The organism is Pseudomonas sp. Irchel 3E19 (genome assembly GCF_900187585.1).
Lineage (GTDB): Bacteria > Pseudomonadota > Gammaproteobacteria > Pseudomonadales > Pseudomonadaceae > Aquipseudomonas > Aquipseudomonas baetica.
On record NZ_FYDT01000006.1, the window covers coordinates 43,576 to 158,011 of the forward strand.

The 114,436-nt window shown below is 58.7% G+C and carries 102 protein-coding genes and 3 pseudogenes (1 of these 105 cut by a window edge); 63 read left to right on the plus strand and 42 right to left on the minus strand.

Features of this window, described 5'->3' with window-relative positions; all coding sequences use genetic code 11:
- The 4 genes and pseudogenes from CKW18_RS05705 to tssI form a co-directional block, all read right to left on the minus strand.
- Positions 1–302: pseudogene (locus CKW18_RS05705) on the minus strand (hypothetical protein); the annotation flags it as partial.
- The gene (locus CKW18_RS05710; RefSeq protein ID WP_095187873.1) at positions 299–1,090 is read right to left on the minus strand and encodes a hypothetical protein; all 792 of its coding nucleotides are present in this window, start codon (positions 1,088–1,090) and stop codon (positions 299–301) included. The gene CKW18_RS05710 and the pseudogene CKW18_RS05705, both read right to left, overlap by 4 nt.
- Positions 1,087–1,935 carry a DUF4123 domain-containing protein gene (locus CKW18_RS05715; RefSeq protein WP_095187874.1) on the minus strand — a complete coding sequence of 283 codons (849 nt, stop codon included), beginning with the start codon at positions 1,933–1,935 and terminating at the stop codon, positions 1,087–1,089. Before CKW18_RS05715 ends, CKW18_RS05710 begins: the two co-directional genes overlap by 4 nt.
- Positions 1,932–3,956: a type VI secretion system tip protein TssI/VgrG gene (tssI, locus tag CKW18_RS05720; RefSeq protein WP_095187875.1), complete on the minus strand. Its 2,025-nt coding sequence runs from the start codon at positions 3,954–3,956 to the stop codon at positions 1,932–1,934. Before tssI ends, CKW18_RS05715 begins: the two co-directional genes overlap by 4 nt.
- A gap of 714 nt (positions 3,957–4,670) precedes the next feature.
- Between tssI and tssA the strand changes: the two genes are divergently transcribed.
- From tssA to CKW18_RS29780, 23 genes are all read left to right on the plus strand, one after another.
- Complete coding sequence (tssA, locus tag CKW18_RS05730) at positions 4,671–6,233, plus strand: type VI secretion system protein TssA (protein WP_095187877.1); 1,563 nt, start codon at positions 4,671–4,673, stop codon at positions 6,231–6,233.
- A gap of 32 nt (positions 6,234–6,265) precedes the next feature.
- Positions 6,266–6,769, plus strand: coding sequence for a type VI secretion system contractile sheath small subunit (tssB, locus tag CKW18_RS05735; protein ID WP_003229587.1), 504 nt, complete (start codon positions 6,266–6,268; stop codon positions 6,767–6,769).
- Positions 6,770–6,794: 25 nt separating this feature from the next.
- The gene (gene tssC, locus CKW18_RS05740) at positions 6,795–8,270 is read left to right on the plus strand and encodes a type VI secretion system contractile sheath large subunit (protein WP_095187878.1); all 1,476 of its coding nucleotides are present in this window, start codon (positions 6,795–6,797) and stop codon (positions 8,268–8,270) included.
- A gap of 9 nt (positions 8,271–8,279) precedes the next feature.
- Complete coding sequence (gene tssE, locus CKW18_RS05745; RefSeq protein ID WP_095187879.1) at positions 8,280–8,687, plus strand: type VI secretion system baseplate subunit TssE; 408 nt, start codon at positions 8,280–8,282, stop codon at positions 8,685–8,687.
- A gap of 19 nt (positions 8,688–8,706) precedes the next feature.
- A complete protein-coding gene (locus CKW18_RS05750) occupies positions 8,707–9,138 on the plus strand; it encodes a hypothetical protein (RefSeq protein WP_238156316.1) in 432 nt (143 codons plus the stop codon).
- Positions 9,139–9,149: 11 nt separating this feature from the next.
- On the plus strand, positions 9,150–9,653 hold the full coding sequence (locus tag CKW18_RS05755) for a PAAR domain-containing protein (protein WP_095187880.1): 504 nt from the start codon (positions 9,150–9,152) through the stop codon (positions 9,651–9,653).
- Positions 9,654–9,658: 5 nt separating this feature from the next.
- Positions 9,659–10,510, plus strand: a complete 852-nt coding sequence (locus CKW18_RS05760) for a hypothetical protein (protein ID WP_095187881.1) — start codon at positions 9,659–9,661, stop codon at positions 10,508–10,510.
- Positions 10,507–10,890 (plus strand): hypothetical protein, encoded by a 384-nt coding sequence (locus CKW18_RS05765; RefSeq protein WP_095187882.1) that lies wholly within the window; start codon positions 10,507–10,509, stop codon positions 10,888–10,890. Before CKW18_RS05760 ends, CKW18_RS05765 begins: the two co-directional genes overlap by 4 nt.
- Before the next feature lie 101 nt (positions 10,891–10,991).
- Positions 10,992–12,779, plus strand: a complete 1,788-nt coding sequence (gene tssF / locus CKW18_RS05770; RefSeq protein ID WP_095187883.1) for a type VI secretion system baseplate subunit TssF — start codon at positions 10,992–10,994, stop codon at positions 12,777–12,779.
- Positions 12,743–13,750: a type VI secretion system baseplate subunit TssG gene (tssG, locus tag CKW18_RS05775; protein ID WP_095187884.1), complete on the plus strand. Its 1,008-nt coding sequence runs from the start codon at positions 12,743–12,745 to the stop codon at positions 13,748–13,750. The genes tssF and tssG overlap by 37 nt, the downstream gene beginning before the upstream one ends.
- Before the next feature lie 11 nt (positions 13,751–13,761).
- Positions 13,762–16,419 carry a type VI secretion system ATPase TssH gene (tssH, locus tag CKW18_RS05780; RefSeq protein ID WP_095187885.1) on the plus strand — a complete coding sequence of 886 codons (2,658 nt, stop codon included), beginning with the start codon at positions 13,762–13,764 and terminating at the stop codon, positions 16,417–16,419.
- A gap of 10 nt (positions 16,420–16,429) precedes the next feature.
- A complete protein-coding gene (locus CKW18_RS05785; RefSeq protein ID WP_095187886.1) occupies positions 16,430–17,950 on the plus strand; it encodes a sigma-54-dependent Fis family transcriptional regulator in 1,521 nt (506 codons plus the stop codon).
- 93 nt (positions 17,951–18,043) lie between these two features.
- Positions 18,044–18,184: a hypothetical protein gene (locus CKW18_RS05790; RefSeq protein ID WP_003229566.1), complete on the plus strand. Its 141-nt coding sequence runs from the start codon at positions 18,044–18,046 to the stop codon at positions 18,182–18,184.
- Between the two features lie 18 nt (positions 18,185–18,202).
- On the plus strand, positions 18,203–19,399 hold the full coding sequence (tagH, locus tag CKW18_RS05795) for a type VI secretion system-associated FHA domain protein TagH (protein WP_095187887.1): 1,197 nt from the start codon (positions 18,203–18,205) through the stop codon (positions 19,397–19,399).
- Between the two features lie 5 nt (positions 19,400–19,404).
- Positions 19,405–19,905: a type VI secretion system lipoprotein TssJ gene (gene tssJ, locus CKW18_RS05800; RefSeq protein WP_095187888.1), complete on the plus strand. Its 501-nt coding sequence runs from the start codon at positions 19,405–19,407 to the stop codon at positions 19,903–19,905.
- 2 nt (positions 19,906–19,907) lie between these two features.
- Positions 19,908–21,239, plus strand: a complete 1,332-nt coding sequence (gene tssK / locus CKW18_RS05805) for a type VI secretion system baseplate subunit TssK (protein WP_095187889.1) — start codon at positions 19,908–19,910, stop codon at positions 21,237–21,239.
- A gap of 5 nt (positions 21,240–21,244) precedes the next feature.
- Positions 21,245–22,120: a type IVB secretion system protein IcmH/DotU gene (gene icmH / locus CKW18_RS05810; protein ID WP_095187890.1), complete on the plus strand. Its 876-nt coding sequence runs from the start codon at positions 21,245–21,247 to the stop codon at positions 22,118–22,120.
- Positions 22,121–22,133: 13 nt separating this feature from the next.
- A complete protein-coding gene (tssM, locus tag CKW18_RS05815) occupies positions 22,134–25,673 on the plus strand; it encodes a type VI secretion system membrane subunit TssM (RefSeq protein WP_095187891.1) in 3,540 nt (1,179 codons plus the stop codon).
- Positions 25,673–26,401: a PP2C family serine/threonine-protein phosphatase gene (locus CKW18_RS05820; RefSeq protein WP_095187892.1), complete on the plus strand. Its 729-nt coding sequence runs from the start codon at positions 25,673–25,675 to the stop codon at positions 26,399–26,401. The genes tssM and CKW18_RS05820 overlap by 1 nt, the downstream gene beginning before the upstream one ends.
- Positions 26,398–27,399: a serine/threonine-protein kinase gene (locus CKW18_RS05825; RefSeq protein WP_095187893.1), complete on the plus strand. Its 1,002-nt coding sequence runs from the start codon at positions 26,398–26,400 to the stop codon at positions 27,397–27,399. The genes CKW18_RS05820 and CKW18_RS05825 overlap by 4 nt, the downstream gene beginning before the upstream one ends.
- A 28-nt stretch (positions 27,400–27,427) precedes the next feature.
- Positions 27,428–29,464 carry a type VI secretion system tip protein VgrG gene (locus CKW18_RS05830; protein WP_095187894.1) on the plus strand — a complete coding sequence of 679 codons (2,037 nt, stop codon included), beginning with the start codon at positions 27,428–27,430 and terminating at the stop codon, positions 29,462–29,464.
- A 40-nt stretch (positions 29,465–29,504) separates the two neighbouring features.
- A complete protein-coding gene (locus tag CKW18_RS29775; protein ID WP_141233079.1) occupies positions 29,505–31,958 on the plus strand; it encodes a M23 family metallopeptidase in 2,454 nt (817 codons plus the stop codon).
- The gene (locus CKW18_RS29780; protein ID WP_141233080.1) at positions 31,958–32,497 is read left to right on the plus strand and encodes a hypothetical protein; all 540 of its coding nucleotides are present in this window, start codon (positions 31,958–31,960) and stop codon (positions 32,495–32,497) included. Before CKW18_RS29775 ends, CKW18_RS29780 begins: the two co-directional genes overlap by 1 nt.
- 73 nt (positions 32,498–32,570) lie before the next feature.
- On the opposite strand, the gene CKW18_RS05835 is transcribed toward CKW18_RS29780, so the two are convergent.
- Complete coding sequence (locus CKW18_RS05835; protein ID WP_095187895.1) at positions 32,571–32,957, minus strand: DUF6124 family protein; 387 nt, start codon at positions 32,955–32,957, stop codon at positions 32,571–32,573.
- Positions 32,958–33,411: 454 nt separating this feature from the next.
- Here CKW18_RS05835 and CKW18_RS05840 point away from each other — a divergent pair, with 454 nt between their 5' ends.
- From CKW18_RS05840 to CKW18_RS05900, 12 genes and pseudogenes are all read left to right on the plus strand, one after another.
- The gene (locus CKW18_RS05840; RefSeq protein WP_095187896.1) at positions 33,412–35,448 is read left to right on the plus strand and encodes a type VI secretion system tip protein VgrG; all 2,037 of its coding nucleotides are present in this window, start codon (positions 33,412–33,414) and stop codon (positions 35,446–35,448) included.
- Positions 35,449–35,488: 40 nt separating this feature from the next.
- Entirely contained in the window at positions 35,489–37,843 is a 2,355-nt protein-coding gene (locus tag CKW18_RS05850; RefSeq protein ID WP_141233081.1) for a M23 family metallopeptidase, read from the plus strand.
- Positions 37,844–37,853: 10 nt separating this feature from the next.
- Positions 37,854–38,465: a hypothetical protein gene (locus tag CKW18_RS05855; RefSeq protein ID WP_095187899.1), complete on the plus strand. Its 612-nt coding sequence runs from the start codon at positions 37,854–37,856 to the stop codon at positions 38,463–38,465.
- Positions 38,466–38,724: 259 nt separating this feature from the next.
- Positions 38,725–39,864 carry a lysozyme inhibitor LprI family protein gene (locus CKW18_RS05860; RefSeq protein ID WP_095187900.1) on the plus strand — a complete coding sequence of 380 codons (1,140 nt, stop codon included), beginning with the start codon at positions 38,725–38,727 and terminating at the stop codon, positions 39,862–39,864.
- Between the two features lie 46 nt (positions 39,865–39,910).
- A pseudogene (locus CKW18_RS05865) lies at positions 39,911–41,282 on the plus strand (lysozyme inhibitor LprI family protein).
- A gap of 203 nt (positions 41,283–41,485) precedes the next feature.
- Positions 41,486–42,880 carry a TIGR01777 family oxidoreductase gene (locus CKW18_RS05870; protein WP_095187901.1) on the plus strand — a complete coding sequence of 465 codons (1,395 nt, stop codon included), beginning with the start codon at positions 41,486–41,488 and terminating at the stop codon, positions 42,878–42,880.
- Positions 42,881–42,889: 9 nt separating this feature from the next.
- The gene (locus CKW18_RS05875) at positions 42,890–45,340 is read left to right on the plus strand and encodes an alpha/beta fold hydrolase (RefSeq protein ID WP_095187902.1); all 2,451 of its coding nucleotides are present in this window, start codon (positions 42,890–42,892) and stop codon (positions 45,338–45,340) included.
- The gene (locus CKW18_RS05880; RefSeq protein WP_095187903.1) at positions 45,337–46,065 is read left to right on the plus strand and encodes a hypothetical protein; all 729 of its coding nucleotides are present in this window, start codon (positions 45,337–45,339) and stop codon (positions 46,063–46,065) included. Before CKW18_RS05875 ends, CKW18_RS05880 begins: the two co-directional genes overlap by 4 nt.
- A gap of 88 nt (positions 46,066–46,153) precedes the next feature.
- Complete coding sequence (locus CKW18_RS05885) at positions 46,154–46,609, plus strand: hypothetical protein (RefSeq protein ID WP_095187977.1); 456 nt, start codon at positions 46,154–46,156, stop codon at positions 46,607–46,609.
- A gap of 4 nt (positions 46,610–46,613) precedes the next feature.
- The gene (locus CKW18_RS05890) at positions 46,614–47,477 is read left to right on the plus strand and encodes a type IV pilus biogenesis/stability protein PilW (RefSeq protein ID WP_095187904.1); all 864 of its coding nucleotides are present in this window, start codon (positions 46,614–46,616) and stop codon (positions 47,475–47,477) included.
- A gap of 2 nt (positions 47,478–47,479) precedes the next feature.
- Positions 47,480–48,238 (plus strand): lysozyme inhibitor LprI family protein, encoded by a 759-nt coding sequence (locus CKW18_RS05895; RefSeq protein ID WP_095187905.1) that lies wholly within the window; start codon positions 47,480–47,482, stop codon positions 48,236–48,238.
- Between the two features lie 51 nt (positions 48,239–48,289).
- Positions 48,290–48,718, plus strand: coding sequence for a hypothetical protein (locus CKW18_RS05900; protein WP_095187978.1), 429 nt, complete (start codon positions 48,290–48,292; stop codon positions 48,716–48,718).
- A gap of 60 nt (positions 48,719–48,778) precedes the next feature.
- Here CKW18_RS05900 and CKW18_RS05905 read toward each other — a convergent pair whose 3' ends face one another.
- Positions 48,779–49,141: a DUF6124 family protein gene (locus CKW18_RS05905; RefSeq protein ID WP_095187906.1), complete on the minus strand. Its 363-nt coding sequence runs from the start codon at positions 49,139–49,141 to the stop codon at positions 48,779–48,781.
- 366 nt (positions 49,142–49,507) lie between these two features.
- Here CKW18_RS05905 and CKW18_RS05910 point away from each other — a divergent pair, with 366 nt between their 5' ends.
- On the plus strand, positions 49,508–49,891 hold the full coding sequence (locus CKW18_RS05910) for an SCP2 sterol-binding domain-containing protein (protein WP_095187907.1): 384 nt from the start codon (positions 49,508–49,510) through the stop codon (positions 49,889–49,891).
- A gap of 150 nt (positions 49,892–50,041) precedes the next feature.
- On the opposite strand, the gene CKW18_RS05915 is transcribed toward CKW18_RS05910, so the two are convergent.
- From CKW18_RS05915 to exbB, 6 genes are all read right to left on the minus strand, one after another.
- A complete protein-coding gene (locus tag CKW18_RS05915; RefSeq protein WP_095187908.1) occupies positions 50,042–51,442 on the minus strand; it encodes an aminoacyl-tRNA deacylase and HDOD domain-containing protein in 1,401 nt (466 codons plus the stop codon).
- A 79-nt stretch (positions 51,443–51,521) separates the two neighbouring features.
- The gene (gene recG, locus CKW18_RS05920) at positions 51,522–53,597 is read right to left on the minus strand and encodes an ATP-dependent DNA helicase RecG (RefSeq protein WP_095187909.1); all 2,076 of its coding nucleotides are present in this window, start codon (positions 53,595–53,597) and stop codon (positions 51,522–51,524) included.
- Between the two features lie 9 nt (positions 53,598–53,606).
- Positions 53,607–54,536, minus strand: coding sequence for a hydrogen peroxide-inducible genes activator (locus tag CKW18_RS05925; RefSeq protein WP_095187910.1), 930 nt, complete (start codon positions 54,534–54,536; stop codon positions 53,607–53,609).
- Between the two features lie 275 nt (positions 54,537–54,811).
- Positions 54,812–55,558, minus strand: coding sequence for an energy transducer TonB (locus CKW18_RS05930; protein ID WP_095187911.1), 747 nt, complete (start codon positions 55,556–55,558; stop codon positions 54,812–54,814).
- A complete protein-coding gene (gene exbD / locus CKW18_RS05935) occupies positions 55,555–55,983 on the minus strand; it encodes a TonB system transport protein ExbD (RefSeq protein ID WP_095187912.1) in 429 nt (142 codons plus the stop codon). The genes CKW18_RS05930 and exbD overlap by 4 nt, the downstream gene beginning before the upstream one ends.
- 6 nt (positions 55,984–55,989) lie before the next feature.
- Positions 55,990–56,943 carry a tonB-system energizer ExbB gene (exbB, locus tag CKW18_RS05940; RefSeq protein ID WP_095187913.1) on the minus strand — a complete coding sequence of 318 codons (954 nt, stop codon included), beginning with the start codon at positions 56,941–56,943 and terminating at the stop codon, positions 55,990–55,992.
- Positions 56,944–57,131: 188 nt separating this feature from the next.
- Between exbB and CKW18_RS05945 the strand changes: the two genes are divergently transcribed.
- On the plus strand, positions 57,132–57,989 hold the full coding sequence (locus tag CKW18_RS05945; protein ID WP_095187914.1) for an SDR family oxidoreductase: 858 nt from the start codon (positions 57,132–57,134) through the stop codon (positions 57,987–57,989).
- Between the two features lie 141 nt (positions 57,990–58,130).
- Here the strand turns inward: CKW18_RS05945 and CKW18_RS05950 are convergent, their stop codons facing one another.
- The 6 genes from CKW18_RS05950 to CKW18_RS05975 form a co-directional block, all read right to left on the minus strand.
- Positions 58,131–58,871 carry a hypothetical protein gene (locus tag CKW18_RS05950; protein WP_095187915.1) on the minus strand — a complete coding sequence of 247 codons (741 nt, stop codon included), beginning with the start codon at positions 58,869–58,871 and terminating at the stop codon, positions 58,131–58,133.
- A gap of 69 nt (positions 58,872–58,940) precedes the next feature.
- Positions 58,941–59,321 carry a RidA family protein gene (locus tag CKW18_RS05955; protein ID WP_003229509.1) on the minus strand — a complete coding sequence of 127 codons (381 nt, stop codon included), beginning with the start codon at positions 59,319–59,321 and terminating at the stop codon, positions 58,941–58,943.
- Between the two features lie 24 nt (positions 59,322–59,345).
- Positions 59,346–61,451 carry a bifunctional GTP diphosphokinase/guanosine-3',5'-bis pyrophosphate 3'-pyrophosphohydrolase gene (gene spoT, locus CKW18_RS05960; protein WP_095187916.1) on the minus strand — a complete coding sequence of 702 codons (2,106 nt, stop codon included), beginning with the start codon at positions 61,449–61,451 and terminating at the stop codon, positions 59,346–59,348.
- 57 nt (positions 61,452–61,508) lie between these two features.
- Positions 61,509–61,772 carry a DNA-directed RNA polymerase subunit omega gene (rpoZ, locus tag CKW18_RS05965; RefSeq protein WP_007894670.1) on the minus strand — a complete coding sequence of 88 codons (264 nt, stop codon included), beginning with the start codon at positions 61,770–61,772 and terminating at the stop codon, positions 61,509–61,511.
- A gap of 167 nt (positions 61,773–61,939) precedes the next feature.
- The gene (gene gmk, locus CKW18_RS05970; protein ID WP_042561759.1) at positions 61,940–62,560 is read right to left on the minus strand and encodes a guanylate kinase; all 621 of its coding nucleotides are present in this window, start codon (positions 62,558–62,560) and stop codon (positions 61,940–61,942) included.
- 12 nt (positions 62,561–62,572) lie between these two features.
- Positions 62,573–63,436, minus strand: a complete 864-nt coding sequence (locus CKW18_RS05975; protein WP_095187979.1) for a YicC/YloC family endoribonuclease — start codon at positions 63,434–63,436, stop codon at positions 62,573–62,575.
- Between the two features lie 270 nt (positions 63,437–63,706).
- Here CKW18_RS05975 and rph point away from each other — a divergent pair, with 270 nt between their 5' ends.
- The 3 genes from rph to gltS all read left to right on the plus strand — a co-directional run bounded on the left by rph (position 63,707) and on the right by gltS (position 66,427).
- Positions 63,707–64,429 (plus strand): ribonuclease PH, encoded by a 723-nt coding sequence (rph, locus tag CKW18_RS05980; RefSeq protein ID WP_095187917.1) that lies wholly within the window; start codon positions 63,707–63,709, stop codon positions 64,427–64,429.
- 28 nt (positions 64,430–64,457) lie between these two features.
- Positions 64,458–64,826 (plus strand): DUF4870 domain-containing protein, encoded by a 369-nt coding sequence (locus CKW18_RS05985; RefSeq protein WP_095187918.1) that lies wholly within the window; start codon positions 64,458–64,460, stop codon positions 64,824–64,826.
- A 392-nt stretch (positions 64,827–65,218) separates the two neighbouring features.
- On the plus strand, positions 65,219–66,427 hold the full coding sequence (gene gltS / locus CKW18_RS05990; protein WP_095187919.1) for a sodium/glutamate symporter: 1,209 nt from the start codon (positions 65,219–65,221) through the stop codon (positions 66,425–66,427).
- Between the two features lie 104 nt (positions 66,428–66,531).
- On the opposite strand, the gene CKW18_RS05995 is transcribed toward gltS, so the two are convergent.
- The gene (locus CKW18_RS05995) at positions 66,532–67,311 is read right to left on the minus strand and encodes an exodeoxyribonuclease III (protein ID WP_007920349.1); all 780 of its coding nucleotides are present in this window, start codon (positions 67,309–67,311) and stop codon (positions 66,532–66,534) included.
- Positions 67,312–67,393: 82 nt separating this feature from the next.
- On the opposite strand from CKW18_RS05995, the gene pyrE reads away from it, so the two are divergent.
- The gene (pyrE, locus tag CKW18_RS06000; RefSeq protein WP_095081295.1) at positions 67,394–68,038 is read left to right on the plus strand and encodes an orotate phosphoribosyltransferase; all 645 of its coding nucleotides are present in this window, start codon (positions 67,394–67,396) and stop codon (positions 68,036–68,038) included.
- Positions 68,039–68,205: 167 nt separating this feature from the next.
- On the opposite strand, the gene CKW18_RS06005 is transcribed toward pyrE, so the two are convergent.
- The 6 genes and pseudogenes from CKW18_RS06005 to coaBC form a co-directional block, all read right to left on the minus strand.
- Positions 68,206–68,589 carry a hypothetical protein gene (locus CKW18_RS06005; protein WP_095187920.1) on the minus strand — a complete coding sequence of 128 codons (384 nt, stop codon included), beginning with the start codon at positions 68,587–68,589 and terminating at the stop codon, positions 68,206–68,208.
- Positions 68,576–69,148, minus strand: coding sequence for a hypothetical protein (locus CKW18_RS06010; protein ID WP_095187921.1), 573 nt, complete (start codon positions 69,146–69,148; stop codon positions 68,576–68,578). The genes CKW18_RS06005 and CKW18_RS06010 overlap by 14 nt, the downstream gene beginning before the upstream one ends.
- 422 nt (positions 69,149–69,570) lie before the next feature.
- Positions 69,571–70,476, minus strand: coding sequence for an acetylglutamate kinase (argB, locus tag CKW18_RS06020; RefSeq protein ID WP_003229488.1), 906 nt, complete (start codon positions 70,474–70,476; stop codon positions 69,571–69,573).
- A gap of 17 nt (positions 70,477–70,493) precedes the next feature.
- Positions 70,494–71,870, minus strand: a pseudogene (locus CKW18_RS06025) (phosphomannomutase/phosphoglucomutase); the annotation flags it as partial.
- Positions 71,871–72,200: 330 nt separating this feature from the next.
- Positions 72,201–72,656: a dUTP diphosphatase gene (gene dut / locus CKW18_RS06030; RefSeq protein ID WP_095187924.1), complete on the minus strand. Its 456-nt coding sequence runs from the start codon at positions 72,654–72,656 to the stop codon at positions 72,201–72,203.
- A gap of 5 nt (positions 72,657–72,661) precedes the next feature.
- Entirely contained in the window at positions 72,662–73,870 is a 1,209-nt protein-coding gene (gene coaBC, locus CKW18_RS06035) for a bifunctional phosphopantothenoylcysteine decarboxylase/phosphopantothenate--cysteine ligase CoaBC (protein ID WP_095187925.1), read from the minus strand.
- A 134-nt stretch (positions 73,871–74,004) separates the two neighbouring features.
- On the opposite strand from coaBC, the gene radC reads away from it, so the two are divergent.
- Positions 74,005–74,679 carry a DNA repair protein RadC gene (gene radC / locus CKW18_RS06040; RefSeq protein WP_095187926.1) on the plus strand — a complete coding sequence of 225 codons (675 nt, stop codon included), beginning with the start codon at positions 74,005–74,007 and terminating at the stop codon, positions 74,677–74,679.
- A 130-nt stretch (positions 74,680–74,809) separates the two neighbouring features.
- On the opposite strand, the gene CKW18_RS06045 is transcribed toward radC, so the two are convergent.
- Positions 74,810–76,396, minus strand: a complete 1,587-nt coding sequence (locus CKW18_RS06045; protein ID WP_095187927.1) for an ABC transporter substrate-binding protein — start codon at positions 76,394–76,396, stop codon at positions 74,810–74,812.
- Positions 76,397–76,844: 448 nt separating this feature from the next.
- Between CKW18_RS06045 and rpmB the strand changes: the two genes are divergently transcribed.
- Both rpmB and rpmG read left to right on the plus strand, forming a co-directional pair.
- Positions 76,845–77,078 (plus strand): 50S ribosomal protein L28, encoded by a 234-nt coding sequence (rpmB, locus tag CKW18_RS06050; protein WP_007920377.1) that lies wholly within the window; start codon positions 76,845–76,847, stop codon positions 77,076–77,078.
- An 11-nt stretch (positions 77,079–77,089) separates the two neighbouring features.
- A complete protein-coding gene (gene rpmG, locus CKW18_RS06055; protein ID WP_003177274.1) occupies positions 77,090–77,245 on the plus strand; it encodes a 50S ribosomal protein L33 in 156 nt (51 codons plus the stop codon).
- A 186-nt stretch (positions 77,246–77,431) separates the two neighbouring features.
- Here rpmG and CKW18_RS06060 read toward each other — a convergent pair whose 3' ends face one another.
- Positions 77,432–77,794 (minus strand): cupin domain-containing protein, encoded by a 363-nt coding sequence (locus CKW18_RS06060; RefSeq protein WP_095187928.1) that lies wholly within the window; start codon positions 77,792–77,794, stop codon positions 77,432–77,434.
- A 237-nt stretch (positions 77,795–78,031) separates the two neighbouring features.
- On the opposite strand from CKW18_RS06060, the gene CKW18_RS06065 reads away from it, so the two are divergent.
- Together CKW18_RS06065 and CKW18_RS06070 are read left to right on the plus strand one after the other, a co-directional pair.
- Entirely contained in the window at positions 78,032–79,525 is a 1,494-nt protein-coding gene (locus CKW18_RS06065; protein ID WP_095187929.1) for an aldehyde dehydrogenase, read from the plus strand.
- 187 nt (positions 79,526–79,712) lie between these two features.
- On the plus strand, positions 79,713–80,858 hold the full coding sequence (locus CKW18_RS06070; protein ID WP_095187930.1) for an MFS transporter: 1,146 nt from the start codon (positions 79,713–79,715) through the stop codon (positions 80,856–80,858).
- Positions 80,859–80,973: 115 nt separating this feature from the next.
- Here CKW18_RS06070 and CKW18_RS06075 read toward each other — a convergent pair whose 3' ends face one another.
- Together CKW18_RS06075 and CKW18_RS06080 are read right to left on the minus strand one after the other, a co-directional pair.
- A complete protein-coding gene (locus CKW18_RS06075) occupies positions 80,974–82,542 on the minus strand; it encodes a phospholipase D family protein (protein WP_095187931.1) in 1,569 nt (522 codons plus the stop codon).
- A 60-nt stretch (positions 82,543–82,602) separates the two neighbouring features.
- Entirely contained in the window at positions 82,603–84,024 is a 1,422-nt protein-coding gene (locus tag CKW18_RS06080; RefSeq protein ID WP_095187932.1) for a PLP-dependent aminotransferase family protein, read from the minus strand.
- A 179-nt stretch (positions 84,025–84,203) separates the two neighbouring features.
- On the opposite strand from CKW18_RS06080, the gene CKW18_RS06085 reads away from it, so the two are divergent.
- Positions 84,204–84,449 (plus strand): DUF1127 domain-containing protein, encoded by a 246-nt coding sequence (locus CKW18_RS06085; protein WP_095187933.1) that lies wholly within the window; start codon positions 84,204–84,206, stop codon positions 84,447–84,449.
- Between the two features lie 141 nt (positions 84,450–84,590).
- On the opposite strand, the gene CKW18_RS06090 is transcribed toward CKW18_RS06085, so the two are convergent.
- The gene (locus CKW18_RS06090) at positions 84,591–85,901 is read right to left on the minus strand and encodes an FAD-binding oxidoreductase (RefSeq protein ID WP_095187934.1); all 1,311 of its coding nucleotides are present in this window, start codon (positions 85,899–85,901) and stop codon (positions 84,591–84,593) included.
- A gap of 147 nt (positions 85,902–86,048) precedes the next feature.
- Here CKW18_RS06090 and CKW18_RS06095 point away from each other — a divergent pair, with 147 nt between their 5' ends.
- A complete protein-coding gene (locus CKW18_RS06095; protein WP_095187935.1) occupies positions 86,049–86,402 on the plus strand; it encodes a YkgJ family cysteine cluster protein in 354 nt (117 codons plus the stop codon).
- A 118-nt stretch (positions 86,403–86,520) separates the two neighbouring features.
- On the opposite strand, the gene CKW18_RS06100 is transcribed toward CKW18_RS06095, so the two are convergent.
- Complete coding sequence (locus CKW18_RS06100; protein ID WP_010465173.1) at positions 86,521–87,009, minus strand: Lrp/AsnC ligand binding domain-containing protein; 489 nt, start codon at positions 87,007–87,009, stop codon at positions 86,521–86,523.
- A 155-nt stretch (positions 87,010–87,164) separates the two neighbouring features.
- On the opposite strand from CKW18_RS06100, the gene dadA reads away from it, so the two are divergent.
- The 6 genes from dadA to CKW18_RS06130 all read left to right on the plus strand — a co-directional run bounded on the left by dadA (position 87,165) and on the right by CKW18_RS06130 (position 93,254).
- Entirely contained in the window at positions 87,165–88,469 is a 1,305-nt protein-coding gene (dadA, locus tag CKW18_RS06105) for a D-amino acid dehydrogenase (RefSeq protein WP_095187936.1), read from the plus strand.
- Positions 88,441–88,794 carry a RidA family protein gene (locus CKW18_RS06110; RefSeq protein ID WP_042561737.1) on the plus strand — a complete coding sequence of 118 codons (354 nt, stop codon included), beginning with the start codon at positions 88,441–88,443 and terminating at the stop codon, positions 88,792–88,794. Before dadA ends, CKW18_RS06110 begins: the two co-directional genes overlap by 29 nt.
- A gap of 95 nt (positions 88,795–88,889) precedes the next feature.
- Positions 88,890–89,963, plus strand: a complete 1,074-nt coding sequence (gene alr / locus CKW18_RS06115) for an alanine racemase (RefSeq protein ID WP_095187937.1) — start codon at positions 88,890–88,892, stop codon at positions 89,961–89,963.
- A gap of 88 nt (positions 89,964–90,051) precedes the next feature.
- The gene (locus CKW18_RS06120; protein WP_025112726.1) at positions 90,052–90,600 is read left to right on the plus strand and encodes a cupin domain-containing protein; all 549 of its coding nucleotides are present in this window, start codon (positions 90,052–90,054) and stop codon (positions 90,598–90,600) included.
- A gap of 182 nt (positions 90,601–90,782) precedes the next feature.
- Positions 90,783–91,196, plus strand: coding sequence for a cytochrome c5 family protein (locus tag CKW18_RS06125; RefSeq protein WP_064389547.1), 414 nt, complete (start codon positions 90,783–90,785; stop codon positions 91,194–91,196).
- A 135-nt stretch (positions 91,197–91,331) separates the two neighbouring features.
- Positions 91,332–93,254 (plus strand): acetyl-CoA hydrolase/transferase C-terminal domain-containing protein, encoded by a 1,923-nt coding sequence (locus CKW18_RS06130; RefSeq protein WP_095187938.1) that lies wholly within the window; start codon positions 91,332–91,334, stop codon positions 93,252–93,254.
- A 132-nt stretch (positions 93,255–93,386) separates the two neighbouring features.
- On the opposite strand, the gene CKW18_RS06135 is transcribed toward CKW18_RS06130, so the two are convergent.
- Positions 93,387–93,959: a xanthine phosphoribosyltransferase gene (locus CKW18_RS06135; protein ID WP_007920398.1), complete on the minus strand. Its 573-nt coding sequence runs from the start codon at positions 93,957–93,959 to the stop codon at positions 93,387–93,389.
- 56 nt (positions 93,960–94,015) lie between these two features.
- Positions 94,016–96,025: a DNA helicase Rep gene (rep, locus tag CKW18_RS06140; RefSeq protein ID WP_095187939.1), complete on the minus strand. Its 2,010-nt coding sequence runs from the start codon at positions 96,023–96,025 to the stop codon at positions 94,016–94,018.
- A gap of 262 nt (positions 96,026–96,287) precedes the next feature.
- Here rep and CKW18_RS06145 point away from each other — a divergent pair, with 262 nt between their 5' ends.
- Complete coding sequence (locus CKW18_RS06145; RefSeq protein WP_095187940.1) at positions 96,288–97,961, plus strand: bifunctional diguanylate cyclase/phosphodiesterase; 1,674 nt, start codon at positions 96,288–96,290, stop codon at positions 97,959–97,961.
- 111 nt (positions 97,962–98,072) lie between these two features.
- Here CKW18_RS06145 and CKW18_RS06150 read toward each other — a convergent pair whose 3' ends face one another.
- Positions 98,073–99,467: a NorM family multidrug efflux MATE transporter gene (locus CKW18_RS06150; protein WP_095187941.1), complete on the minus strand. Its 1,395-nt coding sequence runs from the start codon at positions 99,465–99,467 to the stop codon at positions 98,073–98,075.
- A gap of 158 nt (positions 99,468–99,625) precedes the next feature.
- Between CKW18_RS06150 and CKW18_RS06155 the strand changes: the two genes are divergently transcribed.
- From CKW18_RS06155 to CKW18_RS06165, 3 genes are all read left to right on the plus strand, one after another.
- Entirely contained in the window at positions 99,626–100,546 is a 921-nt protein-coding gene (locus CKW18_RS06155; RefSeq protein WP_095187942.1) for a LysR substrate-binding domain-containing protein, read from the plus strand.
- Positions 100,547–100,730: 184 nt separating this feature from the next.
- The gene (locus tag CKW18_RS06160) at positions 100,731–102,707 is read left to right on the plus strand and encodes a methyl-accepting chemotaxis protein (protein WP_095187943.1); all 1,977 of its coding nucleotides are present in this window, start codon (positions 100,731–100,733) and stop codon (positions 102,705–102,707) included.
- A gap of 219 nt (positions 102,708–102,926) precedes the next feature.
- Positions 102,927–104,141: an aldose 1-epimerase family protein gene (locus CKW18_RS06165; RefSeq protein WP_095187944.1), complete on the plus strand. Its 1,215-nt coding sequence runs from the start codon at positions 102,927–102,929 to the stop codon at positions 104,139–104,141.
- On the opposite strand, the gene CKW18_RS06170 is transcribed toward CKW18_RS06165, so the two are convergent.
- On the minus strand, positions 104,138–105,631 hold the full coding sequence (locus CKW18_RS06170; RefSeq protein ID WP_095187945.1) for a YifB family Mg chelatase-like AAA ATPase: 1,494 nt from the start codon (positions 105,629–105,631) through the stop codon (positions 104,138–104,140). The two genes, CKW18_RS06165 and CKW18_RS06170, sit on opposite strands and share 4 nt — an antisense overlap.
- Before the next feature lie 382 nt (positions 105,632–106,013).
- Entirely contained in the window at positions 106,014–106,478 is a 465-nt protein-coding gene (locus CKW18_RS06175) for a hypothetical protein (RefSeq protein ID WP_095187946.1), read from the minus strand.
- Positions 106,479–106,730: 252 nt separating this feature from the next.
- Here CKW18_RS06175 and CKW18_RS06180 point away from each other — a divergent pair, with 252 nt between their 5' ends.
- Positions 106,731–107,000 carry a HigA family addiction module antitoxin gene (locus CKW18_RS06180; RefSeq protein ID WP_095187947.1) on the plus strand — a complete coding sequence of 90 codons (270 nt, stop codon included), beginning with the start codon at positions 106,731–106,733 and terminating at the stop codon, positions 106,998–107,000.
- Here CKW18_RS06180 and CKW18_RS06185 read toward each other — a convergent pair.
- Both CKW18_RS06185 and CKW18_RS06190 read right to left on the minus strand, forming a co-directional pair.
- Positions 106,995–107,522, minus strand: coding sequence for a Bro-N domain-containing protein (locus tag CKW18_RS06185; RefSeq protein WP_095187948.1), 528 nt, complete (start codon positions 107,520–107,522; stop codon positions 106,995–106,997). The genes CKW18_RS06180 and CKW18_RS06185 overlap by 6 nt on opposite strands.
- Before the next feature lie 358 nt (positions 107,523–107,880).
- Positions 107,881–108,141 carry an accessory factor UbiK family protein gene (locus CKW18_RS06190; protein ID WP_007920416.1) on the minus strand — a complete coding sequence of 87 codons (261 nt, stop codon included), beginning with the start codon at positions 108,139–108,141 and terminating at the stop codon, positions 107,881–107,883.
- A 414-nt stretch (positions 108,142–108,555) separates the two neighbouring features.
- Here CKW18_RS06190 and glnK point away from each other — a divergent pair, with 414 nt between their 5' ends.
- From glnK to sutA, 4 genes are all read left to right on the plus strand, one after another.
- A complete protein-coding gene (gene glnK / locus CKW18_RS06195) occupies positions 108,556–108,894 on the plus strand; it encodes a P-II family nitrogen regulator (protein WP_002555808.1) in 339 nt (112 codons plus the stop codon).
- Positions 108,895–108,932: 38 nt separating this feature from the next.
- Positions 108,933–110,270 carry an ammonium transporter gene (locus tag CKW18_RS06200; RefSeq protein ID WP_095187949.1) on the plus strand — a complete coding sequence of 446 codons (1,338 nt, stop codon included), beginning with the start codon at positions 108,933–108,935 and terminating at the stop codon, positions 110,268–110,270.
- 215 nt (positions 110,271–110,485) lie between these two features.
- The gene (locus CKW18_RS06205) at positions 110,486–110,911 is read left to right on the plus strand and encodes a secondary thiamine-phosphate synthase enzyme YjbQ (RefSeq protein WP_095187950.1); all 426 of its coding nucleotides are present in this window, start codon (positions 110,486–110,488) and stop codon (positions 110,909–110,911) included.
- A 101-nt stretch (positions 110,912–111,012) separates the two neighbouring features.
- Positions 111,013–111,339, plus strand: a complete 327-nt coding sequence (sutA, locus tag CKW18_RS06210; RefSeq protein ID WP_042561721.1) for a transcriptional regulator SutA — start codon at positions 111,013–111,015, stop codon at positions 111,337–111,339.
- A 191-nt stretch (positions 111,340–111,530) separates the two neighbouring features.
- Here the strand turns inward: sutA and CKW18_RS06215 are convergent, their stop codons facing one another.
- The 4 genes in view from CKW18_RS06215 to dapF are tightly spaced (at most 13 nt apart) and all read right to left on the minus strand, a layout consistent with a single transcriptional unit that may run on beyond the window.
- A complete protein-coding gene (locus CKW18_RS06215) occupies positions 111,531–112,238 on the minus strand; it encodes an HAD family hydrolase (protein ID WP_095187951.1) in 708 nt (235 codons plus the stop codon).
- The gene (gene xerC, locus CKW18_RS06220) at positions 112,235–113,134 is read right to left on the minus strand and encodes a tyrosine recombinase XerC (protein WP_007950060.1); all 900 of its coding nucleotides are present in this window, start codon (positions 113,132–113,134) and stop codon (positions 112,235–112,237) included. The genes CKW18_RS06215 and xerC overlap by 4 nt, the downstream gene beginning before the upstream one ends.
- A 2-nt stretch (positions 113,135–113,136) precedes the next feature.
- On the minus strand, positions 113,137–113,862 hold the full coding sequence (locus tag CKW18_RS06225) for a DUF484 family protein (protein WP_095187952.1): 726 nt from the start codon (positions 113,860–113,862) through the stop codon (positions 113,137–113,139).
- Between the two features lie 13 nt (positions 113,863–113,875).
- On the minus strand, positions 113,876–114,436 hold the 3' portion of the coding sequence (gene dapF / locus CKW18_RS06230) for a diaminopimelate epimerase (protein ID WP_095187953.1). The gene runs 270 nt beyond the window's last position; the window shows 561 of its 831 coding nt (coding positions 271–831); the start codon falls outside the window, past its right edge; the stop codon is at positions 113,876–113,878.

A 114,436-nucleotide genomic window follows, 5' to 3' on the forward strand; every position in this document is an offset into this window, starting at 1 on the left:
ACGGTTCTGTAAAGCGGGATTTCTGATGTGCCTTCGTATTTCATGTTGGTTTTATTGAACCCAAGCTGAGTACCTTTTCCACCCGGCACCGAGCATGTTTGATCCTTGGCGGGCACGTAGGTGGCCGTCAGGTCGTACTTGAAGTTGGGCGGAAGATCGGGAACAAAGGTGAATGTGTTCGGTTTTCCTACAGCCGAGCAACCCAATGTCAAAGCAAGGCAAGTGCTCAATGTCAGGCAATGAAGGACTCGTTTGAGGTGTGGGGAATACACCCGCGAATACGGTATTTTTTGATCCGTCATGGTGTTGCATCCTTGTTTTCCGTACAGCCCGGGTAAATGGTGCAGATGCGTTCGTCCACCATCCTGAATGTGCTGAAGTCTCTGGAATTGCCGAAGCAGAACGCATCCTGGTCCTCAAAGGCTTTCCCCATGCAACGCTTCCAGCCGCCGGGCACTTTTACCCAAGTGTCACCAAAGGCGGGCTTTTCCCGCTCAGACAATTGGATTTTCAGAATTACCGTTTTTCCTGAAAGCTGAGTCAGCGTGTACGCCGTGGAAGGACGGCTTCGCCCGACATTGCCCTGAGCATCCATTTTTTTGCAGGTCAGCAGTTTGATCAGGTAACGCTTCGGCCCGACGGTGCGGAAGGACCACATGCACTCACCGAAGAATTCAGCTGTCTCGTCATCTCTGAAAGTACCCATTTGTCGTTCCAGCAACTCTGGACGCACGGAAAATGAGGCGTAGTCATAGCTGCTGTTACTTCGTCCAGGGCCAAAGACGCCGATGACCTTGATCTCCACATGGTTCAGCACCAGCGGGCAGTCGCTCACGGTTCTGTAAAGCGGGATTTCTGATGTGCCTTCGTATTTCATGTTGGTTTTATTGAACCCAAGCTGAGTACCTTTTCCACCCGGCACCGAGCATGTTTGATCCTTGGCGGGCACGTAGGTGGCCGTCAGGTCGTACTTGAAGTTGGGCGGAAGATCGGGAACAAAGGTGAATGTGTTCGGTTTGCCCACAGCCGAACAACCCACGCTCAGCGCGAGGCAGCTGCCAAGTGCCAGAAATCGAAATGCACCGCTCATAAACGAGCCTCTGTCTGCCAATACAGCACCTGCTGATACACCCGCTCAAAATGCGCCGCCGGCTCTTCTTCAGGTTTTGGCAACCACGACTTGGGCGGTAGATACCCTGGCATCTGCAAACTCTGGGTCAGCAAGAAATGCACTTGCTCCGGTGCTTGCCAGCCCCACAGGCGAGTCCGCTGGATCTGCCCCCACAACCAGTCATCCATATCCAGTTGCTCCGCGAGTCGGGTCATCGCTTCGGTGTGTTCGCCAACCAGATAGCGGCGGGCGTTATCGAACAGCACGTTGGTGTAAACCAGCTCCGGTGTCGGGGTCTGTAGCCATGGCGGATCGGCCGGCAGTGGGTGCATGCCGGGATCGGGATTGTCGGCGACCCTCCATTGTTCGTCGTGCCAGTAACAGACGCTGACCATAGGTCCCAGAAGTTCGGCGTACTGCTGCGGTTGCAGAGGGGCCAGCGCGCGACCGAGCACGCGGTTGTCATGCGCGCGGTAGATCGCCAGGTTTGGCCGCTCACCGGTCATCACGCGTTCGCGCCAGTGCGCAGCCACGGCATCGAGTTCAAAGTGGCTGGCGCTTGCCAGCCAGCCCCAATTGCGCTCGGGGGTGTCGAGCAGCGCCTGGATCGCGGGATAACCAATGGAATCAATCTGAAACAGCAGCGGCCCCGACTGTGCAAGTGCGTTTGCGGCCGTCCCTGCATACAGATTGCGATACCGCTCAACGCCCAGTTCGTCAAGCAGTGCAGTCCGTTCATCCAGCTGGCCGTCGACATCGAGCATCAGATAGAGATCGCGCCCGGCCCGATTCTGCTCGTGCAGCCATCGTTTGACCGGCGTCATGCGACTTCTCCAAGGCTGCATTGGCCCGCCAGACACGCCTCGCAGAGCGGGCAATAATCGGCCGCCTGCTGACGGGCGTCGCTGAGGATGGACAACGGCGTGGCGATGGCGGGGATGGTTTGGCTGGCGACAGCCTGCAATGGTTGCAACGGTGTGATTCCCGCCATGGGCGCGCCGCCCTCGACAATCGGCACGCTGCTGAAAATCCCCGCAGCGTTGATCACGATGTGATGCCCACCGGCCGTCAACGTCAGGCTCATGCCGGCATCAATCACCACATTGCTGGCGGTTACATGCGCCTGCTCACCGGCCTGAATCACCAGTGCATCGACGGACTGACTGCTGGTGCCCCTGACTGTCAGCAGATCATCGGCATTGATCACCGTGCTACGCACGCCTTGGTGGGTGCGCAGCGCTTTGCCCTCGATGAGGGTGGTGCTGTCATTGCCCACCTGCTCGAAGCGGTCGTGTCTGATCAGGCTGCGGCTGTCGTTGAGGATCAGTTGCTCGATGTCACGCTGGGCGCGCAGATAGATGTTCTCCTGCCCGGCACGGTCTTCGATCGACAATTCGTTATAGCCGCCGTTGCGCGGTGAGCTCTGAGTGCGCAAGACCGTTCTGGTTTCGTTGTCGGGCAATGGGTAGGCGGTGGAAGTGACCTTGTTGGGCACGCACCCGGTGATCAGCGGCCGATCCGGATCACCTTCCTGAAATGTCACGACCACTTCCATGCCGATGCGCGGGATAGTCACCGCCCCGAAACCTTCGCCAGCCCAACTGGACGCGACCCTTATCCAGCAACTGCTCTTTTCGCTGCCGAGTTCTGCCCGATCCCAGGGAAACTCGACACGAACCCTTCCGTGCTTATCGCAAAACGTGTCCCGTCCGGGCGGGCCGGTGACGCGTGCGGTCTGGCAGACCAACAACGGTTTTGCCGATGGCAGTCGAGGGCGGTAGAGCACATCCGCCGGGATGGCGCTGAAAGTGTTGCGATAGCCCTGAGTGAAGCCATCGGCAGGTTTGGCGTCGCTGCTGGCTGACTCCTCGAGTGATTGCGGTTGCTTGCCTCTGTGCTGCAGGCTCACCAGCAACCACTGGCCATTGCAGTCTTTGCGCGGATGCTCGGTCAGGTTGAACAGATAACCGCTGCGCAGCGTCGGCTGATCACTTTCGCCTTCAACCCTCTGATAGTCGCTGCGATGTCGCTCCAGCGCCTGGCGCACCTGCTGCTTACCCTGTTTTTCATTCTCCATCAGGAGGGGATAACGATAGTCTTCCAGCGCGGGGGTGAACTCTGCCGTGAAGCGACTTTCCAGCAACAGTGCGGGGCGCTTCAGGTCATAGTCACGGCGTGTGACGGTACTGGTACGAGTATTGAAAACCATGGCGAACCGCTCGACGACCGGGTGCTCGGCGACCATGCCAGTGCCTTGTTGATAGGGCGTCGTCCCCAGCGATGGGAAAAACACCTGATCGTCAGTGAAAACCAGCCTATGGCTGTCGGCGTAGTGCTGGTGGTGCCACGCAATACCGTCCTCGGCACACAGGCGCTGGATGAACTCAAAGTCGGATTGCCCATATTGAACGCAGTACTCGCGTTCCGTGCTGGTACTGACATGGAAGGTGAATACATCGCCCTGGATACCATGAAGCTGGAGTACCTGAGTGATGATCTGCGGGACCGTCAGATTCTGGAAAATCCGCTGGTCGTGGCTGAACTGCAAATAGTGCAGCGCAGGCACCAGCGTCAATTGATAGTGGGTCAGACGCTTCCCGACTTCACCCACCCGCACATCTTCAATGCGCCCATGAATACCTTCGTTGTTAAACCCGAATTGCAGAAACGCCGGTTGACTGAGCAGACCTTCCAGATCGATATCCGCTCGTTCACTGACCAGTTCGACCCGGATGGCGTACAGGCAGCTGATGGCTTCATCACCATCAAATGCGAGCACCTTGAAGTCGTGGCGAACTCCGGGAATCTGCAGGGTAAAAGGCGCGCAATTGCCCGTGCTGAACATACGCTTGTCCTTAAGCAAAATGAGTCGATGCGCGGTGCTCGATCGTCCCTGATCGCCACGCATAAAAAATTTACCAAGGCACGCTAGCTGCGCAGGAAATAAAATGATGTAAGAAGTATCTCTGTCATTTGTCAGAGACTTCCGGGTTGTAAGGTGTTGTATGAATTGAAGGAAAGGGCTGTAGGAAGCCACTTCGGAAGTTATTGAGTTAGCACGAATGTGCAGTGTTTACGGGGCTGTGAAAGTTTCACAAAAATACTTTGCCATCAAATTGATGGCACTTTTGCTGTTCGTCATTGTCTTCGCTGAATTGTTCAAAGAGGCCGATGTATTTTCGGAAGTGTCCTACTTCTATTTTTTTCAAGATTTGTCATGCTTGCCGCCCTTTAATGGCGCCGGCGTCCGGCAGAATGTCGTCTCGCCGCGCAGAAGCGCTCTAGCTCAGGGTTTTGGCGGGGGAGTGAGAAATGTGGCGAATATAAATGACTATCAGGGAATCCCCTGCAACATATAGGGCGATCTCCTACAGATCCCAATGAACACTTCGTCTTGTTGTTTAATCGGATGCTTGCTAGTGGCCATCATAGTGATTACGATGCGCCCACTTGTAAGAGCACAACTCAATTGGATGAGCCGCTGCACTGCTCTTCGATACTGTCCCGCGCCGCTGTACTTCCAATAGGCGCATGACGTTATCCAAATCAAAGGCCATGGATGTCCTACTCAAGCAAACTTTCCGCCCATTACCTCGAACTCGCCAAAGTCTCTGTTTCCAAAGAGAATTTCGCGGGCGAAGACGTTCGTTTTTCGAGCGAATTCGAGGCGCTGGAAAGCGAGCTGGCCAAAGCCTCGTCGATGCACGAAAGCGGGCAGATCGACTGGCTGAAAATTCGCGAAAACAGCGAAAATCTCCTGCGTACCCAATCCAAGGATTTGCGTGTCGGCGCCTGGCTGACCTGGTCGCTGTACCAGCGTGAATCCTTCCCCGGGCTGCTGGCCGGCCTCGGCCTGTTGCACCATCTGTCGGAAAACAACTGGGCCGACGTTCATCCGCTCAAACCCCGTACCCGTGCCGCCGCCATTGGCTGGCTGGTGCCGCGTCTTGAGCAGGTCATCACTGAAAACATCGCGATCAAAGAGCAGTTGCCGATGTTCCGGCAGCTCTCCGAACATCTGGCTGGCCTCGATGCTGCCTGCACCGAGCATCTGGGTGATGACGCGCCGCTGCTGCTGCCGCTCTCGCGCCGCCTGAAAACCATGATCCAGCGCGCCGCCGACAACCAGCCAGCCCCCGGCGTGGTGGGCGCGGCGGTGGCGCAGGTCAAGCAGGCGGCGAGCCAGCTGCTCACGCCCGGCGCACCGATCGACAACGAAAAAGACGCCCACAAGGCACTGCGCGCCCAGCAGGACAGCGCGCGGCCGCTGTGTGCCTGGTGGCTCAAGCAGAAAGCCACCGACCTGCGCGCCCTGCGCCTCAATCGCACGCTGCTGTGGATGACCATTGACGCGGTGCCCGAACGCAACGCTGAACAGATCACCGTGCTGCGCGGCTTGCCGGTCGACAAGCTCAAGCAATATCAGGATCGCTTCGATCAGGGCAAATACGCGGATCTGCTGGTGGAACTGGAGGCGAGCCTGGCGAAGGCGCCGTTCTGGTTCGATGGCCAGCGAATGGTCTGGGAATGTCTCCAGAACCTCAACGCCGAGTTGGCAATGCGCGAAGTGGAAATCCACTTCGCGCTTTTGGTTCAGCGCCTGCCCGGCATCATCGAATGTCGTTTCCATGACGGCGCGCCGTTTGCTGATCCGTCCACCCGGGCGTGGATCGCCGGCAATGTCATGCCGCACCTGCAAAGCGCCAGCGCGCCCCGCAAAGTCGAAACCGAAGACGTTCAGACGCAGCCAGCCTGGGAAAAAGCCCTCGAAGAGGTGCTGCCACTGCTGCGCAAGGAAGGTTTGAAGCCTGCCGTGCAGACCCTCAAGCAAGGACTGCAATCGGCTCACGGCGGACGCGAGCGCTTCTTCTGGCAGTTCGCGCTCGCCCGGCTGTGCTTCATGGCCAAGAAATACGAACTGGCCAAGAACCAGCTCGAAACCCTCGATCAGACATTACAGGACTCAGGCCTGCACGCCTGGGAGCCCGATCTTGCATTGGAAGTGCTGCACCTGCTGCATAGCTGCTGCGAGTTGTTACCGCAGAACCATGCCGTACGTGAACGCAAGGAAGAGATTTATCGCAGGCTGTGCCACCTCGATCTCGAAGTGGTACTCGAATAGGCCCCAGGGCCACAACCGCAAGGAGAAAAGCCATGGCCAAAGAAGGCTCGGTAGCCCCCAAGGAACGCATCAACGTCACCTTCAAACCCGCCACCGGCGGTGCTCAGGAAGAGATTGAACTGCCGCTGAAACTACTGGCAATCGGTGACTACACCCACCGCAAGGACGATCGCAAAATCGAAGATCGCAAGCCGATCAGCATCGACAAGATGACCTTCGACGAAGTGTTGGCCAAGCAGGAACTGGGTCTGACGCTGAGCGTGCCAAACCGTCTGCAAGAAGATGGCGAGGCCGACGAGCTGGCTGTGCAACTGCGCGTCAATTCGATGAAGGACTTCAACCCGGCCAGCCTGGTCGAGCAAGTGCCTGAGCTGAAAAAACTGATGGAACTGCGCGATGCGCTGGTGGCCCTCAAAGGCCCGCTGGGTAACGCACCTGCGTTCCGTAAAGCCATCGAAGGCGTGCTCGCCGACGACGAATCCCGCGGTCGCGTACTCGGTGAGCTGGGCTTGAACGCCGCAGCCCCGGACGCCTGAGACTCAAGCCAAGGAAGCCAACACAATGAGCACTAGCGCAGCACAAGAGAAAGGCGCCGCCAGCGGCGAATACAGCATTCTCGACAGCATCATCGCCGAAACCCGTCTGACTCCGGACGACGAAGCCTACGACATCGCCAAGCGTGGCGTATCGGCCTTCATCGAAGAACTGCTCAAGCCGCAGAACAACGGTGAGCCGGTCAAGAAGGCCATGGTTGACCGCATGATCGCCGAGATCGATGCCAAGCTCAGCCGTCAGATGGACGAAATCCTGCACCACCCGGACTTCCAGGCTCTGGAATCGTCGTGGCGTGGTCTGCAGTTGCTGGTCGATCGCACCAACTTCCGCGAAAACATCAAGATCGAAATCCTCAACGTCTCCAAAGAAGACCTGCTGGACGATTTCGAAGATTCGCCAGAAGTGATGCAGTCGGGCCTGTACAAGCACATCTACACCGCTGAATACGGCCAGTTCGGTGGTCAGCCGGTTGGTGCGATCATCGCCAACTACTACATGTCCCCAAGCTCGCCGGACGTGAAACTGATGCAGTACGTGGCTAGCGTATCCTGCATGTCCCACGCACCGTTCATTGCTGCGGCTGGCCCGAAGTTCTTCGGTCTGGAAAGCTTCACCGGCCTGCCGGATCTGAAAGATCTGAAAGACCACTTCGAAGGCCCGCAATTCGCCAAATGGCAGAGCTTCCGTACTTCGGAAGACTCCCGCTATGTCGGCCTGACCGTGCCGCGTTTCCTGCTGCGTAACCCGTACGATCCGGAAGAAAACCCGGTCAAATCGTTCGTGTACAAGGAAACCGTTGCCAACAGCCACGAGCACTACCTGTGGGGCAACACCGCTTACGCGTTCGGCACCAAGCTGACCGACAGCTTCGCCAAATTCCGCTGGTGCCCGAACATCATCGGCCCACAGAGCGGTGGCGCGGTTGAAGACCTGCCGCTGCACCATTTCGAAAGCATGGGCGAAATCGAAACCAAGATCCCTACTGAGGTTCTGGTTTCCGACCGTCGTGAATACGAACTGGCCGAGGAAGGCTTCATCTCCCTGACCATGCGTAAAGGCTCCGACAACGCGGCGTTCTTCTCCGCCAGCTCGGTGCAGAAGCCGAAGTTCTTCGGCATCAGCGCAGAAGGCAAGGCAGCAGAGCTGAACTACAAGCTCGGCACCCAACTGCCGTACATGATGATCGTCAACCGCCTGGCTCACTACCTGAAAGTGCTGCAGCGCGAGCAACTCGGTTCGTGGAAAGAACGTACCGACCTCGAGCTGGAACTCAACAAGTGGATTCGTCAGTACGTGGCCGACCAGGAAAACCCGAGCGCCGAAGTGCGTGGCCGTCGTCCGCTGCGCGCTGCGCAAGTGATCGTCAGCGACGTTGAAGGCGAGCCGGGCTGGTACCGCGTGAGCTTGAACGTGCGTCCGCACTTCAAGTACATGGGTGCCGATTTCACCCTCTCGCTGGTTGGCAAGCTGGACAAAGAGTAAGAGCGACTCATGGACGGATACGGCAGTCTTTTCGAACGCCTCAATGGCGACGCGGAACAGCGCAAGGGCAGGAGCCTCGAGGCTTCGGCCATGGCGTCTGTGGCTGCCCATCTGGCCAAAATGCTCAGCACCCGGGCCGGCAGCGTGCAAACGCTGTCCGACTACGGGTTGCCCGATCTCAATGACATGCGCCTGAGCCTGCACGACTCCCTGAGTCAGGCCCGTCTGGCCATCGAAAACTTCATCGAAGCCTACGAGCCGCGCCTGAGCAACGTGCGTGTCATTTCCCTGCCGCGTGATCACGATCAGCTTCGCCTGGCCTTCAGTATCGAAGGCCTGCTGGAAGTTGAGGGTTTCAAGCGTCAGGTCAGTTTTTCCGCGCGCCTGGATGGCAGCGGTCAAGTGAAGGTGAATTAGGACCATGCGAGGGAGCGCCGTGAATTTAGGTCTTTTGGCAAAGTTGGGGCGTAGCGCTTTGCTGTTTCTAGCCCTGACGGCCACTGTCCTGATTTCAATTGCCTGTTACGTGAAAACGACGGCAGCACGGCTGGCTCACGAGTACTCGATTGTCTGGAACGACAATGGTACGTGCTCCATCCGTTCCTACATTCCACAGTACTCAGCCATCGGCATACCGGGAAAGCTTTTCAAGCTATTCGCCAGCGAAGCATTTTTCCGTGTTTACGCAAAAGACGGCACGCTGCTTAAGTCGTCCGAATGGCTGCTCTGGCAGAACGAGTTCACCACCGATGAGCGCTCGCAGTGGGTATACGGTCACGCGATCTACCCGACAGCGACGGGTTACGAGGGCTGGAATATTCCCGCGTGTGGTCAGGAAATAAACAGTCGTCAAGTGAAGGTCAACTAAGGAGAATCCCGATGTCTGGCAAACCCGCAGCACGTGTATCCGACCCCACCGCTTGCCCGCTCCCCGGCCACGGCACCAACCCGATCGCCGCCGGTTCCGGCGACGTGTTCTTCGACGGCCTCGCGGCCGCCCGCCAAGGCGATGCCTCGGCGTGTGGTGGTGCGATGTCGGGAAATTTGGCGACCACTGTGTTGATCAACGGCAAACCTGCTGCGACGGTTGATTCGGTGGGGACCCATGGGAACAAAGTCACTGCCGGTTCAGGGACGGTGATTATCGGCAATTCGCATTCGCCGGCGCCGTTTGTGTCGCCGGTGCCGGTCATCATCCCTGGAATATTCAATCGTGTCTTTGAATTCAAAACCGCAGATGGACGAACGGTTGAAAATTTAAACTACACCATGCGCTCTGATAGCGGGATTGAGAAAACAGGTTCAACGTCAACAGGCATGTCAGGTGGTTTTTCAACTGGAAAGACGGCAGAGCCTGTAACTATATACATTTCGGCGGACTAGTAGGTATGGAGACCATAATCAACATCGATGGTGTCGCTTACACCTTTGTGACTCAGGATCAGGTGACTACACTTAAAGTTCTTGCCGAAACAACTGAGAGCAAGGATACAAAGCCCAAGGCAGTTGATCTTCCGTTGGCCTGGATTATTACGCGAAAAAGTGGAGTGCCTCTCTTCGCCTTGAAACCGGGTAAGGATGACTCTCCATTCAGAATCATCACCGCGGAGAAACTGTACGCAGAAAAGGGTCAGTGGTTCGAACCGTTAGCCAGATATTACAGAGCGCTTATCTGGATCAATCCAGAAACAACGCAGGCCGGAACAGAGTCGAATACGGCATATAAACATGTTACCTGGCAGGAGCTGATCGATTTTGCAATTGTTGACCGCTTTTCCTTCACGTTTCACTCCGGAATGCCGGGTGACTGGAAATTCCGTGCCGTGGGCGGTGCTGAGTTTTTGATGGTGTTCATGGAGGATAAACCCTATTGGACTGATGGCATTGGCCAGGTGCCGTTTGCGGTTAACACCTATAGAAAGTATCTGCGAGAAACAAAGCAGGTAGAGCTCGCAATAAAGATGGCTGGTGAAACCGGTGTGACCTGGGGCGACGGCAAAGCCTATACCGGAGCAGAGCGAGGACCGAAAGACGTTTACGATAACTTCATCATATTACGAGGGATATTATGGGCAAAAGAAAACTGCAAGTTGGTTGTGAAAAAAGACACGGTATACGATAAAGGTATCCCGCACACAATTGAGCTTACTGATGCACCTTATGTGCCTGTATCAAATGCGAAATTGATAAATCCCATTTCGCAAGGCGATATGGATCAGTACGGGACTTGGAATAAATGAAAGCTCGTCGCTTAATTGGCTGTATTCCGCATCTGGTAGTGTGTGCTCTGTATATTCCGCTGCATAACTACGGTGTCGACTTATATATCGGAGTGTATGGTGGATTGACATCGAGAGGTATCGGCATCGGTATGACGCCGGATCTAATGGTTCAGTATTTTTTGGTGATGAACGCTATAACTTTTTTTATCCCCAAGCTGAAATTAAAAGTCCTCTGCGTCTCATTTATGCTTGCGCTTATCTTGTACTATTTTTTGCCTCACTACCCCGTCCGCGCGATGGCTTACACATTGATGGGTGGTGTCCTGACTTTTGCGGCGATATTCGCTGGTCAGTTAATCGATCGCCTTTTTTTTTCAAAAAGAGAAGTTGAAGCATGACTGTCGGGCGTCATTGCCGACGTTGCCCGCGGGGAATTCCTAGCCCGCATGAACCGTTCTGCTGTTTTTTCAAATGCGTTCCACTACCAGGCAGGTAACCCGTGTCGTTTAACCACTACTACCAAAGCGAACTCACCGCACTGCGCCAACTCGGTCGCCGTTTCGCCGAGCGTAGTCCGGCGTTGGCGCCGTATCTCGGGCAGGCCGGGCGGGATCCGGATGTGGAGCGGTTGCTGGAAGGTTTTGCGTTCCTCACCGGGCGTCTGCGCCAGAAGCTCGATGACGAGCTGCCCGAGCTCAGCCATTCCCTGATGCAATTGCTGTGGCCGAACTACATGCGGCCGTTGCCGGCGTTCAGCATTTTGCAGTTCGATCCGCTCAAGCGTTCGGGTCCGGCGCTGGTGGTTGAGCGCGATACACCGGTGGAAAGCAAGCCGATCGAAGACGTGCGCTGCCGCTTCCGCACCTGCTACCCGACCGAAGTCTTGCCGCTGGATCTGGCCGCACTGAACTACTCGGTGAAGGGCGACGGTTCGTTGCTCAGCCTGCGTCTGGAAATGAGCGCCGACGGCCATCTCGGTGAGCTGGAACTGAGCAAACTGCGCCTGCACTTTGCCGGTGAGCGTTACATCAGCCAGATGCTTTACCTGAGCCTGCTGCGCAACCTCGAAGGCATCGAACTGATCCCGCTCGACGGCGCCGGCAAGCCGATTGATGGCGTCAGCGGCAAACCGATGGCGTTCAAGATTCCCGGTGACCGGGTCAAACCGGTGGGCTTTGCCGAAGAAGAAGCGTTGATCCCGTATCCGCTGAACACCTTCCGTGGCTATCGCTACCTGCAGGAATACTTCGCCTTCCAGGACAAGTTCCTGTTCGTCGACGTCAACGGTCTGGACATTCTCAAGGCGTTGCCGGAAGACACCCTCAAGCAGATGCGCGGCCTGGAGTTACGCTTCGATATTCGCAAGAGCGGCATCATGCGCATGCGTCCGACCCTGGATAACGTGAAGCTGTTCTGCACGCCGATTGCCAACCTGTTCGCGCACGACGCGCTGCCGATCCGCCTCGACGGCAAGCAGGACGAATACCTGCTGCTGCCGGCGGAATACGATCTGGAAAACTGCGGCGTGTTCTCGGTGGAAACCGTCACTGGCTGGAAGCCCGGCGGCCTCGGTTACCAGGAATACGTGCCGTTCGAATCCTTTGAGCACGACCCGAGTTTCGACGTGCCCAACAGTCGTCCGCATTACAGCATCCGCCAGCGTTCGTCGCTGCTGCACGACGGCCTCGACACTTACCTGAGCTTCGGCATTCGCCACACCGAAGCCCATGAAACCCTGTCGATCGAGCTGATGTGCACCAACCAGAACCTGCCGCGCAAGCTCAAGCTCGGCGAGATCTGCATGGCTTGTGAAGAGACCCCGGAGTTCCTCAGTTTCCGCAACATCACCCCGGCCACGTCGAGTTTTGCGCCGCCGCTGAACCGTGACTTCCTCTGGAAGCTGATCAGCAACATGTCGCTTAACTATCTGTCGCTGGCGGACGTCAATGCGTTGAAGGTGATTCTGGAAACCTACGACCTGCCGCGTTACTACGACCAGCACGCGGAGAAGGTCAGCAAACGCCTGCTCGGTGGCCTCAAGCACATCAAACACCACCACGTCGATCGGCTGCACCGTGGCCTGCCGGTGCGCGGTTTGCGCACCGAACTGACCATCGATCCGGAAGGGTACATCGGCGAAGGCGACCTGTTCGTTTTCGCCTCCGTTCTTAACGAGTTTTTCGCGCTTTACGCCAGTCTCAATTCATTCCACGAGCTGCGGGTAAAAAGCACACAGGGAGAGGTGTACCAATGGACACCACGTATGGGTCTGCAACCCCTGCTTTAAGCGGGTTGACCCGGGTAATACGCGAATACTCGCTGTTTCAGGCAGTGCTGCTGGTAATCGACCGGCTGCGCGATGCACACCCGCACCTGAGCGAAGACGATTTGTATGATCAGGTCGAGTTTCAGGCCAACCCGAGCCTCGGATTCCCGCGCAGCGATGTTGATCGCGTGGAGTTTTTTGAAGAGCACGGGCAGATGCGCGCGCGCATGCGATTCAACCTGATCGGTCTGGTTGGCTCCGGTTCGCCACTGCCGGCGTTCTACGGCGAACAGGCACTGGGCGACAGCGAAGACGGCAACCCGACGCGCAACTTCCTTGACCTGTTTCACCATCGCCTGCAGCGTTTGATGCTGCCGATCTGGCGCAAGTACCGCTACCGCGCGAGTTTCCAGAGCGGTGCGATCGACCCGTTCTCCTCGCAGCTGTTCGCCCTGATTGGCTTGGGCGGCGAAGAGATCCGCAAGGCCAAGGAACTCAACTGGAAACGCTTGCTGCCGTACCTCGGCCTGCTCAGCTTGCGGGCGCACTCGGCGGCGCTGATCGAAGCCGTGCTGCGTTACTACTTCAAGCACGAAGACCTGGTCATCGAGCAGTGCATCGAGCGCCGCGTGGAAATTCTCGAAGAGCAGCGCAATCGTTTGGGGCGCGCCAACAGCATGCTCGGCGAAGACCTGGTGCTTGGCGAACACGTGCGCGACCGCAGCGGCAAATTCCGCATTCACATCACCCAACTCGACTGGCAGCGATTCCATGAATTCCTGCCGATCGGCTTCGGTTACCAGCCGCTCTGCGCGCTGGTGCGGTTCACCCTGCGTGACCCGCTCGATTACGACATTCGCCTGGTTCTGCGCCAGGAAGAAATCCGCGAACTGCGCATCGGTGAGCAGAACGCCTGTCGCCTCGGTTGGACCAGTTGGCTGGGCCGCGAGAAAGCGGACGGCGTGGTGACCCTGGGCAGCAAAATTCATTAAGGACGTGAGCCATGATCAACGTAGACCTGCAACAACTCATTCAGGCGCTGGACGCTGAAACCCGTCGTGATCTGGAGCGTTCGGCCGAGCGTTGCGTCGCCCGTGGCGGCAGCAAGATCCTCGTCGAAGACTTGATGCTCGGCCTGCTGGAGCGTCCGAACGGCTTGCTCGCACGCGCGTTGCAAGATGCTGACGTCGATGCCGGTGAACTCAGCGCCGCCCTGCAATCGCGAGTCGAACACAGTGCTTCGCGCAACCCGGTGTTTGCCCCGGAACTGGTGCAATGGCTGCAAGACGCGCTGTTGGTAGCCAACCTCGAACTGGGTCAGACCCAGGTCGAAGACGCCGCGCTGATTCTCGCCCTGCTGCGCAATCCGATGCGTTATGCCGGCAGCCGTTATCAACCGCTGCTCGCCAAGCTGAACATTGATCGCCTGAAAGAATTTGCCCTGTCGCAACAGGAGCAACCGGCGGCCAACGGCAAACCGGCCGCCCAGGGCGAGTCACTGTTGCAGCGTTTCACCCACAACCTGACCCAACAGGCCCGCGACGGCAAACTCGACCCGGTGCTGTGCCGTGACGGCGCGATCCGTCAGATGGTCGACATCCTCGCCCGTCGCCGCAAAAACAACCCGATCGTCGTCGGTGAGGCCGGTGTCGGTAAAACCGCCATCGTCGAAGGCCTGGCCTCGCGCATTGCTGCCGGTGAAGTGCCGCAGGTACTCAAAGGCGTTGAGCTGCTGTCGCTGGACATGGGCCTGTTGCAGGCTGGCGCCAGCGTCAAAGGTGAATTCGAGCGTCGCCTCAAAGGCGTGATCGATGAGGTCAAAGCTTCGCCGAAGCCAATCATCCTGTTCATCGACGAAGCTCACACGTTGATCGGCGCGGGCGGCAATGCCGGCGGTTCCGACGCGGCCAACCTGCTGAAACCGGCATTGGCTCGTGGTGAATTGCGCACCATCGCCGCGACCACTTGGGCCGAGTACAAGAAATACTTCGAGAAAGACCCGGCGCTGGCCCGTCGCTTCCAGCCGGTGCAACTGCACGAACCGACCGTCAGCGAAGCGGTGACCATCCTGCGTGGTCTGGCTCAGGTCTACGAGAAGAGCCACGGCATCTACCTGCGTGATGACGCCGTGGTGTCTGCCGCCGAGCTGTCTGCGCGTTATCTGGCCGGTCGACAACTGCCGGACAAGGCTGTCGATGTGCTCGACACCGCGTGCGCCCGCGTGCGCATCAGCCTCGCCGCTGCCCCGGAAAGCCTTGAGCGCCTGCGTGGCGAACTGGCCGAAGGTGGCCGCCAGCGTCAGGCCCTGCGCCGCGATGCCGAAGCCGGTCTGCTGATCGACCACGAAGCGCTGCAAGCACTGGAAGCGCGTCTGGACGAGGCCGAAAACGAAATGGTCGCGCTGGAAAGCCTGTGGACTGAGCAGAAGCAACTGGCCGAGCGCCTGCTGGAACTGCGTCAGCAACTGGCCAAGGCCCGCGAAGCCGCCGCCGTCGAGCCGACCGTCAACGTTGAAGAAGACGCTGAAGGCACCGTGATTGAAACCATCGCCGCCGAGGTCGAGGAAGGCCAAAGCGTCGAAGCGCTGGAGGCGCAACTCAACGAAACCCATAGCGCCCTGACCGCCGCGCAAGTCAAAGAGCGTCTGGTCAGCTTTGAAGTCTGCCCGCGTCTGGTCGCTGAAGTGATCAGCGCCTGGACTGGCGTGCCGCTGGCGCAATTGGCCCGTGAACACAACGCCAAGGTCGCCAGCTTCGCCACCGACCTGCGCACGCGCATCCGTGGTCAGGAACAAGCCGTACACGCACTGGATCGCTCGATGCGCGCCACCGCCGCCGGCCTGAACAAGCCGGATGCACCGGTCGGCGTGTTCCTGCTGGTCGGCCCGAGCGGCGTCGGTAAAACCGAAACCGCACTGGCCCTGGCTGACTTGCTGTACGGCGGTGATCGTTTCATCACCACCATCAACATGTCCGAATTCCAGGAGAAACACACCGTTTCTCGTCTGATCGGCGCGCCACCGGGCTACGTCGGTTACGGCGAGGGCGGCATGCTCACCGAAGCGGTGCGCCAGAAGCCGTACTCGGTAGTCCTGCTCGATGAAGTCGAGAAGGCCGACCCGGACGTGCTCAACCTGTTCTACCAAATCTTCGACAAAGGCGTGGCCAACGACGGCGAAGGTCGCGAGATCGACTTCCGCAATACGTTGATCCTGATGACTTCGAACCTGGGCAGCGACAAGATCAGCGACCTCTGTGAAGACGGCGCACGTCCGACTGCCGAAGTCCTCGAAGAAACCATTCGCCCGGTACTCAGCAAACACTTCAAACCAGCACTGCTGGCGCGGATGAAAGTGGTGCCGTACTACCCGGTCGGTGGTCCGGTGTTGCGCGAGCTGATCGAGATCAAACTCGGTCGTCTCGGCGAGCGCCTCAACCGTCGTCAGCTGGATTTCAGCTGGTGCCAGAACCTCGTCGATCACCTGTCCGAGCGCTGCACGCAAAGCGACAGCGGCGCGCGTCTTATCGACCATTTGCTCGATCAGCACGTGTTGCCGCTGGTCGCGGATCGTCTGCTCGACGCGATGGCCACCGGCGAAAGCCTCAAGCGTGTGCATGCCACGCTCGACGGCAATGCCAGCGTGATGTGCGAGTTCGCCTGAGGTGGGTGTGATGTTCACTCAAGTGCCGCAGCCTCTGGTCTACGCCGAAGCGTTGCTGGCGCAGTTCGCCAGTCTGTCGCGCGCGGCGGACGGTGCTGCGTTGCTGGGTGAATTCGTGCGTGGGCTGGCTGAGTTGAGCGGCTGCGAACTGACGCAGCTGTATCTGCTCGACGCCACCCACACCTGCCTGGGGATGAACGCCGAGTACCTCGACGGTGCGCTGCAGCCGCAGCAAACCGCGAGCCTGCCGGCGGACTACAACGGTGAGCAGCTGTTGCAATTCGCCCTGTGCCAGAACCGCGTGGTGTGTCTCGACGACCTCAGCGCCAACCTGCACGAAACCAGTTTTCTGCCCGCCGCGACGGCGCCGTGGCAGTCGCTGTTGTGCGTGCCGCTGGTCAATCAGCACAAGGCAGTCGAGGGCTTGCTGCTGTGTGCCAGTCGTCATCGCGCCGACCTGCAGGGCTTTGCCGATTCGCTCGGTCAGCTCGGCTCGTTCGTGCTCGGTCAATTGCATTTGCTGCAGCGCCTGCGCCAGCCGCTGGATGTTCAGGCACCGATGGTGCGTAGCGTGCCGAGCATCAGCGGTTACGGGCTGATCGGTAAAAGCGTGGCGATGCGTCAGACCTATTCGCTGATCAGCAAAGTCCTGCACAGCCCTTACACCGTGCTGTTGCGTGGTGAAACCGGCACCGGCAAGGAAGTCGTCGCGCGGGCGATTCACGATTGCGGCCCGCGTCGTTCCAAGGCGTTCATCGTGCAGAACTGTGCGGCGTTCCCGGAAAACCTGCTGGAAAGCGAGCTGTTCGGCTATCGCAAAGGTGCCTTCACCGGTGCTGACCGTGACCGCGCCGGGCTGTTCGATGCGGCTAATGGCGGCACGCTGTTGCTCGACGAAATCGGTGACATGCCGCTGTCGTTGCAGGCGAAAATCCTGCGGGTGTTGCAGGAAGGCGAGATCCGCCCATTGGGTTCCAATGACACGCACAAGATCGATGTGCGCATCATCGCCGCGACGCACCGCGATCTGGCAGTGCTGGTGAGTGAAGGCAAATTCCGCGAGGACTTGTACTACCGCCTCGCGCAATTCCCGATCGAATTGCCGGCCCTGCGTCAGCGCGAAGGCGACATTCTCGATCTGGCCCGGCACTTCGCCGAGAAAACCTGCAACTTCTTGCAGCGTGATCCGGTGCGCTGGTCGGATGCGGCGCTCGAGCATTTGTCCGGTTACACCTTCCCCGGCAACGTTCGCGAACTCAAGGCGCTGGTCGAACGCGCGGTGCTGTTGTGCGAGGGCGGCGAGTTGCTCGCCGAGCATTTTTCCCTGCGCATGGAGCCGATGCCTGAAGACAGCAGCGGTTTGAATCTGCGCGAACGTCTGGAACAGGTCGAACGCACTTTGCTGCTCGATTGCCTGCGTAAAAACGACGGCAACCAGACCCTCGCCGCCCGCGAACTGGGCCTGCCCCGGCGCACGCTGCTGTACCGCCTCGGGCGGTTGAACATCAATCTGGGAGATTTCGATGGGTAGGCCAAAATCATCGATTTGCCCGCAAAAAAACAATTTCAGCGCCGCCCGCAAGGGTCGGCGCTTTGTGCTTTGTCTACCCCTGGAGACCCTCTGATGTCTGTTCGTCACTGGCACGCTGTCCTGCTGACCCTCGTCGTTCTATGCGGCCTTGGCGGCTGTAGCGGCAATTACAAATTCAACGACAACGACTATCGCCCGTTGGGTGATCCGCAAGCGGTCAATCGCGGCAAGTGACCGCAAGGAGCATCAAACATGGAATTGGTTTTCGAAATGCTGAACACCAAGCAGTTCGTGCCCACCGAGTTGTGCCAGAAGACCTTCAAACAGGCCGGCGGCGTCATCGGGCGGGGCGAGGACTGCGACTGGATCATCCCTGACCGCAAGCGTCATCTGTCCAATCACCACGCGATTGTCAGCTACCGCGAAGGCACGTTTTTCCTGACCGACACCAGCAGCAACGGTGTGCAGGACGGCGAAAGCGGCGCACGTCTGCACAAAGGCGAACCGGTGCGCATCGAACACGGCAGTACTTACGTGCTCGGCGACTTCGAGATTCGCGCGCGACTGGTGCGTGACCCGGCGACCTTCGATGGTGAAGTCGGCCGTCCACGCGCCGCTGGCAGCATCATCCCTGACGACGCGTTTCTCGATCTCGACCCGCTCAACGCCCTCGAACAGCAAGAGCGCGTCTACTCGGAAATCGACGAACTGCTGGCGCCGAACACCAAACCTGAAGACTCCCGTCAGCGTGCCGACTACGCGCGCATCGACATGGAAAGCCTGATGGTGCCGGAGCTGATCGCCGCGCCCGTCGAACCTGAGCCTGCTCCGGCGCCTAAAGCCGTCGAGCGTCAGAGCGAAGGTTTCTGGGAGCACTTCGGTGCTGCGCTGGGTGTCGATCTCAAAGGCCTCAGCCATGACGAACGTGAAGCGCTGGCGCTGAACGCCGCGCGTCTGTTGCGGCAGAGCGTCGGCGGTTTGCAGCAGAGCCTGCGCACCCGTTCGGAGCTTAAAAACGAACTGCGTCTGGCCCAGACCACCGTGCAAGGCACCAACAAGAACCCGCTGAAATTCGCCGTTGATCCGAGCGAAGCACTGCAGATTCTGTTGCAGCCGAGCAAGCCCGGGCATCTGCCGGCCGAACAAGCCATCTCCCGTGCGTTCCGCGATTTGCAGGCGCATCAGGTGGCTTTGCTGACCGCCAGCCGCGCCGCTGTACGCGGCACGCTGGAGCACTTCTCGCCAGAGCAATTGACCCTGCGTTTCGAACGCGACAACAAGCCGCTGATCGCCACATCCGGCGCGCGCTGGAGAGCGTTCGGCCGTTACCACCAGGCGCTGCGTCAGGACGATGACTGGAGCGAGCGTTTGCTGGCCCGCGACTTCGCCCAGGCCTACGAAGAACAGATTCGCCTGATCTCCACCCTCCACACCGACCACCAAGGATGATGCGCATGTCTCGCCGCTCGACCGCTTTTTTCAAGACGCTGACTGCGCTCACCATGCTGGTGTTGCTCGCCGGTTGCTCGTCGCTGTCGCCGTACTCGAAAGTGACCAAGATCAACCTGAAACTGACCGGCAGCGATCAGCTCAACCCGGACCTCAATGGCCGCCCGTCGCCGATCGTGGTGCGCCTGTTCGAACTCAAGCACCCGGTGACCTTCGAGAACGCTGATTTCTTCAGCCTTTACGAGCGCGCCAAGGAATCCCTCAACCCGGATCTGGTGGCCAGCGAAGAGCTCGAACTGCGCCCGGGGGAAACCGTGGAGATGAAGCTCAAGGTGGAAGAGGGCAGCCTTTATGTTGGCATTCTCGCCGCTTACCGCGACTTGCCGGAAACCCAATGGCGCCACACGGTTCAGATCACTCCGCTGGAAGTCACCGAAGTCGATCTGACGCTGGATCAGACCGGCATCCGTAACACCAATCAAGTGCTCGCCAAGGCGGATGACTGAACATGAATACCCATAAAGTCATTTGGCAGGAAGGCATGCTGCTGCGTCCGCAGCACTTCCAGCACAACGATCGCTATTACGATCACCAGATGAAAACCCGTACCCAATTGCTGGGTGGCTACACCTGGGGTTTCCTCAATCTGGAGATCGACCTGCAGTTCCTCAACATGGGCAAACTGGTGATCAGTGAAGCTTCGGGGATTCTGCCGGACGGCAGCCTGTTCGAGCTCGGTGGCAACACCGAACCGCTGGCGCTGGACGTGCCGCCGAACACCGGCAACACGCCGATCTACCTGGCGCTGCCGCTGGTGACTGGCAACCACATCGAGTCGCGCCGTCCGGAGCAATCCGACGTGCTCGCGCGTTACACCGCGTATGACGCCGAAGTGGCCGACTCCAACGCCGGCGACGATTCCGCCAGTCAGGTCAGCTGTGGTCGCCCGGATTTCAAATTGTTGCTCGGCGAGCAGCAGAGCGATCAGGCCTACGTGAAGCTGAAGATCTGCGACGTGCTCGACACCACGCCCGACGGCGTGATCAGCCTCGACCCGGACTTCGTACCGACCTACATTCAGGCTCACGCCTCCAGCTACTTGCTGTCGTGCCTGAAAGAAGTCATCAGCATGCTCAGCCACCGTGGCGACACCATTGCCGAGCGGATTCGCTCCAATGGCAAGGTCGGTGGTGCGGAAGTCGGTGACTTCATGATGCTGCAACTGATCAACCGCACCGAACTGCTGCTGCGCCACTATCTGGGCCTGGAGCAGGTGCATCCGGAAGAGTTGTACCGCACGTTGCTGACCATGCTTGGCGATCTGGCGACCTTCTCCGGCGAGAGCAAACGCCCGCGTCTGGACAGCCGCTACTCCCACGCCGACCAAGGCGCGAGCTTTCGCAAACTGATGGAAGCGATTCGTCAGGTGCTGTCGATGGTGCTCGAACAGCACGCCATCGAACTGATCCTGCAAGCGCGTCAGTACGGCATCATCGTGTCGCCGTTGCACGACCACAAACTGCTCGGCTCGGCCTCGTTCGTGCTGGCGGCCAGTGCCAACTGCGACTCCGAAGAACTGCGCCACCGCTTGCCGGCGCACCTCAAGGTCGGCCCGGTGGAGCGCATCCGCCAACTGGTCAACCTGCACTTGCCGGGGATCAAGGTCAAACCGTTGCCGGTGGCCCCGCGGCAGATCGCGTTCCACTCCAACAAAACCTACTTCATCCTCGAACTCAGTTCCGAAGACCTGGCGCAACTCGAGCGCTCCGGCGGCTTCGCGTTCCACGTGTCCGGCGAATTCGCCGAGCTTGAACTGAAATTCTGGGCCATCAGGAACTGACCGACATGATCAAGGAAACGGATTACAACCAGGACGACAAAACCGTCCTGCTCGATCGTCAGGGCCACGGACCGGCAGCCAGTCCGCTGACCGACTTCGCCGCGCCGCCGCGCTTCGAACAACTGGAAGAACGGATGATCTACGCCGCGCGCCTGCGCCCGGCGGAAGCGTTCAACATCAGCCTCAATTCGCTGGTCGCTGCTTCGTCCGAGCTGCTTTCGGAAGTAGTGCGCCTCAAGCACAGCGAAACCCGCGAAGACCTCTACGCGCTCAACGAGCGCCTGACCGCCGGGCTCAAACTGTTTGAAGTGCGCGCCCTGCACAACGGCGCCGAAAGCAGTCAGGTAATGGCCGCGCGTTACGTGCTCTGCACCGTGGTCGACGAAGCCGTCGTGACCACGCCGTGGGGCAACGAAAGCGAGTGGTCGCAGATGAGCCTGCTGAGCAGCTTCCACAACGAAACCTTCGGTGGCGAGAAGTTCTTCCAGTTGCTCGATCGACTGTCGAAGAACCCGGTCAAGCACCTGCCGATGCTCGAGCTGATGTACCTGTGCCTGTCCCTCGGTTTCGAGGGCAAGTACCGCGTCCAGGCACGCGGCATGCTCGAGCTTGAAGGCATCCGCGACGCCTTGTACCGGCAGATCCGTCAGTTGCGTGGCGACGTGCCGCGCGAGTTGTCGCCGCACTGGGAAGGTCTCAACGATCAGCGTCGCAACCTGGTGCGCATCGTGCCGGCGTGGATGGTGGTGTTGTTCACCTTCGTCTGTCTGGTGGTGATGTATTCGGGCTTCGCCTGGGTCTTGGGCGAGCAGCGCGACACCGTTCTGCAACCATATCAGCCGCTTGATCCGGCCGCGGTGCAACCGCAGTCGCAGCCGTAAACAGGGACGTGTGATGAAAAAGTTTTTCAAGAAAGTCGGCGCCTTCCTGCGCCAGACCTGGGTCTGGACCTTGCTGCTGGTGCTGTTCGTGGCGCTGCTGGTGTGGTTCGTCGGCCCGTTGTTGGCGGTTGATGATTACAAGTTCTGGGAGAGTTCGACCTCTCGCTTGCTGACCATCGCTGTGCTGTTCCTGATCTGGGGTCTGACCATGGTCTTCGTCAGCTGGCGCAGCGGTATCCGCAAGAAGGCCGAGGAAGAAAGCGAGGACGGCCAGGACCGCATTCGCCGCGAAGAGCTGATCGACGAAGAGCAGAAAGAGTTGAAGGCGCGCTTCAAAGACGCGCTGAAAACCCTGAAGACGTCGAGCCTGTATCGCGGCCGCAGCGAGCGCTGGCGCAGTGACTTGCCGTGGTACCTGCTGATCGGTCCGCAGGCCTCGGGCAAGACCAGCCTGCTAGATTTTTCCGGTCTGGAATTTCCGATCAACAAGATCGACCGCAAGCTGACCCGCGACACCCTCGGCACCCGTCATTGCGACTGGTACTTCGCCGACCACGGTGTGCTGATCGACACCGCCGGGCGTTACACCACCCAACCGGATGTGGAAGTCGACGGCGGTGCCTGGACAACGCTGCTGGAGCTACTGCGCAAGCGTCGTCGCGGGCGTCCGTTGAACGGCGTGCTGGTGACCATTCCGGTGGAAACCCTGCTCGGTGGCAGTGAGCAGGACATCGACACCCTCGCGCGCCAGATTCGCGGCCGTCTGCAAGACGTGCATCAGAAACTGCACGTCGACGTACCGGTCTATCTGGTTCTGAGCAAGGCTGACAAGCTGCTCGGCTTCGACGAGTTCTTCGATCAACTGACCCGCGAAGAAAGCGATCAAGTGCTCGGCACCAGTTTCCGCAAGGATCAGGTCGGCACCGACGTCGCTGTGCTGCGCAACGAGTTCGAAGAGCTGCTGCGTCGCCTCAACAGCCAAGTGATCATGCGCATGCACTCCGAGCGCGACACACAGCGCCGTGGTCGCATCCTCGACTTCCCGCATCAACTGGGGCAGATCGGCGAGCGCCTGTGCCTGTTCGTCGACATGGCGTTCACCGGCAACCGTTATCAGCGTGCCACGCAACTGCGTGGTTTCTACCTGACCAGCGCACCGCACCTGACCCAAGAGATGGATGCGACCACCGCCGGCATCGGTGCCAGCCTCGGCATGAGCGCCGGCGTGCTGCCGACCCTGCGCAGCGGCCGTTCGCGGTTCATTCATCACTTGTTCAGCCAGGTGATTTTCCCCGAATCCGATTTGGCCGGTCTGGACAAGCGCGAGCGCAGCCGTATTCATTGGGGCCAACGTGCCCTGTATGTTGGCGCACTGGCGGCACTGGCACTGTTCGGCATGCTCTGGGCGGGCGGTTTCTCGGCCAATTACGAGCGGCTGGAAAACCTGCGCACACTGGCGCAGAACTGGACTCAGCAGCGTTCGGCACTGACCCCGCGCGATGACGCCATGGGCGTGCTGAAAACCCTCGACACCAGCTACGCGGCGACGCAGGCGTTCCCGAAAAAGGGCGATGTCTCGTACCACGAACGCGGTGGTCTGTATCAGGGCGAAGACGTCAACCCAGTGGTCAAAGTGGCTTACGAGCGCGAGCTTGAGAAGCAGCTGCTGCCGCGGGTTGCCACGATGCTGGAAGGGCAGATCCGCGCCAACATGAAGGACCGCGAAAAGCTGATCAACAGCCTGCGTGCGTACCTGATGTTGAACATGAAGGATCGTCGTGATGCCGCATGGCTCAAGGACTGGATCGCCACTGACTGGTCGCAGCGTTACACCGGCAACACCGCGGTGCAGAACGGTCTGAACAGCCACCTCGAGCGCCTGCTGAAGCAGCCGTTCATCTATCCGCTCAACGATCAGTTGGTGACTCAGGCACGTCAGGTTCTGCGCGCCGAATCGCTGGCGACCGTGGTCTATCGCATGCTCCGCGAGCAGGCGCGCAACCTGCCGGAATATCGCTTCAGCCAACACCTCGGCCCGCAGGGCTCGCTGTTTATCGGCACCGAATACGTGATCCCGGGTTTCTACACCCAACAGGGTTATCAGCAGTACTTCTCGGTGCAGGGTTCGGCGCTGGTCACCGACATCCTGCGTGACAACTGGGTGCTGGGCGAAGGCGTGGGCATCAGCGACATGGACTTGCGCCGCCTGATGGTCGAGCTGGAGCAACTGTACTTCCGTGACTACGCCAACTACTGGAGCGAAGCCGTTGGCCAGGTGGCCTTGCCGCCGATCAGCGACGCCGGTGAAGGCGCCGAGCAACTGGCGGGCCTGACCTCGGCCAACTCGCCGGTGTTGGCATTGCTGACTGAAGTACGTGAAAACACGCGCTTCCCGGCAGCCGCTGATCCGGTGGACGAAGCCGGTGACGCTGCCGATGCGTTGGCTGGGCAGAAAGGCAAACTGGGCAAAGTCGGCAAACTGGCCTCGGCCGCGGCGGACAAGGCTTCGGCCCTGAGCGTCGCGAAAAACCTGCCGGACACCGCCAAGAAGTCCCTGCAACGTCGCTTCGAGCCGCTGCATCGTTTGCTCGATGACAACAACGGCCCGGCCGCTGACCTGACCCCGGCCCTCAGCGCGCTCAACGACCTGCAACTGCAACTGTCCGGTCTGGCCCGTTCCAGTACGCCGGAACAAGCCGCGTTCGAACTGGCGAAAACCCGCATGAGCGGCCAGCGTGATGCGTTGACCAACCTGCGTGCCGCCTCGGGTCGTCTGCCGCGTCCGCTGAGCGTGTGGTTCAACGTGCTGGCCGAAGACTCCTGGCGCCTGGTGCTCAACGATGCCTACCAATACCTGAACGGCCGTTATCAGAACGAGCTGTACAGCGTGTATGGCAAAACCATCAGCAAGCGTTATCCGTTCAGCGCCAGCAGCACCAGCGACGTGGCGATCAGCGACTTCCGCGAGTTCTTCCGCGCTCAGGGCACCGTCGACCGCTTCTTCGACAGCTACCTGCGTCCGTTCGTCAGCGGTGATCCGGGCAACTACCGGATGCGCAGCGTCGACGGTCACAGCCTGCCGGTGTCCAAGGTCTACCTCGATCAGATGGCCGCCGCGCTGACGATTCGTCAGAGCTTCTTCTCGATCAACCCGGCCGAGCCGACCGTGCAGTTCAAGCTTGAGCCGTACACCCTCGACCCGGCGGTCAGCCGTTCCGAGTTCAAGTTCGGCGACAAGACCATGGAATACCGTCACGGCCCGATCCTGCCAATGTCGTTCAAATGGCCGACCGATGCTGAAGACGGCCGCACCAGTCTGGTCATGGACAAAATGGCCGGGCGCCCGATCGGCATCGAGAAGAACTCCGGCCCATGGTCGCTGTTCCGTCTGTTCGACCTGATGCAGACCGAGTACCTGACCGGTCGCGACGTGCTGGTGTTGAAAGCCGATGTGGGTGGCCTGCGCGCCAACTACCTGCTGACCAGCCAACGCACGCCGAACCCGTTCGACATGGGCGTACTGCGCACCTTCCGTATGCCGGTGCAGCTCTGATGCTGGTGGCCAGTGCCTGGCGCAGCGCGGCGCGTACCGACCCGGGCAAGGTGCGGGCGCGCAACGAAGATGCCTTCCTCGACTCGCCACAGCAGGGGCTGTGGGTGGTCGCGGACGGCATGGGCGGTCATCAGGGTGGCGACATCGCCAGCCAGTTGATCGTCGCCAGCCTGGCTGAACTGCCGCAACACGAGGCCTTCGACGAACGCCTCAAAGCCATCCGCCAGTGCCTGCACTGGCTGAACCGGCGCTTGGGGCAGGAGTTGACGGTCACCGCCGGACGTCACGACAGCATCATGGGCAGCACCGTCGTAGCGCTGCTGGTGGAAGGCAATCGCGCGGCCTGCATCTGGGCCGGCGACAGCCGTTGTTATATGTGGCGCGGGCAGCGGCTGTATCAGCTGTCCAAAGACCATTCGCTGCAACAGCAACTGATCGACGAACAGCAAATGAGCGTCGAACAGGCGGCAGCGCATCCGGCGGCTCAGGCATTGACCCGAGCTGTTGGCGCGGCCGAAACACTGACCCTGGATGTACTGGAACTCGAGGTCTATCCGGGCGATGCGTTTTTGCTCTGCAGCGATGGTTTGTACCAAGGCCTGAGCAGCGATGCCCTCGGCACCGCCCTCAGCCTGAGCGCGCCACACGTGGCGCTGGAACGTTTGTTCGACGGCGCCCTGCGGGGCTCCGCTCGTGACAACCTGACAGCCGTGGTGATCCGCCAATGAGCAAAATCGAATCGCCCATCGATGACTTGCTGATGAGCGAAGAACAGGCCAGCAACTTGACCTACTTCGCCTTCGCCAAGGCTAACAACGCTGAACCTTTGCTGGCGCCAACCAAGGCCAGCATCGGTGCACTGCCGGACGTACTTGCTGGCCGTTACCACCTCGAGCGTCTGCTCGGGGCGGGCGGCATGGGCGCCGTTTACCGGGCCAGGGATCTGCTGCATGAACAGTTCGGCGATCCCGACCCTTACATTGCGCTGAAAATCCTCAGCGAAGAATTTGCCGAATCGCCGGACGCCAGTGCCTTGCTCTACAGCGAGTTCGCCCTGACCCGACGCCTGCGCCACGACAACGTTGTGCGCGCGCACACCTTTGAAGTCGACACCGATTGCCAGCGGGCCTTCATCACCATGGAATACATGCGTGGCCTGACCCTGGACAAATTGCTCTGCGAGCGGCCCCTCGGCCTGCCGTGGAAAGAACTGCGCGACATCGTCCTGCCGCTGCTCGACACGCTGGCCTATGCCCACCGTCGCGGCGTGCTGCACGGTGACATGAAACCGAGCAACGTCATACTCAGCGAAGACGGCCTGCGCCTCTTCGACTTCGGCTTGGGCCAGGCAGAAGAGGGCACCTTGCCCGGCCTGCCGCACCTCAGCCGCGAGCGCTTCAACGCCTGGACCCCGGGCTACGCCGCCCCCGAACTGCTTGAGGGCCAACCGTTGTCGGCCAGCGCGGACGTGTACGGCGTGGCCTGCGTGATCTATGAACTGGCGGGCGGTAAACACCCGTTCCGCCGTTTGCCCTCGACCCAGGCCCGCGACGAGCATCTGGAGCGCGAGCTGCAAGCCCCGCAAAACCTACCGAAACACTGTTGGCCAGCGCTGCAAACGGCGCTGAGCTTTGATCCGGCAGCACGCACCATTACTGCCGACCAATTGCGTGACGCCTTGGGCGCCACTTCGTCCTGGCTACAACGTCTGCGACTTCGGGCGTAACGGATGACATTCGAACAGGGAGCACACGATGTTCAACTCAGCTAACGAAACCCACTTCAGCCTCAAGGTCGAAGACTACGTGGGCGACCTGCAAGTGCTGTCGTTTGTCGGCACCGAAGGCATCAGCCAGCCGTATCGCTTCGACCTCGAACTGGTCAGCGAAAACCCCGATCTCGATCTGGAAAAGCTCCTGCACAAGCAGGCATTCCTGGCGTTCGATCCGCAGGGCAGTGGCATCCACGGCCAGATCTACCGCGTCGCCCAAGGCGATGCCGGCAAGCGCCTGACCCGCTACAAAGTGTCGATGGTGCCGCAACTGCAATACCTGCATCACCGCACCAACCAGCGCATCTACCAGCAGATGTCGGCGCCGAAAATCATCGCGCTGATCCTCGAAGAACACGGCATCAAGGGCAACGCTTACAACTTCCAGCTCAGCCAGCCGTGCCCGGATCGCGACTACTGCGTGCAGTACGACGAAACCGACTTGCACTTCGTCCAGCGCCTGTGCGAGGAGGAAGGCATTCACTACCACTTCCAGCACAGCGAAAAGGCCCACCTGCTGGTGTTCGGCGACGACCAGACCGTGTTCCAGAAACTCGGCCAGCCAACCGCGTATGTACAAGGCAGCGGCATGGTCGCCGAAGAACCGGTGATCAAAGGCTTCAAACTGCGCCTGGAAACCCGCACCAGCCGCACCACCCGCCGCGACTACGACTTCGAAAAACCGCGCCTGCAAATGGAAGCCGCGTACAAACCCGAAGGCGAGAGCACCGAGCCGGATCTGGAAGACTACGACTACCCGGGCCGCTTCATCGACCGCGCGCGCGGCAAGTTCCTCAGCCAACGTGCCCTCGAGCGTCACCGCGCCGACTACCGCCAGGCCGAAGGTCGCGGCGACCAGACAAAACTGGTCAGCGGCCACTTCATGGCCATGTCCGACCACCCGCGCAGCGAGTGGAACGACCTGTGGCTGCTCACCGAACTCTTCCACGAAGGCAAACAGCCGCAAGTCCTCGAAGAAGGCGTGACCAGCGACACCACCGACAACAAAGACGACTTTCACCAAGGCTACCGCAACACCTTCCTCGCCACCCCGTGGGACGTGTTCTACCGCCCGGCCCTCGAACACCCGAAACCGCGCGTCCTCGGCAGCCAGACCGCCCACGTCACCGGCCCCAAAGGCGAAGAAATCCACTGCGACCAATACGGCCGCATCAAAGTCCAGTTCCACTGGGACCGCGAAGGCCAGGCCGACGACAAAACCAGCTGCTGGCTGCGCGTCTCCAGCTCCTGGGCCGGCGACCGTTACGGCGCCATCTCCATCCCGCGCATCGGCATGGAAGTCCTCGTCACCTTCCTCGAAGGCGACCCCGACCAACCGCTGGTGACCGGCTGCCTGTACCACAAGGAAAACCCGGTGCCGTACGCCTTGCCAGCGAACAAAACCCGCAGCGTGTTCAAAACACTCAGCTCACCGGGCGGTGGCGGCTACAACGAACTGCGCATTGAAGACAAAAAAGGTGCCGAGCAGATCTACATTCATGCCCAGCGGGATTGGGATGAGAACGTTGAGCATGACCAGAAGATTCGGGTCGGTAATGAGCGTCATGACACGGTGGTTAAGAACACCTACACCGAGCTGAAGGCTGAGGAACACCGCACCACGATTGCCGACCGCAAGGTTGAAGCGAAGCTGGATGATCATTTGACGGTTGGGCAGAACCAGCATGTGAAGCTGGGGACTGCGCAGCTCACCAGCGTGGGGAAAGAGATTCACCTTAAGGCAGGGGACAAGATTGTTATTGAGGCGGGGACGGAGCTGACCATTCTTGGGGGTGGGAGTTTTATTAAGCTCGATGGCGGTGGTGTGACGGTGGTTGGGCCGGTGATCAAGATCAATGCGGGTGGGTCGGCTGGGTCGGGCACTGGCATTGGGATCAAACCGCCGATATTGCCAGGCGCTGCCGATAAGGATAAAGCGGGGAGTTTGATGGATCAGGCGTTGTTGAATGCGCCGCCTGAGAAGGTTAAGCCGACAGTTGATTATCCTTTCTCGCTGTGAGCGGACGAACAAGCGTCAATATGAACAAGGAATTTTTTAAATGATCATTAGCCCTCCTTTTATTCCTGCTCCGGTGGCGGGTGAGACCGACGATGCTTATCTGGCACGGGCCATGGTGGGTGGCATTCCTGGTGATGGTGGTTATCCGCTGAGTTTTGACCTTAATTGGCATGGTGGCATTCACTTAACAGCTCCCCAAGCGGGGGGGGACGTTTTGCCAGTACGTGTTGTCTCAGATGGGAAGCTAGCCTACTTTCGCAAACCAACCTTGGAAAGTTCTGCGTCACCAGATCATGCATTGCGCTACCGTGACAAGTGGACCGATGATGGTTGTGTAGTAGTTCGTCATGAAACAGAGGTTGGGGAGGGAGAGAATGGGAAAATTGTTTTCTATTCCATTTATATGCACCTTTCAGAAATTTCGATCCCCAATCCTCAAAAGGGAATGGCTTTGTATCGAAAGGATTTAATCGGAGAGGCCGGTAGTATCTATGGTGAGCGAAATAGAATTCATTTTGAAATAGTGGCTGATCAAGCCTATATCGCCAAATTATTAGGGCGGAGTGAAAGGGAACTTAAGCATCAGTCTTCCAACGGTAGGGCTGATAGTTGTTGGGGTGACGTACATTTCTTTGTGCCACCTGAAGTCCATATTTATGAAAGTGCTCCAGCGGATCTCACGCAAGCTCAAAATACGTCGCCAGTAATTTACCGCTGCCCTGCAATGCCGTCTGGTCCAACTCCGATTCAAGAAGGGGGGTCTCCGGCAAGCACCTCCTCCTCGCCGGTATTAGCCGATGGCTATGATTGGGCTATGGCCTCAGAACTGCAGGCAGGTATATTCGTACAGCTAGCTTACAGCAAAGGCCAGTGCGCACTGACTTCCTATACTCATTCCGGTTTTGAGATTGGTAGCGAAAGTGAAGAGACAGACTATGAGCACAATCTTTTTAAGAAGGCAAAGTCAATATACTCCCGGTCCCCTAGCGCTGGATATGAGTTGTTACGTTTCGGTAGGGTTTTAGGCCCCGACCAACTTTTGCCTGCGGAGGCCGCGCATTGGAGGAAGATTAAGTTTCCGGGGAAGGCGGGGGAACAGTCTAAGTCAGGATGGGTAAATTTGAATTCTCCAACGATCACAAAATTTAGTGACGCAGATTTCCCCCATTGGAAAGGCTGGAAATTAATTGATGATGATACCGATTCAGATAGCCACTGTCAGTCATCTTATATACGTGGACTTCTAAATCTTGATGCCGGTAAAGTTGTGAGTGATAGCGTTGATGCGGTGAGCATTGCGTCCTCGCCAAAATATACGGAGCTTTCTGACGAGCAAAAAAAAGATTTATCAGAAAGATATGTAATGGAGCGAGAGATAAATAAGGGCAAACTCCAAGATAAAGTTTTTCAGGAAAAAATAAAACGTACTATTTGTAAGTTTCCGAGCGAATGGTGCAAGAACGATTTTGATGCAAGGTATGGTTGGTTGCTGAAAGTCTGTGACGGCGGCCCGTTACCACAAGACAAATACGATAAGTTAAAAGCGCACCAGCAAGCTTTGGGTTTCTGGGAAGAGGCTGCACTGGAGGGGATAAGCAGCAAGCATTGGCATTTTCCTCCGCGACACTTTATCGAAATATTACGTAAGTGTGCTTGGCTAAGTCTAGATGAGTTCGCCTATACTCTACCGAAGTACCACTTTTACGAAAGAGTCGGTAATAACTGGGTTGCCCATACAGCTGGATCGCCAAGTGTCTACCAAATATCTCATGCTGTGGCGAAAAGTCGTTTTGCAGATCACTACGTGAACATGAATAAAACGATGCTTCGATATGGTTTAGTTACTGTTGAGCGAAGAACTCACTTTTTGGCTCAAACAATTCTTGAGACTGATCGTTGGAGAACATTGTCAGAGTATGGGTCTGGACACCCTAATCCTAATATTCCAATGGCGCAATATTATGCCGCTTTCTATGGGCGGGGGATTATGCAGCTAACATGGGCTGGTAATTATGAAAAATATGGTGATTATAGGGCGGCCGCACTTCCCGCAGCGGGGGGGCAGTATACTGATGCTCGAATTACTGCAACTTCAACCCATTACTGGGCTGACCCGACTCAAAGAAATTCCAATGGCGCTATCATTGGAGTTATCGGAGTTCCTAAGCGATGGGCTCCGCGGTATGATCCGACATTAATTAAAACGAACTCCCACAACGCTTGTGATAGTGGTGGATTTTACTGGGTGTCTAAGGTTGTTAATAGAAGTCAAGATTTAAATATAAATCGTAGCTGTGATGCAGCCCTCAGTGCTGCTGCTGTTGGCAGTGTTTCAGTTTTGGTCAATGGTGGGGGTAACGGATATCATGAGCGTCAAGCATATGCGCAGTATGTCTTCCGGTATTTGAGTGACTCCGTCGCGACCTCGACTATTGAGACCATCACTACGCCGAGACAAACTGTTGTTGTCAATTTTTCTATGAGTAAGCCTTGATGAAAGAATTTTTATTGGCTGTTTTTATATTTAGCACTTGTGTTGCCAATTCGTTGGCAAGTTCCGCAGGTCAAAGTCTTGAGCTGGTACAAATGCCCAGTGATTTAAGGGCTGGGATAGCGAAAGAAAATGAAATGAAGGATGTTGATGTTCATTCCTATGCTATGGGGACCTTGTCCTGGGGCGGAGGGTTCATATCCGCAGTGACTTTTGAAGACTCTATTAAAAACTGCTCAATATATGTTTCAAATGGGCGAGTTCTCTCTAATTTGTTTTCTGGTGCGCCCTGTGAGTTTGTGGGGAAGCCTAGAGTTGAGTCTTCAAGGAAAGTCACTTCACCAGATGTTTTGTATAATATTCGATTATTTTCCCCTACCAGTGGGGCTATGGCTGACGAAGTGATTGCGCTGTTTTTCGATCTGGAAAAGCATACTTACTGCGTGAGTCAATCGTTGGGGAGCTGGTATCAGGTAGGAAATAAAGAAATCCCAGCAGACTTGTCCGACGGAAGATGTTTTTCTGAGGGTGCTGGGTATTAACTGGGAGCAAACGAACAAAAGGGACCGAACAAAAGGGACGGATTTATTTTCCAATCCGCCCCACGGACACCTCTTACTTTTTCGCTTTCTGCCTCACCGCAAGCAATTCTTCTAGGTGATCCAACGCACGTTCCACCATGAGCTGCGCACCATCGGCGATTCGACTCAGGGCCAGCGCAACTGAGCGGTTCGAGCCTTCGACGTCGTCCGCTAATTTGGCCGCGATGGCGCTGATGGACAGCATGTCTTCGGAGGCGTTGGCCAGGAGGGCTTCCGAGTCGATGTCATTGGGGACGGTGAAAAGTCTGCCTTTGCGGCGTTTGGACTGTTTGTCGTTGGTAGGCGGGAAGTAGTGAGCGAAGGCGCGGTCGGCGGCTTCTTTGTCGAGCTGTTCCGTGTCGAGGGATTGTTCGGCGGGGGTGCCAGCGTTATCTGGCGGGTTGGGCGTCACCTTGAACATGGGTGTTTCTCCGTCTGTAGGTAAGGAGCTACCACCGTTCGCTTGCACGCGAATAAGGTGGCAGCTGTGCGCAGGTGTGCAAGACCGGGCAGACGGACCCGGCAGATCGCTCTCGAAAGAAGGACCTCCCACGCACAGCCGCCATACAGTCGGTACCGCGAGCAGGGATATGCCTGATCAGCGACCAATGACGTTGCGCGTCGTCTTTTACCCGGACTTGCACGTCCGTGTCACCGTTTTTTGCGGTGACAAATCAAGGTTAGCGGCGAACGGAGAGGTCGGATAGTTCATGGATGGCTCGGCGTCTTGCGGGAAATGTCCGACGAACACGCCATCCGTTTAGCTGGACAGAGATATGTAGCGTTATTTGTTTAAATTGCGAAGGCCAGATGAGGGAGCGTCTTACATCGGCGGTTTCGGGCGTAACGGATGACATTCGAACAGGGAGCACTTTATGTTCAACCCAGCTAACGAAACCCACTTCAGCCTCAAGGTCGAAGACTACGTCGGCGACCTGCAAGTGCTGTCGTTCACCGGCACCGAAGGCATCAGCCAGCCGTTTCGTTTCGACCTCGAACTGGTCAGCGAAAACCCTGATCTGGACCTCGAACAACTGCTGCACAAGCAGGCGTTTCTCGCATTCGATCCACAAGGCTCGGGCATCCACGGCCAGATCTATCGCGTCGCCCAAGGCGATGCCGGCAAGCGTCTGACTCGCTACAAAGTGTCGATGGTGCCGCAACTGCAATACCTGCATCACCGCACCAACCAGCGCATCTATCAGCAGATGTCGGCGCCGAAAATCATCGCGCTGATCCTTGAAGAACACGGCATCAAGGGCAACGCCTACAGCTTCCAGCTCAGCCAGCCGTGCCCGGATCGCGACTACTGCGTGCAGTACGACGAAACCGACCTGCATTTCGTCCAGCGCCTGTGCGAAGAGGAAGGCATTCACTACCACTTCCAGCACAGCGAAAAAGGCCACCTGCTGGTGTTCGGCGACGATCAGACCGTGTTCCCCGACCTCGGCCAGCCGACCGCGTACGTGCAAGGCAGCGGCATGGTCGCCGAAGAACCGGTGATCAAAGGCTTCAAACTGCGCCTGGAAACCCGCACCAGCCGCACCATGCGCCGCGATTACGACTTCGAAAAACCGCGCCTGCAAATGGAGGCCGCGTACAAACCTGACGGCGAGAGCACCGAACCGGATCTCGAAGACTACGACTACCCGGGCCGCTTCATCGACCGCGCGCGCGGCAAGTTCCTCAGCCAACGCGCCCTCGAACGTCACCGCGCCGACTACCGCCAGGCCGAAGGTCGCGGCGACCAGACCAAACTGGTCAGCGGCCACTTCATGGAAATGTCCGACCACCCGCGAACCGAGTGGAACGACCTGTGGCTGCTCACCGAAATCGTCCACGAAGGCAAACAGCCGCAAGTCCTCGAAGAAGGCGTAACCAGCGACACCACCGACAACAAGGACGACTTCCACCAGGGCTACCGCAACACCTTCCTCGCCACCCCGTGGGACGTGTTCTACCGCCCGGCCCTGGAACACCCGAAACCCCGCGTCCTCGGCAGCCAGACGGCCCACGTCACCGGCCCCAAAGGCGAAGAAATCCACTGCGACCAATACGGCCGCATCAAAGTGCAATTCCACTGGGACCGCGAAGGCCTCGCCGACGACAAAACCAGCTGCTGGCTACGCGTCTCCAGCTCCTGGGCCGGCGACCGTTACGGCGCCATCAGCATCCCGCGCATCGGCATGGAAGTCCTCGTCACCTTCCTCGAAGGCGACCCCGACCAACCGCTGGTGACCGGCTGCCTGTACCACAAGGAAAACCCGGTGCCGTATGCCTTGCCTGCGAACAAAACCCGCAGCGTTTTCAAAACGCTCAGCTCCCCGGGTGGTGGTGGGTACAACGAACTGCGTATTGAAGACAAGAAAGGTGCGGAGCAGATCTACATCCATGCGCAGCGCGATTGGGATGAAAACGTTGAGCATGACCAGAAGATTCGGGTCGGCAATGAACGTCATGACACAGTGGTGAAGAACACCTATACCGAGCTCAAAGCCGAAGAACATCGCACGACGATTTCCGACCGCAAGATTGAAGCGAAGCTGGATGATCACCTGACGGTTGGGCAGAACCAGCATGTGAAGTTGGGCACGGCGCAGCTGACCAGTGTGGGGAAAGAGATTCACCTCAAGGCTGGGGACAAGATTGTTATTGAGGCGGGGACTGAGCTGACCGTGCTGGGTGGTGGGAGCTTTATCAAGCTTGATGGCGGTGGGGTGACGGTGGTCGGGCCGGTGATCAAGATCAATGCCGGGGGCTCGGCTGGCTCCGGCACGGGCATCGGGATCAAACCGCCGGTGCTGCCGGGGGCGGCGGATAAGGATAAGGCGGGGAGTTTGATGGATCAGGCGTTGGGGAATGCGGTGCCTGAGAAGGTTAAGCCGACAGTTGATTACCCTTTCTCGCTTTGAGCGGACGGACAAGCGTCAATATGAACAAGGAATTTTTTGAATGATCATTAGCCCTCCATTTCTTCCTACTCCGGTAGCGGGAGAAACCGACGATGCTTATCTGGCACGTGCCATGGTTGGCGGTATTCCCGGTGATGGTGGTTATCCGCTGAGTTTTGACCTTAATTGGCATGGTGGCATCCATCTAACTGCTCCTCAAGAAGGAGGGGGTACATTGCCCGTAAAGGCTATCTCAGATGGCACTCTGGCTTATTTTCGTCAGCCTACCCTTGAAAGCACTGCGCCTCCAGATCATGCATTACGCTATCGGAACAAATGGACTGATGACGGATGTGTGGTTATTCGACATGAAACAGAAATAGGTGAAGGCGAAAAGGCGAAGGTCGTATTTTTTTCTATTTACATGCACCTTTCGAAAATATTAATTGCAGCGCCACAGAAGGGTAAAGCGATTGCCCGTAAAGATAAAATTGGTGAGGCGGGTAGTATATATGGAGAGAGCGGGAGAATTCATTTTGAAGTAGTCGCTGATCAAGGCCAAATTGAGAATCTAGTAGGTAGGAAAGAAAGGGATTTAAAATTTCAGACAGGTCATGGGCGCTCAGATTGCGTTTGGGGAGATACTTATTTTTTTATTCCTCCAGAGGTTCTTATTTATGAAAGAGCGCCAAATAATATTCTATCAGCACAGAATGATTCTCCCGTTGTATATAGATGCCCCGCCATGCCTTCGGGGCCAGCCCCGATTCAGGAAGCTGGGGCGCCCACATCAAATGTCAACGATTCAGTTCAGGGGTATGATTGGTCGTTAGCTTCGGAGCTGCAAAATGGCATGTTCCTTAGGATGAGTTACGCCAAAGGGCAGTGCAAACTTACTACATATAGCCATTCTGGCTTTGAGCTAGGCTCGCAGGCCGAGAGTGGTAGTTATGAATATGACCTATATAACACAGCGACCGAAAAGTTTCCAAAGTCGCCTAGCGCGGGATTCGAACTGCTTAGGTTTGGTAGAGTGTTGAGCGGTGACCAACTTATGCCAGCTGATGCGGCCCATTGGCGGAAAATAAAAATTCCAGGAAAAACTGGTGAGGAAAGTAAGGCTGGTTGGATAGATCTCAATTCTTTTTCTGTGACTAAATTTAGCGATGCAGATTTTCCGCATTGGCAAGGGTGGCAGTTAGTAGATGACGATACAGACGCTGATAGCCACTGCCAATCTCAATTCATCCGAGCTGTATTAAATTTGGATGCTGGTAAAGTCGTTTCTGATAATCTAGATGCTGTTAGCATCGCCAAATCTCCCGCATATGCAACTCTTTCGGCTAATGAGCAGCAGGATCTTTCAACTAGATACGTCGCAGAGCGCCAGTTGACGCAGTCATTACTTGAAAAGTCTGAAGTTCAAGATCGTGTAAAGCGACTAGTGTGCAAATTCCCAAGTGAGTGGTGTAAAAATGACTTTGATACTCGATATGATTGGTTAAAGAAGGTGGCGGAGGGCGGACCGCTGCCGGAAGATCAATACGCAAAGTTGAAGTCTCACCAGCAAGCCTTGGGATTCTGGGAGGAGGCAGCATTGGTAGGGATCGATCATATGCATTGGCATTTTCCTCCTAAAGAATTTATCCGTACCTTCAGCCAGTGTGGTTGGCTTACCAAGAGCGATATGAAGGGGGTTTACCCTACTGCATCCGATGCAAATATAAATAAATACCTTGTTCATATAAATAAAACCCTTTCTAAGTATTTAATCGTCGGTAGGTTGAGGCGGTCGCACTTTTTTGGGCAGGCAGGCGTCGAGTCGGGTCAACTTGCAATGATGTCTGAACTGTATAATGGTGCCCCGCATGATTATTTTAGGCGGTATGCTAATGCTTCGAATTACAATGGTTGGTTGGGCAACATAAAGTACAACGATGGCGGAGATTTCAGAGGGCGCGGCTTGAAGCAGCTTACCGGTAGGGCTAACTATGCCAATTATTGGGTTTACAGAGGATGGTTGCAAGCTAGTTCATTTTCAAATAACTGGTGGAAGCATACCTCGTGGTGGGGTATTACCATTTCTGGAGCTACAGTTACCGGAGCGCAGAAGGCTACGCTGCCAATTCAAAATGCTGCAACAATCGCGCAGTTAGATGCCCAGATAAGGCCGCCTGTTATAGTAAATCCAGATCGTGTAAAAGATGAGCCGTTCACTTGTATTGATACGGCAGGTTGGTTTTGGGCGAAAAATAAACTGCTAGGAATAGCCGACGCTAACGATATTCCGCAAATGACTCGACGTATTAGGGGGGATGGTGCTTTAGTCGGCACGGACTCTGCTCACCCGTGGCCGGCTGCAGCAAATTTTCCTGCTCGAGAGACAATGACAAATAAACTTCTAAAATTTTTCTAAGGTGAGCCGCATGATTCGACTGATCGTATTATCGTTTTTTATCTATAGTGGTGCTGCACATTCTAGTTCAGTAGAGCATAGTCTGATATGCAAGGAAGCTGATCAGGGATCCGAATCAGCTAGCTTGGCTCTTTCTTTTGAGGGGGGCACCTTCTCCCTTGATAATGCTGATCGCGGATGTCGGTCAGATTACGTTGTTAGAGAAACGTCAGGAGCGGCTAACAATGTGATTATATTTTCTTATCCAACCAGTGATAATATGGGGTTGAATGCACAATTGATGGTTTTTTCTGCTCCAGCAAAAGGCGGAAAAGCTAACTACATAGGAGATATTCCTGCTAACGCTTCGGAGTCGGAGAACGGGACTTACAAAGATGTTCAGCAATCTGGCGGTTCAATATACGAAAGTGTTTATCGTATTGACGATTCAAAAGTCGTGACTTTGACGCCAGGCAAGGAATTAATTGTTTCTGGCGAGCAGTGTATTTATAAAGAAAATAGTGACATTGCTTGCAAGAAAATGCGAGGTAGTTTCAAAAAGCCGGTGTGTGTTTTTAACTACGGTGAACGTAAGGTTCTTGCTGACACGAAAGAATGCGCGGGTATGAGTGAGAGTCTTTAAATCGTTGTGCAGTGGGGACGGCTTCTCATTTGGCTCGATCCGTCCCCTCGTGCCGCTTACGTTTTTGCTTCTTGCCTCGCCGCTATCAATTCTTCCAGATGATCCAGCGCACGCTCGACCATAAGCTGCGCACCATCGGCAATTCGACTCGAAGTCTCGACGCTTATGAGAGGAGACGCATTTATTTGTTGCGCCAAAATTATTTGATTTTGAGGCGGAGCGTAAACGTATCCGTTTCGATGGTGGGAAAATTTCTTTGATGGCTGATTCAATGAAAAATTTATATTCGCTCCCCTGCTTTTTATCGTTAACCTTTTTGATATTCAGTTCGGTCGCATTTTCTGCGAGTTTCGACTGTGGCAAAGCTTCGACGGAAGTAGAGAGGAAAATTTGTAGTTCTCCTTCTTTGTCCGCAATGGACGAAAAGCTCAGTGAGGTCTTCAAACCGATAAAAAATCGGCGAGCTTTACAAATAATCGAAAGTGAATGGCTTGAGTCAGAGCGTAACTCTTGTGAGTCAGTAGAGTGTTTAGAGGACTCTTATGTTAGGCAGATACGCTTTCTGTCGCCGGTTCCTATCGCGCCTAGGCCAAATCAGAAAGATATTAAGTTAATGTTGGGTGATAAGCCGTACACACAGTTTGAGCGCTCATGGAAGGTCATTGATTTAGCATGGCTTCCCAATGAAAAAGGAGCTGTCGAACGATTTGTGATCTCCGCAGAAACAATTTCAGGCATGTTGCATGTCATCGTGTTTGAAGGGCATTTTGATGCGGCGATGATTGCGTACCGGGGTAATTTATATGAGTACGTTGATCGCAACGACGGGCCGGTATTGCACACGATTGCGAAAGATATCGGTTTTGACGGTGCTTTGAGTTTGGGTTCAAACGACGAAGGGAAAAGATTCGCGGGAATCTTGGATGGGGCGTTTTACTATCGACAGCAGCTCTCCAAGAATCAGCTGCGGGGGATGGTTTATAAGCTCGGTTCAAAATCTCCGCCATTGGAAAGCAGTTTGCTGTTCCAGCAGTGGCCAAATACTGATGAAAATGCTGTTAGTGGTTTGACATTCGGTTGGGGTGGTGAGTATGGAAAATTGCAAGCGTACTACTCGCACACCTCAGGGTATGAAACGATAGCGCAGGCTGGTCGGCCCGAGGCCGATTGGAATATATATGCTCCGATTTGGAGCAAGTCACGGCCGACGTTTTATTTCAAGAATGGTGATGAAACTATTTGGCGTGCCAATGTTGCGGATAAGACGTTAACAAAAATTGCGAAGGCTAGTGATGAAGGAATGATCCAGAATCCTACCCCTGTCGATATTAATGGGCGCGAAGCAGTCGTTTATCTGAATGGATCTACACTGAAAATGGCTATCTCCCTTGAAGAATAAGCACGACTTAAAAATACACTTTCGCAAAATATTGTTGGAATTTGCCTTGAGTAAATATCTTATTCCGGTGCTGCCCGCCGTGCTGATTGGTGGTTTATCTCTGTTGGGGGGACATGCATTTGCTGACGATGCATGTGCCGATATCACTACGAACTCTCAGAGGGAAAGATGTTCTGTGAGTGCCAAGGTTGCTGCAGATAAGCAGTTGAATACCAGTTATCAAGAACTGATGGTTCGGCTCGAAGGTGGGTATCAAACTGATCCAGTTCTTGCGGCGAGCCAAAAGGCAACGGTTCAGGAGGCTCAGCGCGCCTGGATCAAACTGCGCGATACCGATTGCCAAGTCGATGCGTTGGAGACGGAACCGGGCTCTTCGGCGCATGTGGCAGCGGTGAACAATTGCATCGCCAGTATGAGTCGTGACCGTTCAGTGTTTTTGGACAATATCGCGTCCGATAGCGGGAGTGGCCCGACAATTGGACGTGGCTCGTGCCCTACGCAAGACTTTGCACAGTTTCTTCCAGCATTCTCCGCTAATGTCGAATCGCAGAAGCGATTAACTGCGCAGGCCGTGAAGCTGCTGGTATTAAAGGGGACGTCGGATATAGGGCGGATTGTGACTTACGTTACTGCGGAGGTGGGACGCGATATGGCGTTTCCCTTAATGGTGGCTGTGCCCGATGGGAAAGTGGAAGGAATAGAGATCGAGAAGGTGGATGACCGCCACGTTAACGTTGTGGATAAACGCGCCGGCAACAGCAATATCAAGATTTTCAACTTTTCGCGGAAGTCCTGCTGGACGCTTGATGGGGTTGAGGACTGGTCGATTCCTGATAAAGAGCTTTCTGTAGCCAGTACGCGGAAAATGAGTCGTGCGGAGAATTTCTGTTGGCAGCGCGGACAAGGATTTGCTGGCTTGGGCGGCCTTGAGCAATACCGACTGACAGGAGAACTTTTTGAGGCGACTTTGGAAAATTACCTGTGCGCGGCCGCTTCAGGCGATCCTATATCTAGTTCGGCTGCGGCCGGGCTGAGTCTGTCGGGTATGGCACCGCAATTGGAATACGGCAAAGTTGAGGCTCTTTTCAAAGCAGCGGCTGTTGATTCGCCGAGCGGTGCTGAGTCGTTGGCTGGCTTCTATTGTTTTGGCAATGAATTGGCCGGTTCAGGACCCTGCCAGCGCCCGCTGGACGTTGAAAAAGAGTTGATTCGTGCTACCACCATGGGATCAACGCATGCATGCATTCGTTTCGTTAGGCGATTATTGGAAAAGCGGCGATCTAGGAAAGAAAGATACTCCTCGCGCCTTGGCCTGTTATCAGCTTGCTGCCGACAAAGGTAACGACTCGGGTATCAATGCGATTAAGCGACTTCAGTCCGAAGTGGCCGAACCGATAGTGGCCAGCAGATGCTTTTAGTGCGGTAAGTGAGGAAGGGCGTTTACAGCGCCCGACGCCTTTTCACCGCGATGTGATCAAACGCGTTCCGCCATCATGGCTAACGCGTTTTCATATGCGCTGAGCCAGAATCCGCGGCGCTTAAACGTTTAATACTTGAGCATCTGACGACCGCGATTTTCCTTTAAACTCCCCACCCCCAAGGAATGCGCTCAGGACACGGAATGCCAGCCCCCTCGATCACCCTTCGTCCCGCGTTAGTGCTCTGGCTATACGCCGCCGCAATCGTGCACATTCTCGCCGGCGTTACCCTGACCTGGGCCGGGCATTCCGGTTTACTTGACGGCTATCTGCACAATCTGGAACTCGCATTCTGGGGCGCTGATGCGGTACCTATCGCCGGCCACGAACAACAGGTCTGGTGGCTCGCACTCTTCGGCGCGACGCTGCAAAGTTATTCGCTGTACATGCTCGCGCTGGTGCACTTGGGCAATCGCTTGAAAACACCGGCAGTCTGGGGCTGGTTGAGCGCCGGCATCCTGTTATGGGCGCCGCAGGACATGTGGCTCTCAGCGCAACAACAGGTTTGGTCGCATCTATGGCTAGATGGTTTTGCATTGCTGGTGTTGTTGCCGCCACTGTTCTGGCTGTATCGGCATGACCGCCGAAAGGCTTCTTCAGTAAAGGCACCGAGCCAATCCAACCCGTTTGCCGACAGCGCCTACAAGCGCGTGCTACTAACCGGTGGCACCGGTTTTATCGGTGAAGCCTTGGTCAATCAATTACTCGACGCCGGCCACTCTGTCAGCGTACTGACGCGCGATCCGTTGAGCGCGGCCAATCTATTCAACGGCCGCGTCCGCTGCATGCATTCGCTCAGCGAACTCAGCCACGACGAAACCTTCGACTTAGTGATCAATCTCGCAGGCGCACCCGTCGCCGGCCCACGCTGGACTCCCAAGCGTCAGGCCCAACTGCTCGCCAGCCGACTCGGCACCACCGAAGCACTGATGACTTGGTTGAAGAACACCAAGCATAAACCAGCGCTGTGGATTCAGGCCTCGGCCATCGGCTTCTACGGCGTGCGCGACGCCAGCGAAAACCTCGACGAACGCGCTAGCAAGGGCGACGGCTTCATGGCCGAACTCTGCGCGCGTTGGGAAGCCGCCGCGCAACCGGCCACCGACTTCGGCGTGCGTCAGGTGGTGCTGCGTCTCGGCGTGGTGTTCGGCCCCGGCGGTGCGTTGACGCCGTTGCTGCTGCCATTCCGCCTGGGTTTCGGCGGTCGTATGGGCGATGGTCGGCAGATCATGAGCTGGGTGCATCGCGACGATGTGCTTCAGGTGATCGCCCGGGCCTTCGACGATGAAAGTCTGGTCGGCACTTACAACATGGTCGCGCCCGAAACGGTCACTCAGGCAGCGTTCGCCGCCAATGCCGGGAAGGTCCTCAAACGCCCGGTGTGGTTCCACATTCCCGCCGCTCCGGTGCGTGCTATGGCAGGCGAGATGGCGCAGTTGTTCTTCGACGGTCAGCGCGTGGTGCCTCAGCGTTTGACCGAGGCCGGCTACACATTCCGCCATCCAACCCTCGACGCCGCTCTGCGCGATCTGATCTGAGGATCGCTCATGAGCAAGCCGTTGATGTACCTGCTGGCCGGCAACGGTAGCGCCGCCGATTGGTGGGATGACGCGCTGCCGCACTTCCAGCGCTACGACTTGGTGCCGCTGGAGTTGCCGGGCTTCGGTGCCAATCCCCAGCCGCCCTGCGAGGATCTCGCGGACTACGCGCAGACCTTGCTGGCGATGACGGCGCAGGGCAGCGCGATCATGGCGGTCGGGGTCAATGCGTTGCTGGTGCTGCATGCGTTGCAACGTCGCCCCGGGCACTTTTCGCGCAGCGTTTTGCTGGCGCCGGTCGGGGCGTTTTTGTGGCAGCGCCGCTTGCCGGCATTGATGTCGCCGCTGCCGATTCGCAAGACCATTCACTGGCTGCTGTCGAACAAACCCACGCTGTTCGCGCGCAAGTTTTCCAATCAGACCTGGACGCCCGCGCAGTACCAGCGCATGGGCGCCGGTTATGCGCGCTGCCGTGCATTCGTGCCGCATTGGGATCTGGTGCGGGCCGACACCGCGCTGCCGCTGCTGGAGTGGATCACCGATCCGGTCGAGCTGGTCTGGGGCGATCAGGACGCGGTGCTCGGCATCGAGCAAGCGGCAGCGTGGTCGGCGATTCTCGCCCGCGCAGATCTGACCATCAGCCTCAAACCCGGTTGGGGTCATTACCCGTGGATCGACTCGCCCGCGCAGTTCGCGCAGTGGCTGGAGTCGGGCGAGCGCGGGTTTGTTGCGCATACCAAGGGTGGGCGTTTGCGTTTGGCTGAGCTGGCCCGGCAACCGGTGCCGGCAGCGCTGACGCTCAACGATTGCAGCGATCCGCGTCTGCCGGCATTTCTCGCCGCCCAACCCGACGTGACCTGGGCGGTGCGCTCCTCCAGTTACGGCGAAGATCAGGCCGATTCGGCCAACGCCGGGTTGAGCACGACTTATCTGCGCGAGCCGACCGCCAATGTGCCAACGCGCATCGCCGAATTGATCGCCGAAGGCGTTGAGGAAGTGGTGGTGCAGCGCTTCATCACGCCGGTCGTTTCCGGGATCGCTTTTGTGCGCCATCTCTCGGTAGAGCTGGAGTGGGTTGAAGGCCATCTCGAATCGCTGGCCGACGGTCACGTCAGCCCCTCGCGCGCGACACTTTCGCGGCTTGGTGATGCCTGGCGCAGCGGCGCGTTCACGCCATCCCACGGCTTGACCGAAGAGCGGCTATGGCAATTTCTGCAAGACGTGTTGCGGGTGTTCCACTACGTCCCCGGCGACGTCGAATGGGCCTGGGACGGCGCGCAACTGTGGCTGCTGCAATACCGGCCGATCAGCGATTACGGTTGGCGCCGGCACCTGACCGCCGCGAACATCGCCGAGATCTTGCCACCGCAACCGAGCGTTTTTGTCGAGTACGCTCAGCGCCGCGCGGCGGCGAGTATCCCGGCGATCATGGCGCGTTGGGATGCGCGGGTGTTGCAGGACAACGAGCCGTTCACTGCCGTGTTCGGCGGCGCGTCCTATATCAACAATGATCTGTTTCTCGCCCGGCTGGCCGACTGGGGCATCAGCGCCAGCAACTACGCCGGTGAAGTTGGCGGGGCGACGCCGCATCTACCGTGGCAACCGCTGAAGATGCTGCGTTCGTTGCCGCTGTTTTTGCGTATGCAACGCAAGGCTCGCGGGCATTTGCTGAACCTTGAAAGCGGCTTACACCGGTTCGACCGGGAGCTGGCCGAACTCGTCGTCCAAGCTGCCGATGGCCAGCAATTGGCAGACTGGTTCACCCGGTTTTACGTGTTCGTGGTGCAAGGCAATCTGTGCATCGCCACGGCGTTGGCCAGTAGCGGCGGCGACTGGCTTGGGCGCCCGCCGACCGCGTACGACAACCTTGAAAACAGTCCGCATCGATTGCCGTGGGAAACCGATCCGGCCACCCCTCGGCCCGCGTCGAGCGATCTGCCGCTACAGCCATTCCCGCAATGGTCAGGGCTGATCCGCCTCGCGCATTCGACCGGCCTACCGGGCCTGCGCGGTTACTACCTGCAAGTGCGCGAGTGTTACCGCGACAACCTCATGCGCATCTTCTTCCGTCTGCACCAGGCCATGCCGCTGGCGGATCGCGAGCACTGGTTCGCGCCGCATCCGGACGTGCGCACCCGCGATGGCAGCTTCTGGCAGGACGGTCGCGAAGGTGCTGAGCAGGCCACCGGGTTCATGATTTATCCGGGGCAGGTGCAAGGCATCCTCGGCGCCGACATTCTGCTCGAAGACACCCTCGATCCTGGGCGACATGCGCACTATCAAACAGCGCGGGCGGTGATTGCGCGGATGGGCGGACGCTTGTCGCATGGCTCGACTTTGTTGCGCGAATTGCGCAAGCCGTCGGCGGTGATACCGCAGGTGGATCCGGCGTGGGTGGGGTGTGAGGTGGTGTATCGGGATGGGGATTTGGAATTGATCAATTCGAAGGATGCGAAGTGAAACTACGATGCCTCCGCGAATTGATCTTTGGTCTGGTCGCGTTTTTACAGGTGGATTATGTGACTGCCGCAGCTCCTGTACTGGTCGGTAACGAGCCCGGCCAGTCGCCGGTTGCGCAAGGCCCGACCGAGACAGTTGTAGACATGGGTTCGTGTCGGTTCTCCATGCCGCTGCTGCAGAACCAATGGCTGAAGTTCGACGATTTCTATTCGGTATTTATCGCAGCCAAACAACTGCCCAAACCGTCCAGCGCCCCCAGCTTGTGGCAAGCGCAGACGTCGAGTGGTGCCGATTGGCACTTCGAGAAACATGGTGACCTGAGCCTGCCGTGGTTTGGTTTGATGTGTGAAAACTCGGAGTACTTTTCGCTTCTCACCGACTGGAAACCCCCAGCAGACGATGCGTTTGCGATGCAAATCCTGCGTGATGACAACGACCGCAGGTGTCCAGCGACCCTTACCGATCAGGGCTGGGTGCCCAACTCTCTGGCGGGTCGTGCGAATACCTACACCTTCGAACAATGGGGTGGGGAGAACTCTTCGGGTTTTATCTTCGGTTTCCACGACAAGTCACGACGGCACATTACCCGCATCGCTTTTTGCCTGCTGAGGGGTAAAGACGTGCTGATTGGCTCGGCGGAATCGGGTTCATCCGCCCCGCTGGCGATCAGCAACGAAGAGTTCGAGAAAATCAGGAAAGCGGTGCGCGGCATTGCCTTCAAATGAACACACCCAAAATGCATTGCCTCGATGGAGTTACTACGTGAAAGGATTTTCGGTTCTTCTCGGCAGCTTGATATTGGCTGCCGCGTCCATGGCATTCGCTGCCGATCCAACCTTCAAGGATTACACCATCACGCCAGTTTTTACCGGCCCCAACCATAAGCTGGTGCCGCAAGAAAACAGCAGCCCAATGATGGACCAAGCACGGGTGCAAGCCCTGAAAGGCAAGGTCAACTTCGCCGGCCATTACATCCTGCACAGGCTCGGCTGTGGCGGCAGCGCGATTTGCGGCGAAGTGCTGGACGCTCAGACCGGTGAAGTGGTTGGCGGTCTGCCCAATGCTTACGACGGCAGCACGTTCGGCATGGTCTACCAGCCCAACAGTCGCCTGATCATCGTCTCCGGCATCACGCTCGACGGTGAAGAAGACGCCCAGGGGAACGCGTTGGAAAGCGGCAACCGGGACCGTTACTACGAATTTGTGAACAACGAATTCCGGCTGCTGAGCATGACCGACGTGGAATCGTCGCCGATGGATGAGGAGTGAGTGGATGAACCGTCTTCTCGCGGGCAGCCTTAAGTGGTTGATGATTGTCATGAGCCTGACAGCTTCAGCCAATGCCTTGTCTGAAAATATTGAGATCGTGGGGGTTGGCGGGCACTTAGTGACGTTGAAGGACAAGACATGGGGCAGGCCTGCTGCGGAGGCGGCGGTTGCCTCGTTTACCGCCAATGGAAAAACGTTTCCCCTCTATGTACCCGCGGTGGGTACTGAAACGCATGAGGCTTGGTTAAGTCCCGACAAGAAAACATTACTCCTCCTTCAGACTCTGTATGGCGTTGTCATTGGCCAGGAGGGTGAAGAAATCCCGACAGAGGAAACTGGTTGCGGGGTTATTTCGATGGAGACCGGTTGCGTGCTCAGTCAGCCTGCAGCCAGGTATTGCTACGGCAAGTGGGAGGGCAATCGGTGGACTTCCGGGGAAGAGGATGCGCCTGACCTCGTCATGCAGACGCCGTCTCCAAAGGACTTATTGAAGCAGGTCTCAAATATTGAGATGCCGCAATCTCGCGTGGAAGAACTCGAATTTAATCTTCGCACTATAAGTCCAGAGTCCTATATGGCTTGTCACCCACCGGCGCGCAATGTTCAAGCTTTTAACGACCTGGCTTTCTACTTGGCCGAGGGCGGTAGAGATGAACTGGCGCTGAAGTTTTATCGCGGCGTTGAGGCGGTCGGTAAACGCACGGTACTGATGTTGAACATTGCCGACTCGCTCTGGCGCCTTGATCGCAAAGATGAAGCGCAGCGCTATTACAGCCAGTACCACGACGCTATGAGCGCTGACGGCAAGGCGCAGAAAATACCTCAACGTGTAGTTGAGCGATCCGTCATTCAGGGAATGAAAAATTGAACATGTTTGCGCGTTTTATCGCGTTGTCCTTTGGATGCCTGTTTGCCTCCTGCGCGATGGCCGAGGACGACTGCAAAGAAATCACCGTGAGCGCCCAGGTCGATCGGTGCGTGGAGGCAGCCCGCAAGGAAGCCGACACGCTACTCAATGCCAGCTACAAGAAACTGCTGGGACGGTTTGAGGCTCAACAAGCGCGTGACCCTGAGCAGGGTAAAGCGCTGGGCGCCATGGCCAGAGAATCCCAGCGCGCCTGGATCAAGCTACGCGACACCACATGCCCGCTTGAAGCCACGGAAATCGAGCCTGGGGTGGCAGCGCATGTCACGACGATCAACAACTGCGTGGCCAGAATGAGTCTGGAGCGTGCGACTTATCTGGACACGATCGTCGCTGATGAGCCGGGTAATGTAGTTGACCTCAACAAGGTGTACCTGTCCGGCTCCCAGCGCTTCGGCGATGCCGTGGCACGTTATGTCAGCACCTTTGGTAGCCCATGCCTGACGGTCCAGATACTGGCGCCCAACGGCGGTTGGAGGGTGCTGTCCTCCAAGCGTTTTTGCAGTTTCGAGGGCAAGGCGTTTTGGACGGACTATGCCGATGCCGGATTTGAGGATCATGCGTTTGCCGAGGATGGGTTGCACGTGACGCTCAGTTTGACGGAGCTTCGTGGGCTCGGAGAGAAGCTCCTTGCCTGTGTGATACCGATTCAGAGCGAGCAAATCAAAGAGCTGAAGTGTGGCGCGCTTGAGCCTGGTGCATAACAGGTCCGAATAGTTTGCTGATACCCATGAACCGCTAAAGGAATGTTCGGTTTGAAATTTTCGTCTGCATTGTTTTCCGCGTTGCTCGTTTTCGTTCCTCTGGCGGCTCATAGTGAGGTCACGACCGAAGTTTTTTGCTTCCGCTCCTACGAAGGCAAACCCATAAATTTTGAATTCCGAACCTATTACGACTCTGTCGCCAAATGGAGCGGTGCTGGCGTCAAGTACAGCAAGTCGAAACAGGCTATTGGGCTGGTTCATCGCAGTACTGAACAAGAAGAGCTCGTGTATGGCCGGCCCTACCAGTACACGACAACTTGGGTTGAAGTAGTTGATGGCGCACTGACAGGTGAGTATCAGATGGTCACTCAGGGTGGCCGGGTTGATGCGATGACGTATACGAATTACAAGTCTGCAAAGAAGTATTCGTTTAAAAACGATTACAACGTGGATGCGAAACCCGAAAAAGGTTGTGAGTAGTGAAGCAGGGAATATTCAGAAAGGGGACTTAACGTCCCCTTTGTTTATCCGCAAATCTCGCTACGGCTTGGCCGCCATGCTCTTCGCTTCAATGTGATCAAGCATCCCTTCCACCATCAATCGCACCCCGTCCGCCATTCTGCTCAGAGCCAGTGCCACCGAGCGGCGAGAGCCGTGGAGGTCGTCAGCCAGATCGCAGGCGATGACGCTGATGGACAGCAGGTCTTCCGAGGCATTGGCCATGAGGGCTTCGGCGTCGGTACCGGGGGAGAGGCTGAAGAGGCCGGTTTCGCGTTTGGGACGGGGTTCGACGGCGGGTTTGAAATGGTGGTCGAGGGCGCGCTCGGCGGCTTCGTGGAATTTCTTTGAATCGGGAGACGCGTAGGGTGAGGTTGAATCAGCGTCGAATGTTTCATCAGTCATGGGTGTAAATCCTGAGCAGTTAATTGATTTTCCCCGAATACGGACTTGCACATCCGGTCACCGATTTTGCGGCGACACACAGAGCCTATCCACATCGCACCAACTCGCCTAGTTCATGGACAGCCCCGCACTTTGCAGGAAATTTCCCATAGATTCGCGGGCCGGAAGATCAAAAGATCGCAGGCTTCGCCAGCTCCTACAGGTATGTGTTTCAACAGGTGTAGGACGTTGCTCGAAGAATCGTGACTTGGTAGTCATCGTGCGGGAAATGGTCTGCATCCTCCACCAACAGAGCTAGATAGTGGCGTTATCGTCCGAATCCCTTACACTGCCCCGGCCGTTCATTTTCCTTTTGAGGCTGTGCGCATGAAATTTCGTTTTCTTCTGTGGATGCTGGGTCTGTTGATGGGTAAAGCCAGTCGGACAAATCCTGCGTTCCAGCAACAGTTGGGTGACAAGGATCTGGTGTTTCAGATGCAGACCCTGGACGGGAAGGTGGCGCGGCATTTCGTGGTCAAGGATCAGCGGATTACCAGCAAGTCTGGCGTAGTGGCAGAGCCGGCGTTTGCGATTGCCTTTAAAGATGCGGCGTATGGCTTTGCCACGATGCAGGCGAAGAACAAGCAGTTGGCGTTTATGCAGGGGATTCAGGACAAGTCGATCCAGATCAAGGGCAATCCGGCGCTGGTGATGTGGTTTCAGGGGTTGATGAAGTATTTGAAGCCGAGGAAGGCCAAGCCTAAGGCTTGAGCCTTTGGTGGCGCGGAGCGTCACGGGATGCATTCCCACGCAGAGCGGGGGGACGATCGGGGCGGTCTGGTAGACCGAGTTGGATTCTTCGCGAGCAGGCTCGCTCCCACAGGGATTTTGGTAATCCTGGGGGAGCGGGCCTGTTTGCTTTCAGGCTTGGCTGAACTGCGAGGCCAGTTCGCGTAGGAGGACTTCGGCTTCGAGGACTTTGCTGACGACGTCGTTGGCTTTTTCGCGGGTCAGGCCGACACGCTCCAGCAGCGCGTCGGGGATGTCTTCATCCGGCCCGGACCCAATGCCACGGCTGCGCAGCAGGCGCACGGCCAGGCAGACGAGGTTCGGGTATTCGGCATAGGCGCCGTCGTAGCTCGGGTCGTGCTGGAAGCGCAGGGCGGTCGCCAACTCATCCGGCATGTCCCAGTAGCGCATCAGCCATGAGCCGATCTGTTCGCGGCTGATACCCAGCAAGTGTTGCTCGATGTAGCTGTGGCACAGGTGCGGGTTGACCTCCAGGTGGCGGCAGATCAGCGAGAAGTGCGGCGGGAACACGTGGGCCAGCAGCAGGTAACCGAAGTTGTGCAGCAGGCCGGCCAGATACGTCAGGCCGGCTTCCGGGCGCTGGGCACGCGGCATGGCGCGGGTCAGGCCTTCGATGACGGCGGCGGTGTAGATCGACTGCTGCCAGTACGGCGTGGTGTGTTGCGGGTGGTCCTTCGGCAGGCTCAGGGTCTTGCCGAGGGCCAGGCCCAGCGCCAGATTGATCACCAGATCGAAGCCGAGCACGCGGACGATCGCGTCTTCCACCGAACGGATCTTGCCCGGCGACGCGTAATACGGCGACGCCGCCCAGCTCACCACTTGTGCGGCCAGCGCCGGGTCGGTTTCAACGACGCCTGTGATGTCGTCGATGGTGGCGTTCGGGTCGACGCGCAGTTTGATGATTTTTTGCGCGGTTTCGGCCAGCGGCGGAATCTCGATGGTCGCTTCCAGACGCTGCTGAATGCGCCGCGCGGTGAACGCTTGCACGGCCTGGGTGATTTCCTCGCGGTCATCGTCCGGGCGATCAAGGTTAGGACGGATGCTGCTCAGGGCTTCGCCGAAGTTGGCGGCGCTGGCTTTGGTCAGCATCGTCTTGAAGGCTTCGCTGGCGATTTCCAGCAGCACGCCCGGCTCGCCGGAGTTGATCAGCAGCTTTGGCTCACGCAGCAGGCTTTCTTCGTAGAGGCACGGCGAACTGGTCAGCGCCGGCAGGCCCGGCAGCAGGCTCAGGCTGTGTTTGCCGAGCATTTTTTCCAGGCGCTCGGTGGAGACGGCGGTCAGGCGACGCCCCGTCAGTTCGGCGAGGCGATTGAGATCCAGCAACTGGCTCTGAGGAAACAGCACCATCAGCGCACCGACCGCGTCGTCCAGCAACACCGCCTGCACTTTGCGTGAAGCATTGAGGCCGTGGTGGTCGAGCACTTCTTCGTAGGCAACGTCCAGCTTGTTGAGCAGCAGCCGAATAACAGACGGAGCGTGCGGAGTTTCGGGGGCGAGAGCAGCTTCGGTCATGGTCTGTATCCGTTTTTGAAACAATGGCAGGAGTATAACCAGCTTGGTTGGAACAAGGGTTCAGAAACTGCGACGGTGCTCACACTTGGCCGTATTGCTGTCCATGGCGCAGCCAGCGGTCGAGCAATGGGCTGACGTGGGTCGGCCAGCGTTCCAGTAAGGCTTGCGCGGCATCGCGCACGGCGGGCAGCAGGTCGGCATCGCGCATCAGGTCGGCGACTTTGAATTGCAGCAGACCGGTCTGGCGGGTGCCAAGCATTTCGCCGGGGCCGCGCAATTCGAGGTCTTTTTCGGCGATCACGAAACCGTCGTTAGTCTCGCGCATGATGCCCAAACGCTGGCGACCGATCTGTGACAGCGGCGGATGGTAGAGCAGCACGCAATGGCTGGCCGCGCTGCCCCGACCGACGCGGCCGCGCAATTGGTGCAACTGCGCGAGGCCAAGGCGTTCGGGGTTTTCGATGATCATCAGGCTGGCGTTGGGCACGTCGACGCCGACTTCGATCACCGTGGTGGCGACCAACAGTTGCAGGTTGCCGGCCTTGAATTCGGCCATGACGGCGGCTTTTTCGACAGGCTTCATGCGCCCGTGGATCAGCCCGACTTTCAGCTCGCCGAGGGCGGCGGTGAGGTCTTCGAAGGTGGTTTCGGCAGCCTGGCAGGTCAGCTCTTCCGACTCTTCAATCAGCGTACACACCCAATAGGCCTGACGGCCTTCTGCGCAGGCACCGCGCACCCGTTCGATCACTTCGACACGGCGGGTGTCGGTGACCAGCACGGTGTTGACCGGCGTTCGTCCGGGCGGCAATTCGTCGAGGATCGAGGTGTCGAGGTCGGCGTAGGCGCTCATCGCCAGCGTCCGTGGAATCGGTGTGGCGGTCATGATCAATTGATGCGGGCACATGCGCCCGCCGACGCCTTTCTGCCGTAGCGCCAGACGTTGTTGTACGCCGAAACGGTGTTGCTCGTCGATGATCACCAGTGCAAGGTTCTTGAACTGCACTTCGTCCTGGAACAGCGCGTGGGTGCCGACCACCATCGGCGCGCCGCTGGCGATCTGCTCCAGCGCGGCGACGCGGTTCTTGCCCTTGAGCTTGCCGGCCAGCCACGCGACTTCAATGCCCAGCGGTTCGAGCCAGCGCTTGAAGGTGATGAAGTGTTGTTCGGCGAGGATCTCGGTCGGCGCCATCAGGGCGACTTGATAGCCAGCCTCCAGTGCTTGCAGCGCGGCGAGGGCGGCAACCACGGTTTTACCCGCGCCGACGTCGCCCTGAATCAGCCGCAGCATCGGTTCGTGCTGACTGAGGTCGTAGGCTATTTCGTTGCCGACGCGTTGTTGCGCGCCAGTCGGGTTGAAGCCAAGGTTGGCCAGATATTTCGGTGGCAGCTTTTTCGCTTTCGGCATCGCTGGCGCGCGCAGCGAACGCATGCTTTCGCGCAGGCGTTGCTGGGACAGTTGATGCGTCAGCAGTTCTTCGAAGGCGAGGCGATGCTGGGCCCAGTGATGACCGAGGGCGAGTTCGTCGACGTCGGCATCGGCGGGCGGGTTGTGCAGGTAGCGGATCGCGTCGGCCAGTGGCGCCAGTTGATAGTCGCGGGCCAGTTCGGTCGGCAACCAGTCGGGCAGGGTGTCAGGCTTGAGCATGGTCAGCGTTTGCATGCACAACTGACGCAAACGCGCTTGGGTCAGGCCTTCGGTCAGCGGATAGACCGGGGTCAGGGTTTCATCCACTGGCGGCGGCTCGTCGCCAGTGATGGCGCGGTATTCCGGGTGGTAGATTTCCAGCCCCGAGGCGCCGGGCCGGGCTTCGCCGTAGCAGCGAACCCGCGTGCCGCGCTTGAGGCCTTCTTTCTGTGCGTTGCTGAAATGGTAGAAGCGCAGGCTCAGACCGCCGGTGCCGTCCTGCAAACGCACGACGAGACTGCGGCGGCGGCCCATGACCACGTCGGCACCGCTGACGGTGCCTTCGACCACGGCGTCCTGTCCCGGTCGCAAGTGGCCGATCGGCACCACGCGGGTGCGATCCTGATAACGCAGCGGCAGGTGAAACAGCACGTCCTGCAGATTCTCCAGACCGACCTTGGCCAATTTTTCGGCCATGGCTTCGCCGACACCCTTGAGTGCCGTCACCGACACTTGCGACAGCTCCGTCATGACGCTCGCTTAACCGGCGGTGACCGGTGCCGCAGGTTTGGCAACCGAGCACAGGCGAATGGAGTCGGCGAGGATCTCGATGGCTTTCGGGCGCGGGAAACTCGCGCGCCAGGCAATCGCCACGGTGCGGAATGGCACCGGTGGCGACAGGGGGCGCACTTCGATCACGCCCGGGGCGTAGTGATGGCTGTCGACTGCCGACAGCGGCAGGATCGAGATGCCCAGACCGGAGGCGACCATGTGGCGAATGGTTTCCAGCGAGCTGGATTCGACCGTGGTGTGCTTGGCGCCGTCGTTGCCCTTGGTCAGGGTCGGGCAGGCTTCGAGTACCTGATCACGGAAGCAGTGACCTTCGCCAAGCAGCAGCAGGCTCTTGTCGTTGAGCAGGCCGGCGTCGATGGTTTCTTTTTGCGTCCACGGGTGCTGGGCCGGCATCAGGACGTAGAACGGCTCGTCGTAGAGTTGCAGGGTCAGCACGTCAGCTTCGTTGAATGGCAGGGCGATGATGATCGCGTCGAGCTCGCCGTTGCGCAGTTTGTCGCGCAGCACGTGGGTGAAGTTTTCTTCGATATACAACGGCATCTGCGGGGCGACCCGGTGCAGTTGTGGAATCAGGTGCGGGAACAGGTACGGGCCGACGGTGTAGATCGCGCCGATTTTCAGCGGGGCGGTCAGCTGGTTTTTGCCGGCCTGGGCCAGTTCGCGAATGCCTTGGGCCTGTTCCAGCACTTTCTGCGCCTGGGCGACGATGCCTTCGCCGACCGGGGTCAGGCGCACGGCGCTTTTGCTGCGCTCGAAAATCAGCACACCGAGTTCGTCTTCAAGCTTTTTCACGCCCACCGAAAGGGTCGGCTGGCTGACGTGGCAACGCTCGGCCGCGTGGCCGAAGTGCTGCTCTTGGGCGAGGGTAACGATGTAGCGTAATTCTGTGAGAGTCATAGCAAGCGTCCATGAAGGTGCGGGCCAAGCATACCGGCTGCGATCGATAGACGCACGTTATCAGACTGAGGGCTGAGTGCGACACCGGGCAATGCCGGTTTGCCGTGCATGGATATGCAAAAGGCACCTTTCGGTGCCTTTATCTCGATCCAACCGTCACCACATAACCCTGTGGGAGCGAGCCTGCTCGCGAAAGCGCTGGGTCAGACAAACATGAGCTGACTGACGCGACCTCTTCGCGAGCAGGCTCGCTCCCACAGGTATTGCGGTGTTACTTAGCGGCGACGTTCCAGCGAGTAAACAAACGGCGCAACAATTTCGATTGAGCCATTGGTCAACATGTCGGCCGGTGGCTTGGGCAGCGGTTGCGCACGGCGGATCATTTCCAGGGTGGCCCGGTCCAGATCGGCGTTGCCTGAGCGGCCCACCAGTTCGAACGACAGCACGTTGCCTTCGCCATCGACCACGAAGCGCAGACGGTTCAAGCCTTCCTTGCCACGTGCCTGAGCACTCTGCGGGTACTTTTTGTACTTGGCCAAATGCGCAAGCAGCGTGCCTTGCCAACTGGCCTTGGCAGCCATTTGTGCCGGCGACGGACCCGGTGCCGGTGCAGCGGATTTCTCCGTCGGCGCTGGAGTCGGTGGCGTGTCGGCCGGTTTTTCCTCGGAAGGTTTTTCCTTCGGCGGATCGGGCAGCTTCTTCTCGACCGGCTTCGGCGGTTTAGGCTTTGGCTTCGGCTTGGGTTTCTGCACCGCGATTTCGGCTTTCGGTGCTTCGGCGAGTTTTGGAATCGGCAACTCTTCAACCGGAGCCGGTGGCTGCGGTGGTGTGACGACTTTCGGCGGAGCAGGCGGTGGCGGGGCCGGAGCCGGTGCCAGCTCGACCATCATCGCCTGTGGAGGCAATTCGATGGGCGGGCGGGCGGTCCAGTTCATGGCCAGTGCGATGGCCAGCGCATGGACGCCCAGCACCAAGGCCAGGCTACCGCTGTAACGCGTCAGCTTATGGCGCGTCGTGATCATTTCTTGACTGCGCTCTCGAGGCCGACCAAACCGACTTTCAGGTAGCCTGCTGCGCGAAGGTTATCCATCACGCTCATCAGGTCGCCGTAATCCACGCCTTTGTCAGCCTGGAAGAAGATCGTCGTGTCTTTCTTGCCCTTGGTGCGAGCGTCGAGGGTGGCGCCCAGTGCTTCAGGCTTCACTTCGTCTTCGCCGAGGAACAGGCGCTGGTCAGCCTTGACGCTGAGGAACACCGGTTTCTCTGGCCGCGGTGCCGGTTTGGCGGTCGAGGCAGGCAGGTCGACTTTGATGTCCACAGTGGCCAATGGAGCGGCCACCATGAAGATGATCAACAGCACCAGCATCACGTCGATGAACGGCGTGACGTTGATTTCGTGGTTCTCGGCCAGATCGTCGTCTGCGCCTTCTTTCAAATGCAGGCCCATGGCCGATTACCCCACTTTCACCATGTGCGGTTGCGAGCTGCGCTCAGGCTGGTGGTCGAGGTCACGGCTGACCAGCAGCAGGACTTCTGCCGACGCATCGGACACCTGCGCCTTGTAGCCGGCGATGGAGCGGGCGAACACGTTGTAGATGACAACGGCTGGAATTGCCGCGACCAGACCCAGTGCGGTGGCCAGCAGCGCTTCAGCGATACCTGGCGCTACGACGGCAAGGTTGGTGGTCTGGGTTTTGGCGATGCCGATGAAGGAGTTCATGATGCCCCACACGGTGCCGAACAGACCGACGAACGGTGCGGTGGAACCGATGGTTGCGAGTACGCCAGTGCCGCTGCTCATGTTGCGACCGCAGGCGGCGACCAGACGCTCGAGACGGAAGCTGACGCGCTCCTTGATGCCTTCTTTCTCGCGGCTGTTGGTCGACAGGCGCATCTCTTCAAGGGCGTCGTGGACCAGCAGGTTGGCAAGGGTGCCTTCTTTTGCGGCAGTGGTGCTGGCTTCTTTAAGCGTGGTGGCTTTCTTCAGGGCGGCGATTTCACCCCGCAGACGACGCTTGGCGCCCATCAGCTCGAAGCCTTTGGCGATCCAGATGGTCCAGGTGATGATCGACGCGATGGCCAGGCCGATCATCACGATTTTCACGATGATGTCGGCGTTCTGGTACATGCCCCATGGCGACAGGTCGTGGGCCATGCCCAGTGTATTGTCGGCTTCGAGCGCTTGCGGCGCATCGGCAGGCGTAACGTCGAGGGTCTGGACCGGAGCGGTCGCGTCAGGTGCGGCAGCCGCAGGCGCGGTCTGTTCGGTAGCAGCCGGTGTCGCAGGCGCTTGAGCGTCGGCGAAAGCAGCGGTCGGTGCCAGCATCAGGCTGAGCAGCAGAGCCGCCAGAGCGCTCCAGGCGCGAGGTCGGTTGGTTGGCGAAGCGGGGTTTTGATTACGTGTCATGCTGGCCGGACCTGAGATAGAAAAACGGTAATGCTCTTCCAGGCCTCGTGAGGCCGAGAACAAAAGTGGCCTGCATTATTGCAAGTAATTCTTGTTAACAAAAGTAATAGAGTATCTTTTTTTCCTTGATTGCTAGCCGCACGACTCTTGCCAAGGCTAGTCTGTCGCTTTCCGATGGGAGTTTTTTGATGTCCGCGCCTTCTGTTTTGATTGCTGGTTGTGGTGATGTCGGCAGTCGTCTGGCTACGCAATTGCTGACCGCTGGCTGGGAAGTTCATGGTCTGCGCCGCAATGTCTCGCGCTTGCCGGACGGTGTTGTCGGCGTTGCCGGCGATCTGTTCAACGAAGACTGCCCGGCGACCTGGCCGGTGGGTGCCGTGGATTATCTGGTGTATTGCGCAGCGGCGACCGATCACGATGAGGCCGGCTATCGCGCGGCTTACGTGCAGGGTTTGCAGAACGTGCTGAGCTGGCTGGGCGACTATGGGCAAATGCCTGAGCGCCTGATCTTCGTGTCCAGCAGCAGTGTCTACGGGCAACTGGACGGCGAGTGGGTGGATGAGACTTCCGAAACCGTCGCCACCGGTTACTCAGGTCGATTGATGCTCGAAGCCGAGCAGGTGGCACTCAATAGTGGAATCCCGGCGAGCGTCCTGCGCCTGACCGGTATCTACGGCCCGGGCCGTGAATGGCTGCTGACGCAGGTGCGTCGTGGTTATCGCGTCGCCGTTGATCCGCCGTTGTATGGCAATCGCATACATGCCGACGATGCAGCCGGATTGCTGGCGTTCCTGCTGGAGAAGGATCGTCAGGGCGTGAAGCTGGAGGATTTCTATATCGGCGTTGATGATGCACCGGCGCCGTTGGCTGAAGTAGTGGGTTGGTTGCGCGAGTATTTGGGTGTAACGGAATGGGCGGAAGATGCCAGCGTGCGGCGCACCGGCAGCAAGCGCTGCAGCAATGCCCGGGCTAAAGCGTTGGGCTGGATGCCGAAATACCCAAGTTATCGCGAAGGCTATGCTGCGATCCTCGAAGGTAAATGCTGACTCCCAGACACCCCTGAAAACAACTGTGGGAGCGAGCTTGCTCGCGAAGAGGGAGTGTCAGGCAACTTTAATGTCGACTGATCCACCGCTTTCGCGAGCAAGCCCGCTCCCACAGGTTTATGTGTTGTTCTCAGCGCGTGCTTACTGCTTCTCGAGCAACCACTTGCGCTCGCCCGGCGTGTACTGCGGCATTTCATCCGCCAGCGCGGTGTTCACCGCCTGGAAGATCTCCAGTTCCTTGCCCTTGCGCGCAAAGATATAGGCATTGCCCTGACCATTGAGTTGCAGCCACATGTTGTCATTGTTGCTGCTCATCGAAGCGCAATCGCCCGCCAGGCACAAGGCATAACGGTCGGCGCCCGGCAGGCCGCTGACTTGGCCGTCGGCCTGGAACTGCACGGTGCCGCCTTCTCCTTGGCCGCTGGCAATCTTCCAGTTGCCGCCCATGTAGGCGGAATACAGTGCGCGTTCGAAACTGGCGCCAATCGGCGCGCCTTCCGGTACCGGAATCTGCGCGCGGTCAAAAACCTGTTCCGGTTCGTTTTCGCTGGCGGCTTGTTGCAGTTGCCCGCCGTCGCGTTTCAGTTCGCTGGCCGAGCTGCCATAGAAGTCGACTTTCCAGGCGCCGGACTGTTCGCCCAGCAGCCGTCCTTCGACGTTCTCAAAACCGTTGGTGTAGCGGGCCTGACTGGCCTTGGTGTTGACGTCCCACTCCAGGTTCGGGCCGTAGGCCTGAAGCGCTTCGCGCAGGGGGCCGCCCTTGGCTGCGGCATCGATCGCCACCTGATTGATCCAGGTGCCGCTGATGTCACGGTCGGCGGGGTTGCTGGCGCAGCCGCCGAGGAAAATGGCGAGCAGCGGGAGAGCTAGCGCTTTGCGCATGGTGGAATCCTTTCAAAACCTTTTCTTGCTGAGCAGTCGGCGCGGCGTTTGAGGGCCGCGCCGTGCGCATCACTCGATGACCAGAATGGCATCCATTTCAACCTGCGAACCCTTTGGCAGGGCAGCTACGCCGATGGCGGCTCGGGCCGGGTATGGCTGGTCGAAGTACTTGCCCATGATCTCGTTGACCTTGGCGAAGTGGCTCAGGTCGGTGAGGAAAATGTTCAGTTTGACGATGTCCTTGAACGAACCGCCGGCGGCTTCGGCCACGGCTTTGAGGTTCTCGAACACCTGGACGGTCTGGGCTTCGAAGCCTTCAACCAGTTCCATGGTTTTTGGGTCCAGAGGAATCTGACCCGACATGTAGACGGTGTTACCGGCCTTGATTGCCTGAGAGTAAGTACCGATGGCGGCTGGGGCCTTGTCGCTGGTGATAACAGTCTTGGTCATGTATGACTCCTTGTTAGGTGTGAGTTATGCACGCATGCGGGTGATGCGGATCACCCCGGTCAAGGCGCGCAGCTTCTTGATTACGCGGGCCAGGTGCACACGGTCGTGGACGCTGACCACCAGTTGCACGACGCTGATGCGACCATCGCGTTCGTCCATGCTGATTTTCTCGATATTGCCGTCGGCTGCGTTGACGCTGCTGGCCAGCAGCGCAATCAGGCCGCGCTGGTGTTCCAGCTCGACGCGCAGTTCGACGTTGAATTCGCCGGTGACATCCTTGGCCCACGAGAGCTGGATGCATTTTTCCGGGTTGTGCCGGACCTCGCTGATGTTGCGGCAGTTGTCCAGGTGCACGACCATGCCTTTGCCCGCCGACAAGTGACCGACAATCGGGTCGCCCGGGATCGGCGTGCAGCATTTGGCGTAGCTGAGAACCAGGCCCTCGGTGCCGCGAATCGCCAGCGGGCCTTCGGGGCTTGGCAGTTGTTCGCCCTCGCCAAGCAGGCGGCGCGCCACTACATAGGCCATGCGATTGCCCAGACCAATGTCTTCGAGCAGGTCTTCGATCAGTTCGAGGCGGTATTCGGTGAGCATCGCCTTGACGCGCTCGGCCGGGATCTTTTCCAGGGCGCTGTCGAAACCATTGAGCACCTTGTTCAGCAGGCGTTCGCCGAGGCTGATGGATTCGGAACGGCGCTGCAGTTTCAGTGCATGGCGGATGTGCGTGCGCGCCTTGCCGGTAACCACGAAGTTGAGCCACGCCGGGTTTGGTCGCGCGCCGGGCGCGCTGACGATCTCGACTGTGGAGCCGCTTTGCAGCGGTTCGGACAGCGGTGCGAGGCGGCGGTTGATCCGGCAGGCAATGCAGCTGTTGCCGACGTCGGTGTGTACCGCGTAGGCAAAGTCGACCGCCGTGGAGCCTTTTGGCAGCTCCATGATCCGGCCTTTTGGCGTGAAGACGTAGACCTCGTCCGGGAACAGGTCGATCTTCACGCTTTCGATGAATTCCAGCGAGTTGCCGGCACGTTGCTGCATTTCCAGCACGCCTTTGACCCACTGACGAGCGCGGGCATGAGTGCCTTTGGGCTGCTCGTCACCGCTGGACTTGTACAGCCAATGGGCAGCGATGCCGTTGTTGGCCATCTCTTCCATTTCACGGGTGCGGATCTGGATCTCGATCGGTACGCCGTGCATGCCGAACAACGTGGTGTGCAGCGACTGATAGCCGTTGGCCTTGGGGATCGCGATGTAATCCTTGAAGCGCCCCGGCAACGGTTTGTACAAATTATGTACAGCGCCTAGCACGCGGTAGCAGGTATCGACCTTGTCGACGATGATCCGGAACGCGTAGACGTCCATGATCTCGTTGAAGGCCCGACGCTTGCCGCGCATTTTCTTGTAGATGCCGTAGAGGTGTTTCTGGCGACCGCTGACTTCGCCCTGGATGCCGTCGATTGCGAGGCAATGGCCGAGGGATTCTTCGATCTTGTTGACGATTTCCTTGCGGTTGCCCCGGGCGCGCTTGACCGCCTGGTAGATCCGCGCGGAACGCATCGGGTGCATGGCCTTGAAGCCGAGGTCTTCGAATTCGATACGAATCGCGTGCATGCCCAGGCGGTTGGCGATGGGTGCATAGATCTCTAGGGTTTCTTTGGCGATCCGACGGCGTTTTTCGCCGGACAGCACTTCCAGCGTACGCATGTTATGCAGGCGGTCGGCGAGTTTGACCAGGATCACGCGAATGTCGCGTGCCATGGCCATGGCCATTTTCTGGAAGTTTTCCGCCTGGGCTTCGGCCTTGGTCTCGAAATTCATCTGGGTCAGTTTGCTGACCCCGTCGACCAGTTCGGCCACGGTTTCACCGAACTGCGCTTGCAGCGCTTCTTTGGCGATACCGGTGTCTTCGATCACATCATGCAGCATCGCGGCCATCAGGCTCTGATGGTCCATGTGCATGTCGGCAAGAATATTGGCCACAGCAAGAGGATGCGTGACGTACGCCTCGCCGCTGCGGCGGCGTTGGCCGTCGTGGGCTTGTTCGGCGTAGAAATACGCTCGGCGGACCAGGTTGACCTGGTCATTGCCGAGGTAGGTCGATAAGCGATCGGCGAGGGCGTCTATGCTCGGCATGATGACTCCTGCCGTTGGCTGTGACCCCGCGCCGTGCTACGTCGACCAGGCATAGACTTAGACGGCCTCGTTGGACTCGTCCTCGAACGCTGCGAACAGCGGTTCGTCTTCGACGATTTCAGCGTTGGCGATGAACTCGTAGCTCATCAGGCCTTCAGCGATTTCACGCAGCGCTACAACGGTAGGCTTGTCGTTTTCCCACTGAACCAGTGGCTCTTTGCCGCCGGTGGCCAGTTGACGGGCACGCTTGGTGGACAGCATGACCAGCTCAAAACGGTTTTCCACGTGGTTCAGGCAGTCTTCAACGGTTACGCGGGCCATGGTATTCCTCGGAGCGAATGCAATATGCGCGCTGCCCGGTTGGGCGAGCGGACTCAACAGTTTAAAAAATCACCAGCGATTAGGGAAGCGCTGATTTTTTGACCAAGCCCTTCAACGCGCTGCAAGTGCCAATGTAAAGCCCTTGCAGCGGTTTTGGGAAGCTCTGTTTAGCCGAGCAGTTCAGCCAGCAATTTGCCGAAACGCACCTGTTGGCGCTTCTGTTGCAGCTGATTGGCGCGGAAAATCGCCTTCAGATCGTCCAGCGCATGAGCAAAGTCGTCGTTGATGATCAGGTAGTCGTACTCAACGTAGTGGCTCATCTCATTGACCGCTTCGCGCATCCGCCCGTCGATGATCTCGTCGCTGTCCTGGCCGCGATTCGTCAGGCGCTGGTGCAGCGCTTGCAACGATGGCGGCAAAATGAAGATCGAGCGGGCCTGCGGCATCAGCTTGCGCACTTGCTCGGCGCCCTGCCAGTCGATTTCCAGAATCAGGTCGTGGCCTTCGTCCAGAGTTTGTTGCAGATGGCTTTGCGAGGTGCCATAGAAGTTGCCGAACACTTCGGCGCGCTCGAGGAAATCACCGTGCTCGCCCATCTTTACAAAGGCTTCGCGGGTCACGAAGTGATAGTTCACGCCGTTCACTTCACCCGGACGCATGGCGCGGGTGGTGTGCGAGATCGAGACGCGGATCTCCGGGTTGGCGTCGGTCAAAGCCTTGACCAGGCTGCTCTTGCCCGCGCCCGATGGCGCGGAAATGATGTACAGGGTGCCGGTGCTGTGGGTCATGTCGGGGTAGCCTTACTCAATATTCTGCACTTGTTCGCGCATCTGCTCGATCAACACCTTGAGGTTGACGGCGGCCTGGGTGCTGCGCGGGTCGAAGGCCTTTGAGCCCAGTGTGTTGGCTTCGCGGTTGAGCTCCTGCATCAGGAAGTCCAGGCGACGTCCGGCCGCACCACCGGACTTGAGCACCCGGCGAACTTCAATAATGTGGGTGCTCAGACGATCCAGTTCTTCGGCCACGTCGCTCTTTTGCGCGAGCATGACCATTTCCTGTTCCAGGCGCTGCGGATCCATCTCGGCCTTCATGTCGGCGAAACGGTCGAGAACTTTTTGGCGCTGGGTGGCGAGCATCTGCGGAACCAGTTCACGCAGGGTCACGACGTCTTCTTCGATGGAAGTCAGGCGCTCGTTGATCAGTCGCGCCAGTTCCGCACCTTCACGTTCGCGGCCGGCCTTGAGCTCTTTCAGACCTTGAGTGAACAGGGCCAAGGCTTCGGCGTTCAGCGCTTGCGGGTCGGTTGCATCGGCAACCAGCACGCCAGGCCAGGCCAGCACTTCCAGTGGATTCAGCGCGGCGGGGTTTTTGATCAGGCCGGCGATCGTCTCTGCGGCAGCGACGAGTTGCGCGGCGCGCTCGCGATCGACTTGCAGCGGCTTGCCGGTGCTTTCTTCAGTGAAGCGCAGGGTGCATTCCAGTTTGCCCCGCGACAGCCCCTGACGCAGCGCTTCACGCACGGCGCCCTCGAGGTCGCGAAACGACTCTGGCAGGCGCAGGTGCGGTTCCAGATAGCGGCTGTTGACCGAGCGCAATTCCCAGCTCAGGGTGCCCTGGACGCCGGCCTTTTCGACGCGGGCGAAGGCGGTCATGCTGTGCACCATGGCGGTGACCTCGCAATGCAGATCGGCGCAGAACTTCAGTTCCGCAGACGCGATATGAATGAATTTAAGCCGACTGGCAGCAAAGGCGCAGGATTGTAGCGCAGTGCGGCGAATGCGCCCAAACACACGGTGTGACAAAGGGCTGCAGCCCGTCGGTAATCAGTGTTTCAAGGCCTTGAGTCGTCCGTGCGGATTTTTAACCAGTGCCCACTGGCGGTGCACCGCTCTATAATGCTCGGCAGTTTTCCGTCCCCAGTACAGGTATTCCCTATGAAACGTCCAAGTGGTCGCGCTGCCGATCAGCTCCGCTCGATCCGCATTACCCGCAACTACACCAAACACGCCGAGGGATCCGTACTGGTCGAATTCGGTGATACCAAAGTCATCTGCACCGTCAGCGTCGAAAACGGCGTGCCGCGGTTCCTCAAAGGCCAGGGCCAAGGCTGGTTGACCGCTGAGTACGGCATGCTGCCGCGCGCCACCGGCGAGCGAAACCAGCGTGAAGCGAGCCGTGGCAAGCAGGGTGGTCGTACCCTGGAAATCCAGCGCCTGATCGGCCGTTCCCTGCGCGCGGCTCTGGACATGTCCAAGCTCGGCGACGTCACTCTGTATGTCGATTGCGACGTGATCCAGGCTGACGGCGGCACCCGCACTGCGTCGATCACTGGCGCCATGGTTGCGCTGGTCGATGCGCTGAAAGTGATCAAGAAGCGCGGCGGCCTGAAAGGCGGCGATCCGCTCAAGCAAATGATCGGTGCGGTATCGGTCGGCATGTATCAGGGCGAGCCTGTGCTGGATCTGGACTATCTTGAAGATTCCGCTGCCGAGACTGACCTCAACGTGGTGATGACCAGCTCCGGTGGCTTCATCGAAGTGCAAGGTACTGCTGAAGGCGCGCCGTTCCAGCCTGAAGACCTGAACGCCATGCTGGAACTGGCCAAGAAAGGCATGAACGAAATCTTCGAACTGCAGAAAGCCGCACTGGCCGACTGAGCAGGTTCTAACCCGCAAGGAGGACGCGATGAGTGACGAGCAAGAGCTGCTGCCCAAACCGAGCCAGGAGGTTCGTCAATGGGCGATGTTTTGTCACCTGTCCGCCTTGCTGGGGATCTGGATTCCGTTTGGCAATCTGATCGGCCCGCTGATTCTGTGGCAAATGAAGCGTGAGACGGATCCGTTCATCGACGCTCAGGGCAAGGAAGCGCTGAATTTTCAGATCACCGTGGCGATTGCTTCGGCCATCTGCCTGTTGCTGATGTTGTTGATTATCGGCTTTTTCCTGTTGGGCCTGCTGGCCATCGGTGCGCTGGTCTTGACGATCATCGCTGGAGTGAAAGCCAATGACGGGTTCCCTTATCGATACCCGTTCACCTGGCGACTGATCAAATAACGATCAATTCGAAACCTCAGCGCTTCGCAAGGTTTTAATACAAATGCCCTGACTTATCGGGGCATTTGTGTTTCTGCAACTTGACTAATTACTCTTTCATGTAGGACTGGTTCTACGCGCGACAAGTGGTAGTAAATGTTTGTATGTATATTTCAACGCTTACACTTTTAGTCACAACTACAATGGGTTAGCGCGATCTCAGTCCTTGGCAATAAGACTTGGCGATTGTTAAGGTTACTCCGCACAACGTTGCTTCAGAAATATCTCGTTATATTCAAGCCATCGAAGGCTCTTGAATTCCAATTCAATCAGTGTTGAGACAATCAGCCGATTCTGTGGGCGTGCGCGGGTAAAAAGTGCGCCTGATGAATATACAGCCAAGAATAATCCCAATGATTCAGCTCGATTTTTATGGAACGCTCGTCGCCGCCTCTCTGGTGCTTTTGCTGGGGCGCGGACTTATTGCACGAGTCGGTTTCCTGCGTAATTACAATATTCCTGAGCCCGTGGCTGGTGGCCTGGTGGTTGCTCTGGTTTTATTGATGCTGCGTACTTTTGATATAGAAATCAGATTCGATACTTCGCTGCAAACGCCTTTGATGCTGGCATTCTTTGCCACTATCGGTTTGAGCGCAGACTTTGCCAGCCTGAAAAAGGGTGGTCGCGTAGTCGGCATTTTTCTCCTGGCGGTTACCGGGCTTCTGGTGGTTCAGAACGCCTTGGGTATTGGTCTGGCCAAAACGCTGGGGCTTGATCCGTTGATGGGCCTGCTGACGGGCTCGATCACGTTGGCGGGCGGTCACGGTACGGGGGCTGCCTGGGGAACGGTGTTCAGTGAAAAGTACGGCCTGGCTTCGGCGTCCGAACTTGCTATTGCTTCGGCAACATTCGGCCTGGTCCTGGGTGGCTTGATTGGTGGGCCGGTGGCTCGGTTACTTATCAAGCGCGTGCAAGTACCGGGTTGCCAACCTCAGGAAACGCCACGGTTGCCAAAGGGTTTCGAGCAGCCGAACAAAGAGCGCTCGATTACTCCTTTTTCGTTCATCGAGACACTGGCTCTGATCGCCGTCAGCCTGTTGGCCGGCAACGTTCTGAACGGCCTGCTATACGGAACCGCTTTCGAATTGCCAACGTTTGTCTGCGTTTTGTTCGTGGGCGTGTTGCTGCGTAATGGTCTGTCGGCGCTGGGCCTGTATCAGGTATTCGAGCGTGAAGTGTCGGTGCTGGGCAATGTCAGCCTGTCGCTGTTTCTGGCGATTGCCTTGATGTCGCTAAAGTTATGGGATCTGGCTGCGTTGGCATTGCCGATCTTTATCATCCTGGCTGCACAAACACTGGTCATGGCGCTTTTTGCGATTTTCGTGACCTTCAGAGTAATGGGCCGCAATTACGATGCGGCGGTATTGGCGGCTGGGCACTGCGGTTTCGGGTTGGGTGCGACGCCAACGGCCATCGCTAACATGCAGGCGGTGACGCAGCGCTTCGGCCCTTCGCAGATCGCTTTTCTCGTCGTGCCGATGGTGGGGGCGTTCTTTATCGACATCATTAACGTCATCGTGATCAAGCTGTATCTGTCGCTGCCGTTTTTCGTCGCAGTGTGATCTACGGACGTTTACAGCGTAGATGGGGCTGCTTTCGCCCCACAGACGCATAAAAAATGCCCGTATCTTTCGATACGGGCATTTTTATGTCGGCGAAGCGACGCTTAGATGGTCAGCGTCCAGTCGTAGTCGACGATCAGCGGTGCATGCTGCGAGAACCGTGGCTGACGCGGCAGGCGTGCGCTGCGCACGAAGCGCCGCAGGCCCGGGGTCAGGATCTGGTAGTCAAACCGCCAGCCCAGATTGAGCATCTCGGCCTGTTCGTTGTCCGGCCACCAGCTGTACTGGTCGCCTTCACGGCTGACTTCACGCAGGGCATCGACATAGCCCATGTTGCCGACAATCTCGTCCATCCAGGCGCGTTCTGGCGCCAGGAATCCCGGGGATTGCTGGCTGTCGCGCCAGTTCTTGATGTCGAGCTTCTGCTGCGCCACGTACAGCGAGCCACAATAAATGTACTCGCGACGTTTGCGTCGCTGTTTGTCCAGATACTTGCCGAAGTCGTCCATGAGCTTGAACTTCTGGTTCAAGTCCTCATCGCCGTTCATCCCCGAAGGGAGCAGCAAGGTGGCAATACTGACTTTGTCGAAATCTGCTTGCAGGTAGCGCCCGTAGCGGTCGGCCGTCTCGAAACCGAGACCGCTGATGACAGCCTTCGGTTGCAACCGCGAATACAAAGCCACGCCACCTTGGGCAGGGACTTCAGCATCGCAGGCATAAAGGAAGTAGCCATCCAGTTGGAAGGCTGGGTCATCCAGTTCAAAGGCGGAGGCACGGGTGTCCTGCAGGCAGATGACGTCGGCATTCTGTGCTTGCAGCCAACTGAGCAAACCACGCTCGACTGCAGCCTGAATACCATTGACGTTCACACTGATGATCCGCATAAATGGCCCCAAAAATCGCGTGCGTGTATGATACACGGCGTCAAGCTAATTAGCTAAATCCGTGGTATTTGGGGTTTTTTTCATGCAAGCGTATCAGCGCGATTTCATTCGTTTTGCCATCGATCGCGGCGTTTTGCGCTTCGGTGAGTTCACCCTCAAGTCCGGGCGCACCAGTCCCTACTTCTTCAATGCCGGGCTGTTCAACTCGGGTTCGGCCCTGGCGCAGCTCGGTCGCTTCTATGCGGCGGCCATTGCTGAAAGCGGGATTGCCTTCGACGTTCTGTTTGGCCCGGCCTACAAAGGCATCCCGCTGGCGGCGACCACCGCTGTGGCGCTGGCCGAGCACCACGACCGTGACCTGCCATGGTGCTTCAACCGCAAGGAAGCCAAGGCTCACGGCGAAGGCGGCAGCCTGGTCGGCGCACCGCTGACCGGTGACGTGCTGATCATCGACGATGTAATCACCGCCGGCACCGCAATCCGCGAAGTGATGCAAATAATTGCTTCCCAGGACGGTGCTAAGGCCGCCGGCGTGCTGATCGCCCTGAACCGTCAGGAGCGCGGCAACGGTGAGTTGTCGGCCATCCAGGAAGTGGAGCGCGATTTCGGCATTCCGGTGATCAGCATTGTTTCGCTGAACCAGGTGCTGGAATTCCTCGCTGACGATCCGCAGCTCAAGCAGCACCTGCCAGCCGTGGAAGCGTACCGGGCCCAGTTCGGCGTCTGACTGCGGTCAGCTTTTGTGGGAGCGGGCTTGCTCGCGAATGCAGTTGTTCATTCAGCATTGATGTCGACTGATACGACGCATTCGCGAGCAAGCCCGCTCCCACAGGGGATGTTCGGTGATAAGAAGACCCCGTTCATTCAGGATGAACGGGGTCTTCTTGTTTGCGGTTAATGTAAGTTTCGCCATTTCTTCAGCAGTTTCAGAGTCAATCCCGCGTTGATCAGCGCGAATGCCAGCAACGCCACAACCACCATCACGTATAGCGTGCGATCAACCTCAAAATCCCATAGATCCAGTGTGCTGCTGCCGATAATGCCCACGGCGGCTGGCAGGTTGACGTAAAACAGCGCTGCAAAGGCGCCGGTCAGTGGCAGCGCACACTTCAAGAGCACCCCAAAGACCTTTTCCCTGCTGCGCTTTCTTGCCTGAAGGCCTTGTTGATGTTCATCCAGCGCCAACGCCTCATTGAGCGTCGGCCAAGCCAGATTGAACAGGAAGGTGGTCAAGGTCAGCAGCAAGCCACTGACCGCGACGATGTCACTGAACGGCATTGAGTCCCAACGTTGCGCACAACAAATCGTGGGAGTCCTCGCTGATTTCAAACTGCCCGGCGCTGCCCTTGCGTTTGATGATGGGTTTGAAGGTCGGCTCGTTTTGCGTGATGAGCATGTTCAACTCATCGCGGATCACGTCTGAACTGATGACCACCAGATAGACATCCTTCGCATGTTCCGCAGACTCGACGACCCCGCGCATGCTGTGCTGCAGGATGTCGTCGAGCTGATTGCGGAAGCGCGACACGGTGTTCTTCAGCAAGGTTTTGCTTTGGCTTTGGGTCAGTTGGAAGATCGTCGATATCTGCGATTCAGTCGGTAAAGTCTGCCCGAAGTAGCTTTGAATCAGGTAAAGCAGGCGATCCTGCTTGGCCTCATCGGCCCGACTGGGCATGCCGCCCTCGACCAGCATTTTCAGGTATTCCGTCAGGCTGGCCTTGGCGATACGCTGCAGGGCGTGGGCGATTTCGGCGTCGCCAATACGCAAGGTCTTCTTGACCGGTTCCTTTTGTTCCTGCTCGAAAGCGTCGGCGTCGATCGTGAACGATATCTGCATGGCTCAGGCGCTCCGGGGTTATTTTTCGTTGCTGTCCGGGTACGGATCCTGGGGTGCATCACCTTGGCCGCGGAGCACTTTCCAGCCTTTGAACGGGTGCGAGGCTTCTGTGAAGTCGGGGCAGGGCGGCATCGATGATTGCGACGGGCCTGAATACTCTCGGCCGCAGTCCACGCAAGCGTAGGTACCTGCTGAAATGTCACTGCCGTATGGAACGTGGTCTTTTTGCATGAGTAAATCTCCGGTGGGTGAAGGGAAGATCCTAGGGAGATTTGTTCTGATGGGCTGTCGGACGTTTCGCTGAGTGAAGTCAGACGCTTCCTGCGCGGATAAAAAAGATCGCAGACTTCGTCAGTTCCTACAGCACTTTCGTACTGTGTTGCAGGAGCTGACGCAGACTGCGATCTCTTGTGTTTCAGCGATCAGGGGCGTTTGCGATTGCTGATCAGCGTACCCACACCGGTATCCGTGAAGATTTCCAACAGGATTGCGTTAGGCACGCGGCCGTCGATGATCAACGAGCTGCCGACACCGCCCTGAACTGCTTCCAGTGCACAACGAATCTTCGGCAACATGCCGCCGTAGATCGTGCCGTCGGCGATCAGGTCGTCGACCTGCTGTGTGCTCAGACCAGTCAACACCGTGCCGGACTTGTCCATCAGGCCGGCGATGTTGGTCAGCAGCATCAGCTTCTCGGCCTTCAGCGCTTCGGCAACCTTGCCGGCCACCAGATCCGCGTTGATGTTGTACGACTCGCCGTTTTCACCCACGCCGATCGGCGCGATCACCGGAATAAAGTTGCCCTTGACCAGCAGGTTCAGCAGCTCGGTGTTGATCCCGACCACTTCGCCGACCTGACCGATGTCGATGATTTCCGGCTGGGTCATCTCCGGGGTCTGGCGGGTAACGGTGAGCTTCTTCGCACGAATCAGCCCGGCGTCTTTACCGGTCAGGCCGATGGCGCTGCCGCCGTGACGGTTGATCAGGTTGACGATGCTTTTGTTGACCTGACCGCCCAGGACCATTTCCACCACGTCCATGGTCGCGGCGTCGGTGACGCGCATGCCATCGACGAAGTGGCTTTCGATCGACAGACGCTTGAGCAGATCACCGATCTGCGGGCCGCCACCGTGAACCACGACCGGGTTGATGCCCACGGCTTTCATCAAGACGATGTCGCGGGCGAAGCCGGTTTTCAGCTCCTCGCTTTCCATCGCGTTGCCGCCGTATTTGATCACCAGGGTCTTGCCGACATAACGTCGGATGTAAGGCAACGCTTCGGACAGGACCTGGGCGGTGTGGGCGGCGGCTTCGCGTTCGAGGGTCATTCAGGGCTCCGGGTGGATCAGAACGGTAGTTGGAGATCAGGTGCAACGCGTTTCAGTTGGGCGTGGAATACATCCTTGATGCGTTGCAGTTCAGCCTCGTCATCGGCCTCGAAACGCAGCACCAGCACCGGTGTGGTGTTGGACGCGCGCACCAGGCCCCAGCCTTTGGCGTAATCGACACGCACGCCGTCGATGGTGGTCAGGTCAGCGCCTGCGCCCCACTGTGCGTCGTGCAGAGCATCAATGATGCTGAATTTGCTCTCTTCGGTCACATGGATATTGATTTCCGGCGTAGAAATATCGTTCGGGAAGGTCGCAAACAGCTCTTCTGCCGTGGATTTTTCCTTACTGAGAATCTCCAGCAGCCGGGCGGCGCTGTAGATGCCATCGTCGAAACCGAACCAGCGCTCCTTGAAGAAGATGTGCCCGCTCATTTCACCGGCCAACAGCGCGCCGGACTGTTTCATTTTCTTTTTGATCAACGAATGACCCGTCTTCCACATTAGCGGCCTGCCACCGTATTCCTTGATCAGCGGTATCAGGCGACGGGTGCATTTGACGTCGAAGATGATTTCCGCGTCTGGATTACGCGCCACCACGTCACGGGCGAACAACATCAGCAGGCGATCCGGATAGACGATGCTGCCGGTATTGGTCACTACGCCGACGCGGTCACCGTCGCCGTCGAAGGCCAGGCCGATGTCGGCGTTGGTTTCCTTGACCTTGGCGATGAGGTCGACGAGGTTTTCCGGTTTGCCCGGATCCGGGTGGTGATTGGGGAAGTTGCCGTCGACTTCGCAGAACAACGGAATGACTTCGCAGTTCAGCGCTTCGATCAGTTGCGGGGCGATCACGCCGGCCGCGCCGTTGCCGCAGTCGACCACGACTTTCAGGCGACTGGCCAGTTTGATGTCCTGGACGATTTCAGTGTTATAGCGATCGAGGATCTCGACCTCGGTAACGCTGCCCGTGCCGCTGCTCAGATTGTTGGTCTTGAGGCGTTCGTGCAGGGCCTGAATCTGTTCGTTGGCGAGGGTGTCGCCGGCGATCACGATCTTGAAGCCGTTGTAGTTCGACGGGTTGTGGCTGCCGGTGAGCATTACCCCGGACTTGCCGGCCAAAACGTTGGCGGCGTAATACAACGCAGGCGTTGGCACCAGACCGACATCGCTGACGTGGCAGCCGCTCTCGGCGATGCCACGAATCAGTTCTGCAACCAGTTCCGGGCCGGACAGGCGGCCGTCGCGACCGACAGAAACATTCGGTTCGCCCTGGGCCAGGCTCTGCGAGCCGATGGCGCGGCCAATCCAGTAAGCGGTTTCGGCATTGAGGAATTCCGGCACGGTGCCGCGAATGTCGTAGGCGCGGAAGATGCTGTCGGGCAGCTTCGGGGCGATCTTGGCTGGGGTGCTCATCTGCACAAATGCTCCATCTCGAAAGGGGCGGGACAGACCGACGAATCGTTCGACGGCAGGCTCAAACTGAAGGGTATGACGGCGTTTTCCACAGAGAGTTCGTGGTATGAAAGGGCCATGATGCCTCGGCTGGCGTGGCTTTCGTACGCCAAAACCTTGATTTACGGTGTTAAACCTTTCAGCTGATCTGCCTGAAATTTTCCCCTGTAGGAGCTGCCGCAGGCTGCGATCTTTTGATTTTGTTTTTGAAGAGTCAAGATCAAAAGATCGCAGCCTTCGGCAGCTCCTGCAGGGATGTTTCAGTGCCGATTATTTGGTGCCGGTATGGCCGAAACCGCCTGTGCCGCGCTCGGTCTCAACGAACTCTTCAACCATTTCGAAATGCGCCTGTACCACCGGCACCAGCACCAGTTGTGCCAAGCGCTCACCAACGGTCATGGTGAAATCGGTCTGGCCACGGTTCCAGCAAGACACCATCAGAGGGCCCTGGTAATCGGAGTCGATCAAACCGACGAGGTTACCCAGCACGATACCGTGTTTGTGGCCCATGCCCGAGCGCGGCAGGATCAGCGCGGCAAGGTTCGGGTCGCCGATGTAAACCGACAGACCGGTAGGGATCAGCACGGTTTCACCCGGTTCGATCACGATGTCCTGATCCAGCATGGCGCGCAGGTCGAGGCCGGCGGAGCCTGGGGTGGCGTATTGCGGCAGCGGGAATTCGGTACCGATGCGTGGGTCGAGGATTTTGGCTTGCAAAGCGTGCATGTAAATTAAACCTGGTTCAGACGTTCGGCGATAAAAGTGACCAGTTGGCGAGCGATCTTGCTCTTGCTGGTCTGGGCGAAAACCGTGGCGTGCAGCTTACGGTCAATCACGCTGCAGGCGTTTTCTTCGCTGTTGAAACCGATGCTCGGGTTGGCGACGTCGTTGGCGACGATCAAATCGAGATTCTTGTCCTTCAGCTTGCGTGCAGCGTAGTCGAGCAGGTGTTCGGTCTCAGCGGCGAAGCCGACACTGAACGGACGGTCGGGACGGCTTGCGATGGTGGCCAGGATGTCCGGGTTACGCACCATTTGCAGGACGAAGCCGTCACCGCTCGTAGGATCTTTCTTGAGTTTTTGCGGGGCAACGACTTCTGGGCGGTAGTCCGCAACCGCTGCCGAGGCAATGAACACGTCGCAAGGGATCGCGGCTTCGCACGCGGCGAGCATGTCGCGGGCGCTGACCACGTCGATGCGCGTGACGCGATCCGGAGTCGGCAGGTGCACCGGGCCGCTGATCAGGGTGACGCGGGCGCCTGCTTCTACCGCGGCTTCGGCCAGGGCAAAGCCCATTTTTCCGGAACTGTGGTTAGTGATGTAGCGCACCGGGTCGATGTTTTCCTGGGTCGGGCCGGCGGTGATGACCACGTGTTTGCCGGTCAGCGCCTGACGCTGGAAGCACTCCGCCGCGCATTGCGCCAGATCGGTGGCTTCCATCATGCGGCCCATGCCGACGTCGCCGCAGGCCTGGCTACCCGAGGCCGGGCCGAAAGTTTTCAGACCACGGCTTTCGAGGAGTTGCAGGTTGGCCTGGGTCGCCGGGTCACGCCACATTGCCTGGTTCATGGCTGGAGCGACTGCCACCACGGCGTCGGTGGCCAGCACCAGAGTGGTCAGCAAATCGTTGGCGATGCCTTGGGCCAGACGGGCGAGCAGGTCGGCGGTGGCCGGAGCGATCAACACCAGATCGGCCCATTTCGCCAGCTCGATGTGGCCCATCGCCGCTTCGGCGGCCGGGTCGAGCAAATCCAGGTGAACCGGGTGGCCGGACAGGGCCTGCATGGTCAGCGGGGTGATGAACTCGGCGCCGCCGTGGGTCATGACCACGCGCACTTCGGCACCCTGGTCGATCAGGCGACGAACCAGATCAGCGCTCTTGTAGGCCGCAATGCCGCCGCCGACGCCCAGAACGATGCGTTTCCGATACAGCCGCTGCATAGGTCTGCCTTTCATTTCGTTGATGACTGCAGTGCGACGCCCCCTCCCCAGGGATAAATCGACCGCCAAAAAGATGGGCTACGATATCACAGCGACCTCTACGGAACAGCGGCGCCCACAGACAAGGAATGTGTATGAGTATTCGCGATTGGCCCGCGGCGGAACGGCCGCGGGAGAAGCTACTTGAACACGGCTCGGGCAGTCTGTCCGATGCTGAATTGCTGGCGATCTTTCTTCGAACCGGGGTCACTGGGAAAAGCGCGGTGGATCTGGCGCGACACCTGTTGAATCAGTTCGGCAGCCTGCGCGCGCTGCTGGAGGCCGATCTGGTGGCGTTCAGCAAGCAATTGGGATTGGGGCCGGCAAAGTTTGCCCAGTTGCAGGCGGTGCTGGAGATGAGCCGTCGGCATCTGGCTGAGCGCATGCGTAAAAAACCGGCGCTGGAGAACCCGCAAGCGGTTCGGGATTATCTGAAATCCATGCTGCGTCATGAGCCGCACGAGGTGTTCGGTTGCCTGTTTCTCGACTCCAAGCATCAGGTTCTAATGTTCGAGGCGCTGTTTCGCGGTTCGATTGATAACACCAGTGTGCATCCCCGGGAAGTGGTGAAGCGGGCCTTGGCCAACAACGCGGCAGCCGTGATCCTCTGTCATAACCATCCGTCGGGCAATACCGATCCGAGCCAGGCGGATCGATTGCTCACCAAGCGGTTGCAGAAGGCTTTGGATCTGATTGATGTGCGGGTGCTGGATCACTTCATCATTGGCGATGGTGAGCCGTTGTCGATGGCGGAGTGTGGCTGGATGTAAATCTCAGGAAAACGCTAATCCCTGTGGGAGCTGGCTTGCCAGCGATAGCGGACTCATCGTCAACATTTGTGTTGAGTGTGCCGCCGTCATCGCTGGCAAGCCAGCTCCCACAGGTTCGGGGTTGTACCCGTTATTTCAGCGAGACCCTGGAGTAGTCCTGCCGGCCGAACGGGCTGACCGAATAACCCTGCACATCCTTGCGGGTCAGTGCGTACGCGGTTGGATGCGCCAGCGGCAGCCACAGCGCCTGCTGCTGAATCTGCGCCTGGGCCTGTTCGTACAGCTTGGTACGCACCCCTTGCTCGCTGGTGGTTTTGCCGGCACTGATCAGCTTGTCCAGATCGGCATTGCAGTAACGGGCGAAGTTGGTGCCGGACTTGACCGCTGCGCAGGAAAACTGCGGCGTCAGGAAGTTATCCGGGTCACCGTTGTCACCGGCCCAGCCCATGAACAGCAGGTCATGCTCGCCCGCCTTGGCGCGGCGGATCAGCTCGCCCCACTCGATCACGCGGATCTCCGCCTGAATGCCGATTTCCGCCAGATCCGACTGCAGCATCTGCGCGCCGAGGCTCGGATTCGGGTTGAGCAGGCTGCCGGACGGACGCGTCCAGATGGTGGTCTGGAAGCCGTCCTTCAAACCGGCCTTGGCCAGCAGTGCCTTGGCTTTCGCCAAGTCGTGCGGGTAGCCCGACAGGTTTTTCGCATAGCTCCAGGTGTTCGGCGGGTAAGGGCCGTTGGCGGCTTCGGCGGTGTCTTCGAACACGGCTTTGATGTAGTTGGCCTTGTCGAAAGCCAGGTTGATGGCCTGACGCACTTCCGGCTTGTCCAGTGGCGGATGCTGGCTGTTGATGCCGACGAAAGCGGTCATGAAGGCGTCGGTCTTTTCAACTTTCAGTGTCGGCTCTTTCAACGCGGCCTGCACGTCCAGTGGTTTTGGCGACAGGGCGATCTGGCACTCGTTACGCCGCAGTTTTTGCAGGCGTACGTTGGCATCCGGGGTGATGGCGAAGATCAGTGGATCCACCGCAGGCTTGCCTGCGAAGTAATCCGGGTTGGCCTTGTAACGGATTGCGGCGTCTTTTTGGAAACGCGTGAACACGAACGGGCCGGTGCCGATCGGCTGACTGTTGAGCTTGTCGGTCGCGTTGGCCTTGAGCAGCTTGTCGGCGTACTCGGCGGAATAGACCGAGGCGAAACCCATGCTCAGGGTCGCCAGGAAGGTGGAGTCGGGGTGATCGAGGGTGAAGCGCACGGTCAACGGATCCAGCGCGTCGATTTTCTTGATCAACGCCGGTAGCTGCATTGACTGCGCGTGAGGGAAACCGCTCTGGGCGACTTTGTGCCATGGATTGGCTGGGTCGAGCATGCGGTCGAAGCTGAATTTGACGTCTTCGGCGGTCAGCTCGCGGCTTGGCTTGAAGTAATCGGTGGTGTGAAACTTCACCTGCGGGTGCAGTTTGAAGATATAAGTCAGGCCGTCAGTGCTGACTTCCCAACTGTCGGCCAGGCTCGGGACTACCTTGCCGCTGGCGGTGTCGAAATCCACCAGACGATTCATCAGCACATCGGCCGAGGCGTTGGTGGTGGTCAGCGAGTTGTATTGCACCACGTCGAACCCTTCCGGGCTGGCCTCGGTGCAGACGCTCAGCGCGGCGGCCTGGGCCAGGGGGCTCAGCAGGAGCGGGGCGAGCAACAGGGATAGGGCTGCGAGGCGCATGGTCGGTTTCCTTTTACAGATCGAAGGCCCATCTGCAAGCGCAGTCTGGAAAAGTCCTACCCTAGAGGGCGCGATTGCAAATGACTATCCCCTTTTTGCATTTTGGGGGGCGGCCACAGGCAGTCAGGTGTGGCTGAAGGTGACGCGACGAGGCCGAATCGCGTGTATCAGCGGTTTTCTGCGACGAGTGGTAAAAGCCGGTGCCGGCCTTTATCCAAAGCCCTTGCAGACAGAATTTGTGTGTTTTTATCGATTGATTGCACACCGATTGTTGTTGCACCCCGGTCTTTCTGGTATAAAGCAGCGCTCTTTTCTAGGGGCCCGGTTCCTTCACTGTAGGTGTAGCCGGTAAGACCTCTAAAGAAACGCGGCGCCTGGCGCCAAATGACTGAGAGATTAAGCGGCCAACCCATGCCGGGTTGGGCATGTGGTTTTAGAGGGCTGAGGCATGTCGAGAGTATGTCAAGTTACCGGTAAGGGTCCGGTGACTGGGAATAACATTTCCCACGCAAACAACAAAACCCGTCGTCGTTTCCTGCCGAACCTGCAGCATCACCGCTTCTGGGTTGAAGAAGAGAAACGTTTCGTGCGTCTGCGCGTATCTGCCAAAGGCATGCGTATCATCGACAAGCGCGGCATCACTGTCGTGCTCGCCGAACTTCGCCGCGATGGCAAGATTTAAGGGAGCTAATCATGCGTGAATTGATTCGTTTGATCTCGAGCGCCGGTACTGGTCACTTCTACACTACCGACAAGAACAAGCGTACTACCCCGGACAAAATCGAGATCAAGAAATATGATCCGGTTGTTCGCAAGCACGTGATCTACAAGGAAGGCAAAATCAAGTAATTGATTTTTCCCGACTTACAGAAAAGGCCCGTATCTCACGATACGGGCCTTTTTTGTTGCCTCGGATTTTGTGCTGACTATTGCGACGCTTTTGCGAGCAGGTTCGCTCCCACATTTGGCCGCATTTCATTGTGGGAGCGAGCCTGCTCGCGAAGAGGCCGGTGGCCGGTAAAAGCAGCGAAAAACTCAGACCTTCTGTTCGAAAATCACATAGATCTTGCGGCAAGCTTCAAGCACTTCCCAGGTACCACGGAAGCCCGCCGGAATCACAAACCGATCCCCGACACGCAACGTCTTGGCATTGCCATCGCTGTCGCGCAGTACCGAAACGCCCTGCAGAATCTCGCAATATTCATGCTCGGTGTGGTTCACCGTCCATTGGCCCACCGCACCTTCCCACACGCCAACGTTCATCTGCCCACAAGGACTGTCGTATTGATTGAACACCGCTTGCTCGGGATCGCCCTTGAGCACTTTGGCCGGGTCCGGGCGGTAGCGTTCGGCTTCACTCGTGGTCAGGCTGATGTCGACGACGTTCTGGATGTTCATTGTTGTTTTCTCCGGTGATGGCGGCGCTGTGGCTGGAAAGGGCCAAAGTCTATGTTTATTAAATTGAACACCGCAAGGCCGTATGGCGCGCTTATGTCAAATATATTGAAACAACCCCGGCCGCTGGTTTAGGGTGGCGGGTGCCTTGGGTCGAAAAGCAGGCTGGCCGGGCAGAATTCCTGAGGACGCTGGCGAATATCGCGCGGCGCTCGTATTCAACAAGAGGAGGACACTCAAATGACCACCCTGACTCGTGCCGACTGGGAACAACGCGCCCGCGATTTGAAGATCGAAGGCCGCGCTTACCTCAATGGCGAATACACCGACGCCGTCTCCGGTGAGACCTTCGAGTGCATCAGCCCGGTCGATGGCCGTCTGCTGGGCAAGATTGCCAGCTGTGACGCCGCCGACGCCCAGCGCGCCGTGGAAAACGCCCGCGCCACCTTCAATTCCGGCGTCTGGTCGCGCCTGGCGCCGACCAAACGCAAAGCCACCATGATCCGTTTCGCCGGTCTGCTCAAGCAGCACGCCGAAGAACTGGCCCTGCTCGAAACCCTCGACATGGGCAAGCCGATCAGCGATTCGCTGTACATCGACGTTCCGGGCGCGGCGCAAGCGCTGAGCTGGAGCGGTGAGGCGATCGACAAGATCTATGACGAAGTCGCGGCCACTCCACACGATCAACTGGGTCTGGTGACCCGTGAGCCAGTGGGCGTTGTCGGCGCCATCGTGCCATGGAACTTCCCGCTGATGATGGCCTGCTGGAAACTCGGCCCGGCCCTGTCGACCGGTAACTCGGTAATCCTCAAGCCATCGGAAAAATCCCCGCTGACTGCCATCCGAATTGCCGCGCTGGCCGTTGAAGCCGGTATTCCAAAAGGCGTGCTCAACGTGCTGCCGGGTTACGGCCATACCGTCGGCAAGGCGTTGGCACTGCACAACGATGTCGACACGCTGGTGTTCACCGGTTCGACCAAGATCGCCAAGCAACTGATGATCTACTCCGGCGAATCGAACATGAAGCGCGTGTGGCTGGAGGCCGGTGGCAAAAGCCCGAACATCGTCTTTGCCGATGCGCCGGATCTGCAAGCCGCAGCGGAGTCCGCCGCCAGCGCCATCGCCTTCAACCAGGGCGAAGTCTGCACCGCCGGTTCGCGTCTGCTGGTCGAACGTTCGATCAAAGACAAATTCCTGCCGATGGTGATCGAAGCGCTGAAAGCCTGGAAGCCCGGCAATCCGCTGGACCCGGCCACCAACGTCGGTGCGCTGGTGGATACCCAGCAGATGAACACCGTACTGTCGTACATCGAATCCGGGCATACCGATGGCGCCAAACTGGTTGCCGGCGGCAAGCGCATTTTGCAGGAAACGGGTGGTACCTACGTCGAGCCGACTATTTTCGACGGCGTGAGCAACGCGATGAAGATCGCTCAGGAAGAGATCTTCGGCCCGGTGCTGTCGGTCATCTCCTTTGATACCGCTGAAGAAGCGATCCAGATCGCCAACGACACACCTTACGGCCTGGCCGCTGCAGTGTGGACTCAGGACATCTCCAAGGCGCACCTGACCGCCAAGGCGTTGCGTGCCGGCAGCGTGTGGGTCAACCAGTACGACGGCGGCGACATGACCGCGCCGTTCGGTGGTTTCAAGCAGTCGGGCAACGGCCGCGACAAGTCGCTGCACGCGTTCGACAAGTACACCGAGTTGAAGGCGACGTGGATCAAGCTATAAGTCGTTAAGGGAGCCCGCTCACTCCGGGCTTCCTGACGAAACAGTGATCCCCCTGTGGGAGCGGGCTTGCTCGCGAAAGCGGTGTATCAGTCAGCACATTTGCTGAATGTGAAGCCGGATTCGCGAGCAAGCCCGCTCCCACAATGGTTTTGTGGTGCACATAAAAATATCCACAGGAGCGTGGAACATGCGTTGGGCGACTTATTTCGCCGTGTTGTCGTCTGTCTTGAGTGTCGGCCTGGCCCTGGGGGTCAGCATGCCGCTGGTGTCGTTGCGTCTGGAGGGTTGGGGTTATGGCTCCTTCGCCATCGGCGTGATGGCGGCGATGCCGGCGATTGGCGTGCTGTTGGGTGCGAAGATTGCCAGCCATCTGGCGGCGTATTTCGGCACGGCGAATCTGATGCGTCTGTGTCTATGGGCCGGAGCACTATCGATCGGCTTGCTGGCGCTGTTACCGAGCTATCCGATCTGGTTGCTGCTGCGCCTGATGATCGGGGTGATCCTGACCATCGTCTTCATCCTCGGCGAGAGCTGGATCAATCAACTGGTGGTCGAGCAGTGGCGCGGCCGGCTGGTGGCGCTGTATGGCAGCAGTTACGCGTTGAGCCAACTGTCTGGTCCGTTGCTGTTGGGCGCGCTGGGTACCGAGCATGATTACGGCTTCTGGGTTGGCGTGGTGCTGCTGACCATTTCGCCCTTGCTCCTTGTGGGCCGCAGCGGTGCGCCGAGCAGTGAAGCGAGCAGCGTGACCTTCCGCGACCTTTGGGCCTTCGCTTGCGCGCTGCCGGCGATTGCCTGGGCGGTGTCATTGTTTGCCGCATTTGAGGCGATGATCCTCACGCTGCTCCCGGTGTACTGCCTGCAACAGGGTTTTACGGCGGAGATCGCCTTGGCGATGGTCAGCACCGTGGTGGTCGGGGATGCGTTGCTGCAACTGCCAATTGGTGCATTGGCCGACTATCTGTCACGACGCACGTTGTTCACCGGTTGCGCGGTGGTGTTGATGCTGTCGAGCCTGGCGATTCCCATGCTGATCGATACCTTGCTGATCTGGCCGTTGTGGGTGTTGTTTGGCGCCAGTGCCGGTGGCTTGTTCACCTTGTCGCTGATCCTGATTGGCGAGCGTTATCGCGACGATGCGCTGGTGCGGGCCAATGCGCATATTGCGCAGTTGTGGGGTGTGGGCTGTCTGGTCGGGCCGTTGGCAGCGGGGGCGGGCAGTCAGTGGATCAGCGGGCATGCGTTGCCGCTGTTGATGGCGATTGGAGCGTTTGGGTTAGTGCTGCTGCTTTTGCGCCAGGGTGCGTTTGGCCCGGTGACCGAGCCTGCCTGAGAATGTTTTTGTGGGAGCGGGCTTGCTCGCGAATACGGTTTCACATCCAGCAAATTTGCCGACTGATACTCCGCTTTCGTGAGCAAGCCCACTCCCACAATGGATCTGTGTCTGATTACAACATTCGCTCAAGCCCGACAGTGGTGCTGAACCAGGCATTGAAGCGGCGCCACCAGCTCCCCGGCTCCTTGGTCAGCGTATGCATCTCGCCATTGTCCTCGGTTTTCCAGACGATCTGCCCGTTCTCAAGCTTCGCCTCATAGCTAAGCGCCGGCGCCATGCCTTGCAGGGCCAGTTCGCGCACATGCTCGGCCAGCTCCGGGCTGTCCACCAATACCCCGACTTCGGTGTTCCAGAGCACCGAGCGCGGGTCGAAATTGAATGAGCCGATAAACGATTTCTGCCGGTCGAAGATCATCGCTTTGCTGTGCAGGCTGGAATCCGAGCCGCGAAACGACTTGCTGTAAAAAATATGCGGGCCGCTCCCACCACCGTCACCGGGCTGGCGGCGCAGTTCGAACAGTTTGACCCCGTGCTCCAGCAACGCCTTGCGATACGGCGCATAACCGCCGTGCACTGCCGGCACATCGGTGGCTTCCAGCGAGTTGGTCAGCAGGTTCACCGATACGCCGGCGTCAGCGCGCCCGGTCAGGTACACCAGCCCCGGCTGGCCCGGCACGAAGTAGGCCGAAATCATGATCAGCTCTTTGCTGACACCCGTGAGTTCCGGCGCCAGTTGCGTGGTCAGCAGCAATTGCGGGTCCGGCTCACCCTTGGCCAGCACCTTGCTCGGCGCGTCCCACAGCGCCTGACTCCAGGCCCAGATCAGCTCTTTGCGCCAGATGTCCATCCGCGGTTCGGTTTTGAAGGTCATCAACTGCTGATACAGCACGTGATTCTGCTTGCGGGTTTCTTCCAGCGATTCTTCCAGGCGCGTGCGGGTGTTCTGCAAGTCCTTGGCCGAGGGTTCGCTGGAGAGAAATTCTTCGATGGGTTTGCTCAGGGCGCTGTTCCAGTACTGGTCGAAGCTATGCCCGAGCTGCTCGGCCACAGGTCCCACGCTGAGCATGTCGATGTCGGTGAAATTCAGGTTCGGCTCGGCATCGAAATACACGTCGCCCAGATTGCGCCCACCAACGATGGCCACGCTGTTGTCCGCCAGCCACAGCTTGTTGTGCATGCGCCGATGTTGCAGCGACAGATTGAGCAGGCGTCCGGCAGCCCGGGTCACGCCCGTGCTGCGGCCAAGATGCAGCGGGTTGAACAGGCGGATCTGGATCTGCGGATGCGCCGCCAGCGTGGCGATGATTTGATCGAGGCCATCGCTGGTGGTGTCGTCGAGCAGGATTCGCACGCGCACGCCACGGTCGGCAGCCTTGAGCAACTCCTCGACCAGCATCCGCGTGCTGACGCCGTCGTGGACGATGTAGTACTGCAAATCGAGGCTGCTCTGCGCATTGCGGATCAGCTCGGCGCGGGCGGTGAACGCCTCGGTGCTGTTGGACAACAGGCGGAAACCGGAGCGGCCCTGATACGGCGCCGCTTGAGCCTGGATCGAACGCCCGAAGCTGGAGCCGGACGCCGGCAGCGCCTGACTCGGTTCGCGCGGCACATCAAGGCTGGCGCAACCGCTCAGGAGCGAAGCGAGCATCAGCAAAGCGAGTAGGGGCTGTCTGAAGCTCACGTGGGATCGTTCCGGTCGGCGGCAAAAGTCGGTATATGGACGCTGGTCAATCGAAAAAGGTCAGTCGGCTTCGGCCAGCAGTTTGATTGCTGCCGCGCCGACCTTGCGTACCGCCTCTTCGATCTGCGGTGTCGGTTTGGCAGCGTAGTTCATCCGCAGGCAATTGCGGTACTTGCCCGAGGCGGAAAAGATGCTGCCAACGGCAATCTGGACGCCTTGGTCGTGCAGCGCACGGTTCAGTTTCAGGGTGTCGAACCCTTCCGGCAGTTCGACCCACAGCATGAAGCTGCCTTGTGGGCGGCTGGCGCGGGTGCCGGCGGGGAAGTAGCGCGTGACCCAGTCGATCATCATGTCGCGATTGCGCTGGTATTGCGTGCGCATCCGCCGTAAATGGGGTTCGAAGTGGCCGGACTTGATAAATTCGGCGATGGCGATTTGCGGTTGCGGCGCGGTGGAGCCAGTGCTGATGTATTTCATGTGCAGCACCCGTTCCAGATACCGCCCCGGTGCGACCCAACCGATGCGCAGGCCTGGGGCCAAAGTCTTGGAAAACGAACTGCACAACAACACGCGGCCATCTTCGTCGAAGGATTTGATCGTGCGCGGACGCGGATAGGTGTAAGCCAGTTCGCCATACACATCGTCTTCGATGATCGCCACGTCGAAGCGCTGAGCCAGGTTGAGCAGGGCGCGTTTGCGCGACTCCGGCATGATGTAGCCCAGCGGATTGTTGCAGTTGGGCGTGAGCTGGATGACCTTGATCGGCCACTGTTCCAGCGCCAGTTCCAGGGCTTCGAGGCTGATGCCGGTGAGCGGATCGGTGGGGATTTCCAGGGCTTTCATACCCAGCCCCTTGAGGGTCTGCATGGCGCCGTGAAAGCTCGGTGAATCCACCGCGACGATGTCGCCGGGCTCACAGATGGCGTGGATGCTGGTGGACAGTGCTTCGTGGCAACCGGTGGTGACGACGAGGTCGCTGGCGCTCAACTGGCATCCGGAGTCGAGCATCAGCCGGGCGATCTGTTCGCGCAGTTCGAGGGTGCCATGGATGTTGTCGTAATACAGGCCGGGCATGTCCTGGCGGCGGCTAATCCGCGCGAGCCCGCGCAGCAGCGGTTTCATGGTTGGCGAGGTGACGTCGGGCATGCCGCGACCGAGTTGCACCACATCCTTGCGCGGCACCGCGCGAATCAGCTCCAGCACCTGATCCCACTGCGAAATCTCCACCGGTCGCTGCGCCGGGCGCCCGACTGCAGGCAGCTCCGGCAGCTCGCGCCCAACCGGCACAAAGTAGCCGGACTTGGGCTTCGGCGTGGCCAGCCCGCTGTCTTCCAGCATGCGATAGGCCTGCTGCACCGTGCTGAGACTGACACCATGTTCTACGCTCAAGGCACGCACCGACGGCAGTCTGTCACCTGGACGATAGAAGCCTTGTTCGATGCGCGTGCCGAGCAGTTCGGCGAGGTTCACATAAAGCGTCATGGCACTGCCTCGATGCTGATGATTCGAAAAACCAGTACAGATGCGGGGTAAATCGACAATTCAGTGGCATTAACAGCAAATCTGTATGGAGTTAATACAGGTTGGTTGAATCTGTAATGCTTTTGCCGACCCGCGCATCATGGAATCTCTGGCTACCCAAGTAAACAGGAGCGATAAAAATGAACGGCTTGAGCGATGTGCGGCTGACGTTACACAGTCAGGAACTGGCGGCGGGACAGGAGGACAGTGCGTGGAATGCGGCCATGCGCAACGCGCCGTCCGACCTCAGTCGCTGGGGCCTGTTCTGGCATCGTCTGCACACGCGCAAGGCATTGCTGAGCCTCACGCCGGAGCAACTCAAGGATGTCGGGCTGACCCGCGAGCAGGCACAGGAGGAGGGGTTGAAGCCGTTCTGGCGGATCTGAGATCTGTAGTGTTCTTTCGGGCCTCATTGCTGGCAAGCCAGCTCCCACAGCTATCGTGGATGTTCACAATATCGGTGTTCACCCAAACACTGTGGGAGCTGGCTTGCCAGCGATGGCGGCCTCAAGGGCACTGTAAATCGATCAGACCAACTCTTTAAGTCGATGCCACAACATCCCCAACGCCAACAATGGCGAGCGCAAATGCTTGCCGCCCGGGAAGGTGATGTGTGGCACTTTGGCAAACAGATCAAACCCGCCCCTGTGCTGGCCGCTGATCGCTTCTGCGAGCAACTGGCCCGCCAGGTGCGTGGCATTTACTCCGTGGCCGGAATACGCCTGGGCGTAATACACATTCGGCTGATCATCGAGCCGGCCAATCTGTGGCAGACGGTTGGCGCCGATGCCGATCATCCCGCCCCACTGATAATCGATGTTCACCCCAGCCAGTTGCGGAAAGACTTCAAGCATCTTCGGCTGCATGTACGCCGCGATGTCCTTTGGATCGCGCCCCGAATAATGGCAGGCGCCACCGAACAGCAAACGTCGATCCGCCGAGAGCCGGTAGTAATCCAGCGCCACCCGTTGGTCGCAGACCGCCATGTTCTGCGGCAACAGGTTGTGCGCCTGTTCTTCGCTCAAAGGCTCGGTAGCAATTATGTAGCTACCCGCCGGCAGCACCTTGCCGCTGAGTTGCGGGTTGAGGTCATTGAGGTAGGCGTTGCAGCCCAGCACCAGGGTCTTGGCGCGCACTGAGCCTTGCGCGGTATGAATCTTCACCTCGGGGCCGTAATCGATACGCGTCACTGCCGAATGCTCGAACAGTTTCACCCCCAATTGCTGCGCAGCCGCCGCTTCACCCAAGGCGAGATTCAACGGATGCAGATGCCCGGAGCCCATGTCGATCAGCCCGCCGACGTAGCGTTTGGAGCCGACCACGGTGTGCATTTCATTGGCTTGCAGCAAGCGGGTTTCGTAGCGGTAACCGAGGCCGCGCAGTTCTTCGGCATCTTCGGCAAACCCTTCAAGGTCCGTAGGTTTGTTGGCGAGGTCGCAATAGCCCCAGGTCAGATCGCAGGCAATCTGGAATCGCTCGATGCGTTGGCGAACGATTTCCACGGCCTCCAGGCCCATGAGTTTCATCTGCCGCACGCCGTCGGCGCCGATTACATGGGTGAATTGATCGAGGCCATGACCGACCCCACGAATCAACTGCCCACCATTACGCCCGCTGGCGCCCCAACCGATCTTGTGCGCTTCCAGCAACACCACGCTGAGACCGCGCTCGGCCAGTTCCAGCGCAGTGTTCAGCCCCGAGAACCCGCCGCCAACCACGCACACGTCGGCAATCACTTCACCTTGCAGTGCCGGGTGGTCGGGCTGCGGCAAGCTGCTGGCGGCGTAGTAAGAGGCAACGTGAGGTTGGCTCGCGGTGGTTTGGGCGCGGGCAGTCATGGGCGTCATCCAACGGCTAAGTGTCGAGAAAATTTGACGGAGGATAAGCCGCACGCGCGAACTCGGGCAACACTGGTCGGTCTGCGGTGTCTGGATCTTGGCTTTTGCGGCACAATTGCGGCCTATTTCACCTTGGTCACCGCTTCGATGAGCTGCAACAGCGAGAAAATCCGCACCCTGCGCCAGCAGATCCCCACGTTCGACTGTGTGCCGGGCTGTCACGACTGCTGCGGGCCGGTGACCACCTCGCCCGAAGAGATGGCGCGCCTGCCGCGCAAGACCCGCGCCGAGCAGGACGCGGCGATGGAAGAGCTGAACTGTGTGCACCTGGGGCCCAATGGCTGCACGGTGTATGGCGAGCGGCCGCTGATCTGCCGGCTGTTCGGGACGACGAAGACCTTGCCTTGCCCGAATGGGCGGGGGCCGGTGGAGCTGATTCATCCGAAGGTGGAGAAGCAGATTTTCGAGTACATGGCGGCAAATCGGCAGGTGTTGGTTTAACGGCTTCACCCGGAATCGAGTCGACGCCTTCGCGAGCAAGCCCGCTCCCACAGGTGAATGCATTCCAAATGTGGGAGCGGGCTTGCTCGCGAAGAGGCCCGCTCAGACAGCACAAATATCAATCCGGAATCGGCAGGCAGAGGCTCTCTTTTACCTCTTCCATCACGATATAACTCTTCGACTCACGCACATGCGGCAGTTTCAACAGAATGTCGCCCAGCAGCTTGCGGTACGAGGCCATCTCGGAAATCCGCGCCTTCACCAGATAGTCGAAATCCCCTGACACCAGATGGCACTCCAGCACATGCGGCAGTTTCAGCACCGCGCGTCGGAACTCTTCGAAAGTGTCGCCGGATTTGTAGTCGAGGCTGATCTCGACAAATACCAAGAGACTACCCTTCAAGTGCTGCGGATTGAGACGGGCGTTGTAGCCCATGATGATCCCCTCTCGCTCGAGCCTGCGTACCCGCTCGGTACACGGCGTGGTGGAGAGGCCGACTTTCTCCCCGAGTTCGGTGAAGGAAATCCGCCCGTCCGCCTGCAGGATCCGCAAGATGTTGCGGTCGATCTTGTCCAGCTCACGTTTGGTCTGAGTGTTGGTACGCATAGGGGATGCGCCTCCGTGAAAAGGGTTTTTGCCGAGAATTGTCGCCAAATATAGGCGCTTATATAGTGAAAAGCACTGGCATTTATTTTTTACACTGCGCGCATCATTGCTCTAACAACAGACGTACGCGGCACCGCCGCGATGAGGGATACAACATGCGCGTAATGGTCTTGGGTAGCGGCGTCATCGGTACCGCCAGTGCTTACTATCTGGCCCGTGCCGGGTTTGAAGTGGTGGTGGTCGACCGGCAGCCAGCTGCGGCCATGGAGACCAGTTTCGCCAACGCCGGCCAGGTCTCGCCGGGCTATGCCTCGCCGTGGGCTGCGCCGGGCGTGCCGCTGAAGGCGATCAAGTGGCTGCTGCAACGCCACGCCCCTCTCGCGATCAAAGCTACCGCCGACATCGACCAGTACCTGTGGATGGCGCAGATGCTGCGCAACTGCACCGCCAGCCGTTATGCGGTGAACAAGGAGCGCATGGTGCGTCTGTCCGAGTACAGCCGCGACTGCCTCGACGAACTGCGCGCCGAAACCGGTATCGCCTACGAAGGCCGCAGCCTCGGTACCACTCAGTTGTTCCGCACTCAGGCGCAACTGGATAACGCCGCCAAGGACATCGCCGTCCTGAAGGAATCCGGCGTGCCGTTTGAAGTCCTCGACCGCGCCGGCATCGCCCGCGTCGAGCCAGCCCTGGCTGGCGTGACCGACATTCTCGCCGGTGCCCTGCGCCTGCCGAACGACCAGACCGGCGACTGCCAGATCTTCACCACCCGTCTCGCCGAAATGGCGGTGAAACTGGGCGTGGAATTCCGTTTCGGCCAGGACATCCAGAAGCTCGACTTCGCCGGTGATCGCATCAACGGCGTGTGGATCGACGGCAAGCTGGAGACCGCCGACCGCTACGTGCTGGCCCTCGGCAGCTACTCGCCCCAACTGCTCAAGCCGCTGGGCATCAAGGCCCCGGTGTACCCGCTCAAGGGCTACTCGCTGACTGTGCCGATCACCAACCCGGCGATGGCCCCGACTTCGACCATTCTCGACGAGACCTACAAGGTCGCGATCACCCGTTTCGACAACCGCATCCGCGTCGGCGGCATGGCCGAGATCGCCGGTTTTGACCTGTCGCTGAACCCGCGTCGACGCGAAACCCTGGAGATGATCGTCAACGACCTTTATCCTCAGGGCGGCAATCTGGCCGAGGCAAGCTTCTGGACCGGCCTGCGTCCGACTACGCCGGACGGCACGCCGATCGTTGGCGCCACGCCGTTCAAGAACCTGTTCCTCAACACCGGTCACGGCACGCTCGGTTGGACCATGGCGTGTGGTTCCGGTCGTTTGCTGGCCGATCTGATGGCGAAGAAAAAGCCGCAGATCAGTGCTGAAGGCCTCGATATTTCCCGTTACGGCAACAAGCCACAGGAGTCCGCAAAACATGGCAATCCAGCGCCAGCTCACCAATGAGCGCATGAGTCAGATCGTCAGCCACAACGGCACCGTGTATCTGGCCGGGCAGGTCGGCGACGACTTCGACGCCGGGATTGAACAGCAGACCCGCGAGGTACTCGCCAATATCGAGCGCTTGCTCGATCTGGCCGGGACCGACAAACAGCATCTGCTGTCGGCAACGATCTACCTGAATGACATCGAGGCGCACTTTGCAGGGATGAATTCGGTGTGGGACCAATGGCTGCCCAAAGGCGCTGCCCCGGCCCGTGCCACCGTCGAAGCGAAGATGGCCAAGCCGAGCATCCTGGTCGAGATCTCCATCGTCGCTGCGCTGCCGTAACACGTAGTAAAGATCCCTCTCCCGGTGCTGTTGGCGGTTCACGCCGTCAGCCAGCGCCGGTTTTTCTTCCCATGACCGCCAAGAAGTCTGCTGCCATGCGTCCTGCCCGTGCCCTGATCGACCTAGAAGCCCTGCGCCACAACTACCGAATTGCCCGCGAAGTCACCGGCGCCAAGGCGCTTGCGGTGATCAAGGCCGATGCCTATGGCCATGGCGCGGTGCGCTGCGCCCAGGCACTGGAAGCTGAGGCCGACGGCTTTGCGGTTGCTTGTATCGAAGAGGCGCTGGAGCTGCGCGCCGCCGGCATTCGTGCCCCGGTGTTGTTGCTTGAAGGGATTTTCGAGGCCAATGAGCTCGCGCTGATCGTCGAGCATGATTTCTGGTGTGTGGTGCATTCGCTGTGGCAGCTCGAAGCGATCGAGCAGGCAGGGCTGAGCAAACCGATCACCGTGTGGCTGAAGCTCGACTCCGGCATGCACCGCGTCGGTCTGCATCCGAAGGATTACCAGGCGGCCTATCAACGGCTGCTGGCCAGCGGCAAAGTGGCGAAGATCGTGCTGATGAGCCACTTCGCCCGCGCCGATGAGTTGCACGAACAGAGCAGCGCCGATCAGGTCGCAGTATTTGAAACCGCGCGTCAGGGCCTGGCGGCCGAAGTCAGCCTGCGCAATTCGCCGGCCGTGCTCGGTTGGCCGCAGATCCACAGCGACTGGGTACGCCCGGGCATCATGCTTTATGGCGCGACGCCGTTCGAAGAATCCAACGCGGTGGCGGAGCGCCTGCGACCGGTGATGACGCTGGAATCGAAAGTGATCTGCGTGCGTGAGTTGCCTGCTGGCGAACCGGTGGGTTACGGCGCCAGATTCATCACCGACAAGCCGATGCGCATCGGCGTGGTTGCCATGGGTTACGCCGACGGCTATCCGCGTCAGGCACCGACCGGCACGCCAGTGCTGGTGGCCGGCCAACGCAGTCGCATCATCGGCCGCGTGTCGATGGACATGCTGTGTATCGACCTTACCGATGTGCCTGAAGCGGGCCTGGGTTCGACTGTCGAGTTGTGGGGCAAAAATATCCTCGCCAGCGAAGTGGCGAAGTGGGCTGACACCATTCCCTACCAGATCTTCTGCAACCTGCATCGAGTGCCAAGGCTCTATTCCGAGGGTTGAAGCCGCTGCGGAGCCCACGTGTTGTAAATACTGAACGCTGTCGCCATGATAACGCTCAATATTCTTACAACATCAGGAGGCTCCCGCCTTGGACGTCGGTGAACGACTGCAATCGATCCGCAAGCTCAAAGGGCTTTCCCAGCGTGAACTCGCCAAGCGCGCGGGCGTCACCAACAGCACCATTTCGATGATCGAAAAGAACAGCGTCAGCCCTTCGATCAGTTCGCTGAGGAAGGTGCTTGGCGGCATTCCCATGTCCATGGTCGAGTTCTTTTCCGAAGAAATACTCCAGGAAATACCGACCCAGATTGTCTACAAGGCCAACGAGCTGATCGACATTTCCGACGGCGCCGTGACCATGAAGCTGGTCGGGCGCGCGCACCCCAGCCGCGCTATCGCCTTCCTCAACGAAATCTACCCACCGGGCGCCGACACCGGCGAAGAAATGCTCACCCACGAGGGCGAGGAAACCGGGATTCTGGTCGAAGGTCGTCTGGAATTGGTGGTGGGCCTGGAAACTTTTATTCTCGAAGCTGGCGATAGCTACTATTTTGAAAGTACCAAGCCGCATCGTTTCCGTAATCCGTTCGATTTACCTGCGCGACTAATCAGCGCAGCAACACCAGCGAATTTTTAAAGATAGAGGCGCCAGGCCATGACGGCGAAGGCGTTCGGACAGTTTATCTACCGTGCGGTATAACCCCTTCGACTATGGGGTTGTTTCAGTGTGGCGGGCTACCCGCTATACTTGCGCCCGCCTGCGAACCGTGGCCGCAGGCGTGAATAGCCACCATTGAGGGTGAACGCGTGAACCTAATTATGAAAATGCTGGCTGCACCAGCAACCGTACTGGCCCTCTGGGCTGTCAGCGCTCAAGCTGCGACGAATGACGACATCGCCAAGCGCCTCGAGCCTGTTGGCCAGGTGTGTGTCCAGGGTCAGGAATGCAAGGGAATGGAAGTGGCTGCAACTGCTGGCGGTGGTGATGCCAAGACTCCAGACTCAATCATTGCCAAACATTGCAACGCTTGCCATGGCTCCGGCCTGTTGGGTGCGCCGAAGATTGGTGACACCGCAGCGTGGAAAGAGCGTGCCGATCACCAGGGCGGCCTCGACGGCATCCTGGCCAAGGCCATCACCGGCATCAATGCGATGCCGCCAAAAGGCACCTGCGCCGATTGCACCGATGCCGACCTGAAAGGCGCGATCGAGAAGATGTCCGGCCTGAAATAAGCCGCGTTTCTGATGAAAAAAACCGTCTTCGGACGGTTTTTTTGTGCCTGCGATTCAAGCCTTGGGCTGTCCTTTGCAGCAAAGTCGAGGCAAGCTCGGTCTACCTCTATTCACGGAACGGGCAGGAGGCTTCAGATGGTGCAGTTGTGTTCGATCGAACAGGCAGTGGACGACGTGCTCGCGCGGTTGCCGGCGCATATCCACATGGGCTTGCCGCTGGGGTTGGGCAAACCCAATCACTTCGTCAACGCGCTGTACCGGCGAGTCAAAGGGCTGCCCGAGCGGCAACTGACGATCTACACCGCCCTGTGCCTTGGCCGGCCGAATCTTGGCGACGGTTTGCAGAAACGCTTTATCGAGCCTTTCGTCGAGCGCGTTTTCGGCGATTACCCGGAGTTCGATTTTCTCGCCGACCTGCAACGTGACAGTCTGCCGGCCAATATCCGCGTCCAGCAGTTCTTCATGCAGCCCGGCAGCCTGCTCAACAGCGCGCCGGCCCAGCAGAATTACGTCAGCAGCAATTACAGCCACGCCGCCCGCGACATCAACGCCGCCGGCCTGAACCTGGTGGCGCAACTGCTCGCCAGCAGCAGCGAACATCCTGACCGCCTGAGCCTGAGCTGCAACCCGGACATCACCCTCGACCTGTTGCCGATGATCGCCAAGCGCCGCGCCGCCGGGGAAACCATTCTGCTGGTCGGTCAGGTACACAGCGATCTGCCGTACATGCCCGGCGATGCCGAGGTCGATATCGACACCTTCGACCTGCTGATCGACGCGAAGGACAGCAGCACGCTGTTTTCCACACCGAACATGCCGGTGGGGTTTCAGGACCATTTCATCGGTCTGCACGCCAGCACCTTGGTGCGTGATGGCGGCACGTTGCAGATCGGCATCGGCTCGATGGGCGATGCGCTGACCGCCGCGTTACTTGCACGCCAAGCCGATAACGCCGGTTATCAAGCGTTGCTCAGTGACATCAACCTCAGCCAGTGGGCGCAGTTGATCGATCGCGAGGGCGGCACCGGGCCGTTTGCCAAAGGTCTGTACGGCTGCAGCGAAATGTTCGTCAACGGCCTGCTGGTGTTAGCGGATGCGGGGATTATTCGGCGCAAGGTCTATCCCGATGTGCCCACCCAGGAACAAGCCAACGCCGGCACCCTCGACGAGGCGGCGCAGACTGACGGCATCTCGGTGCACGGCGGGTTCTTCCTTGGGCCGCGCAGTTTCTACGCGCGTCTGCACGAAATGACGCAAAGCAAGCGCCTCGAATTCAACATGACCCGCATCAGCTACATCAACGAGTTGTATGGGCAGGAAGAACTCAAGCGTTTGCAGCGCCTCGATGCGCGCTTCATCAACACAGTGTTCACCATGACTTTGCTTGGCGCGGGCGTGGCCGATCAACTCGAAGACGGACGAGTGCTAAGCGGTGTCGGCGGACAGTACAACTTCGTGGCGCAGGGGCATGCGTTGCACGATGCGCGTTCGATTTTGATCCTGAGAAGCTGGCGCGAATCCGGTGGTGACGTCAGTTCCAACATCGTCTGGGAATATGGCCACTGCACGATTCCACGGCATCTGCGCGATATCGTCGTTACCGAGTACGGCATCGCCGATCTGCGCGGCAAAACCGACGCGGCGGTGATCGAGGCATTGTTGAATATCAGCGATTCACGCTTCCAGCCGGGATTGATCGAACAGGCGCAGAAGGTCGGCAAGCTGCCGAAGGATTTCCGCATCGATCCGCGTTTTGCCGAGAACACGCCGCAACGCTTGCAGGCGATTGCCGCGCGACATCCGAACCTGTTTCCGGAATATCCGTTGGGCTGTGATTTCACGGCGATCGAAAGGGATCTGCTGCGGGCGCTGAACTGGCTGAAGAGCAAATTCAAGCTGAGCGAGATTCTGGAGTTGGGCAAGGCAGCGCTGGATGCGCCGGAGCCTTCGCTATATCCCGAGCACCTTGAGCGCATGCAACTTACAAACCCGGAAGGCCTGAAAGAAGACCTGTTCCAGCGCCTGCTCCTCACCGGCCTCAAAGCCACCACTCAATAACTGCCCATCGCAAAACCCACTGTGGGAGCGAGCCTGCTCGCGAAAGCGGTGTATCAGTCAACCAAAATGTCGACTGACCCTAAGCATTCGCGAGCAGGCTCGCTCCCACAGGGGTAATGCGGTATTGCTGGATTATTCGATGAAGGTTACAACGCCATCCTTCAGCGATTTAACGCGGGCCAGCGATTCAACGCGATAACCCTGCGAATCCAGCTCGGCACGGCCGCCCTGGAACGACTTCTCGATCACGATGCCCAGGCCGGCAACGGTGGCGCCAGCCTGTTTGATGATCGAGATCAGCGCCTGGGACGCCTTACCGTTGGCCAGGAAGTCATCGATGATCAGCACGCGGTCGCTGCTGGTCAGGTGACGCGGGGAGATGGCCACGGTGCTTTCGGTCTTTTTGGTGAACGAATAAACGGTCGCCGACAGCAGGTTTTCGGTCAGGGTCAGGGACTGTTGTTTGCGGGCGAAGATCACCGGCACGCCGAGGTTCAGACCGGTCATGATCGCCGGGGCAATGCCCGAGGCTTCGATAGTGACGATCTTGGTGATGCCCGAATCCTTGAACAGCGAGGCGAATTCGTCGCCGATCAGCTTCATCAGGGCCGGGTCGATCTGGTGGTTCAGGAAGGCGTCGACCTTCAGGACCTGGTCGGAAAGCACGATGCCTTGTTCGCGGATTTTCTGGTGCAATGCTTCCATGAAGCTGTCCTCGTTCGGCGCTTGTGCGCCCTAAGCTTTAAAAAAAGTGGTCAATTCTAGCGCTTTAACATCGCGCGTATATCAGCCAATGCGCTGTTGCCGCGCACGGCTTTGACTTCGGTCGGTGTGTCGTCGTTGCCTTCCCACGCCAGATCGTCCGGCGGCAGCTCATCGAGGAAGCGGCTCGGCGCGCAATCGATGATCTCGCCGTACTGCTTGCGCTTGGCGGCGAAGGTGAAGGCCAGGGTCTGACGCGCGCGGGTAATGCCCACGTAGGCCAGGCGGCGTTCTTCTTCGATGGTGTCGGCTTCGATGCTGGAGCGGTGCGGGAGGATTTCCTCTTCCATGCCCATGATGAACACGTATGGGAACTCCAGACCCTTGGACGCATGCAGCGTCATCATCTGCACGCCTTCGGCGCCGTCCTCTTCTTCCTGCTGACGTTCCAGCATGTCGCGCAGGACCAGTTTGCCGATGGCGTCCTCGACGGTCATTTCGCCTTCTTCGTCCTTCTCGAGGGTGTTTTTCAACGCTTCAATCAGGAACCAGACGTTACTCATCCGGTAATCGGCAGCCTTGTCGCTGGAGCTGTTGGTGCGCAGCCAGTTCTCGTAGTCGATGTCCATGACCATGCTGCGCAGCGCCGAGATCGGGTCTTCGCCGGCACACTGCTCGCGGACCTTGTCCATGAAGCGCTTGAAGCGCGACAGGCGATCGGTGAAGCGGCTGTCCAGATGCTCGCCCAGGCCGATTTCGTCGGTGGCGGCGTACATCGAGATCTTGCGTTCGGTGGCGTAGTTGCCAAGTTTTTCCAGGGTGGTCGAGCCGATTTCACGGCGCGGCACGTTGATCACCCGCAGGAAGGCGTTGTCGTCGTCCGGGTTCACGATCAGGCGGAAGTAGGCCATCAGGTCCTTCACTTCCTGACGGCCGAAGAAGCTGTTGCCGCCGCTCAGGCGATACGGCACCTGGTGGTGCTGCAGTTTCAGCTCGATCAGCTTGGCCTGGTAGTTACCGCGATAGAGGATCGCGAAATCGCTGTACGGGCGGTCGGTGCGCAAGTGCAGGCTGAGGATTTCCATGGCCACGCGCTCGGCTTCGGCGTCCTCGTTGCGGCAGCGGATCACGCGGATCTCATCGCCGTGGCCCATCTCACTCCACAGCTGCTTCTCGAATTCGTGCGGGTTGTTCGAGATCAGCACGTTGGCGCAACGCAGGATGCGGCTGGTGGAGCGGTAGTTCTGCTCGAGCATCACCACTTTCAAGGACGGATAGTCGTCCTTGAGCAGCATCAGGTTTTCCGGCCGTGCGCCGCGCCAGGCGTAGATCGACTGGTCGTCGTCGCCTACTACGGTGAACTGGTTGCGCTTGCCGATCAGCATCTTTACCAGCAGGTACTGGCTGGCGTTGGTGTCCTGGTATTCGTCGACGAGCAGATAGCGAACCTTGTTCTGCCACTTTTCGAGAATGTCGGCGTGCTCTTCGAAGAGTTTTACCGGCAGCAGGATCAGGTCGTCGAAGTCCACCGCGTTGAACGCCTTGAGCGTGCGCTGATAGTGGGTGTAGACGATGGCGGCGGTCTGCTCTTTCGGGTTACGCGCGTTTTCCAGCGCCTGCGGCGGCAGGATCAGGTCGTTTTTCCAGGCGCCGATCATGTTCTTGATCTCGTCGACGCCGTCGTCGCCCGCATATTCCTTTTGCATGATGTCGGTCATCAAGGACTTCACGTCGGTCTCGTCGAAAATCGAGAAACCGGGTTTGTAGCCCAACCGCGCATGTTCCTTGCGGATGATGTTCAGGCCCAGGTTGTGGAAGGTGCAGACCGTCAGGCCGCGACCTTCGCCGGCACGCAGCAGGGTGCCGACCCGTTCCTTCATCTCGCGCGCAGCCTTGTTGGTGAAGGTCATGGCGACGATGTACTGGGCGCGGATGCCGCAGTTCTGGATCAGGTGCGCGATTTTGCGCGTGATCACGCTGGTCTTGCCGGAGCCAGCACCGGCGAGCACCAATAGAGGGCCGCCGACGTAGTTCACGGCTTCTTGCTGCCGGGGATTGAGTCGGGACATACGAAAATTCGGGAGTCGTTGACGAAATGGGCCGGCATTTTAACAGGCTCAGCGATTTGTGCTGGTCTGTCCGACTTGTGACGTACCACGCGATTCAAATTTGCCGGTTTTGTTACTTTCACGCAGGATGCGCGGAGATTTTGCGGCTAATGTTCTCATTCGTGACACAAAATAACGTTCTGATAACCATTGTCATTTGGTCATTGAAGGGCGCAACGGCATAATGCCCCGCCCACATCATTGCAGAGTCTAGGGAGCTAGCTTGTCTACGCCTGTCGAACCCTTGCGTTTGCTGCTACTGGCCGAAGAGCCAGCGTGGACAGCGTTATTGCGCGAGTGTCTGGCTCCGATGGGGAGCGCGGCGGTGCTGATCAGCGCGCCGAGCTGGGAGTCGGTCAGCAGTTTGTTCGAAGACAACCGCCACGCGGTGCTGTTGACCCTTCCGGCGTTGCAACCGGCCCCGGGCCGTTGCAGCCTGCCAACGGTATTGCTGCTGGATCACGAGCCGGCCACCGCGCCCGTTGGTGTCAGCGACTGGCTGGTGTTCGATGCCCTCGACGCCGGCATGCTGCGCCGTTGCCTGCGCCACGTGCGCGAACGTGGCGTGCTGGAAAACACCCTGCAACGCCTCGCCGAACAGGATCCGCTCACCGGCATCGCCAACCGCCAGGGTTTCCAGACCTTGCTGGCGGCGCGCCTCGCGGAAAACGACGGCCGTGGCCTGGCCCTCGGGCATCTTGATCTCGATAACTTCCGCCATGCCAACGACGCCCTCGGCCATCAGGCCGGCGATCGCTTGATTCTGCAAGTCGTCGCACGGCTGAAAAGTCAGTTGGAGGCCGGTGATCAACTGGCGCGGCTGGGCAGCGACGAATTCGCCTTGCTGATCGACACCCGCCGTGCACCGCAACGCGCCGAGTGGATGGCCGAACGCATCACCGAGGCCTTGGCCGAACCTTACTGGGTCGATGGCGAAAGCCTGTTGATTGGTTCGAGCCTTGGCATCGCCCATGCCCGCGCACAGGGCGGCGCCGATCCGCTGATGTGGCATGCGCACATTGCCATGCAACAAGCGAAAAGCACGCAGGGCTGCACTTTTCATATCTTCAACGAACGCATCAACCGCAACGCGCGGAGCATGGCCGACCTCGAAAGCGAGCTGCGCCGGGCCTTGCGTCGCGATGAACTGGAACTGCACTACCAGCCACGGCTGAATCTTGAGGACGGCCAGATCGTCGGCCTCGAAGCCTTGGTACGCTGGCGCCATGGCGAACGCGGGCTGCTGCCGCCGAGTGAGTTCGTGCCACTGGCCGAGCAGAGCGGTTTGATCGTGCCGCTAGGCTACTGGGTGATTTCCCGTGCCCTGCGCGACATGCAGGCGCTGCGCGAGCGAGGTCTGCCGGCGCTGCACATGGCAATCAACCTGTCGTTCCGCCAGTTTCAGGACAGCCAGTTGCTGCCGACGCTCAGTCGGTTGATTGCCGAACGCGGCGTCGAGGCGCAGTGGCTGGAGTTTGAACTCACCGAAACGGCCGTGATGCGCCGCAGCGATCTGGTCAAACAGACCATGGACGCCCTCGGTCGCCTCGGCGTGCGTTTCTCGCTGGATGACTTTGGTACCGGGTTCTCGTCGTTCGTGCACCTCAACAGCCTGCCGATCACCTTGCTGAAAATCGACAAGAGCTTCGTCGGCGGTATGGAGCAACGCGAAGAGAATCGCAAACTGGTGCACGCGATGATCAACCTCGCGCACAACCTGCACCTGGAAGTGGTGGCCGAAGGGGTGGAAACTCCGGAGCAGCTGGAACTGCTGCGCGGGTTTGGATGCGATCAGGTGCAGGGGTATCTGATCAGCCGGCCGTTGCCGTTGGCGGAATTGGTTGAATATCTAACCTTCGGTTCTAGCCAGCAGCCAGCCCTCGAAGTTGTGAGCTGAACACAAAACCTAATGTGGGAGCGGGCTTGCTCGCGAAGACGTCGTGTCAGTCAGAGCATGTGCTGCCTGACCCACCGCTTTCGCGAGCAAGCCCGCTCCCACAGGGGAATTTTATTCAGCCTGAGCGATATTGAAGCCTTGCGATTGCGGCTCACGCCGAATCATCCGCTTCATTTTCCATTCAAACGCCAGCGTCAAACTCACTGCCGCACACGCCAGCCCCAGCGCCAGCCCCCACCAGACCCCCGTCGGCCCCCAGTTCAGGTGGAATGCCATCCACCACGCCGCCGGCGCGCCGATCAGCCAATAGCAAGCAAGCCCGACCAGGAATGTGGTTTTGGCATCCTTGAGTCCACGGATGCAACCCATGGCAATGGTCTGCGTGCCGTCGAACAACTCGAACCACGCCGCTACGGCCAGCAGGCTCACGGCCAAGCGGATCACCTCGGCAAACGCCGGATCGTTATGGTCGAGGAACAAGCCGACCAACTGATTCGGCAACAGCCAGAACACCATGGCAAATGCCAGCATGACCACCGCGCCGAAGGCGATGCCGACCCGGCCGGACATTCGCGCATCGAGCAGTTGCCCGGCGCCGTAATGCTGGCCGATACGCATGGTGATCGCGTACGACATACCGGCGGGCACCATGAATGCCACCGAAACGATCTGCAGAGCGATCTGGTGCGCGCCCATTTGCGTGCTGCCCATGGTGCCCATGCACAGCGCCGCAAAGGCGAACAAGCCGACTTCCACTGCGTAGGTGCCGCCAATTGGCAGGCCGAGGCGCCAGAGTTCCTTGAGGTATTGCCGGTTCGGCCGAGACAGCCCGGTGCGCAACGGATAAGCGTCGTAGGCCGGATGCCGACGAATGTGCCAGGCCAGCGCCAGCGCCATGCAGTTGGCAACAATTGCCGTCACCAGCCCGATCCCCATCAACCCCGGTTTCGGCAAGCCGAACATACCGGTGATCAGTGCGTAATTGAGCAGAAAGTTAGCCACGGTGCCGCCGAGGCTGATAACCATCACCGGCGTTGCCCGGCCAATGGCGCTGGTGAAGCCGCGCAGGGCCATGAAGCTCAGATAGCCGGGCAGGGCGAAGGGTAGGGCGATCAGAAATTGCCCGGCAGCGATGACGTTGGTTTCGGTCTGGCCGAACAGCAACAACAGCGGTTTCAGATTCCACAGCAGTAAACCGGCGCCGAGCGCCATCAGCCACGCCAGCCACAAACCAGCCTGGGTCAGGCGTGCAGCGCCAATGATGTCGCCAGCGCCCTGACGGATCGCCACCAGCGTGCCGACGGCAGCGATCACACCGATGCAGAAAATCGACACGAACGAATAGCTCGCTGCGCCCAGACCGCCGCCGGCCAGCGCTTCGGGGCTGATGCGCGCCATCATCAGGGTGTCGGTCAGCACCATCAACATGTGCGCCAACTGTGAAGCAATCAACGGCCCCGACAGCCGCAGGATGGCCCTGAGTTCGTTACGCACAGGATGCTGCATGGTGATCACCACTCATCAACAGAGGGAACAGAAGAGCGTCGATTCTCGGCGCTTGGCAGGGAATGCACAAAGGGATAAAACGGATGGGTCGCATGATTAAAACTCATCCTGAACAGATTCTGATAAGTTGGTCGCATCCCGCTGTAGGAGCTTTCGCAATGTCTCGTCGTCTTCCTCCTTTGTATGCCCTGCGCGCATTTGAAGCAGCGGCGCGGCACAGCTCGTTCACCCGTGCGGCCGAGGAGCTGTCGATCACCCAAAGCGCGGTGAGTCGGCACATACGCACGCTTGAGGAACATTTCGCCTGCCGACTGTTTCACCGCAGCGGCCGCAACCTGCAGCTGACCGAAGCGGCGCGCCTTTTACTGCCCGGCATCCGCGAGGGTTTCACTGCCCTTGAGCGCGCCTGCAATACCTTGCGCGCCGAAGACGACATCCTGCGCATGAAAGCGCCGTCGACCCTGACCATGCGTTGGCTGCTGGCTCGCCTGAGTCGCTTCCGCCATTTGCAGCCGGGCAACGAAGTGCAACTGACCAGTGCCTGGATGGATGTCGATTCGGTGGACTTTAACGATGAGCCCTTCGACTGTGCCGTGTTGCTCAGCGACGGCCATTTCCCGCCGGACTGGGAGGCCAGCCTGCTGTTTCCCGAGGAACTGATCCCGGTGGGCGCGCCGAACCTGCTGAACGATCAACCATGGGATGTTGCGCGTCTGGCGTGCGCCGAGTTGCTCCATCCCACCCCGGATCGCCGCGACTGGCGCAGCTGGCTGGAGCATATGGGGTTGGCCGATCAGGTCTCGCTCAAGGGCGGGCAGGTGTTCGATACACTCGAGTTGGGGATGATCGCGGCGGCCCGCGGTTATGGCGTGTCGATGGGTGACCTGTTGATGGTCGCCGAGGATGTTGCGCAAGGTCGCTTGAGTCTGCCTTGGCCAACGGCGGTGGCCAGTGGACTTAATTATTACCTGGTGTGGCCGAAAACCCGTCCCGGGGGTGAACGTTTGCGCCGCCTCAGCGATTTCCTGCAAGGCGAAGTCCGCGCCATGGTGCTGCCGGCGGTCATGCGCTTGAGCTGAAACGTTCGAGCCGTCACAATGCTGGCCCTGTGCTATAACCCTGCTATCCGCTCAAGTATTCGGGTCTACCGCCGAATACGTGCATGTGGAGCCGTCGTGCCGGTATCCACGATTCACCCCCACTATTAGAAAATTATCCGAGCTGCGGTCAAGGAGGACCGGAAAGTTCGGCCAGGAGCTGTCCATGTCTCAACCTCGCGCTCGGATCGCCTCGCAGCTGGGCCTCGCGCTCGCCGTGATACTGGCGATAGTCATTAGCGGCAGTACAGTCTTTGCTTTGCGTTCACTGGATACGGCCAACCTTGCTACCCGTGAAGAGCACCTTGCCAGTGAAGCGCGTCTGCTCGCAGACCAATTGAGCACCTTCCACGGCACGCTGCGCGAAAGCACCCAGCGTCTGAGCGGGCTGTTCGAGAAGCGTTTCAGCGCAGGTTTGAGCATTCACCCGAGTGAGCCGGTGACCGTCGCCGGGACCCAGACACCGGGTCTGCACTTGGGCAGTGAAGTGCTGAACAACAACTTCAAGGAAGTCGACGAGTTCAAGCAGATGACGGCGGGCGTTGCCACGCTGTTCGTGCGCAGCGGCGAAGATTTTGTCCGCGTCAGCACCTCCCTGACCAAGCAGGACGGTACCCGCGCCATCGGCACTCTGCTCGATCACGCGCATCCGGCCTATGGGAAGTTGATCGCCGGGCAGAGCTACGTCGGCCGCGCCTTGTTGTTCGATCGCTCCTATATGACCCAATACACCCCGGTGCGTGATAGCAGCGGCAAGGTGATTGCGGTGCTGTTTGTCGGCTTCGATTACACCGACGCGCAAAACGCCCAGTTCGACAACCTCAAGCGCTTCCGCATCGGTCAGACCGGTTCGCTGGCGCTGCTGGATGAGCAAAACAAATGGCTGGTGGCTCCGGCGGGTGTGCAGACACTGGATCAGGCGGTTACGGTAATCGGCGGCCTGGCCAAAACCCCTGGCAAAGGCCAGTTCTGGAGCGACAAGGCTGAAGACTTCTACAGCGTTTCGGTGCCATTCGACGGCGGGCCGTGGGCAGTCGTGGCAAGCATGCCGAAAGCTGAAATCCGGGCGGTGACCTGGAGTGTCGGCACTCAACTGGCGATCGGCAGTTTGCTGGCAATGTTGCTGGCGGTCGGTTCGGTGGTCTGGCTGCTGCGCAGCAAACTGGCGCCGCTGAGTGATCTGGTGCGTCAGGCCGAAGCCTTGGGCGCCGGTGATTTGAGCGTGCGCCTGAACGTGACAAGCAACGACGAGATTGGCCAGCTGTCCCGTGCGTTCAATCAGATGAGTCAGGCGCTGTCGACCATGGTCGAGCACATCCGCCGCTCTTCGGAAGAGGTCAACAGCCGTGCACAAGCATTGTCCGGTCTGTCCGGCGGTGCGTATGAGGGTATGGAACAACAGTCTGGCGAGATCACCAGCATGGCTGGTGCGGTTGAAGAATTCAGTGCGACCTCGCTGAATATCGCCGACAACATGGGGGCCACCCAGCGCCTGGCACAGGAAAATGCTCAGCAGACGCAGATCGGTCGCACCTCGATGGACGAAGCATCTTCGTCGCTTGAGCAAATCGCTGGCGCTCTGAACACCACCGCCACCGTGATCAACACCCTCGGCCAGCGTTCGCAGGAAATCGGCGGCATCGTCAGTGTGATCACTTCGATCGCCGAGCAAACCAACCTGCTGGCACTCAACGCGGCCATCGAAGCGGCCCGCGCCGGTGAACAAGGGCGCGGCTTTGCGGTAGTGGCCGACGAGGTACGCAACCTCGCTTCGCGCACCCGTCAGGCGACCGATGAAATTTCCGGCATGATCCAGAGCATTCAGCAGGAAACCGGCAACGCGATCAGCACCATGGAACAGGGCAATGTGCTGATGCAGGAAGGTCTGTCGCGTAACGCCAATGTCGCTTCGGCGCTGGCGCGAATCGACGAGCAGAGCCGTTCGGCGGGGCAGCAGTTTGCAGCGATCACCACGGCGACGCAGGAGCAGAGCAGCACCGCGACGTTGTTGAGCAGCAACTTGCAGAGCATTGCGCTGGCCAACAGTGAGCAGCGTGAGGTGGTTTCCAACCTGGCCGTGACGGCCAAGGAGCTTGAGAAGCTGGCGGCGGATCTGCGTTCCGAGGTTGATCGCTTTCGTTGATGTGCGCCTGAAATAGCTATCGCGAGCAGGCTCGCTCCTACAGTGTCCGGTGCGAATCACAGATTTTGTGAAGATCCGGATCCCCTGTGGGAGCGAGCCTGCTCGCGATTGCATCACTGAAGATCTTCGGCAGAACATGCGGTCTGTCGATCTAATACACTTGCTGAAACGTTTCCGCAGCGCTATAAAAATGGCACAACTCCAATAAAGGCTGCTGCCATGACCCCGCTCAAACTCGTCGCCGCCCTCGGCGCATTCTCTGCTGCTTCCCATGCCATGGCCTGGGATTACGTCCTCCTCGACGCTGACAAACCCGCGCAGAACTGGACCATCACCAGTGAGCAGCTCGGCGTGAAAACCGACAAACCCTTCTCGGTAAGCCTGCGTACCTTGCACGGTGGGCGGCAGGAAGGCGTCAGCATCGTCGACATCGATAACGGCACGATGAAACTCTCGGTGGTGCCGACTCGTGGCATGAACGTTCTGCACGCCTCCGTTGGCAACGTGCGAATGGGTTGGGATTCGCCGGTCAAGGATGTGGTTAATCCGGCCTTCATCGAACTCAATGGCCGTGGCGGTCTGGGCTGGCTGGAAGGTTTCAACGAGCTGGTGACCCGCTGTGGTTACGAATGGGTCGGCCACCCCGGCATGGACAATGGTGAGCTGCTGACCCTGCACGGACGCGCCGCCAACATTCCGGCCAGCACTGTCACGCTGCACATCGATGAAAAACCACCCTACGCCATCAGCCTGCGCGGCGAGCTGAAAGAGCAAGCGTTCAAGAAAGTCGATTTCTCGGTCGTCACTGAACTGATCACTGAGCCCGGCAGCGCGCGTTTCGCACTCAACGATACGCTGACCAACAACGGCGATTATCCAAAGGAATACCAGGCGCTGTATCACAGCAACTTCAGTACACCGTTCCTCGAACAGGGCGCCCGTTTTGCTGCACCGGTAAAACAGGTCTCGCCTTTCAACGACAAGGCCAAAGGCGATTTGCCCGACTGGCAGACCTACCGCGCCCCGACCAAGGACTACGATGAAACCGTCTACAACGTCGTGCCCTATGCCGACGCCAAAGGCGAAACCCTGACCGTTTTGCACAACAAGGCCGGCAGCCTGGGTGTCTCCGTAGGCTTCAACACTCAGCAGTTGCCGGTGTTTTCCCTGTGGAAAAACACTGACACCCAAGGGCAGGGCTATGTCACGGGGCTGGAGCCGGGCACCAGTTTTTCCTACAACCGCCGCTATCAGCGTCCGCTGAATCTGGTGCCGACCATTGCACCCAAGGAACATAAGCAGTTCCAGATCAGCTACAGCCTGCTCGCGGACAAGGGGGCTGTGGATAACGCCTTGAAGCGTGTGAGCGAGATTCAGGCCGGGCGTGAAACCGAAGTGCGGCAGACGCCTCTGGTTGATCTGACCGAGCATTAAGGTGTCGCTGGCCGGTATTGCAGCGCTTCGGCCAAGTGATCACGGCTGATTGCATCGACTTGCTCAAGGTCTGCCAGGGTTCTGGCGACTTTGAGCAAACGATGGGCCGAGCGCAGCGACAACGTCAGTCGCTCACAGGCGGACTCCAGCCAGGTTTCGTCGGCTGTGGATAACTTGCAGTGCCGCTTCAACCCCGGCAGATCGAGAAACGCATTGGCACAGCCCTGACGCTTCTGCTGTCGTTCGCGTGCCTCGGCCACCAATGCCGCAGCGCTGGCACTGTCTTCTCCCGGCTTTACCTGCGGGTTCAACGCCGTCGCTTCTCGCGCCACTGTCAGGTGCAAGTCGATCCGATCCAGCAACGGTCCCGACAGCTTGTTGCGATAGCGCTGCACCATGTCCGGCGTGCAGGAACACTTGCCGCTCGGCTCGCCAAGATATCCACAGGGACACGGATTCATCGCCGCCACCAGTTGGAAGCGCGCAGGAAAGCGCACGCGGTCCTTGGCTCGGGCAATCACGATATGACCGGACTCCAGCGGCTCGCGCAGCACCTCCAGCACCTTGCGATCAAACTCCGGCAGTTCATCGAGAAACAGCACGCCGTGGTGGGCGAGGGTGATTTCGCCGGGTTGCGGTTTTGAGCTGCCACCCACAAGCGCCGGGCCGGATGCGGAATGGTGCGGCTGGCGAAACGGCCGCTGTGGCCAATGGGTCAATGGCACGCCGCTGGCGACAGATTGAATCGCCGCAACCTCAAGGGCTTCGCATTCAGACAACGGCGGGAGCAACCCCGGCAATCGACTGGCCAACAATGTCTTGCCCGTTCCCGGTGGCCCGCTGAACAACAGGTTGTGCGCGCCTGCCGCCGCAATCAGCAAAGCGCGTTTGGCTGCCATTTGCCCTTGCACTTCGTTGAGGTCGGGATAGGGTCTGGCGGCATGGATCAAACCATCCGACACGTAGGGTTCCACTGGCGTATGCCCATTGAAATGCGCCACTGCTTCCAGCAGATGATCCACCGCAAACACCTTCAACCCTGAAGCCAGACACGCCTCCTCGGCATTCGCTCGCGGCACCACCAGCGCACGCCCGGCCTTGCGCGCCGCCAGTGCCGCCGGCAACACCCCGCGCACCGGCCGCACGGCACCGGATAACGCCAGCTCACCGAGGCATTCCACCTCATCCAGCGTCAGACACGGCACCTGCACACTCGCCGACAGTATCCCCAAGGCAATCGCCAGATCAAACCGCCCGCCATCCTTGGGCAGATCCGCCGGCGCCAGATTCAGGGTGATCCGCCGCGCCGGAAACTGCAGCCCGGAATTGATGATCGCGCTGCGCACCCGATCCTTGCTCTCCTTCACCGCCGCTTCGGGCAGACCGACCATGGTCAGCGACGGCAGGCCGTTGGCCAGATGGACTTCGACAGTGACAGCGGGAGCATCCACGCCAATCTGGGCGCGACTGTGGACGATGGAGAGGGACATGGTCGTTCCTTGAGCTGAATCGGGGAGCCGCTTCCTGCGGGTTTTTTAAGGGTAGTTGAGCCGGGTTTCAGTGCTGAAATAGAGGTTTACAAGACGTATCAAGACTCGATGGGCTGTCACTGCTTGCCTGAATTGGAGCGTTGACTCTCGCCCGGCATTGACGGATCATCCCGTTCGAGGACTGCAACTGCGCATTCGTCGGGACTGGGCACCAGCAAAAGCTCCCCCGCATTTTTGGCAGCAGAGAAAGCTGGTTTCTCTGAAGTAGTGACGACGGGCTAGCCTGTCGGATTCTGAACCCAAGGCCGTAAAGCTAGGAGCTAAAGAATCGCTGCGACTACTCCTCAAAAAATACTTAAAAGGCGTCCATTGGACGCCTTTTTTATTTCTGATTGGATGATGCCCGTGGTATCTGCCCCACCAACGTGCCATGCGCGCGCTTTTGCGGGTACCAAGTCACCACGAAGTAACCAAATCCTGTGGCGCGCTCGTGTCGCGGTTCAAGAATCAGTGTTCCCATAGATGTCTTCAGTACCGCGACCCTGTTTCCACATCGCTGTTCTTTGAACTCGCAATAGATTTGCGCTCCCGGGACGATCATTTTCGCAACAATCGCTGCTACCCCATCGACAGTCTGGCAACCATGTTTGAGCAAGTCGGCTCTATGGGCTTCCCATACGTGTACTACGCCAAAACCGCTATTCGCTCGGCGGTGAATACCTACTCGCAAATAAATTTTCCCGCCTGGCAAGCCGAACTTTGGCATATCGGGGATCGTGCCGAAGATGTAACCGCCATCTGGATGCTGAACCAGCGTGTTTTCTTTGAGTTTGAGCAAGTCAGACAAGAGGGATCCAGAACCAGAGTGTCTGGCGATCAATGTGATTCGTCTGCAATTCGACTTGTTGGATCGACCAGCGCAGGCGAAAGCCACCAGCGTAATCACAGGGAACAACTCACGGAATCAGGCGCAGACGCTGATTTTTGTAGGGCCGCGCCCTAATAGTTGTAGGACGCCGGCGAAAGGGTTTCGACGGTCTTGTATCGCGGAGTCGGATGCTCCAGTTTGCCCGCTCAATGCAGCCTCTGGAGACGAAAAATGATCCGCAACGGTATGCGCCCGATTCATCCGGGCGAGGTTCTGAGTAAGGAACTCATGGAGCCGTTGGGCATGACTGTCATGGATCTGGCCATGCCCATGAACTGGCCGGAAAGTGAGATCGAAAAGCTTATGAAGTGCCAACTGAGGATCTGCGCAGATCTGGCAATCAGACTTGCTGTTCATCTCAAGACTACGCCTGAGTTCTGGATGAATCTTCAGTCGACTTATGATTTGCGCAGGGCCCAGCTCAGGCAGGCGGGCTTATAGCGACTGCAGCATCCGCGAAGCTCTTTTCCACCAAGGCCCCGTTATTGGGCGCTTTGGCTCTTTACGTTCCACCACCATCAACGGCACATCCTGCAACCGTATCCACGGCTGGTTATTCCAGTGCAATAAACTCAACGTCATGTCCGGCCAATTGAGCAGGCTCAGGTGTGGGCGTTCGGTTGTGGTGGGGTGTTGGGCGTCGCGCAGGGTGGGGATGACTTGGTGGGTGAGCCATTCGCGCAGGGCTCGGTATTCGGGGCAGTAGTGGTAGACGAGGAGGGCATAGATGCCGGATTCGCTGATCAGCAGGGTGTTTTCGATCTGGTTGTGGATGAGGGTTTTGCGGGTTTGGTATTGGTCTGAGTCGAGTTTTCGCAGCATGCGTTCGTTGAGGTAGATGTGCAGCAGGCGACTCAGGTCTCGGGCGCAGAACCAGGGTTGGTTCTGGATCAGGAGGGCGTGGAGGGGGAGTTTGTGGCGGGTGAAGATGTGCGGGGTCAGATAAGTCTCTTCTTGATTCATTGAGCAGTTCCTCTTGCTTAAGGGGCTGCCCTCAATCGTCGCCAAACGATTGGGTGGCAGTTGTACGCGGGTTGGCGAACCGGAGCAAAAGGAACCCGGCAGACCCGAAGGCCTCCCACGCACAACCGCCATGAAACGATGTGGCGGTAAATGTAGCCGCCATCATGGTTGTCGTGCGCCTTAAGCTGCTCGGGTCGCCAAACCCGGTGCTGAACATTCAGCATCGGGTGAGCTTAGAAACCTGGACTTTTCGGCGCAATCGGACGGCGGTGGTGCAGGTGTAGGACGTTGCCGGGATGGTTGAAGGGCTGGAGATCAAAAGATCGCAGCCTTCGGCAGCTCCTACGGGGGGCGCGGATTATTCAGCGGGCGGTGTCAGCTTTGCTTCCATCTCGGCCACTTTCGCTTCGAGGCTTTCGAGGCGAGCGCGAGTGCGGGCCAGCACGACCATCTGACTATCGAACTCTTCACGGCTGACCAGATCGAGTTTGCTGAAGGCGCTCTGCAGCAGCATCTTGAACTGGCTTTCGATTTCGGCTTTCGGCAGCGGGGTGTCGCCGCTGAACAGGCGGGAGGCGGTGCCGCTCAGGGCGTCGAGGAAGTCTTTGGGCGCGAGCATGGGAAGTATCCTGTAAACAATGGCCGGCAGTGTATCACGCAGTGTCTATAGTCAATCTCGCAGGCAGGGATGCACGCTTTTCGCGCAAGCGGACAGACGGCGACGCACCGTTGTTGTGCGTATCCGCGACGCCTTTTGCACGGGAGCGCCTGCGGCAGCGGCCAAGGGATTGAAATCAGTGGGTTTTGGCGAGATGGCAAGGTTTCTGCTTAGTCACCTGTGACCCATGCACTGATGCAGTCGCTGTGACGAATGCAGTGCGGCAGGCGGAACGGGGAGTTTCGTCTGATGCGGTTAGCTGGCGTCAGTCGGGCGGTCAAGGCCGACGATGCGTTACAAAGCCAGGCACTGCGCTTAGACTTGAGTCGGGTTTGTTTTCCTGGGGCAAGTCCACCAATTCGGGAGAGAGTTTTCATGAAGCTAGTCACTGCCATCATCAAGCCGTTCAAGTTGGACGACGTGCGCGAGTCGCTGTCCGAAATCGGCGTGCAGGGCATTACCGTTACTGAAGTCAAAGGCTTCGGCCGGCAGAAGGGTCACACCGAGCTGTATCGCGGCGCGGAATATGTGGTCGATTTTCTGCCCAAGGTGAAAATCGACGTGGCCATCGACGACAAGGATCTGGATCGGGTTATCGAGGCGATAACCAAAGCGGCCAACACCGGCAAGATCGGTGACGGCAAGATCTTCGTGGTCAATCTGGAACAGGCGATTCGCATCCGTACCGGCGAAACCGATACCGACGCGATCTAAGCGCCGCCACAAACCCCAACGCCCCAGGAGAAAACAATATGACTCTGCGTAAATTCGCAGGGCTAGGAGCCCTGTTGTCTATCGTAATGCCCGGCCTTGCTATGGCGGCAGACGAAGTGGCGGCCCCGGTCCTCAATTCTGGCGACACTGCCTGGATGCTCACCTCGACGGCACTTGTGCTGTTCATGACCATCCCCGGCCTGGCGCTGTTCTACGGCGGCATGGTTCGCTCGAAAAACATTCTTTCCGTGATGATGCAGTGCTTCGCCATTACCGGTCTGATCAGCATCCTGTGGGTCATTTATGGCTACAGCATTGCGTTCGACACCACCGGCATGGAGCAGGGCGTCGTCAATTTCAACTCGTTCTTCGGCGGCATGGGCAAGGCGTTCCTCGCCGGTGTCACGCCTTCGAGCGTGACTGGCCCGGCCGCGCTGTTCCCTGAGGCGGTGTTCATCACCTTCCAGATGACCTTCGCGATCATCACCCCGGCGCTGATCGTCGGTGCGTTCGCCGAGCGGATGAAGTTCTCCGCGATGCTGATCTTCATGGCTATCTGGTTCACCCTGGTTTATGCACCGATCGCGCACATGGTCTGGTCCGGCAACGGCGGCCTGATGTGGGACTGGGGCGTGCTCGACTTCGCGGGCGGCACCGTGGTGCACATCAACGCCGGTGTGGCCGGTCTGATTGCCTGCCTGGTATTGGGCAAGCGCAAAGGCTTCCCGACCACCCCGATGGCCCCGCACAACCTCGGCTATACCCTGATGGGCGCGGCGATGCTGTGGGTCGGCTGGTTCGGCTTCAACGCTGGCTCCGCTGCTGCGGCCAACGGCACTGCCGGTATGGCGATGCTGGTCACTCAGATTGCTACTGCCGCCGCCGCGCTGGGCTGGATGTTCGCGGAGTGGGTCACCCACGGCAAACCAAGCGCTCTGGGCATCGCCTCGGGTGTGGTTGCCGGTCTGGTGGCGATCACTCCGGCTGCCGGTACCGTGGGCCCGATGGGCGCACTGGTGATCGGTCTGGCGGCGGGCGTGGTGTGCTTCTTCTGCGCCACCACCCTGAAACGCAAACTCGGTTATGACGATTCCCTCGACGCATTTGGCGTACACGGTATCGGCGGTATCCTCGGCGCAATCCTCACCGGTGTGTTCGCTGCACCTGCTTTGGGTGGTTTCGGCACCGTTACCGATATCGGCGCGCAAGTGTGGATTCAGGTCAAAGGCGTTGGCTTCACGGTGATCTACACCGCGATCGTCACCTTCATCATCCTCAAGGTTCTGGACGCCGTCATGGGTCTGCGTGTAACCGAGGAAGAAGAGTCGGTGGGCCTGGATCTGGCACAACACAACGAACGCGGCTACAACCTGTAAGTACGCGCACTAAAAAACTTGCCCGGTTCGCCGGGCATTTTTTTGTCTGGAGTTTGTCATTCAAGACACTGCTGAAAGGATTTTTCGTACGCCTTTAGTCGCGTTTACGACGGGTGTTTTTCTGCGGGCAATGGCTTACATCATTGCAGGAATATTAGGGCCTTTGTTTTTTCCCAGAGCGCGCTAGAATGCGCCCCGAACGTGCGGAGAACTGTATGTGGCAACAGACTCTGATAACCCTGCGGGCAAGGCCCCGGGGCTTTCATCTGGTAACGGACGAGTTACTCGCCGGCCTGCCTGAACTCAAGGCATGTCGGGTCGGTCTGTTGCATTTGTGGCTGCAGCATACCTCGGCGTCGTTGACCATCAACGAGAACGCCGATCCGGCGGTTCGTCGCGACTTCGAACGATTTTTCAATCGTCTGATCCCACAAGGAACAGACGGCTATGAGCATAACGACGAAGGCCTGGACGACCTCCCGGCGCACTTCAAGGCCAGCGTGCTTGGCTGCCAGATCAGTCTGCCGGTTTCGGCAGGTCGGTTGGCACTGGGCACCTGGCAACGCGTTTATCTGGGCGAGCACCGTGATCATGGCGGAGCCCGTAAAGTCCTCGCCACCTTGCACGGTGAAGGGGCATAGCCGCTGGTCAGCAGCGGCGAACGATTTTTTAACGGCAACTTTCGACAGTTGCCAAAGCTGGTCTATAACTAATCTGCTTTTCGCAAGTCATGAGGTAGAACATGAGCGACGATGATCTGGAAAACGACGACCTCGAAGTAGGCGACGAAGACGAGGCCGAGGAAGGCCTGGAAGCAGCAGCGGAAGACGTTGCTGACGACGATGGCGGCGAAGATACGCCGGCCCCGGCTGCCAAAGGCAAAGCCAAGGCTGCGGTGTCGGTAGACGATTTGCCGAGCATTGAAGCCAAGAACAAGGAGCGCGACGCCCTGGCCAAGGCCATGGAAGAGTTCCTGTCGCGCGGCGGCAAGGTGCAGGAAGTGGAGGCCAATGTGGTCGCCGATCCGCCCAAGAAGCCGGACAACAAGTACGGCAGCCGCCCTATCTGAGGCGTGCCGCTTGCTTGCTGAAAAAGCCCGCCGTCGCTGCGGGCTTTTTCATGAGTGAAATAAAGCAACTGAAGTAAATGCAATTCCCTTGTGGGAGCGAGCCTGCTCGCGAAAGCGGTGGGTCAGTCAACATCAGTATTGAATGACAGAATGCCTTCGCGAGCAGGCTCGCTCCCACAGGGGGTAGTAGATCAGTTCGAGGGGGCATTCCAGCGTGCGAGCACCGCTGGCAGGTCGCTCAGGCTACGGATTTCGGCATCCGGCAAGCGATCCGCTTCCCAGGCTTTACCCGTCGGGTTGAACCAGATCGCCCGCAACCCGGCCTGCTGCGCCCCGGCAATGTCATCGCCCGGATGATCACCGATGTGTACGGCGGTTTTGGCCGTGGCGCCACCGCGCTGCAAGGCTTCGTGGAACAACCGGGCATCCGGTTTGGCGATGCCGATATCTTCCGCGCACAACGCAAACTTGAAGTAGTCCGCCAGGCCCAATCGACGCACATCGGCATTGCCATTGGTGACTACGCCAAGCGAGTAGTGATTGGCAAGAATCTCCAGCACCGGCTCGACTTCAGGGAACACTTCGATCTGATGCCGCGCATGCAGAAACACTTCAAAGCTCTTGTCCGCCAGTTCCGACGCCTCGCCATGGCTGTAACCAGCCTCTTCCAGCGCATGGAACAACACCCGCCGACGCAACGCGCTGATGCGGTGCTTGAGTCCCGGCTCATTGGCCAGCACTCGCTCGCGGATTCCCCACAAATGCTCGACCGGTACCGCGCCCAGATTCGGCGCATGTTCGCTCAGCCATTCACGCAAAATCGCTTCGGCGCTGACGATGACCGGGGCGGTGTCCCACAGGGTGTCGTCGAGGTCGAAGGTGATCAACTGGATGCTCATGAATCGTCGCCTTTCATGCGTTTGGCCCGTGGGTGGGCGCTGTCGTAGACCGCCGCCAGGTGCTGGAAGTCCAGGTGGGTGTAGATCTGCGTGGTCTTGATGTCCGAGTGGCCGAGCAGTTCCTGCACGGCACGCAGGTCTTGCGAGGACTCCAGCAAGTGGCTGGCGAAGGAGTGGCGCAGCATGTGCGGGTGCAGGTTCTGCCCCAGTTCACGCTCACCGGCCAGTTTGACCCTTACCTGAATCGCCCGTGGCCCGAGACGCCGACCTTGCTGGCTGACGAATACGGCGTCGTCCGCCGGGTTGGTCATGGCCCGCAGCGGCAGCCACTGTTCAAGGGCTTCGCGGGCCTTTTTGCCGACCGGCAGCAGGCGGGTCTTGCTGCCCTTGCCGAGCACCTGAACCATGCCGTCGGCCAGATCGAGCTGATCGAGATTGAGCCCGGTCAGCTCCGACAAGCGCAGGCCGGAGGAGTAGAACAACTCCAGAATCGCCTGATCACGCCGCGCCAGAAAGTCATCCTCGACCGCACCTTCAAGCAGTTGCAGTGCGCGGTCGGTATCAAGGGTTTTCGGCAGGCGACGCTCACCTTTCGGCGGCGCCAGACCCGTGGCCGGATCATGGTCGCAAAGACCTTCGCGATTCAGATAGTGATAAAGCCCGCGCACCGCCGACAGCAGCCGCGCGAGGCTGCGCGAGGATTGTCCCTGCGCATGCAAGCGGGCGATTAGGCTGCGCAGGCGCTGAATATCCAGCGCTGCCCAGCTGCCGATGTTCTGTTTCACGCACCAGCCAAGGACTTTGTCGAGGTCGCGGCGGTAGGCCGACAGCGTGTGCGGCGACACCTGTCGCTCACTGCGCAAGTGTTCGCAGTAAGCGTCCAGTTGTCGTTCCATGTTCAGCGTACCGAGCGCAGGGAGCTGTTGACCCGTGGCAGCACGCGGCCCATGACTTCGGCGATATAGCTTAAGAACAGCGTACCGACCGAACTCTTGTAGTGCTGCGGATCACGGCTGGCGATCGCCAGAATGCCGTGGATGCCTTGATGGCTGACCGCAACCACGGCGGTAGAGCCGATTTGCTTGCGCTGTTCTTCGCCGAAGAGGAAGTCCAGTTCATGCTCGCGCAGGCTGCCGCTGACGCTTTTGCCTTCGGTGAGCAAGCCGCCGATGGCGACTTGGGCGTCAGCGTGGGTAACCCAGCGACCGACCGGTGCCGGGTTGTCACCGAGCAGGATCAGGCTGACAAAAGGCACCTGAAAATCCTGACGCAGACTGTCTTCGACGCTGATCACCACGTCTTCCAGGCTGGAGGCGTCCATCAGGGCGAGGATCAGGCGACGAGTCTTGTCGAACAGGCGATCGTTGTCGCGGGCGACGTCCATCAAATGCGAGAGGCGGTGACGCATCTCGATGTTGCGGTCGCGCAGGATAGTCATCTGCCGCTCGACCAGCGAAACGGTGTCACCGCGCTGGTGAGGAATGCGCAAGGCGGGCAGCAGTTCTTCATGCTCGACGAAGAAGTCCGGATGAGCCTCAAGGTATGCGGCAACCGCTGCCGCCTCCAGGCTTTCGGACGCAGATTCGTCGGACTGTCGGGCGGGTACCTGAGGCTTATCGGTCATGGTTTCTGCTCACTCAAAGACGTACTTGTCCTTCGTATACACGCACTGCCGGGCCGGTCATCAACACCGGTTGGCCAGGGCCTGCCCATTCAATGGACAGACGCCCGCCGGGCAGGTCGATCAACAGCGGCGAATCCATCCACCCCTGACTGATGGCCGCAACCGCCGCCGCACAAGCGCCGGTGCCGCAGGCCTGGGTTTCCCCGGCGCCGCGTTCCCACACGCGCAATTGCGCGCGGTGGCGGTCGATGACCTGGAGGAAACCGACATTGACCCGCGCCGGGAAGCGCGGGTGATGTTCGATTTTCGGCCCCAGTTCATGCACTGGGGCGCTGTTGATGTCCTGCACGCGCAGCACGGCGTGTGGGTTGCCCATCGACACGGCAGCCAGTTCGACCGTGGTGCCGTCGACTTCCAGCTGATAGCTGGTGGCCTGCGCCGGTGCTTCGAACGGAATGTCCGCCGGCACCAGGCGCGGAGCGCCCATGTTCACGCCGATCTGGCCGTCGTTACGCACGTCCAGTTCGATGATGCCGCCCTTGGTCTCGACGCGAATCTGCCGCTTGGCGGTCAG

What these genes read in the sequence shown, in the direction of transcription:
- CKW18_RS05710 (WP_095187873.1), bottom strand. Translation starts at nt 1,090, where the DNA reads ATGAGCGGTGCATTTCGATTTCTGGCACTTGGCAGCTGCCTCGCGCTG.
- CKW18_RS05715 (WP_095187874.1), bottom strand. Translation starts at nt 1,935, where the DNA reads ATGACGCCGGTCAAACGATGGCTGCACGAGCAGAATCGGGCCGGGCGC.
- tssI (WP_095187875.1), bottom strand. Translation starts at nt 3,956, where the DNA reads ATGTTCAGCACGGGCAATTGCGCGCCTTTTACCCTGCAGATTCCCGGA.
- tssA (WP_095187877.1), top strand. Translation starts at nt 4,671, where the DNA reads ATGTCCTACTCAAGCAAACTTTCCGCCCATTACCTCGAACTCGCCAAA.
- tssB (WP_003229587.1), top strand. Translation starts at nt 6,266, where the DNA reads ATGGCCAAAGAAGGCTCGGTAGCCCCCAAGGAACGCATCAACGTCACC.
- tssC (WP_095187878.1), top strand. Translation starts at nt 6,795, where the DNA reads ATGAGCACTAGCGCAGCACAAGAGAAAGGCGCCGCCAGCGGCGAATAC.
- tssE (WP_095187879.1), top strand. Translation starts at nt 8,280, where the DNA reads ATGGACGGATACGGCAGTCTTTTCGAACGCCTCAATGGCGACGCGGAA.
- CKW18_RS05755 (WP_095187880.1), top strand. Translation starts at nt 9,150, where the DNA reads ATGTCTGGCAAACCCGCAGCACGTGTATCCGACCCCACCGCTTGCCCG.
- CKW18_RS05760 (WP_095187881.1), top strand. Translation starts at nt 9,659, where the DNA reads ATGGAGACCATAATCAACATCGATGGTGTCGCTTACACCTTTGTGACT.
- CKW18_RS05765 (WP_095187882.1), top strand. Translation starts at nt 10,507, where the DNA reads ATGAAAGCTCGTCGCTTAATTGGCTGTATTCCGCATCTGGTAGTGTGT.
- tssG (WP_095187884.1), top strand. Translation starts at nt 12,743, where the DNA reads ATGGACACCACGTATGGGTCTGCAACCCCTGCTTTAAGCGGGTTGACC.
- tssH (WP_095187885.1), top strand. Translation starts at nt 13,762, where the DNA reads ATGATCAACGTAGACCTGCAACAACTCATTCAGGCGCTGGACGCTGAA.
- CKW18_RS05785 (WP_095187886.1), top strand. Translation starts at nt 16,430, where the DNA reads ATGTTCACTCAAGTGCCGCAGCCTCTGGTCTACGCCGAAGCGTTGCTG.
- CKW18_RS05790 (WP_003229566.1), top strand. Translation starts at nt 18,044, where the DNA reads ATGTCTGTTCGTCACTGGCACGCTGTCCTGCTGACCCTCGTCGTTCTA.
- tagH (WP_095187887.1), top strand. Translation starts at nt 18,203, where the DNA reads ATGGAATTGGTTTTCGAAATGCTGAACACCAAGCAGTTCGTGCCCACC.
- tssJ (WP_095187888.1), top strand. Translation starts at nt 19,405, where the DNA reads ATGTCTCGCCGCTCGACCGCTTTTTTCAAGACGCTGACTGCGCTCACC.
- tssK (WP_095187889.1), top strand. Translation starts at nt 19,908, where the DNA reads ATGAATACCCATAAAGTCATTTGGCAGGAAGGCATGCTGCTGCGTCCG.
- icmH (WP_095187890.1), top strand. Translation starts at nt 21,245, where the DNA reads ATGATCAAGGAAACGGATTACAACCAGGACGACAAAACCGTCCTGCTC.
- tssM (WP_095187891.1), top strand. Translation starts at nt 22,134, where the DNA reads ATGAAAAAGTTTTTCAAGAAAGTCGGCGCCTTCCTGCGCCAGACCTGG.
- CKW18_RS05820 (WP_095187892.1), top strand. Translation starts at nt 25,673, where the DNA reads ATGCTGGTGGCCAGTGCCTGGCGCAGCGCGGCGCGTACCGACCCGGGC.
- CKW18_RS05825 (WP_095187893.1), top strand. Translation starts at nt 26,398, where the DNA reads ATGAGCAAAATCGAATCGCCCATCGATGACTTGCTGATGAGCGAAGAA.
- CKW18_RS05830 (WP_095187894.1), top strand. Translation starts at nt 27,428, where the DNA reads ATGTTCAACTCAGCTAACGAAACCCACTTCAGCCTCAAGGTCGAAGAC.
- CKW18_RS29775 (WP_141233079.1), top strand. Translation starts at nt 29,505, where the DNA reads ATGATCATTAGCCCTCCTTTTATTCCTGCTCCGGTGGCGGGTGAGACC.
- CKW18_RS29780 (WP_141233080.1), top strand. Translation starts at nt 31,958, where the DNA reads ATGAAAGAATTTTTATTGGCTGTTTTTATATTTAGCACTTGTGTTGCC.
- CKW18_RS05835 (WP_095187895.1), bottom strand. Translation starts at nt 32,957, where the DNA reads ATGTTCAAGGTGACGCCCAACCCGCCAGATAACGCTGGCACCCCCGCC.
- CKW18_RS05840 (WP_095187896.1), top strand. Translation starts at nt 33,412, where the DNA reads ATGTTCAACCCAGCTAACGAAACCCACTTCAGCCTCAAGGTCGAAGAC.
- CKW18_RS05850 (WP_141233081.1), top strand. Translation starts at nt 35,489, where the DNA reads ATGATCATTAGCCCTCCATTTCTTCCTACTCCGGTAGCGGGAGAAACC.
- CKW18_RS05855 (WP_095187899.1), top strand. Translation starts at nt 37,854, where the DNA reads ATGATTCGACTGATCGTATTATCGTTTTTTATCTATAGTGGTGCTGCA.
- CKW18_RS05860 (WP_095187900.1), top strand. Translation starts at nt 38,725, where the DNA reads ATGGCTGATTCAATGAAAAATTTATATTCGCTCCCCTGCTTTTTATCG.
- CKW18_RS05870 (WP_095187901.1), top strand. Translation starts at nt 41,486, where the DNA reads ATGCCAGCCCCCTCGATCACCCTTCGTCCCGCGTTAGTGCTCTGGCTA.
- CKW18_RS05875 (WP_095187902.1), top strand. Translation starts at nt 42,890, where the DNA reads ATGAGCAAGCCGTTGATGTACCTGCTGGCCGGCAACGGTAGCGCCGCC.
- CKW18_RS05885 (WP_095187977.1), top strand. Translation starts at nt 46,154, where the DNA reads ATGGCATTCGCTGCCGATCCAACCTTCAAGGATTACACCATCACGCCA.
- CKW18_RS05890 (WP_095187904.1), top strand. Translation starts at nt 46,614, where the DNA reads ATGAACCGTCTTCTCGCGGGCAGCCTTAAGTGGTTGATGATTGTCATG.
- CKW18_RS05895 (WP_095187905.1), top strand. Translation starts at nt 47,480, where the DNA reads ATGTTTGCGCGTTTTATCGCGTTGTCCTTTGGATGCCTGTTTGCCTCC.
- CKW18_RS05905 (WP_095187906.1), bottom strand. Translation starts at nt 49,141, where the DNA reads ATGACTGATGAAACATTCGACGCTGATTCAACCTCACCCTACGCGTCT.
- CKW18_RS05910 (WP_095187907.1), top strand. Translation starts at nt 49,508, where the DNA reads ATGAAATTTCGTTTTCTTCTGTGGATGCTGGGTCTGTTGATGGGTAAA.
- CKW18_RS05915 (WP_095187908.1), bottom strand. Translation starts at nt 51,442, where the DNA reads ATGACCGAAGCTGCTCTCGCCCCCGAAACTCCGCACGCTCCGTCTGTT.
- recG (WP_095187909.1), bottom strand. Translation starts at nt 53,597, where the DNA reads ATGACGGAGCTGTCGCAAGTGTCGGTGACGGCACTCAAGGGTGTCGGC.
- CKW18_RS05925 (WP_095187910.1), bottom strand. Translation starts at nt 54,536, where the DNA reads ATGACTCTCACAGAATTACGCTACATCGTTACCCTCGCCCAAGAGCAG.
- CKW18_RS05930 (WP_095187911.1), bottom strand. Translation starts at nt 55,558, where the DNA reads ATGATCACGACGCGCCATAAGCTGACGCGTTACAGCGGTAGCCTGGCC.
- exbD (WP_095187912.1), bottom strand. Translation starts at nt 55,983, where the DNA reads ATGGGCCTGCATTTGAAAGAAGGCGCAGACGACGATCTGGCCGAGAAC.
- exbB (WP_095187913.1), bottom strand. Translation starts at nt 56,943, where the DNA reads ATGACACGTAATCAAAACCCCGCTTCGCCAACCAACCGACCTCGCGCC.
- CKW18_RS05945 (WP_095187914.1), top strand. Translation starts at nt 57,132, where the DNA reads ATGTCCGCGCCTTCTGTTTTGATTGCTGGTTGTGGTGATGTCGGCAGT.
- CKW18_RS05950 (WP_095187915.1), bottom strand. Translation starts at nt 58,871, where the DNA reads ATGCGCAAAGCGCTAGCTCTCCCGCTGCTCGCCATTTTCCTCGGCGGC.
- CKW18_RS05955 (WP_003229509.1), bottom strand. Translation starts at nt 59,321, where the DNA reads ATGACCAAGACTGTTATCACCAGCGACAAGGCCCCAGCCGCCATCGGT.
- spoT (WP_095187916.1), bottom strand. Translation starts at nt 61,451, where the DNA reads ATGCCGAGCATAGACGCCCTCGCCGATCGCTTATCGACCTACCTCGGC.
- rpoZ (WP_007894670.1), bottom strand. Translation starts at nt 61,772, where the DNA reads ATGGCCCGCGTAACCGTTGAAGACTGCCTGAACCACGTGGAAAACCGT.
- gmk (WP_042561759.1), bottom strand. Translation starts at nt 62,560, where the DNA reads ATGACCCACAGCACCGGCACCCTGTACATCATTTCCGCGCCATCGGGC.
- CKW18_RS05975 (WP_095187979.1), bottom strand. Translation starts at nt 63,436, where the DNA reads ATGGTGCACAGCATGACCGCCTTCGCCCGCGTCGAAAAGGCCGGCGTC.
- rph (WP_095187917.1), top strand. Translation starts at nt 63,707, where the DNA reads ATGAAACGTCCAAGTGGTCGCGCTGCCGATCAGCTCCGCTCGATCCGC.
- CKW18_RS05985 (WP_095187918.1), top strand. Translation starts at nt 64,458, where the DNA reads ATGAGTGACGAGCAAGAGCTGCTGCCCAAACCGAGCCAGGAGGTTCGT.
- gltS (WP_095187919.1), top strand. Translation starts at nt 65,219, where the DNA reads ATGATTCAGCTCGATTTTTATGGAACGCTCGTCGCCGCCTCTCTGGTG.
- CKW18_RS05995 (WP_007920349.1), bottom strand. Translation starts at nt 67,311, where the DNA reads ATGCGGATCATCAGTGTGAACGTCAATGGTATTCAGGCTGCAGTCGAG.
- pyrE (WP_095081295.1), top strand. Translation starts at nt 67,394, where the DNA reads ATGCAAGCGTATCAGCGCGATTTCATTCGTTTTGCCATCGATCGCGGC.
- CKW18_RS06005 (WP_095187920.1), bottom strand. Translation starts at nt 68,589, where the DNA reads ATGCCGTTCAGTGACATCGTCGCGGTCAGTGGCTTGCTGCTGACCTTG.
- CKW18_RS06010 (WP_095187921.1), bottom strand. Translation starts at nt 69,148, where the DNA reads ATGCAGATATCGTTCACGATCGACGCCGACGCTTTCGAGCAGGAACAA.
- argB (WP_003229488.1), bottom strand. Translation starts at nt 70,476, where the DNA reads ATGACCCTCGAACGCGAAGCCGCCGCCCACACCGCCCAGGTCCTGTCC.
- dut (WP_095187924.1), bottom strand. Translation starts at nt 72,656, where the DNA reads ATGCACGCTTTGCAAGCCAAAATCCTCGACCCACGCATCGGTACCGAA.
- coaBC (WP_095187925.1), bottom strand. Translation starts at nt 73,870, where the DNA reads ATGCAGCGGCTGTATCGGAAACGCATCGTTCTGGGCGTCGGCGGCGGC.
- radC (WP_095187926.1), top strand. Translation starts at nt 74,005, where the DNA reads ATGAGTATTCGCGATTGGCCCGCGGCGGAACGGCCGCGGGAGAAGCTA.
- CKW18_RS06045 (WP_095187927.1), bottom strand. Translation starts at nt 76,396, where the DNA reads ATGCGCCTCGCAGCCCTATCCCTGTTGCTCGCCCCGCTCCTGCTGAGC.
- rpmB (WP_007920377.1), top strand. Translation starts at nt 76,845, where the DNA reads ATGTCGAGAGTATGTCAAGTTACCGGTAAGGGTCCGGTGACTGGGAAT.
- rpmG (WP_003177274.1), top strand. Translation starts at nt 77,090, where the DNA reads ATGCGTGAATTGATTCGTTTGATCTCGAGCGCCGGTACTGGTCACTTC.
- CKW18_RS06060 (WP_095187928.1), bottom strand. Translation starts at nt 77,794, where the DNA reads ATGAACATCCAGAACGTCGTCGACATCAGCCTGACCACGAGTGAAGCC.
- CKW18_RS06065 (WP_095187929.1), top strand. Translation starts at nt 78,032, where the DNA reads ATGACCACCCTGACTCGTGCCGACTGGGAACAACGCGCCCGCGATTTG.
- CKW18_RS06070 (WP_095187930.1), top strand. Translation starts at nt 79,713, where the DNA reads ATGCGTTGGGCGACTTATTTCGCCGTGTTGTCGTCTGTCTTGAGTGTC.
- CKW18_RS06080 (WP_095187932.1), bottom strand. Translation starts at nt 84,024, where the DNA reads ATGACGCTTTATGTGAACCTCGCCGAACTGCTCGGCACGCGCATCGAA.
- CKW18_RS06085 (WP_095187933.1), top strand. Translation starts at nt 84,204, where the DNA reads ATGAACGGCTTGAGCGATGTGCGGCTGACGTTACACAGTCAGGAACTG.
- CKW18_RS06090 (WP_095187934.1), bottom strand. Translation starts at nt 85,901, where the DNA reads ATGACTGCCCGCGCCCAAACCACCGCGAGCCAACCTCACGTTGCCTCT.
- CKW18_RS06095 (WP_095187935.1), top strand. Translation starts at nt 86,049, where the DNA reads ATGAGCTGCAACAGCGAGAAAATCCGCACCCTGCGCCAGCAGATCCCC.
- CKW18_RS06100 (WP_010465173.1), bottom strand. Translation starts at nt 87,009, where the DNA reads ATGCGTACCAACACTCAGACCAAACGTGAGCTGGACAAGATCGACCGC.
- dadA (WP_095187936.1), top strand. Translation starts at nt 87,165, where the DNA reads ATGCGCGTAATGGTCTTGGGTAGCGGCGTCATCGGTACCGCCAGTGCT.
- CKW18_RS06110 (WP_042561737.1), top strand. Translation starts at nt 88,441, where the DNA reads ATGGCAATCCAGCGCCAGCTCACCAATGAGCGCATGAGTCAGATCGTC.
- alr (WP_095187937.1), top strand. Translation starts at nt 88,890, where the DNA reads ATGCGTCCTGCCCGTGCCCTGATCGACCTAGAAGCCCTGCGCCACAAC.
- CKW18_RS06125 (WP_064389547.1), top strand. Translation starts at nt 90,783, where the DNA reads ATGAAAATGCTGGCTGCACCAGCAACCGTACTGGCCCTCTGGGCTGTC.
- CKW18_RS06130 (WP_095187938.1), top strand. Translation starts at nt 91,332, where the DNA reads ATGGTGCAGTTGTGTTCGATCGAACAGGCAGTGGACGACGTGCTCGCG.
- CKW18_RS06135 (WP_007920398.1), bottom strand. Translation starts at nt 93,959, where the DNA reads ATGGAAGCATTGCACCAGAAAATCCGCGAACAAGGCATCGTGCTTTCC.
- rep (WP_095187939.1), bottom strand. Translation starts at nt 96,025, where the DNA reads ATGTCCCGACTCAATCCCCGGCAGCAAGAAGCCGTGAACTACGTCGGC.
- CKW18_RS06150 (WP_095187941.1), bottom strand. Translation starts at nt 99,467, where the DNA reads ATGCAGCATCCTGTGCGTAACGAACTCAGGGCCATCCTGCGGCTGTCG.
- CKW18_RS06155 (WP_095187942.1), top strand. Translation starts at nt 99,626, where the DNA reads ATGTCTCGTCGTCTTCCTCCTTTGTATGCCCTGCGCGCATTTGAAGCA.
- CKW18_RS06160 (WP_095187943.1), top strand. Translation starts at nt 100,731, where the DNA reads ATGTCTCAACCTCGCGCTCGGATCGCCTCGCAGCTGGGCCTCGCGCTC.
- CKW18_RS06165 (WP_095187944.1), top strand. Translation starts at nt 102,927, where the DNA reads ATGACCCCGCTCAAACTCGTCGCCGCCCTCGGCGCATTCTCTGCTGCT.
- CKW18_RS06170 (WP_095187945.1), bottom strand. Translation starts at nt 105,631, where the DNA reads ATGTCCCTCTCCATCGTCCACAGTCGCGCCCAGATTGGCGTGGATGCT.
- CKW18_RS06180 (WP_095187947.1), top strand. Translation starts at nt 106,731, where the DNA reads ATGATCCGCAACGGTATGCGCCCGATTCATCCGGGCGAGGTTCTGAGT.
- CKW18_RS06185 (WP_095187948.1), bottom strand. Translation starts at nt 107,522, where the DNA reads ATGAATCAAGAAGAGACTTATCTGACCCCGCACATCTTCACCCGCCAC.
- CKW18_RS06190 (WP_007920416.1), bottom strand. Translation starts at nt 108,141, where the DNA reads ATGCTCGCGCCCAAAGACTTCCTCGACGCCCTGAGCGGCACCGCCTCC.
- glnK (WP_002555808.1), top strand. Translation starts at nt 108,556, where the DNA reads ATGAAGCTAGTCACTGCCATCATCAAGCCGTTCAAGTTGGACGACGTG.
- CKW18_RS06200 (WP_095187949.1), top strand. Translation starts at nt 108,933, where the DNA reads ATGACTCTGCGTAAATTCGCAGGGCTAGGAGCCCTGTTGTCTATCGTA.
- CKW18_RS06205 (WP_095187950.1), top strand. Translation starts at nt 110,486, where the DNA reads ATGTGGCAACAGACTCTGATAACCCTGCGGGCAAGGCCCCGGGGCTTT.
- sutA (WP_042561721.1), top strand. Translation starts at nt 111,013, where the DNA reads ATGAGCGACGATGATCTGGAAAACGACGACCTCGAAGTAGGCGACGAA.
- CKW18_RS06215 (WP_095187951.1), bottom strand. Translation starts at nt 112,238, where the DNA reads ATGAGCATCCAGTTGATCACCTTCGACCTCGACGACACCCTGTGGGAC.
- xerC (WP_007950060.1), bottom strand. Translation starts at nt 113,134, where the DNA reads ATGGAACGACAACTGGACGCTTACTGCGAACACTTGCGCAGTGAGCGA.
- CKW18_RS06225 (WP_095187952.1), bottom strand. Translation starts at nt 113,862, where the DNA reads ATGACCGATAAGCCTCAGGTACCCGCCCGACAGTCCGACGAATCTGCG.